The 104,183-nt window shown below is 43.2% G+C and carries 110 protein-coding genes and 1 pseudogene; 42 read left to right on the top strand and 69 right to left on the bottom strand.

The genetic code is table 11. The features are described 5' to 3' along the window. From HY035_11720 to HY035_11685, 8 genes and pseudogenes are all read left to right on the top strand, one after another. Window positions 1–3,451: hypothetical protein (locus HY035_11720; GenBank protein ID MBI3379050.1), on the top strand; the 3,451-nt coding region annotated here is incomplete at its 5' end. Further along, window positions 3,451–3,561 (top strand): annotated as a pseudogene (locus HY035_11715) (hypothetical protein). The gene HY035_11720 and the pseudogene HY035_11715, both read left to right, overlap by 1 nt. 15 nt (window positions 3,562–3,576) lie before the next feature. Beyond that, window positions 3,577–5,814, top strand: a complete 2,238-nt coding sequence (locus HY035_11710; protein MBI3379049.1) for a hypothetical protein — start codon at window positions 3,577–3,579, stop codon at window positions 5,812–5,814. Between the two features lie 20 nt (window positions 5,815–5,834). Next, a complete protein-coding gene (locus HY035_11705; GenBank protein MBI3379048.1) occupies window positions 5,835–6,116 on the top strand; it encodes a hypothetical protein in 282 nt (93 codons plus the stop codon). Then, window positions 6,113–6,514: a putative toxin-antitoxin system toxin component, PIN family gene (locus HY035_11700; GenBank protein MBI3379047.1), complete on the top strand. Its 402-nt coding sequence runs from the start codon at window positions 6,113–6,115 to the stop codon at window positions 6,512–6,514. The genes HY035_11705 and HY035_11700 overlap by 4 nt, the downstream gene beginning before the upstream one ends. Window positions 6,515–6,734: 220 nt before the next feature. Then, window positions 6,735–9,026 carry a type I secretion system permease/ATPase gene (locus HY035_11695; protein MBI3379046.1) on the top strand — a complete coding sequence of 764 codons (2,292 nt, stop codon included), beginning with the start codon at window positions 6,735–6,737 and terminating at the stop codon, window positions 9,024–9,026. Window positions 9,027–9,060: 34 nt separating this feature from the next. Further along, window positions 9,061–9,222, top strand: a complete 162-nt coding sequence (locus HY035_11690; protein MBI3379045.1) for a hypothetical protein — start codon at window positions 9,061–9,063, stop codon at window positions 9,220–9,222. 413 nt (window positions 9,223–9,635) lie between these two features. Continuing rightward, window positions 9,636–11,021, top strand: a complete 1,386-nt coding sequence (locus tag HY035_11685) for an HlyD family type I secretion periplasmic adaptor subunit (protein MBI3379044.1) — start codon at window positions 9,636–9,638, stop codon at window positions 11,019–11,021. Here HY035_11685 and HY035_11680 read toward each other — a convergent pair. The 5 genes from HY035_11680 to HY035_11660 form a co-directional block, all read right to left on the bottom strand. Next, a complete protein-coding gene (locus HY035_11680; GenBank protein MBI3379043.1) occupies window positions 11,008–11,643 on the bottom strand; it encodes a HEAT repeat domain-containing protein in 636 nt (211 codons plus the stop codon). The two genes, HY035_11685 and HY035_11680, sit on opposite strands and share 14 nt — an antisense overlap. A 24-nt stretch (window positions 11,644–11,667) precedes the next feature. Then, window positions 11,668–11,805: a rubredoxin gene (locus HY035_11675; GenBank protein MBI3379042.1), complete on the bottom strand. Its 138-nt coding sequence runs from the start codon at window positions 11,803–11,805 to the stop codon at window positions 11,668–11,670. A 156-nt stretch (window positions 11,806–11,961) separates the two neighbouring features. Next, a complete protein-coding gene (locus tag HY035_11670) occupies window positions 11,962–13,179 on the bottom strand; it encodes an FprA family A-type flavoprotein (protein ID MBI3379041.1) in 1,218 nt (405 codons plus the stop codon). 29 nt (window positions 13,180–13,208) lie between these two features. Next, window positions 13,209–14,342, bottom strand: coding sequence for a hypothetical protein (locus HY035_11665; GenBank protein ID MBI3379040.1), 1,134 nt, complete (start codon window positions 14,340–14,342; stop codon window positions 13,209–13,211). Further along, the gene (locus tag HY035_11660) at window positions 14,339–16,159 is read right to left on the bottom strand and encodes a PAS domain S-box protein (protein MBI3379039.1); all 1,821 of its coding nucleotides are present in this window, start codon (window positions 16,157–16,159) and stop codon (window positions 14,339–14,341) included. The genes HY035_11665 and HY035_11660 overlap by 4 nt, the downstream gene beginning before the upstream one ends. Before the next feature lie 156 nt (window positions 16,160–16,315). Here HY035_11660 and HY035_11655 point away from each other — a divergent pair, with 156 nt between their 5' ends. Then, a complete protein-coding gene (locus HY035_11655; GenBank protein ID MBI3379038.1) occupies window positions 16,316–19,198 on the top strand; it encodes a UvrD-helicase domain-containing protein in 2,883 nt (960 codons plus the stop codon). A 69-nt stretch (window positions 19,199–19,267) separates the two neighbouring features. Here HY035_11655 and HY035_11650 read toward each other — a convergent pair whose 3' ends face one another. The 11 genes from HY035_11650 to rnc all read right to left on the bottom strand — a co-directional run bounded on the left by HY035_11650 (window position 19,268) and on the right by rnc (window position 28,080). After that, window positions 19,268–19,618, bottom strand: a complete 351-nt coding sequence (locus tag HY035_11650; GenBank protein ID MBI3379037.1) for a DUF86 domain-containing protein — start codon at window positions 19,616–19,618, stop codon at window positions 19,268–19,270. Beyond that, window positions 19,611–19,952, bottom strand: coding sequence for a nucleotidyltransferase domain-containing protein (locus HY035_11645; GenBank protein MBI3379036.1), 342 nt, complete (start codon window positions 19,950–19,952; stop codon window positions 19,611–19,613). Before HY035_11645 ends, HY035_11650 begins: the two co-directional genes overlap by 8 nt. Window positions 19,953–20,057: 105 nt before the next feature. Then, window positions 20,058–20,852, bottom strand: a complete 795-nt coding sequence (locus HY035_11640) for an adenylate/guanylate cyclase domain-containing protein (GenBank protein ID MBI3379035.1) — start codon at window positions 20,850–20,852, stop codon at window positions 20,058–20,060. A 3-nt stretch (window positions 20,853–20,855) separates the two neighbouring features. Further along, on the bottom strand, window positions 20,856–21,404 hold the full coding sequence (locus HY035_11635) for a hypothetical protein (GenBank protein MBI3379034.1): 549 nt from the start codon (window positions 21,402–21,404) through the stop codon (window positions 20,856–20,858). Window position 21,405: 1 nt separating this feature from the next. Next, the gene (locus HY035_11630; protein MBI3379033.1) at window positions 21,406–21,576 is read right to left on the bottom strand and encodes a hypothetical protein; all 171 of its coding nucleotides are present in this window, start codon (window positions 21,574–21,576) and stop codon (window positions 21,406–21,408) included. A 98-nt stretch (window positions 21,577–21,674) separates the two neighbouring features. Next, window positions 21,675–22,409: a DNA repair protein RecO gene (gene recO / locus HY035_11625; protein MBI3379032.1), complete on the bottom strand. Its 735-nt coding sequence runs from the start codon at window positions 22,407–22,409 to the stop codon at window positions 21,675–21,677. Window positions 22,410–22,484: 75 nt separating this feature from the next. Continuing rightward, complete coding sequence (locus HY035_11620; protein MBI3379031.1) at window positions 22,485–22,937, bottom strand: bifunctional nuclease family protein; 453 nt, start codon at window positions 22,935–22,937, stop codon at window positions 22,485–22,487. Between the two features lie 114 nt (window positions 22,938–23,051). Beyond that, complete coding sequence (locus tag HY035_11615; protein ID MBI3379030.1) at window positions 23,052–24,242, bottom strand: pyridoxal phosphate-dependent aminotransferase; 1,191 nt, start codon at window positions 24,240–24,242, stop codon at window positions 23,052–23,054. A 148-nt stretch (window positions 24,243–24,390) separates the two neighbouring features. Then, the gene (locus HY035_11610; protein ID MBI3379029.1) at window positions 24,391–26,508 is read right to left on the bottom strand and encodes a tetratricopeptide repeat protein; all 2,118 of its coding nucleotides are present in this window, start codon (window positions 26,506–26,508) and stop codon (window positions 24,391–24,393) included. A 73-nt stretch (window positions 26,509–26,581) separates the two neighbouring features. Continuing rightward, window positions 26,582–27,244: a nitroreductase gene (locus tag HY035_11605; GenBank protein MBI3379028.1), complete on the bottom strand. Its 663-nt coding sequence runs from the start codon at window positions 27,242–27,244 to the stop codon at window positions 26,582–26,584. A gap of 131 nt (window positions 27,245–27,375) precedes the next feature. Next, entirely contained in the window at window positions 27,376–28,080 is a 705-nt protein-coding gene (rnc, locus tag HY035_11600; protein MBI3379027.1) for a ribonuclease III, read from the bottom strand. Window positions 28,081–28,117: 37 nt separating this feature from the next. On the opposite strand from rnc, the gene HY035_11595 reads away from it, so the two are divergent. The 7 genes from HY035_11595 to HY035_11565 are packed head-to-tail and all read left to right on the top strand — an operon-like array spanning window position 28,118 to window position 32,743. Then, on the top strand, window positions 28,118–28,840 hold the full coding sequence (locus tag HY035_11595) for a YggS family pyridoxal phosphate-dependent enzyme (protein ID MBI3379026.1): 723 nt from the start codon (window positions 28,118–28,120) through the stop codon (window positions 28,838–28,840). Beyond that, window positions 28,837–29,655: a pyrroline-5-carboxylate reductase gene (proC, locus tag HY035_11590; GenBank protein MBI3379025.1), complete on the top strand. Its 819-nt coding sequence runs from the start codon at window positions 28,837–28,839 to the stop codon at window positions 29,653–29,655. The genes HY035_11595 and proC overlap by 4 nt, the downstream gene beginning before the upstream one ends. Further along, the gene (locus HY035_11585; GenBank protein MBI3379024.1) at window positions 29,655–29,960 is read left to right on the top strand and encodes a YggT family protein; all 306 of its coding nucleotides are present in this window, start codon (window positions 29,655–29,657) and stop codon (window positions 29,958–29,960) included. The genes proC and HY035_11585 overlap by 1 nt, the downstream gene beginning before the upstream one ends. Window position 29,961: 1 nt before the next feature. After that, entirely contained in the window at window positions 29,962–30,429 is a 468-nt protein-coding gene (locus tag HY035_11580; GenBank protein MBI3379023.1) for a DivIVA domain-containing protein, read from the top strand. A 33-nt stretch (window positions 30,430–30,462) separates the two neighbouring features. Further along, a complete protein-coding gene (locus HY035_11575) occupies window positions 30,463–31,719 on the top strand; it encodes a histidine--tRNA ligase (GenBank protein MBI3379022.1) in 1,257 nt (418 codons plus the stop codon). A gap of 38 nt (window positions 31,720–31,757) precedes the next feature. Further along, window positions 31,758–32,348, top strand: coding sequence for a hypothetical protein (locus HY035_11570; protein ID MBI3379021.1), 591 nt, complete (start codon window positions 31,758–31,760; stop codon window positions 32,346–32,348). A 2-nt stretch (window positions 32,349–32,350) separates the two neighbouring features. Beyond that, on the top strand, window positions 32,351–32,743 hold the full coding sequence (locus HY035_11565) for a hypothetical protein (GenBank protein ID MBI3379020.1): 393 nt from the start codon (window positions 32,351–32,353) through the stop codon (window positions 32,741–32,743). A 79-nt stretch (window positions 32,744–32,822) separates the two neighbouring features. Here HY035_11565 and rnr read toward each other — a convergent pair whose 3' ends face one another. The 7 genes from rnr to HY035_11530 all read right to left on the bottom strand — a co-directional run bounded on the left by rnr (window position 32,823) and on the right by HY035_11530 (window position 39,647). After that, the gene (gene rnr, locus HY035_11560) at window positions 32,823–35,009 is read right to left on the bottom strand and encodes a ribonuclease R (protein MBI3379019.1); all 2,187 of its coding nucleotides are present in this window, start codon (window positions 35,007–35,009) and stop codon (window positions 32,823–32,825) included. 127 nt (window positions 35,010–35,136) lie between these two features. After that, on the bottom strand, window positions 35,137–35,367 hold the full coding sequence (locus HY035_11555; protein ID MBI3379018.1) for a KH domain-containing protein: 231 nt from the start codon (window positions 35,365–35,367) through the stop codon (window positions 35,137–35,139). A 46-nt stretch (window positions 35,368–35,413) separates the two neighbouring features. Next, window positions 35,414–35,650, bottom strand: coding sequence for a 30S ribosomal protein S16 (rpsP, locus tag HY035_11550; GenBank protein ID MBI3379017.1), 237 nt, complete (start codon window positions 35,648–35,650; stop codon window positions 35,414–35,416). Between the two features lie 71 nt (window positions 35,651–35,721). Next, window positions 35,722–37,041 carry a signal recognition particle protein gene (ffh, locus tag HY035_11545; GenBank protein ID MBI3379016.1) on the bottom strand — a complete coding sequence of 440 codons (1,320 nt, stop codon included), beginning with the start codon at window positions 37,039–37,041 and terminating at the stop codon, window positions 35,722–35,724. A 4-nt stretch (window positions 37,042–37,045) separates the two neighbouring features. Next, window positions 37,046–37,558, bottom strand: coding sequence for a TlpA family protein disulfide reductase (locus HY035_11540; GenBank protein MBI3379015.1), 513 nt, complete (start codon window positions 37,556–37,558; stop codon window positions 37,046–37,048). A gap of 50 nt (window positions 37,559–37,608) precedes the next feature. Continuing rightward, window positions 37,609–37,941 (bottom strand): thioredoxin, encoded by a 333-nt coding sequence (gene trxA / locus HY035_11535; GenBank protein MBI3379014.1) that lies wholly within the window; start codon window positions 37,939–37,941, stop codon window positions 37,609–37,611. Between the two features lie 77 nt (window positions 37,942–38,018). After that, window positions 38,019–39,647, bottom strand: coding sequence for a D-aminoacylase (locus tag HY035_11530; GenBank protein MBI3379013.1), 1,629 nt, complete (start codon window positions 39,645–39,647; stop codon window positions 38,019–38,021). Window positions 39,648–39,787: 140 nt separating this feature from the next. Between HY035_11530 and HY035_11525 the strand changes: the two genes are divergently transcribed. From HY035_11525 to HY035_11515, 3 genes are all read left to right on the top strand, one after another. After that, complete coding sequence (locus tag HY035_11525) at window positions 39,788–39,985, top strand: hypothetical protein (GenBank protein ID MBI3379012.1); 198 nt, start codon at window positions 39,788–39,790, stop codon at window positions 39,983–39,985. A gap of 181 nt (window positions 39,986–40,166) precedes the next feature. Further along, window positions 40,167–40,367: a hypothetical protein gene (locus tag HY035_11520; GenBank protein MBI3379011.1), complete on the top strand. Its 201-nt coding sequence runs from the start codon at window positions 40,167–40,169 to the stop codon at window positions 40,365–40,367. Window positions 40,368–40,397: 30 nt separating this feature from the next. Then, window positions 40,398–41,756, top strand: coding sequence for a radical SAM protein (locus tag HY035_11515; GenBank protein MBI3379010.1), 1,359 nt, complete (start codon window positions 40,398–40,400; stop codon window positions 41,754–41,756). Between the two features lie 379 nt (window positions 41,757–42,135). On the opposite strand, the gene HY035_11510 is transcribed toward HY035_11515, so the two are convergent. The 5 genes from HY035_11510 to HY035_11490 all read right to left on the bottom strand — a co-directional run bounded on the left by HY035_11510 (window position 42,136) and on the right by HY035_11490 (window position 44,698). Then, entirely contained in the window at window positions 42,136–42,324 is a 189-nt protein-coding gene (locus HY035_11510) for a type II toxin-antitoxin system RelE/ParE family toxin (protein MBI3379009.1), read from the bottom strand. After that, window positions 42,257–42,562, bottom strand: coding sequence for a type II toxin-antitoxin system Phd/YefM family antitoxin (locus HY035_11505; protein MBI3379008.1), 306 nt, complete (start codon window positions 42,560–42,562; stop codon window positions 42,257–42,259). The genes HY035_11510 and HY035_11505 overlap by 68 nt, the downstream gene beginning before the upstream one ends. 81 nt (window positions 42,563–42,643) lie before the next feature. Next, entirely contained in the window at window positions 42,644–43,264 is a 621-nt protein-coding gene (locus HY035_11500) for a hypothetical protein (protein ID MBI3379007.1), read from the bottom strand. Between the two features lie 2 nt (window positions 43,265–43,266). After that, window positions 43,267–44,451 carry an N-acetylmuramoyl-L-alanine amidase gene (locus HY035_11495; GenBank protein MBI3379006.1) on the bottom strand — a complete coding sequence of 395 codons (1,185 nt, stop codon included), beginning with the start codon at window positions 44,449–44,451 and terminating at the stop codon, window positions 43,267–43,269. Between the two features lie 22 nt (window positions 44,452–44,473). Further along, window positions 44,474–44,698 carry a NifU family protein gene (locus tag HY035_11490; protein MBI3379005.1) on the bottom strand — a complete coding sequence of 75 codons (225 nt, stop codon included), beginning with the start codon at window positions 44,696–44,698 and terminating at the stop codon, window positions 44,474–44,476. A gap of 124 nt (window positions 44,699–44,822) precedes the next feature. On the opposite strand from HY035_11490, the gene HY035_11485 reads away from it, so the two are divergent. The 5 genes from HY035_11485 to HY035_11465 all read left to right on the top strand — a co-directional run bounded on the left by HY035_11485 (window position 44,823) and on the right by HY035_11465 (window position 52,648). Continuing rightward, window positions 44,823–46,337 carry a PAS domain S-box protein gene (locus tag HY035_11485; protein MBI3379004.1) on the top strand — a complete coding sequence of 505 codons (1,515 nt, stop codon included), beginning with the start codon at window positions 44,823–44,825 and terminating at the stop codon, window positions 46,335–46,337. After that, window positions 46,321–47,406, top strand: coding sequence for an HD domain-containing protein (locus tag HY035_11480; protein MBI3379003.1), 1,086 nt, complete (start codon window positions 46,321–46,323; stop codon window positions 47,404–47,406). The genes HY035_11485 and HY035_11480 overlap by 17 nt, the downstream gene beginning before the upstream one ends. 89 nt (window positions 47,407–47,495) lie before the next feature. After that, the gene (gene secA, locus HY035_11475) at window positions 47,496–50,117 is read left to right on the top strand and encodes a preprotein translocase subunit SecA (GenBank protein ID MBI3379002.1); all 2,622 of its coding nucleotides are present in this window, start codon (window positions 47,496–47,498) and stop codon (window positions 50,115–50,117) included. Next, window positions 50,110–51,495, top strand: coding sequence for a sensor domain-containing diguanylate cyclase (locus tag HY035_11470; GenBank protein MBI3379001.1), 1,386 nt, complete (start codon window positions 50,110–50,112; stop codon window positions 51,493–51,495). Before secA ends, HY035_11470 begins: the two co-directional genes overlap by 8 nt. 106 nt (window positions 51,496–51,601) lie before the next feature. Further along, on the top strand, window positions 51,602–52,648 hold the full coding sequence (locus HY035_11465) for a GTPase domain-containing protein (GenBank protein ID MBI3379000.1): 1,047 nt from the start codon (window positions 51,602–51,604) through the stop codon (window positions 52,646–52,648). A 2-nt stretch (window positions 52,649–52,650) separates the two neighbouring features. On the opposite strand, the gene HY035_11460 is transcribed toward HY035_11465, so the two are convergent. The 3 genes from HY035_11460 to HY035_11450 form a co-directional block, all read right to left on the bottom strand. After that, on the bottom strand, window positions 52,651–54,189 hold the full coding sequence (locus tag HY035_11460; protein MBI3378999.1) for an anthranilate synthase component I family protein: 1,539 nt from the start codon (window positions 54,187–54,189) through the stop codon (window positions 52,651–52,653). Window positions 54,190–54,292: 103 nt separating this feature from the next. Then, complete coding sequence (gene pyrF / locus HY035_11455) at window positions 54,293–55,012, bottom strand: orotidine-5'-phosphate decarboxylase (GenBank protein MBI3378998.1); 720 nt, start codon at window positions 55,010–55,012, stop codon at window positions 54,293–54,295. A 10-nt stretch (window positions 55,013–55,022) separates the two neighbouring features. Then, on the bottom strand, window positions 55,023–55,571 hold the full coding sequence (locus tag HY035_11450; GenBank protein ID MBI3378997.1) for a dCTP deaminase: 549 nt from the start codon (window positions 55,569–55,571) through the stop codon (window positions 55,023–55,025). A 271-nt stretch (window positions 55,572–55,842) separates the two neighbouring features. Here HY035_11450 and HY035_11445 point away from each other — a divergent pair, with 271 nt between their 5' ends. From HY035_11445 to HY035_11435, 3 genes are all read left to right on the top strand, one after another. Continuing rightward, entirely contained in the window at window positions 55,843–56,439 is a 597-nt protein-coding gene (locus HY035_11445) for a DUF3786 domain-containing protein (protein MBI3378996.1), read from the top strand. Next, window positions 56,400–58,070, top strand: a complete 1,671-nt coding sequence (locus tag HY035_11440) for a radical SAM protein (protein MBI3378995.1) — start codon at window positions 56,400–56,402, stop codon at window positions 58,068–58,070. The genes HY035_11445 and HY035_11440 overlap by 40 nt, the downstream gene beginning before the upstream one ends. A 119-nt stretch (window positions 58,071–58,189) precedes the next feature. Next, window positions 58,190–58,507: a hypothetical protein gene (locus HY035_11435; GenBank protein ID MBI3378994.1), complete on the top strand. Its 318-nt coding sequence runs from the start codon at window positions 58,190–58,192 to the stop codon at window positions 58,505–58,507. Window positions 58,508–58,527: 20 nt separating this feature from the next. On the opposite strand, the gene HY035_11430 is transcribed toward HY035_11435, so the two are convergent. Continuing rightward, a complete protein-coding gene (locus HY035_11430; protein MBI3378993.1) occupies window positions 58,528–59,139 on the bottom strand; it encodes a DedA family protein in 612 nt (203 codons plus the stop codon). A gap of 300 nt (window positions 59,140–59,439) precedes the next feature. Here HY035_11430 and HY035_11425 point away from each other — a divergent pair, with 300 nt between their 5' ends. The 7 genes from HY035_11425 (at window position 59,440) to HY035_11395 (ending at window position 65,250) form a co-directional block, all read left to right on the top strand. Next, window positions 59,440–62,109, top strand: coding sequence for a pyruvate, phosphate dikinase (locus HY035_11425; GenBank protein ID MBI3378992.1), 2,670 nt, complete (start codon window positions 59,440–59,442; stop codon window positions 62,107–62,109). 355 nt (window positions 62,110–62,464) lie between these two features. After that, complete coding sequence (locus tag HY035_11420; protein MBI3378991.1) at window positions 62,465–63,046, top strand: hypothetical protein; 582 nt, start codon at window positions 62,465–62,467, stop codon at window positions 63,044–63,046. Window positions 63,047–63,332: 286 nt separating this feature from the next. Then, window positions 63,333–63,824 (top strand): hypothetical protein, encoded by a 492-nt coding sequence (locus HY035_11415; protein ID MBI3378990.1) that lies wholly within the window; start codon window positions 63,333–63,335, stop codon window positions 63,822–63,824. Window positions 63,825–63,945: 121 nt separating this feature from the next. After that, on the top strand, window positions 63,946–64,242 hold the full coding sequence (locus HY035_11410; GenBank protein ID MBI3378989.1) for a hypothetical protein: 297 nt from the start codon (window positions 63,946–63,948) through the stop codon (window positions 64,240–64,242). Further along, on the top strand, window positions 64,232–64,627 hold the full coding sequence (locus HY035_11405) for an SIMPL domain-containing protein (protein MBI3378988.1): 396 nt from the start codon (window positions 64,232–64,234) through the stop codon (window positions 64,625–64,627). The genes HY035_11410 and HY035_11405 overlap by 11 nt, the downstream gene beginning before the upstream one ends. Before the next feature lie 135 nt (window positions 64,628–64,762). Then, entirely contained in the window at window positions 64,763–64,951 is a 189-nt protein-coding gene (locus HY035_11400; protein ID MBI3378987.1) for a hypothetical protein, read from the top strand. Continuing rightward, complete coding sequence (locus tag HY035_11395) at window positions 64,936–65,250, top strand: type II toxin-antitoxin system RelE/ParE family toxin (protein MBI3378986.1); 315 nt, start codon at window positions 64,936–64,938, stop codon at window positions 65,248–65,250. Before HY035_11400 ends, HY035_11395 begins: the two co-directional genes overlap by 16 nt. A gap of 219 nt (window positions 65,251–65,469) precedes the next feature. On the opposite strand, the gene nadA is transcribed toward HY035_11395, so the two are convergent. The 17 genes from nadA to HY035_11310 form a co-directional block, all read right to left on the bottom strand. Continuing rightward, window positions 65,470–66,456, bottom strand: a complete 987-nt coding sequence (gene nadA, locus HY035_11390) for a quinolinate synthase (protein ID MBI3378985.1) — start codon at window positions 66,454–66,456, stop codon at window positions 65,470–65,472. Then, window positions 66,457–67,185: a lytic transglycosylase domain-containing protein gene (locus HY035_11385; protein MBI3378984.1), complete on the bottom strand. Its 729-nt coding sequence runs from the start codon at window positions 67,183–67,185 to the stop codon at window positions 66,457–66,459. A gap of 189 nt (window positions 67,186–67,374) precedes the next feature. After that, window positions 67,375–68,877 carry a radical SAM protein gene (locus tag HY035_11380; protein MBI3378983.1) on the bottom strand — a complete coding sequence of 501 codons (1,503 nt, stop codon included), beginning with the start codon at window positions 68,875–68,877 and terminating at the stop codon, window positions 67,375–67,377. A gap of 2 nt (window positions 68,878–68,879) precedes the next feature. Then, on the bottom strand, window positions 68,880–70,271 hold the full coding sequence (locus tag HY035_11375) for an FAD-dependent oxidoreductase (protein ID MBI3378982.1): 1,392 nt from the start codon (window positions 70,269–70,271) through the stop codon (window positions 68,880–68,882). 130 nt (window positions 70,272–70,401) lie between these two features. Beyond that, window positions 70,402–70,863: a universal stress protein gene (locus HY035_11370; protein ID MBI3378981.1), complete on the bottom strand. Its 462-nt coding sequence runs from the start codon at window positions 70,861–70,863 to the stop codon at window positions 70,402–70,404. Window positions 70,864–70,899: 36 nt separating this feature from the next. Beyond that, entirely contained in the window at window positions 70,900–71,112 is a 213-nt protein-coding gene (locus HY035_11365) for a hypothetical protein (protein ID MBI3378980.1), read from the bottom strand. 33 nt (window positions 71,113–71,145) lie between these two features. Then, window positions 71,146–71,397, bottom strand: a complete 252-nt coding sequence (locus HY035_11360; GenBank protein MBI3378979.1) for a sulfurtransferase TusA family protein — start codon at window positions 71,395–71,397, stop codon at window positions 71,146–71,148. A 49-nt stretch (window positions 71,398–71,446) separates the two neighbouring features. Next, window positions 71,447–72,886: a YeeE/YedE family protein gene (locus HY035_11355; protein MBI3378978.1), complete on the bottom strand. Its 1,440-nt coding sequence runs from the start codon at window positions 72,884–72,886 to the stop codon at window positions 71,447–71,449. A 49-nt stretch (window positions 72,887–72,935) separates the two neighbouring features. Further along, complete coding sequence (locus HY035_11350) at window positions 72,936–73,172, bottom strand: hypothetical protein (protein ID MBI3378977.1); 237 nt, start codon at window positions 73,170–73,172, stop codon at window positions 72,936–72,938. An 89-nt stretch (window positions 73,173–73,261) separates the two neighbouring features. After that, a complete protein-coding gene (locus tag HY035_11345) occupies window positions 73,262–74,914 on the bottom strand; it encodes a glycosyltransferase family 39 protein (GenBank protein MBI3378976.1) in 1,653 nt (550 codons plus the stop codon). Between the two features lie 169 nt (window positions 74,915–75,083). Next, a complete protein-coding gene (locus HY035_11340; protein MBI3378975.1) occupies window positions 75,084–76,037 on the bottom strand; it encodes a sulfurtransferase in 954 nt (317 codons plus the stop codon). Window positions 76,038–76,223: 186 nt separating this feature from the next. Next, window positions 76,224–76,385, bottom strand: a complete 162-nt coding sequence (locus tag HY035_11335; GenBank protein ID MBI3378974.1) for a hypothetical protein — start codon at window positions 76,383–76,385, stop codon at window positions 76,224–76,226. A 52-nt stretch (window positions 76,386–76,437) separates the two neighbouring features. Further along, entirely contained in the window at window positions 76,438–76,740 is a 303-nt protein-coding gene (locus HY035_11330; GenBank protein MBI3378973.1) for a DsrE family protein, read from the bottom strand. A 62-nt stretch (window positions 76,741–76,802) separates the two neighbouring features. Then, window positions 76,803–77,072 carry a hypothetical protein gene (locus tag HY035_11325; protein ID MBI3378972.1) on the bottom strand — a complete coding sequence of 90 codons (270 nt, stop codon included), beginning with the start codon at window positions 77,070–77,072 and terminating at the stop codon, window positions 76,803–76,805. A gap of 89 nt (window positions 77,073–77,161) precedes the next feature. Then, window positions 77,162–78,190, bottom strand: a complete 1,029-nt coding sequence (gene waaF, locus HY035_11320) for a lipopolysaccharide heptosyltransferase II (GenBank protein MBI3378971.1) — start codon at window positions 78,188–78,190, stop codon at window positions 77,162–77,164. Between the two features lie 96 nt (window positions 78,191–78,286). Further along, complete coding sequence (locus tag HY035_11315; protein MBI3378970.1) at window positions 78,287–78,772, bottom strand: ferritin family protein; 486 nt, start codon at window positions 78,770–78,772, stop codon at window positions 78,287–78,289. A 155-nt stretch (window positions 78,773–78,927) separates the two neighbouring features. Continuing rightward, window positions 78,928–79,422, bottom strand: a complete 495-nt coding sequence (locus HY035_11310; GenBank protein MBI3378969.1) for a ferritin family protein — start codon at window positions 79,420–79,422, stop codon at window positions 78,928–78,930. Window positions 79,423–79,727: 305 nt separating this feature from the next. Here HY035_11310 and HY035_11305 point away from each other — a divergent pair, with 305 nt between their 5' ends. After that, a complete protein-coding gene (locus HY035_11305; protein ID MBI3378968.1) occupies window positions 79,728–80,243 on the top strand; it encodes an NUDIX domain-containing protein in 516 nt (171 codons plus the stop codon). On the opposite strand, the gene HY035_11300 is transcribed toward HY035_11305, so the two are convergent. Further along, complete coding sequence (locus tag HY035_11300) at window positions 80,240–80,875, bottom strand: radical SAM protein (protein ID MBI3378967.1); 636 nt, start codon at window positions 80,873–80,875, stop codon at window positions 80,240–80,242. The genes HY035_11305 and HY035_11300 overlap by 4 nt on opposite strands. A 102-nt stretch (window positions 80,876–80,977) precedes the next feature. Between HY035_11300 and waaF (HY035_11295) the strand changes: the two genes are divergently transcribed. Genes waaF (HY035_11295) through HY035_11280 form a run of 4 tightly spaced genes read left to right on the top strand, consistent with a single transcriptional unit; the run spans window position 80,978 to window position 85,445 of the window. Continuing rightward, the gene (waaF, locus tag HY035_11295) at window positions 80,978–82,519 is read left to right on the top strand and encodes a lipopolysaccharide heptosyltransferase II (protein ID MBI3378966.1); all 1,542 of its coding nucleotides are present in this window, start codon (window positions 80,978–80,980) and stop codon (window positions 82,517–82,519) included. Between the two features lie 17 nt (window positions 82,520–82,536). Further along, window positions 82,537–83,340: a 4-hydroxy-tetrahydrodipicolinate reductase gene (gene dapB, locus HY035_11290; GenBank protein ID MBI3378965.1), complete on the top strand. Its 804-nt coding sequence runs from the start codon at window positions 82,537–82,539 to the stop codon at window positions 83,338–83,340. 20 nt (window positions 83,341–83,360) lie between these two features. Further along, window positions 83,361–84,347 carry a glycosyltransferase gene (locus HY035_11285; GenBank protein MBI3378964.1) on the top strand — a complete coding sequence of 329 codons (987 nt, stop codon included), beginning with the start codon at window positions 83,361–83,363 and terminating at the stop codon, window positions 84,345–84,347. Between the two features lie 15 nt (window positions 84,348–84,362). After that, window positions 84,363–85,445 carry a radical SAM protein gene (locus tag HY035_11280; GenBank protein ID MBI3378963.1) on the top strand — a complete coding sequence of 361 codons (1,083 nt, stop codon included), beginning with the start codon at window positions 84,363–84,365 and terminating at the stop codon, window positions 85,443–85,445. Window positions 85,446–85,670: 225 nt separating this feature from the next. On the opposite strand, the gene obgE is transcribed toward HY035_11280, so the two are convergent. From obgE to HY035_11240, 8 genes are all read right to left on the bottom strand, one after another. Beyond that, on the bottom strand, window positions 85,671–86,675 hold the full coding sequence (gene obgE, locus HY035_11275) for a GTPase ObgE (GenBank protein MBI3378962.1): 1,005 nt from the start codon (window positions 86,673–86,675) through the stop codon (window positions 85,671–85,673). A gap of 119 nt (window positions 86,676–86,794) precedes the next feature. Beyond that, entirely contained in the window at window positions 86,795–88,012 is a 1,218-nt protein-coding gene (locus tag HY035_11270) for an aspartate kinase (protein MBI3378961.1), read from the bottom strand. Further along, window positions 88,012–89,226 carry a cofactor-independent phosphoglycerate mutase gene (locus HY035_11265; protein MBI3378960.1) on the bottom strand — a complete coding sequence of 405 codons (1,215 nt, stop codon included), beginning with the start codon at window positions 89,224–89,226 and terminating at the stop codon, window positions 88,012–88,014. Before HY035_11265 ends, HY035_11270 begins: the two co-directional genes overlap by 1 nt. A 107-nt stretch (window positions 89,227–89,333) precedes the next feature. Continuing rightward, the gene (locus tag HY035_11260; protein MBI3378959.1) at window positions 89,334–90,422 is read right to left on the bottom strand and encodes a threonine synthase; all 1,089 of its coding nucleotides are present in this window, start codon (window positions 90,420–90,422) and stop codon (window positions 89,334–89,336) included. Window positions 90,423–90,498: 76 nt separating this feature from the next. After that, on the bottom strand, window positions 90,499–90,735 hold the full coding sequence (locus HY035_11255) for an NIL domain-containing protein (protein MBI3378958.1): 237 nt from the start codon (window positions 90,733–90,735) through the stop codon (window positions 90,499–90,501). A 68-nt stretch (window positions 90,736–90,803) separates the two neighbouring features. Beyond that, complete coding sequence (locus tag HY035_11250) at window positions 90,804–91,097, bottom strand: MoaD/ThiS family protein (GenBank protein MBI3378957.1); 294 nt, start codon at window positions 91,095–91,097, stop codon at window positions 90,804–90,806. 186 nt (window positions 91,098–91,283) lie between these two features. Further along, on the bottom strand, window positions 91,284–92,519 hold the full coding sequence (locus HY035_11245) for a threonine synthase (protein ID MBI3378956.1): 1,236 nt from the start codon (window positions 92,517–92,519) through the stop codon (window positions 91,284–91,286). Between the two features lie 84 nt (window positions 92,520–92,603). After that, the gene (locus tag HY035_11240) at window positions 92,604–93,008 is read right to left on the bottom strand and encodes a M67 family metallopeptidase (protein MBI3378955.1); all 405 of its coding nucleotides are present in this window, start codon (window positions 93,006–93,008) and stop codon (window positions 92,604–92,606) included. Window positions 93,009–93,201: 193 nt separating this feature from the next. On the opposite strand from HY035_11240, the gene HY035_11235 reads away from it, so the two are divergent. The 3 genes from HY035_11235 to HY035_11225 all read left to right on the top strand — a co-directional run bounded on the left by HY035_11235 (window position 93,202) and on the right by HY035_11225 (window position 94,917). Beyond that, complete coding sequence (locus HY035_11235; GenBank protein MBI3378954.1) at window positions 93,202–94,083, top strand: hypothetical protein; 882 nt, start codon at window positions 93,202–93,204, stop codon at window positions 94,081–94,083. A 259-nt stretch (window positions 94,084–94,342) separates the two neighbouring features. Continuing rightward, window positions 94,343–94,624, top strand: a complete 282-nt coding sequence (locus HY035_11230) for a type II toxin-antitoxin system Phd/YefM family antitoxin (protein MBI3378953.1) — start codon at window positions 94,343–94,345, stop codon at window positions 94,622–94,624. Beyond that, a complete protein-coding gene (locus tag HY035_11225) occupies window positions 94,621–94,917 on the top strand; it encodes a type II toxin-antitoxin system RelE/ParE family toxin (protein MBI3378952.1) in 297 nt (98 codons plus the stop codon). Before HY035_11230 ends, HY035_11225 begins: the two co-directional genes overlap by 4 nt. Before the next feature lie 77 nt (window positions 94,918–94,994). Here HY035_11225 and HY035_11220 read toward each other — a convergent pair whose 3' ends face one another. The 11 genes from HY035_11220 to HY035_11170 form a co-directional block, all read right to left on the bottom strand. Next, window positions 94,995–95,510: a tetratricopeptide repeat protein gene (locus HY035_11220; GenBank protein MBI3378951.1), complete on the bottom strand. Its 516-nt coding sequence runs from the start codon at window positions 95,508–95,510 to the stop codon at window positions 94,995–94,997. Then, complete coding sequence (locus HY035_11215) at window positions 95,465–96,028, bottom strand: peptidase C39 family protein (GenBank protein ID MBI3378950.1); 564 nt, start codon at window positions 96,026–96,028, stop codon at window positions 95,465–95,467. The genes HY035_11220 and HY035_11215 overlap by 46 nt, the downstream gene beginning before the upstream one ends. A 50-nt stretch (window positions 96,029–96,078) precedes the next feature. Further along, on the bottom strand, window positions 96,079–96,471 hold the full coding sequence (locus tag HY035_11210) for a PA2779 family protein (protein ID MBI3378949.1): 393 nt from the start codon (window positions 96,469–96,471) through the stop codon (window positions 96,079–96,081). A 21-nt stretch (window positions 96,472–96,492) separates the two neighbouring features. Then, window positions 96,493–96,888 (bottom strand): PA2779 family protein, encoded by a 396-nt coding sequence (locus HY035_11205; protein ID MBI3378948.1) that lies wholly within the window; start codon window positions 96,886–96,888, stop codon window positions 96,493–96,495. Between the two features lie 22 nt (window positions 96,889–96,910). After that, window positions 96,911–97,396, bottom strand: coding sequence for an acetolactate synthase small subunit (gene ilvN / locus HY035_11200; GenBank protein ID MBI3378947.1), 486 nt, complete (start codon window positions 97,394–97,396; stop codon window positions 96,911–96,913). Between the two features lie 15 nt (window positions 97,397–97,411). Beyond that, window positions 97,412–99,145, bottom strand: coding sequence for a biosynthetic-type acetolactate synthase large subunit (ilvB, locus tag HY035_11195; protein MBI3378946.1), 1,734 nt, complete (start codon window positions 99,143–99,145; stop codon window positions 97,412–97,414). Window positions 99,146–99,288: 143 nt separating this feature from the next. Beyond that, complete coding sequence (gene ilvD / locus HY035_11190; protein ID MBI3378945.1) at window positions 99,289–100,941, bottom strand: dihydroxy-acid dehydratase; 1,653 nt, start codon at window positions 100,939–100,941, stop codon at window positions 99,289–99,291. Between the two features lie 115 nt (window positions 100,942–101,056). After that, the gene (locus HY035_11185) at window positions 101,057–101,287 is read right to left on the bottom strand and encodes a DUF465 domain-containing protein (GenBank protein ID MBI3378944.1); all 231 of its coding nucleotides are present in this window, start codon (window positions 101,285–101,287) and stop codon (window positions 101,057–101,059) included. Window position 101,288: 1 nt separating this feature from the next. After that, window positions 101,289–102,692, bottom strand: coding sequence for a protoporphyrinogen oxidase (gene hemG / locus HY035_11180; protein ID MBI3378943.1), 1,404 nt, complete (start codon window positions 102,690–102,692; stop codon window positions 101,289–101,291). Window positions 102,693–102,852: 160 nt separating this feature from the next. Continuing rightward, on the bottom strand, window positions 102,853–103,920 hold the full coding sequence (gene hemH / locus HY035_11175) for a ferrochelatase (protein MBI3378942.1): 1,068 nt from the start codon (window positions 103,918–103,920) through the stop codon (window positions 102,853–102,855). Window positions 103,921–103,930: 10 nt separating this feature from the next. After that, window positions 103,931–104,183, bottom strand: a 253-nt coding sequence (locus HY035_11170; protein ID MBI3378941.1) for a response regulator, incomplete at its 5' end; no start/stop codon positions are given.

Here is a 104,183-nt window from a genome sequence, read left to right as displayed (position 1 = left end):
TGACATCATAGAAGGCGGAAGCGGAGTAGACGTGCTTGCAGGAGGCACAGGAGACGACCAGATATTCGGAGAAAACAAAGGAGAGATGGAAGACATCATAGCAGCAGGAGAAACAGCACAGAGCATAAATGAAAAAGGAGACCTGGTATCAGGCGGTGCGGGCAACGACCTTATTTACGGCTCAAATAAAAAAGACGCCCTATTAGGCGGGGACGGACATGATTTGCTTGTAGCCGGAGGCGGTGACGATGTAATCTTTGGAGACAGAAGCCTGGCCGGAACTTATATAGCAGCATCACTCTTAGAAGGCAATTGGGATGAATTAGACGACTATGGCTATTACCTCCTTGTTTCTTCCTTGGAGAGAGACGGCATAAGCACATACTATCCTGTTAAAGCTATTAATAACATGCCCGGATACTACGGAGTAGCCCCTGACAAATGGGCTATTGAATATAATGGACAAAGCCTTACATACAGCAATGTATATCTTGATGTGAATGAGGGCAGCGGCGACGACACAATCTACGCAGGCACAGGAAATGACGTTGTAATTGCCGGAGGCGGAGATGATGAGGTTTATGCAGGAGCCGGGAATGACATCGTCGAAGGAGGCGAAGGCAGCGATGCAATATTCGGCGGAGAAGGAAATGACAAACTCTACGGTGATGCAAGCAATACAGCCGTAAGCAATCAGGGCGACGACTACATAGACGGCGGCGCGGGCGACGACACGCTCTATGGTTACGCCGGTGATGACGACTTATTCGGAGGCACAGGCAATGACAAAATTTACGGCGATGAAGGCAATGACTATATAAATGGGGAAGACGGAGATGACACAATCCTCGGTTATGCAGGGGATGACGACATATTCGGAGGAGACGGCAATGACCTTCTTGCAGGTGATGATGAGGGGATAGCTCTCAGCGAACACGGAAATGATTACATAGACGGCGGAGGGGGAGACGACAAAATCTGGGGACAGGGAGGCTCGGACAACCTCTTTGGAGGAGAAGGTAATGACTATCTTCAGGGAGATGAAGGCGATGACTATATTGACGGCGAGGCAGGCAATGACACAATCTTTGGCAGCGCTGGCGATGACGAGATATTCGGCGGAGACGGCAGCGATCAGATTAGCGGCGATGAAGGCGACGACACCATAGACAGCGGACAAGGAGACAACACATCAGACACCATCTATGGCGGCGCGGGTAACGATACCTACATCTTCGGCAGAGGGAACGGTCAGGACATCATCATAGACAGCAGCGGCACAGACGCCATCCAATTCGCCGACGATGTAAACCCTGAGGACATCACCACCGTGCGTCTGGGCAATGACATGTATTTCCTTATCAACGACAGTGGCGACATACTTCAGATAAACGACTGGTGGATAGGCGACACAAACAAAATAGAAAATATCCAGTTCGGCGACGGAACCGTGTGGGACGGGAACACTCTGACGCCAATGATTGTGCAGGGCACAGATGGCGATGACGCTGTGACAGGTAGTTCAAACAACGACAGTCTGAAAGGACTTGGAGGCAACGATACCATTACAGGTGGAAAGGGCAACGACACCCTGAACGGCGGCGACGGGGATGACACCTATTATTTCAACATAGGCGACGGGGTTGACACTATCACTGATACGGCAGCGGCAGGGGAAGGCAACAGTGTCGTGTTTGGCGCGGGCATTACCGCCGATGACCTGAAATTGAGCTATGAAGGGAATACCCTCATTGTTACCATCGGCTCAAACGGCGATGCGCTGCGGTTTGAAAACTTCAATCATGATGACGCCTACGGCTCTCACGCTGTGGAGAGCTTTACATTCGCGGACGGAACAACCCTTTCCTACAGCCAATTGATAGACAAAGGCTTTGATATAACCGGCACCGCAGGCAATGACTCCCTCAGCGGCACCAATGGCGCCGACAGAATCAGCGGACTTGAGGGAAACGATACCCTGAACGGCAGAGCAGGAGATGACACCTACATTTACAACAGTGGCGACGGCCTTGACGCCGTAAACGACAGCGGCGGTTCCGATACCATAGACATGGGCTCCGGCATCAACTTTGACAACACCGTCATCCGAACTGATGCAGGGACAGCCCACCTGCGTCTTTTGGATGATGAAGGAAATGAAACCAATGCGGGCATGGACATAACCCTTAATCCTGATGGTACTATCCCGGTTGAAACCGTCTCCTTTGCAGACGGCACAACATTCACCCCCGAAGAGCTTCTCATAACGGCGCAGACGATCTACGGCACCAACGACAACGACACCATTATCACCGGCCGGAACGACGACACTGTTTTCGGCGGAGAGGGAAACGACACCCTTTACGGAGAGGGCGGCAATGATTGGCTTTTTGGAGGCACCGGAGACGACATCCTCTCAGGCGGAGCTGGTGATGATTATCTTTATGGCCGTGACGGCAATACATGGGGAGACTCTGGTGACGACAGGCTTGAAGGAGGTTCAGGTAATGATTACCTTTTTGGCGATGACGGCAATGACTATATAGACGGCGGCGCGGGGAATGACACAATTCTGGGTGGAAGTGGAAATAACGAGTTGTACGGCGGAGAAGGAGATGACATTATTGAGGGCGATGAAGCAGGTAATAACTATATTGACGGCGGCGCTGGAAATGACAGCATAAGTGGTGGTTCCGGCGATGACATTATCTTTGGCGGTTCCGGTTATGATACCATCTACGGCGGAGCAGGCGTCAATATCATAGACGGTGGTTCAGACGATGATACCATCCATGATTTTGGCGCTGAGGGCAAGAATACCTATATTGTAAACAGAGGCAGCGGCTTTGATTATGTAAATAACGCATTAGGACGGTCGTCTGTAAATGGAGATACCGTAGTTTTCGGAGAAGGCATCACCCCTGATGACCTAAGTATCCAGATAGGGATAGAGGAGGGCGAGACCGGGTGTTTCCTTGACATAGGCATAGGTAATGGTGAGGGGATTCATATTACGACGAGTAGCGGCGACCATCCCGCAAGCACGGACTTAGCCGATCTTTCCGTAAAACATTTTGTATTTGCCGATGGGCAGCAATTAACGCTTGGGCAAATAATAGCCCGCGCAGGCGGTGTCATTGATGAACAATGGGGCACAGAAGGCGATGACACTTTAACCGGCAATTCAACAGATGATTATATGGATGGATTCAGGGGCGATGACACTTTATATGGACAGGCAGGCAATGATACGCTTGATGGCGGCGAAGGCAATGATACGCTTTCCGGAGGGACAGGCGATGACACCTATATCTTTGGCAAGGGCAGCGGACAGGACACAGTCATAGACTCAGACACAACTTCAGACAACACTGACACTATACTTCTTGACAGCGGCATTCAGCCCTCAGATGTTAGTCTCCAGCGAAGCGGAGATAATCTTACCCTTTAATTACAGGGACAGATGATAAGCTGACAGTTTCAAACTGGTTTCTTAATGACTCAAGCGAATATCAGGTAGAGCGCATTCAATTTGCCGACGGCACGATCTGGGATGTTGATGCAATCAAACAGTTTATGCTGCAAGCCACAGAAGGCGATGACACCATCATCGGGTATAGTTCAGATGATGTTCTTTATGGAGGATATGGGGATGATAATATAAGTGGAGGCTCCGGAAATGATGAGATATACGGCGATGAGGGCAATGATGTTATTGCAGGGGACGAGGGCGATGACATTATTGCAGGTTATTCAGGCGATGACGTCATTACAGGCGGTAAAGGGAACGATGAGCTTGCCGGGGAAGAAGGCAATGACACCCTTTCCGGCGGCGCGGGCGATGACACCTATTATTTCAACATCGGCGACGGGGTTGACACCATTGAGGACACGGCCACTGATACGGAAGGCAACCTCATCATGTTCGGCGATGGCATCACGAGAGATGACCTTACCATGACGCAGGACGGCGATGCGCTGACAATTGACATAGGCAATGGGCAAGGGGCTATAGGCGATAGGATTCAACTGCTCAATTTTGACCGGAACAATCCGAATGTCCGCACAGTGCAATTCGCCGACGGCGCACAGATTGCGCTTGCAGACCTGCTTGACCCCGGCACAGAAGGGGATGATGTGATCAATACCGGCGCAAAGGACGATGTGATTAATGCAAAAAGCGGCAACGACATCGTCAATACGAACGGCGGCAATGACACCATCACCGGCGGAAAAGGCGATGACACCTTAAACGGAGGCGCAGGCGACGACACCTACATCTTCAATGCAGGAGACGGCGTTGACACGATAACCGATACTGCATCGGCAGATGAAGGCAACACCCTGCTATTCGGCGAAGGCATTACCCCGGATTCATTGAGCCTGAGTCTCGGCTCTCTGGCTATCAAGGTTGGAAATGACGGTGATGAAATTCATATCGAGAACTTTGACCCTAACGATGCTTATGGAACGCACGCGGTGGAGACATTTACATTCGCTGACGGAACAACCCTTACCTACAGCCAGTTGATAGACAGAGGTTTTGACCTCGCCGGAACCGCAGGCAATGACACCATTACCGGCACCAACGTTGTTGACAGAATAACTGCTTTTGAAGGTAACGATATTATTTTATCCGGTGATGGGGATGATGTGATTGATGCAGGAAGCGGAGACGACACAATTAACGCAGGAGAAGGCAATGATATAATCACAGGCGGTCTTGGCAATGACATCCTCAACGGAGACAGTGGAGATGATGCCTATACATATAATATCGGTGACGGGTTAGACGCTCTCAGCGACACATCAGGCACAGATACAATTACAATGGGAACAGGCATTGACTTTGACCACACAATCATCCGCATAGAGCAAGGAGTAGCGCATCTTAGATTGCTTGATACAGAAGGCAGCGAAACATCAGAAGGCATAGACATCACCCTCAATCCTGATGGAACCATTCCAGTTGAAACAATAAACTTCGCCAATGGAAGCGCCTTTAATGCGGATGATCTTGTCATAGAACAGAAAACCACCTACGGCACAAAGAAAAGCGATGTCATCCGCACAGGACGGCATGACGACACAATCTACGCAGGCAAAAGCGGCGACATCGTCTATGCAGGACTAAGCAACGACACCATATACGGAGAAAAAGGCGATGACAAATTGTATGGCGAACAGGGCAACGACATTATTTATGGAGATAAGGGGAATGATCTGCTTGACGGCGGAAATGGAAACGACATCCTATACGGCGGAAAAGGCAAAGACACACTGATAGGAGGCAGGGGTAACGACACCATCTACGCAGGCAAAGGCAAGGACACCATCCTCTTCAATAGTGGAGACGGGCACGACACAATACACGACACAATAAAGGCAGGCGATGGGCAAGGGGCAATAGGCGATAGGGACAGGGATGAATGCGATTGGGGCAATGACAACGACATAGTAAAATTCGACGTAAATCCTCTCGACCTGATATTCTCCCGCTCCGGCAGCGGCCTTGAAGTCATGATCAATGGAGGCACAGACAAAATTACAATAGAAGACTGGGGTTGGAAAGACGAATGGCAAAAGGCGAATGGCAAAGGGCAAAAGACTAAAGGGAAAGACGAGAAAGAATATCTGATAGATGAATTCAGGACCGCGGACGGAAGACACCTCGATGACAGGAGGGTCGAACTGCTTATACAGGCAATGGCATCGTTCTCTGCAGACAACGGCATGAGCTGGACAGAGGCAATCCAGCAGAAACCGCAGGAGACGCAGGCGGTGCTGGCGCAGTATTGGGAGAAGGCAGCTTAAAGGTGAAGGGGTGAAAGGAAATGAAGATAGGCAAAGGGCTAATGGCGAAAGGCAAACGGGAAATGGGAAAAACCTTGCTGAGGAAAACAATATCGCTTCCTCCCGAACTTGCAAGAGACGCCGAGAACATGGCATCTGAGGAGGGCAAGACACTGAGCGCGGTCGTTCAGGATGCGCTGAGACTTGTTAAGAAGACCAGGCTGAAAACCGAATTCGTTCAGATGCAGAACTACTGGAGCAAAAAGGCAAAGGAAAAGGGGATTCTTAACGAAAAGGATCTCCAGAGATATATTAAAAGGTGAGGGTTGTATTTGACACAAATATATTTATCTCGGCCCTTATAATACAGGGCAGTCAGGCAGAGGCCGCAGTTCTTAAGATACTTGAAGGCTCAGACACATTAATAATCTCGCGTGAAATCATAAACGAAATTCTGTCGGTTCTATCCGCAAAGTTCAGCCGTGAAAAAGAGGAATTGGCTCGTGTTGCCGTAAATCTTGCCGACCTTTCCGAGATGGTCTATCCGACTGAAAAAATAAATATTCTGAGGGATGTCCCTGATAACCGCATCCTTGAATGTGCCTTGAGCGGGGATGCCGATATTATTGTGACAGGCGATAAAGAGATGCTGAAACTGCAGGAGTATAAGGGTATAAGGATAATAACACTCAAAGAGTATTTAACGGTGAATGGTGAATAGGTTAATGTGTGAATCTGTAAATAAGGATTTGTCATTGCGAGGAGTGAGACCCCTTCTTCTGTCATTGCGAGGAGTGCAGCGACGAAGCAATCTCGTAGTTGGAATGAGAGATTGCTTCGCTCCGCTCGCAATGACAAGAGGGAAAGGGCTCGCAATGACAAGAGGGAAAGGGCTCGCAATGACAGAAAGCTGATAGCTGGAAGCTGAAGGCTTAATTGCTATGACAGAAAACATAAACACAAATTCTCAAACAAAGGACAGCCAGCCCAAGCTTGATACGGGTTTGGCTTGCCTTGTGATGATTGCGAAGTTTCACGGAGTTGCGGCAGATGCCGAACAGATTAAGCATGTTTTTGCCATTGGAAATGACGGCATGAATGAAACCGATATTCTAAGGGCTGCAAAGGAACTGGGTTTTAAAGCAAAGGCGGCAGATGTGGAATTTGAAAGGCTTCAGAAGCTGCCATTGCCGATGATAGTGGAAATGCATTCAGCTGTCAGCAATCAGCCATCAGCTACCAGCGAAAAACAATATGTTATCCTTGCCAAGATAGAGAATGAGCAATTACTGATACTTCATCCGGCTGAGAATAAGCCAAGGATTTTGAAGAAAGATGAGTTTGTAGCCCTTTGGGCAGGCGAAGGGCAAATGGCGAATGGCAAAAGGGAAACAGAAAAAGGCGAAAGGGAAAAACCTTTAGCCTTTAGCCCTTCGCCTTTAGCCAATGCAAAGGGCAAAATTATTCTTCTATCTCATCGTGGATTTGCTTTTCTGAAATCCGAGGAGTTCTTCGGGCTCAAATGGTTTATCCCTTCAATATGGAAATACAGGAAACCGCTCTCAGAGGTGTTGATAGCATCCCTCGTACTTCAGATATTCGGGCTTGTCACGCCCATATTCACACAGGTAATCATTGATAAAGTCCTTGTGCACAGGGGCTTGACTACTCTTGATGTGCTTGCAATCGGACTTATAGCCATAGCCCTGTTTGAGGCTTTGTTAAACATACTGAGGACCTATGTTTTTACACATACCACAAGCAAGATAGATGTTACTCTCAGCACAAGGCTGTTCAAACATCTCCTGGCCCTGCCCTTAAGATATTTTGAGGTGAGAAGGGTTGGCGATACTGTTGCGAGAGTAAGAGAGCTTGAGAATATAAGGCATTTCCTTACAGGAGCGCCGTTGACGTCTGTGCTTGATGTGATGTTCATGGTTGTGTTCATAGCAGTCATGTTCTTTTACAGCACAACATTAACTTTGGTTGCTCTGGCAGCGCTGCCGTTATTTGCAGGACTCTCTGCGATTGTAACGCCGATGCTCAGGCACAGGCTTGATGAAAGGTTCAACAGAGGGGCGGACGCCCAGTCCTATCTCGTTGAGGCCGTTTCAGGAGTTCAGACAGTGAAGTCCTTTGCGCTGGAGCCTGCCGCCCAGAAAAAGTGGGAAGGGCTTCTTTCAAGCTATATCAGAGCCAGTTTTAAGACATATCAGTTATCAGGAATTGCCGGCGCAATAGGACAGTTGATCAACAGGTCGTCTTATCTGGTGATTTTATGGGTCGGAGCGCATCTTGTGATAGAGGGGAATTTGACAGTGGGGCAGTTGATTGCGTTCCAGATGCTTTCAGCAAGGGTGAGCGACCCGGTGCTCAGGCTTGTTCAGATGTGGCAGGAATTTCAGCAGACAGGAATTTCCATAAAGAGGCTCGGCGATATATTCAATACAAAACCTGAGCCTGCAATGGATACTTCAAAGGCCAGGCTTCCGGCCATCAAAGGAGATGTGAGGCTTGAGGGCGTGAGATTCAGATACAGGGTTGACGGCTCCGAGATATTGAGGAATATTACATTTAATATAGAGCCGGGCATGACCATAGGCATTGTCGGCAGAAGCGGCTCAGGGAAAAGCACACTCGCAAAACTTATGCAGAGGCTTTATATCCCTGAATCAGGCAAGATTCTCATAGACGGAATTGACATATCGCTTGCAGACCCTGCGTGGCTCAGGCGTCAGATAGGAGTTGTGCTTCAGGAGAATTTCCTTTTCAACGGCAGCGTGAGAGACAATATAGCGATACATTATCCCTCTGCGAATATGTCAGATGTGGTTAAGGTTGCTAATCTGGCAGGCGCGCATGATTTTATTCTTGAACTCCCTGAAGGATATGACACTATGGTTGGAGAAAGAGGCACATCATTGTCGGGAGGACAGAGGCAGAGGATAGCGATAGCCAGGGCGCTCCTTACGAATCCGAGGCTTTTGATATTTGATGAAGCAACCTCCGCGCTTGATTACGAATCCGAGAGTATAATACAGAACAATATGAAGAAGATGTGTCAGGGAAGGACTGTGATAATAATAGCTCACAGGCTTTCAACATTAAGACATGCCAATAAGATAATGGTTATTGACAAAGGCGAGCTGATTGAATCAGGAAGCCATGAGGAATTGCTTGGCAGGCAGGGATTATATCATTATTTATACAGTAAGCAGGCGATGGGGGAATAAAGGCGGGCAATAGGCTAAAGGCGAGAGGCTATAGATGATAGGGAAAAGAGGAAGGGTTAAAGGGAAAAAAGACAAGGGTGAATCGGTGAATGGGCTTGCCCGCCTCTGGCGGGTGAAGAGGGGGAATTGGTGGTCCTCTGCCTGTCATTGCGAGGGCGAAGCCCGCGGCAATCTGACTGCAAAGCAGTCACCCTGAGCAGTAGCGAAGGGTCTCATCCCATTGAGATTCTTCGGCTTCGCCTCAGAATGACACTTCGTGTCAGATTGCTTCACCGGAGCCTGCCCTGGGCGACAAATGAAGATTGCTTCGCTTTGCTCGCAATGACAAAAGAAGGGTGACGCAATGATGGGAAAAAAAGGGATGCAGTGATGACAAAAAATTGCAATGACAGAAACTAACGGGACTCTTTAATTTGTCATTGCGAGGAGTGAGACCCCTTCTTCTGTCATTGCGAGGAGTGCAGCGACGAAGCAATCTCGTAGTTGGAATGAGAGATTGCTTCGCCCCGACAAATCGGGACTCGCAATGACAAAAAATCGTTCGCAATGACAGAAGAAGATGAACGCAATGACAACTAACAATGTGAGACAATTGAAGGTGGTTATCAGATGCTTAAACGGCTAAAAAATCATTTTAAAAATGACAATCTTGAATGTGAATTTCTGCCTCCTGCGCTTGAGATAGAGACAACACCTCCATCTCCTGTCAGAAGGGCCTTGATATGGTTAATTTTTACGCTTACCATCGCGGCTTTTGTCTGGTCCTATTTCGGAAAAGTTGATGAGGTTGCAGTTGCACGCGGGAAGGTCATCCCTGACGGAAGAGTTAAAGTCATACAGCCTATGGAAATAGGAGTGATAAAGGCTATCCATGTGCAGGAGGGGCAGATGGTGAAAGAGGGGCAATTGCTGATAGAGCTGGACCCCACAATCAAGCAAGCGGATATGGAAAGCAGTGCAAAGGCATTGTCAATATATCAAACTGACAGAGAGAGACTTATTCAGGAGCTAAATGGAGAAGGGCAAGAACCGGCAAAGGGCGAAAGGCAAAAGGTAAAAGGGGAAAAGCAAAAGACCGGAAACCGTGCGCCTTTAGCCATTAGCCTTTCGCCATTACAGAAACAGCTCAAAGATGCAAGGGAATCGGAATATAAGACAAGAGAAGAGGCATTGCGTCTTGTCATTGCGCAAAAAGAGAGCGCTTTACAGGCGTCAGAGGCAATCCTGAACAAACTGGAGAAGACATCCGCAATATTAATAGAGCAGGAGGCCGCATACAGGAAACTTTATGAGAAGGATTTTATCGCAAGGATGGAATTGCTGGAAAAACAGAAGGAATTCCATACGACCGTGAATGAATTTGAAGCGCAGAAAAAGATCGTAAAGCAGGCGATAGACAGCCTTGAAGAGGCAAAAAAGAATCTTGAGACATTGAAGAAAGAGCGCGAAAAGGCGCTGCTGACCGATATTGTAGAAAAGGAAAAGAATATCATTGCGATTGAAGGAGAGACAGTCAAGGCGAAAAAGAGATACGAGCTTGAAAAGCTCTGCTCTCCGGTAAGCGGGACGGTTCACGGACTGGCGTCATACACCATCGGCGGAGTGGTAACGCCTGCCCAGCCGATTGTCACTGTTGTTCCCGATGGAACGCCCCTTGTAATAGAAGCAATGGCCTTAAACAAAGACATCGGGTTTTTAAAAACAAATCAGGAAGCAGAAATCAAACTTGATACTTTCCCGTTCCAGAAATACGGGACTATCAAGGGAAGGGTTGTATCCATAAGCCCCGATGCCTTTGAGGATGAAAAGCTGGGCCCGGTATATAAAATAAAAGTTGAGATGGAAAAATTATACATTGCCGTTGACGGCAAAAAGATACATGTCTCGCCGGGAATGGCTGTATCGGTTGAGGTGAAAACTAACAAAAGAAGGATAATAGAATTTTTCCTTTCGCCTATTGTTAAATATGCAGACGAGGGGCTTACTCTGAGATAGAAAGTATCGCTTCCTGTGCAATCTGCCCGATGGTTTTTTCTTTCAGCTCTCCATCTTCATAAATTGCAATGAGCCTGTCATCGTTTTTAAGTTTTTCCAGTTCCGGTTCAGTCTGAGAGGCCCTCATCCTGCCGAGCGCCCATGCTGCAAGGCCTCTGAGCAGCGGTTCGGGATTTTGAAGATAAGAAAGGATAAGCGGAATTGCGTGAGCAATAAGTTCAGCATTAACCTCCCCTATCCTTCCGGCTGCAATCAGCACTCCTGATGCCAGCATCTCTTCATCCAGGAAAGACATTATCACAGGCGCAACATCTGAAAACAACTCGGGGTTGTTCCTTACAATCTCACCGAGCATCTCAGGAGAACTCCAGCCGATTCCTCCTGACTCGTCCCGTATCATCCAGAGCAGGCGTCCGGCAGCGTTCCTCACAATTTCCGGTTTTGTCTTTGCTATCTCTTTTGATACAATGCCGAAAGCCTCTATGGCGCGGCAACTGATAATGCTTTTTCTGTCATAGGTGAGCGAGATAAGTGTGCTCAGAAGCCTGCCATTGCTAAGCGGCAGTTTCATCAGAGCGCCATATTTTTTATCTGATAAAAGTTTTATTATTTCGCTTTTCAAAAATTGCCTGCACATACTCCTTATTTATCTTATTTTTTCAAAGGCGTCCTTGGGCGCATTGCACACAGGACATTTCCAGTCATCCGGGAGCTGTTCAAAAGGAGTCCCCTCTACTGCCTCATCATATTCGTAACCGCATACCGTACATTTCCAGACTGACATATTTCCTCCTCCATTATTAATACAAACGCCTTAAGTAAAGTGTCATTGCGAGGAGTGAAGCAACGAAGCAATCTTGCAAATTATACTTAAGATTGCCACGCTCCCGCTGGTCGCTCGCAATGACAATGTAACGGCATTTAATGCGTTTGTATTAGATTACTCAAATTTTTTATGATATTCTTTTATCTTCCTTGCAAAATCTCTTCCGAATTCATAACACCTGCTCTCATCTTCGCTTGACGGCTTATAAACAACCTGCAGGCCCGGTTCAACTGCCTCAAGTCCCATTTTTTTAAATTCCTCATAAACCTCTTTTACTGCCCCTCCGCCCCAGCCATAACTTCCGAATGCTCCGATGATCCTGTTTTTTGGTCTCAGCCCTCTCAGATGCGTTAAGAACTCAGCAACAGACGGGAACATGAGATTATTTAATGTAGGCGTTCCGATAAGGCACCCTCTCGATTTCCAGAACTCCTTGATTGCAACGCTCATTGGTGTTGACCTTAGCTTTATAACCTTGCACTCAACCTCTTCATCCTTTAGGCCCTGCATTAGGGGCAGCGCCATATGCTCTGTGCTGTGCCACATGGTGTCATATATGATTGCAACGCTCTCGTTTGCCTTGCCGCCTGCCATATCGAGATACATCTGCAAAACTTTCTGAGGATTTGCCCTCCAGATTATTCCGTGATCAGGAGCGACCATATCAATCTCCAATCCAAGTTTCTGTACCTCTGCAATCTTATTTTTTATAAGTTGTCCGAACGGCATAAGGATATTTGCATAATAATCAATGACCGCATCTTCAAGCTCTGATATGGACTCGCAGGTCACATATTCGTCATCAAACCTCGCTGTTGATGCGATATGCTGACCGAATGCGTCCTGGCTGACAAGCACCCTGTCTTCCTTAATATAAGTCATCATAGAATCAGGCCAGTGGAGCATCGGGGTTTCCAAAAATAGCAAGGTCCTTTTTCCTATATTTAATGTGTCCCCGGTTTTTACAACCTTTACATTCCATTTTGACAAATCAAAAAACCTTTCAAGTCCCTTTCTGCCTTTTTCCGTAATACAGATTGTTGCATCAGGCGTAAAATCCATAATCCTGTCAATGCTTGTGGCATGGTCATTTTCAATATGGTTGATAATTATGTTCTTTATCCTGGAAGGCTCGACAACTGATTTTATGTTTTTAATTGTGATATCTGCAAAATCATATTTAACTGTATCCAGAAGCGTTATTTCATCATCCATTATCAGGTAATTATTATAGGTTGTGCCGCGAGGCGTTACATACCCGTGAAAATCCCTTACAGCCCAGTCTATTGCCCCAACCCAGTATATGCCATTTTTTATCTCTACAGCCTTCATCTATTCCGTCCCCCTTTTGTAACAATTTTCTATGCTTCTTCTGTTTTCTCTTTATCTTTTTTCATTTGCGAAAATTCCGCCATTGCCTTTTCTGCGCATTCAGGGCATATGCTGTGGGTGAATTCCGCCTCTGAACGGTCGCTTATATATGCTTCAAGATGTTCCCAGTAGTTTTTATCATTTCTGATTTTCTTGCAATAAGAACAAATGGGGACAAAACCTCTTAATGTTTTTATTCTGGCAAGGGCATCCTGAAGTTCAGAGATGAGTTTATCACGCTCGGCCAGGGATTCTTTCAACGCTATCGCGTATCTTTCCGTCGTTAGCAGATATAATGTCAACAGCGCTGTAAACAGCAGACCCGCAGATAAAACAAACAGGGCGCTTTCAAAGGACCTGTTTTTGTGGATAATGCCATATGTGGTAATGGATGTTAGAACCCCTGTTAGGCCCACAACTGCCGAAGGTAAATAGCGGCCGTGGAATATTGGCATGGTGCGAATCAAGACATCAGCCCCTGAGACAGACAAGGACAAATATGGCATTGCAGCGGCAAACAGCCCCGAACCCAACAGCACAAATGCAATAGCCGTCGGCATGGCTACCGGTATTACGGCTCCTCCATAAAGCAAAGGCGCTTCAAACAAATAACTGGTCAAGATTGCAAGCCCTATTATCAAAACCCCGGTTGCCATTACAACGACAAGATACCGTCCGGATTTCGGCGCTTGAGGAATACAAAGCAGAAACAACTGGGACCATCCTGATAAAAGAAAGGCCGAAGCTGTGACAGGTGACATACGGCCTGTGGGAAAACCGCGCAAGGTCCCTGATTCACCGGCAAGCAGTTTTTCAATTCCGAAATCTGTGCCGAGGGAAAACTGGATAAGCATCAGCAGCGCAAAAACAGCAATAACAACAGCGGCTACTTTTGAGAACAGGATTGCAAGATGATGCGCGCCCCAGCGTGCGGATGCAAATAATGAACTGCCCATAATGATAAATGCCAATGCAGTGCTGGGCGCCATGGGAATATAATCAGGCCTGATACTGTGAAGCAGCCATAGATTTGTAAGCCAGCCGATTATCGCAATGAATCCGATGCCTGCTGTTGACACTGCACATGCCTGAGCAATAACCCTGTAACTATCTTTATTCCTCATTTATCCAGCGCCTCTCTTACCTTCTTCAGAAGATTTGCCGGAGACATGGGCTTTGCTAAAAAGTTCAACCCCTCTTCAATTATTCCCTTTTTGCTGATGAAATCTGCTGAATAACCGCTTGTCATAAGCAGTTTTATATCAGGCTTTACCTTTTTGATTATCTCGTATGCTTCTCTGCCGCTCATCTTAGGCATTACAACATCAAGCAGGAGAAGATCAATCGCATCTTTGTTTTCCATAAATTTACTCACCGCTTCCTCTCCGTCAACCGCCTCTATGACTTTATATCCTGACTCTTTAAGCACATCCCTGATGAGTCTTCTGACTGATGCTTCATCCTCTGCAAGCAAAATTGTCTCTGTTCCGCGTGATAAAGGAATACCAACAGTTTCTGCCGGCTTTACTTCCTTAACTGCTGCTGTTTTAAACACAGGAAGATATATCTTTAATGCCGTGCCCTTGCCTATTTCACTATAGCAATTAATATAACCGTCGTGCTGTTTGATTATACCATACACTATTGAAAGCCCCAGCCCTGTGCCTTTCCCGACCTCCTTTGTCGTAAAGAACGGCTCAAATATTCTTTCTCTTGTCGCCTCATCCATGCCTGTGCCTGTATCCGTTACTGTTATAAGTGCGTATGCGCCGGGGTTGCCGTACCCGTGAATCTTTATGAATTCATTGTCAAGTTCTATTACTTCTGTTGCAATGGTAAAGGTCCTCCGAGCTGCTCGGAGCATGGCATCCCTGGCATTTGTGGCAAGGTTCATTAATACCTGCTCTATCTGCCCGGAATCGGCAAAGACATCTATGGCCCCTTCATGCAATATCGTTTCAACCTTTATATCCTCTCCTATAATCCTCAATAAAAGCTTTTCAACCATCCTTATTATCCCGTTCAGGTCCACAGGCTTCCTATCCATTATCTGCTTTCTGCTTAAAACGAGAAGGTTCTGCGTAAGGTGAGCCGCCCTGTCCGCCGCTTTAAGCATATGCTCTATGTTCAAACGCTGCGGGTCGTCTGCTGCCATCTTCATCAGTGCGATATGTCCGTAGCCAACTATCGCTGTAAGGATATTGTTGAAGTCATGCGCAATGCCTCCGGCAAACTGTCCTATTGCATCCATCTTCTGCATATGGCGGAGTTGTTCTTCGAGTTTCCTGCGTTCGGTGATGTCCTGACATGCAACAAGTACAACTATATCGCCTTTCTGATCCTTTGCGGTGCAGGCGATTTCTCTTACCCAGACAATACGACCCTCTTTATGAACCTTGCGAAATTCCCATCCATAAGCTCTGCCGGGATTTTGCAGAACCTCTCCGAACTGTTTCAGAAGCGCGGGCTTGTCCTCGTCATAGAAGATGTCAAGCACCGGCCGGCCTATCAACTCCTCAGGCTGATACCCCAACTCTCCTACTGCAAACTGGTTGAGTGAGACCACATTCCCGGAGGTATCCAGAGTAAAGTTCATGGTAGGGACATTATCGTAGAGGATTCTATAGCGTTCTTCACTTTCTCTCAGCGCTTTCTCCGCCGTCCGTATAGAATGAAAATAAGTTCTGATGCGAAGGACTCCTGCAAGCATGAGCGCAGAAATTATCAGGGCAATGACTTCAGGCAGGTCGAAAGTTATTGTCCGGCCCTCAATTAGAAAAGAAACAAAGGATAGAATACGGCGTGATGTCATAAGCGCCATAGCCAGAGAAAGGAAAATCCACGCAAGCTTTCTGCCTGTTATCCGTATTAGCAGAAGGGCCGACACAGCCGCTGCCAACTGCAGCCCAATTGACAGGAGAAAGAGAATAATGGGAATCAAAAAAGCCTCCGACAGTTATATCTTTCAGAATTTCTCCAGCCCTGTTTCATTCATCCTCCTTACCTGAGAATACCACCAAAACCCGAAGTGTGCAAATCCTTTTTACATGAATGGCATTGCAAGCAAAAATCTCCCTGTGTTATTCTGAGGACAAACATGAACAGCTATCTTGACACCCAAAAAAGCGTAATCATCTCCTCGCCTGCAGGCTCCGGCAAAACAGAAAAGCTGGCAAGGCGGTATATAAGCCTTCTCCTTGACGGCTCTGAGATAGAAAAAATCCTCTGCATCACCTTCACGGAAAAGGCAGCGGCGGAGATGAAGGAAAGAATCTTTAACATCCTTGAAAGGGAAAATCCCGGCCTGTTCCTCATGATTAAAGAAAAGATGCCGCTGATGAGAATATCAACAATCCACGCATTCTGCCTTAAACTGCTAAAGCGTTTTTCGATAGAACTCGGAGTAGACCCTTCGCTTGATGTCATGGATGAGTTTGAGGCGTCGCTCCTCTGGTCAGAGGCCGTTTATGAATGCGTGATGGAAGAAAAAGACAAGCCTGCGCTGTTCTTTGACATGATGAAAGACAGGGGGATTAAGGGCTGGGATAAGGTATTTTCAATCCTCAATACGCTGTATGCAAAAAGACCCGTGTCGGAACTGCTGCTGAGGTCCACAGAAAATGAGAAAAATCCCCCCATCCCCCCTTTGTCAAAGGGGGGCGAGGGGGGATTTTCAGAAGAAAAAAGAATTCTTAAACTCTACTCACAATGCCTTGAACAATATAAAAACAAAAAACTTGAACGCCATCTCCTTGATTTTGACGACCTTGAGATCATGACATACGAGGCGCTTGCCAGCCACCCTGAATGGCAAAACATCCTCTATTCGTTTGACGAGCATACAGACCATATACTCGTTGATGAGTTTCAGGATACAAATTCAATCCAGTGGCAGATTATAGACAAACTCACAGAAGAATGGCGCTCGGGCCTTGGATCAAAGAGAAGCAGAGGGAAAACTCCTACGATATTCCTTGTCGGAGACGATAAGCAGTCAATCTATCTCTTCAGGGGAGCAAACGCAGGCGTGTTTGAAGAAGCAAAAAGCAGGCTTTCCGAATGGCTCGGCAATGAATATCACTTTGAAGAAGCAAAAGAAAATTTCAGGAGCCTGCCTGCAATCATAAACTTTGCAAACGCCCTCTTTGAGAAACTCATGCCTCCTGCCCTTCATGAGACATGGCAGACCAGATACGCGCATTTTGAGGCAACAAGGAAAGGAGAAGGAAGGGTCGAGCTTGCGCTTGCAGAAGCAGGAGACAACACCAAGAAAAGCCGCACAAAAGAAGCGTCTGCCTTGGCAAAAAGAATCAAATCCCTTGCAGGCATATATGAAATATCCGACGGAGACAAGAAAAGGCCCTGCGCCTTCGGAGACATGGCAGTGCTTTTAAGAAAGAGGACTCACCTCACATTATTTGAGAGCGCACTGAGAAAAGAGCATATACCTTTTATTGTGGTGAAAGGCATCGGGTTCTATGACGAACCGGAGGTTGCTTTGCTGCGGGAACTCCTTTCTTTAATTATTGACCCTCATGATGACTACAGCCTTTTCTGCGTGCTGAGAAGCCCGCTGTTCGAAATTGATTATGAAACCCTCTTAAATCTGATTGCTGGCCTACCGACTCGTAGAGAAAACAACCAGCCTCTCATAAATAAACTTCAGGCTGAACTGGAATTCTCAGGGATATTCAGGATGCTTCATAGCTGGATAGAGAAATCAAGAAGCACGCCGCTTGCAATAATACTTGAAGAGGCGCTCACAGAGACAGAAGGCTGGAAACACTACAGGGAAAAACAGAGGCAGGCTAACATAAAGAAATTTATAAAGCTCATTGAGTCCTACGAATCAGCAGGGTTTTCAGTGCTTGAGATACGGGAGAAACTCATCAAGGCAAGGGATGGGGATGAGCCAAAGGCAAATATAAACACCGAGGGCATGAACGCAGTAAAAATAATGACAATACATGCCGCAAAAGGGCTTCAGTTCCCTATGGTATTCCTCCCGTCTCTTGACGAGCCGGATACCCCGAGGAGCAGTTCAATTGTCATTGACGAGGAAGGCAGCAGTATCTCAATTGCTTATGAAGAAGATTCTGCAAAGAGGAAAAATATCGCAGGGTTCGCACGAAGAAAGGAAAAAGAACTTGAGGAAGGGAAACGCCTTTTTTACGTGGCTGTTACAAGGGCCAGGGATTTTCTGTGCATGCTCGGAGTTCTGAACAAAGAGAAATCTCCTGCAGGAAGGCTTGCGTATCTCACAGAAAATTTTGACGTACTAAAGAATAGAAAAATAAACAGCAAAACTGATTTCTTTGAAATACTTACCGAGGCGGAGATAGAGAAACTTTATTCTGCTTCCCTTCCCTCTCGTGCTGATCTTCATGCTCCAAGATTTACTGCACAGGAGCATGTATTCACAGAACCGCTGACTTTTACGACAGATGTAAAATGGAGAGACGTTACAGAGGACTTGGACATACGGATAACTCACGGCGAAGAATGGGTTATTCTCGGCAGGATTTTTCACAGGCTGTTTGAAGAGCTTTCAAAGGGAATTCTGACGCCGGAAGGCTTAAATGAAAGAACTCTCTCACTGCTGAAAAATGAATTCCTTTCTGACGAGGATATTCAGAAACTCAGCGGTATTGTGCTTACTGATTTTCAGTCGCTGAAAGTAAACGGACACCTAAATAATATAATTCTGCCCCGTGGAAATTCATTTGCGGAACTGCCGTTTATCCTTCAGAAAGGCAGTGCTGTTTTCAGGGGAAGAATTGACAGGATAATCATTGAAAACAATACTGCCGTAATTTATGACTACAAGACATTTCCAGTAAAAGATGAAGATATGCCTTTACTCTCAGAAAAATACAGGTTTCAGATGGATATCTACAAGGAAGCGGCAGGCAAAATCCTTTCGCTGAAATCAAAAGCCTATCTGCTTTTCACACACAGGGGGCTGCTGGTGGAGATGTAAATATTTTTAGCAGCTTCAGATACAAACAAATAATCGTTTATGAGCGTTCATCAACTGCAAGCGGTATGGCTAATCGGCTTCCTGCTTTAAAATCTCTTTTACCTGCTTACGCAACTTTGGGAGTTCTTTTTTTACGATGCTCCAGATAATCTTATAATCGATGCCAAAATAGAAATGAATGAGTTTATCCCTTAATCCGGCGACCTTCTTCCATGGGACATCAGGATATTTAGCCTTGAACGCTGCTGCTATGTTTTTCGATGCCTCTCCAATTACCTCAAGATTGCGAACTACAGCATCCTGCGCCTTCCTGTCCTCAAGAAACTTCCGATAGGTCAGCCCTTTCGTGTAGAGACTGATCAGATTTATCGCCTCATTAATATCTCCGAGAAAATCCTTGTCTCTTCGTTTCTTAGACATAAATCATGCTCTTTTTAATATCTTCTGCAATATGTCTATACCTTGGATTATGAAAACTCCTCTTGAAATGCTCAAACGTTGCAACGTCAACTTTTCTCCCCAATTTTTCTTCAAGCGTGTCGGCGAGTGCAACGAACTCCAATCCCAGAGTTTTATGGAGGTCTACAAGGATATCTATATCGCTCTTTTTCTTCTGACTGTCTTTTGCGAACGAGCCGTACAGGACAATTCTTTCAACGCCGTATTTGTCTTTCAGATAGGGCAGTTCTTTTTTCAGGATTGAAATTACTTGCTCACGCGTCAGCACAGTTGTTCTTTTGGATTGTTTTTTCATTTTCCGCCTTCGCCTCCTTCAAATTCTCTGTCTATATCTTACCAATATCCGAGCCGAGATTTCAGGATAGGTTCATCAACAGCAAGGGACATATTCTGTTTTTTCCTATAAGTATTTCAATCGGGCTATTATTTTGACCCACTCAGAAGGCTCCGCAAAATCCAGATTGAACGAGAAAAACCTATAAGGCTTTTCTGGCTGAGTGTATGACCATTTCCAGTCTTCGTGTTTTTCTTCATTGCAATATCCTTGAAGCAAGGAATGAAGATTGCTGTACATATTTTCTCCAAGCACAATACCATTTGATGACGCAAATCCCTGTAGTTTAGAAGCTCGATTAGCTGCATCACCGATAACAACAAGGTGATTAGTACCGTCAATGCCTATCCTTGAAATTAACACTTCACCCATATCTATGCCGATCCGAAAATTAAGAAAAGGAATACCTTTCTCAATGAAGTTGGCTTGAATAGCATTCAACATTATATATCGCATTGCCATAGCTGTTTCTATCGCATCTCTTGCAATTAAAAAGCTGTCTCTCGTTTCGGTGCCAATAATTGCCATAATTCCATCGCCAGTGTTTTTTTCAATCTCACCTCTCCAGCGTTTTACGACGTGCATCATCTGTGGAATTATGGTATTGAGCATATAAAGAACCTGTTCATTTTTGAGCTTAGATGTAATTGATGTAAAGTCTTTAAGGTCAAAAAATAAAATCGCAGCCTCCATTCGTTTCCCACTTCCAATAGGTACATTTGTAATCTCAGGCATAGTAAGACCATCTGTAATATTTCTTATCCGAACGCGTAATAAGACTTTTTGCATTTTTAATCTATTGGTAATGGTCTTGTAAAAACCTGGCACCCATTTTAGTGAGAATGGTTTTCTATTGTTCATTTGTTAGTAGAAAATTACTCCTTTTAGGATTATTAGAAGACAAATTAAGAAAAGCTGAAACTTAATAGCATTGATGCTTAATCTTAAGTTATTCATTTTGTCAAATAGTCCTTTTGCCAATATATGAGATTGCTCTAAAACATCTTCCAATACATCTTTTTCCTCTGTCTTTTTTTCTTTTTCAATGTATTTTTTGCAGGATAGTTTTGCTATAGAACCGAAGAAAAAAAGCGATTCAGAGCCATTACCATTATCTTCATCTTTCTTGATGTTATCTTTTTCTTTTAAGAAGGGATAAATAACATCAAAGACATAAGCTATGGAAAATATACTCGCTATTCCTATTAACACAAGCAAGACGTTTGAAAGATAGCAAGACCACAAATGAATAACATATAAACTGGTAACCTGATGATATTTTAGAAATATTGTCCCAATGACAGTACCATTCCAAGCTATGATAATAGAACTCTTAGTGTTTGTGGAATTTATATAGAAATCAAATCTTGATATTTTCTTTAAAACATTTTCTATTCTGGTTTTGTCATCCATTTCAAAATATCTCCCTCACCACCATCACCTCATTCCCCCCGTGGTCGATGACTTTGACGGCGATGCGTTTTTCTTTGCATGATTTGAAAAATACAGAGGGAAGTGCTGCCGCTACATCTCGCAGAGTCAAGTCTACGACATTATTATTCTTCTTTGGAGCCTTCTTCGCCAAAACCACCTCCTCAGAAACTTGTGAAATATTAATAACTTTCATGTAAAAAAGCAAATATTTCATCTGCCTTCATAGGATTAAAAATACTCTTTTTGATATTATTTTGTGAGATTATAGAAGGCCTCTGATTTCAGCGGCTTTGAGAGGGTGTGTCTTATGTGGTCGTTTATCATTCCCGAAAGTTCTGCAAAGAGATTCCCTGACGGTTTTATCCTTCCTGCCAGTGAATTGTCCCACTTTCTCAGGCTCTCATAAAGCCTTATAGACCCCTGTGAGAGCTTCACATGCGAATCCACACCTGTAGCGCAATTCTCACAGAGGATGGAACCGTGCGAGACATAAAAACTGAATCCTGATTTTCCGCATCTTGCGCAGCCGTCAAGCCTCGGGGCATAACCCGCAAGGTCAAGGAACTTCACCTTATACATGATTACTGTGTGCAGCGCAGCGCAGTCTTTTTCCATTGTCTTCAGTATATCCAGAAGAAGCGTGAATATTTTTTTATTTGCTTCATGCTCCGGAAGCATATTGACGGTAAGCTCGATTATCTCTGAGGCTTTCAAAAAACAATCCAGCCTCTCTCTCATGGATTTAAACGGCAGGATTATATCTGACTGCGTCAGGCGGGGGAGATTAGCATCTTCCTTTCCCCAGAATGATATCTTTGAGTATGTAAGAGGTTCAAGGCTGCTTCCGAACCTGCTCTTTATCTTTCGCGGGCTTTTGGCGAATGCCTTTATAAGGCCGAAATCATAAGTTAAAAATGTTACTATGAGGTCTGCTTCTCCGAAAGGGATGGTTTTTAAGACAATGCCTTCAGTTCTGCGTAACATAGAAGTTGAAAGTTAAAAGTTGAAAATTAAAATCCGAAACTCTTAACTTATAACTTATAACTCTTAACTTTTCTCTCACATCACATTCCCAAAATCCTCTGGCTTCAGATTTTTAAGCCATTCATCCAGCTCATCCTTGGTTCTCTTTTCAATGATGCTTTCTTCAACAAAGATGGGCGCGTTAACTCTCAGGGCAACTGCGATTGCATCGCTGGGCCTTGAATCTATTGATATCTCGTCCTTGCCGTCATTGAGATAGATGAGGGCATAAAATGTATTGTCAAGTATCTCGGTAACTGCAACCCTTGTTATTTTCATCTTAAGATTATGCGCCATATTCTTAATCAGGTCGTGGGTCAAAGGCCTTGGCGTTACAATCTTTCCGAGCGCAAGCGCAATGGAATCTGCCTCCGGTTTTCCAATCCATATAGGCAGGGTGGCTGTACCTTCAGCGTCCTTCAGAAGCAGGATATACATACTGCTTCGCGGGTCAAACAACAAACCTTCAACTGTCATACGGACAAGCATAATTATTAAACCTTACGTCCTTACGTCAAAAAGTTGTTTTAAGATAACATTATCACGCGGGATTGTTCAACAGGAATTGAAACTTTTATATTATGCAGAGGCAGGATAAAGTATTTATTTTAATCCGCTTACAGCCTCTCTTATTCTCTTTACGCCTTTCTCAAGATTCTCCATAGAAGTCGCATAAGAAAGCCTTATGTGATTGTCATCGCCGAATGCATCGCCCGGCACAAGCGCAACATTCGCCTTTTCAAGCAGATGGAGCGCAAGGCCGGATGACGAAGAGATTTTTTTCCCGTCAGCCTGTCTGCCGTACAATTTTGATGTGTTAGGAAATGCGTAAAAAGCGCCTGTAGGAGTAAGACAGCTTATGCCCGGGATTGCATTAAGTTCAGACACAAGATATTTTCTTCTCTTATCAAATTCCACAAGCATTGTCTTTATAAAATCCTGCGGACCCGTTAATGCCTCAACAGCCGCCTTCTGCGCAATTGATGTGGGGTTTGACGTTGACTGGCTCTGTATATTTGTCATCGCCTTAATTATATCTTTAGGCCCTGCTGTATAACCAATCCTCCATCCTGTCATCGCATATGCCTTTGAAAGCCCGTTCACAACAAGGGTTCTGTTCTTTATCTCGTTTCCGAGCGATGCGATGCTTGTATGCACAAATCCGTCATAGATAAGCTTCTCATATATCTCATCGGAAATCACATAGAGGTTATGCTCCAGTGCAATGGATGCTATGTCCTCAAGTGTCTTTCTGTCATAGGTAAGCCCTGTAGGATTTGAAGGAGAATTAAGTATTATTGCCTTTGTCTTTTTTGTTATATGAGATTTAAGGGCGTCTGCTTTAAGTACAAATTTATCTTTCTCGTATGTCTTAACAAAAACAGGCGCGGCGTCATTTAAAATCACCTGATCGGGATAGGAAACCCAGTAAGGAGCGGGGATTATAACCTCATCGCCATTCCCGTAAAGCGCCTGCGCAATATTGTAGAGGCTGTGCTTTGCGCCGCATGAGACAATCACATCTTCGCGTGAGTATTCAAGGCCGTTGTCTTTCCTGAACTTTTCTATGATTGCGTCTTTAAGAGGGTCAATCCCTCCGACAGGCGTGTATTTTGTAAAGCCATCCCTTATCGCCTTTATGGCCGCCTCTTTAATATTTTCAGGAGTGTCAAAATCAGGCTCGCCTACCCCGAAATTAATGACGTCAGCCCCCGCTGCCTTCATTGCCTTTGCCTTTGCATCAATCGCAAGTGTCGGTGATGGTTTTATATTTTTTGCCCTTTCAGAAAGCATGCGCAAATTCTCCGTTCAGTTTTGCCTGATAATTCCCTGTTGTCTTGCTACAGGGTGTCCTTCTTGTCATTGCGAGCGAAGCGCGGCAATCTTTCCTTTGAGATTACTTCGGGACTTCGTCCCTCGCAATGACGGCATGAAGCAGTCTTCAATCAGTAATATTGAAATATTTTTTAAGCGCGTCTTTTGCCCCGGTTCTTCCAAGGGAAGAAGCCTTTTTCCATGCATCTTTGGCTTCGTTGTCTTTCTGCTGGAAATACAATGCATAGCCAAGGCTTTCCCACGCAAGGCCGTATGAGGGGTCAACTGCTATCGATTTCCGGTAATAACTTTCAGCCTTCACGTAATCTTTTTGGTTTTCGTATGACAGTCCGATGTTATTAAGGGCGTCTTTTGCCCGGGGATCTATCGCCAGAACCCTGTTGTAATATTCAATGGCTTTGCTGTATTCTCCTTTTTCATTATAAACATAGCCAAGCTCAAACAGGGCATTTGTGTGGTTCGGGTCAATGCTTACAGCCTTCAGATAATATTCTATTGCCTTATCCGTGTCTTTCTTGTTCCACTTGTAATCGTAGCCCTTTGAGTAGTATTCGGAAGCGCTCAGGTTCGTTGGAAGAGGGGCAGCGCTCTCAGGGACATCCGTGATATTGTAATATTTTTTAAGGGCGTCTTTTGCCCCTATCCTTCCAAGAGAAACCGCCTTTTTCCATGCTTCTTTGGCTTCATTGTCTTTGACCTGGTAATACAAGGCATAGCCAAGGCTTTCCCACGCTATTCCGTATGAAGGGTCAACTTTGATTGATTCCCTGTAATACCCCTCAGCCTTCGCATATTCCTTCTGGGCTTCATATACCAGCCCAAGATTATTATGATAAGCAGGATCCTTCCCGTAAAGCTGAATTGCCTTTTCATAGGCAGTTATCGCCTTGGGATACTCTTTCTTATCATAGTAAAGGTTTCCTATATAGAAATACGAAAGGTCGTGGTCAGGTTTTACTGTGGTAACTTTCTGATAATAACCTATAGCCTGATCTATATCGTACTTGCCGAACTCTTTATTGCTGTAAAGAAATCCCATATTGTAATAAACCAGATAGTTGTCGGGACTCGCTTCGCTCGCTTTTTTATACCAGTACTCCGCATCTGAAAAATTCTTGTCTTTAGTCTCAAGAATAATGCCGAGATTAATCATTGCATTTACATAGCCGGGATTGATCTCTATGGTCTTTCTGTAATAATCCTTGCTTTCTGCATACTGCTTCATATCTTCGTAGAGTATTCCCATATTGTAGTAAGCCATGTGATATTTCGGGTCGCTCTGAATGGCTTTTTTATACCACACCTCTGCCTCTTTATATTTTTTAGCCTTCCACATGACAAGTCCCATGCCGTTGAGGGCCAGGGTATAGTTTGGATCAATATCAAGCGACTTTTCATACCACTTCTCTGCATTCTGATGGTCATTCAGCCGTGAATATGCCAGCCCGATGTTGTTAAGAGCGTCCTTTGCGCTGGGATTTAAAGCCACAACTTTGCTGTAGTAATCAATGGCCTTGCGATACTCTCCCTTCTCGTTATAAACATAACCCAATTCAAACAAAGCATTTTCGTGGTTCGGGTCAATGCTTATAGCCTTAAGATAATATTCTATTGCCTTATCCGTGTCTTTCTTGTTCCACTTGTAATCATAGCCTTTTGAATAATAATCAGAGGCTTTGCCGGGCGGCAAACTTGCGACCGCAGGTTTCTCCTTTTTAACATCTTCCGACTCTGCGCCGGTAGCAACAATCTTAAGCGCTTTTTGCAGAGACTCTGCGAGTGAAAAGGCTACTGCATCCTGCAGTGCATACATTTCGCGAAATGACTTCCTTTCATCAGCAGTGCTTAGTACTTTTCCTGTCTGCACCTCTACAAAACGGGCAGTGATGCGAACCTCGTCTCCCACAACCTGAAATGCTCCTATGACAACTATATCAACGCCAGCTATTTTACCTGCCTTAACAGCAGTTTTCTCATCCACTACCCCTGCTTTCTGCAATCCCATTTCCTTGAAAGCCGCATCCAATTGAGACCGCTCAATAAGCGATACTCCCCTGATGCTGCCTAATTTTGCTGTAATTGTTTCGGGAATCGCTTCAGACAGCCAGTTAAGATCCTGTTTCTGCATCAGGTTTTTAAAAGGCAAAACAGCAATCCTTTTTTCCTGAGCATCCGCCTCTACAAAAGAAAACAAAAGAACCAAGAGAATTACAATTTTTTTCATGTCTTCCTCCGACCGTCCCGAATAGTTTTAATATATATGATTTTTATCGGTTTGTAAATTAATATTAACCTAATCACTCAACCCACCTGAGTATCTTGCCTGTATCCACTCTCGTAGTTCTGTAAGTGTTAATCGGATTCTCCATATCAGGATAGCCGATTGAGACGCCGAGGACAAGCCTCTTTGTGTTAGGGATTCCGAGAAATTGCTTTATTTCGGACGAATAGTCAGTAAGAAACGCCTGAGGCACTGTGCCAATGCCGTGTGAGCGGGCTGCAAGCATGAGGCTCTGGGCAAAAAGCCATGCATCAAATATAGACCATGCATTGAGAGATGAATCTTGGAAAAGGAAGATTCCATGCGGCGCGCCGTAAAAACGAAAATTAGCAGCCTTGGATTTTTTCTTTATATCAGGGCTGTTTAAATCTATGCCAAGCAAAGCGCCCCTTTCTTTCATGGTCTCGTTGATTCTCTCCGCTATGTCTGAAGGCCACGATACTGCCTCTGGAATGTCAGGCTGAGGTGCCTTACCTTCTTCAAGAAGCCTGACGAGAAGAGCGGATAATTTTTCCTTCTTTTTCCCTGATACAATCACAACCTCCCACGGCTGGCTGTTTTTATATGAAGGGCTCCATTGCGCAGTATTAATTATCTCGGTCAGTATATTCCTCGGCACAGGCTCTGGCTTGAACTTCCTGATACTCATTCTTGTTTTGATGCATTCAATGGCTTCCATAATTTCTCCTTTTTCCTATTGTGTCATTGCGAGCGCAGCGCGGCAATCTGTCTATGAGAGCCTGTTCCGAATCTGTCTTAAGATTGCTTCGGGACTTTGTCCCTCGCAATGACAAGCTACTTGTTCAGATTTTATTGCCCTGATGACTTTATCTTTAATAATGCCTCTTTTGCAGCAAGGGTCTCAGCCTCTTTTTTACTCCTGCCGCTGCCTCTGCCAAACCTGTCTCCCTTGATATAAACTTCAACTGTAAAAATTTTCTTGTGCTCTTCGCCTTCCTGTTTCACTGTCATATAGCGCGGCAGAATCCCGAACCTTACCTGACTTTCTTCCTGAAGGTCTGTTTTATAATCAAAAAACTGCTCTGATGATACTGCTGTATCAATCTTATGCTGCAAAAGCCTTAATACCGCATTCCTCGCGCGCTCATAGCCTCCGTCAATATACACAGCGCCAAATACTGCCTCCATGGCGTCTGCAAGTATGGATTTCTTCTCTCTGCCTCCGGTTTCCTTCTCACCCCTCCCCAGTCTGAGGTATGCCCCAAGCGATATGCTCTCTGCAGCGTCGGACAGAACTGCCTCTTTCACAATATATGATTTTATTTTTGACATTATTGCCTCGGAATAATACTTTTCAAGCTTAAACAAATATTCCACAACCACAAGCCCCAGAACCGAGTCTCCCAGGAATTCAAGCCTCTCATTATAAGAGGACGCCGAGTCAGGATTTTCGTGATGAAATGACTTATGGGTGACAGCCTCTAAAAGAAGCCCCTTGTCAGTAAAACAATACCCGATACTGCTTCCCAGCTCTTCAATCTCTTGCTTTGACATTATCAAATATAATACACTTGTAAACATCAATGTCAATATGACTGGCGCTCAAATTTTTGAAAATATAAGAATTATATGCGGGCGAATTTCTCATGCGGCGATTAGAGCCGGAAGAAGGCCTGAAGATATAAGGCTTATTGCCGTAACAAAAACGATAAGCATACAACAGATAAAAGAAGCGATAGATGCAGGGTTAAGGATATTTGGAGAAAGCAAAGTGCAGGAAGCAAGAGAGAAGATTCAAAATTCAAGATTCAAGATTCAAGATGCAGACATTCGATGGCATTTAATAGGCCATCTTCAAAAGAATAAGGCAAAGACAGCGGTTGAACTCTTTGAAATGATTCATTCTGTTGACTCGCTTGAACTCGCTGAGGCCACAGACAAACATGCTGAAAAAGCAGGAAAAATACAGAAAATATTGCTTCAAGTAAAGCTTTCAGATGAGATAAGTAAATATGGGATACTAAATGATAATTTATTTGAATTAGTCAGGGAAATCAGCGAAATGAAAAATCTGAGGATTGAGGGGCTCATGACAATCCCGCCTTTCTTTGAAAACCCTGAAAATGCAAGGCCGTATTTTAGCGAGCTGAGAGCGCTGAGGGATAAGGCAGAGATTATGGGATTTAATCTTCCGGAGCTGTCCATGGGCATGACAAATGATTTTGAGGTCGCAATAGAGGAAGGGGCTACAATGGTAAGGATAGGGACAGCGATTTTTGGGGAAAGAAAGTACTGTCACAAGGAGGCACAATGACGGGGTTTATCGGCGGCGGCAACATGGCAGAAGCACTAATTAAAGGAATGATTCAAGATTCAAGATTCAAGATTCAAGATATATTTGTATCAGAACCGGGGGAAGAAAGAAGAAAATACCTTGAGCAGACTTATGGCGTGAAAACAACTAATTCCAATAAAGAAGTTGCCTCCTCATGCAATATGATAATCCTTGCGGTAAAGCCTCAAATTATGGGGCAGATTCTTGAGGATATAAATAGCGCTGTAACGAATGATAAAACAGTTGTCTCCATTGCAGCCGGCATAACACTTTCATATCTTCAATCAAAGCTGAATACAAAAAAATTAATCAGAGTGATGCCAAACACCCCTGCCCTTGTGCAGGAGGCTATGTCTGTCATGTCTCTATGCGAATGTTTCTCGGAAAAAGACATCAATCCTGTAAGGGAAATATTCATGTCAATAGGGAAGGTGCTCACACTGCCTGAAAAGTATATGAACGCGGTAACAGCGCTCTCAGGAAGCGGGCCTGCATTCATAGCTTTTTTCATTGAGGCAATGGTTGAAGGCGGAATAAAATCCGGGTTGAGCAAAGAGAATGCATCTGAACTTGCAATACAGACGCTGCTCGGCACGGTAAGGCTTCTTGAAACAGGCCTGCCGCCTGAAAAACTCAGGGAAATGGTGACATCTCCCGGAGGCACAACAGCAGCAGGATTGAAAGTGTTTGAGGAAAAGGGATTTAAGAATATTGTTTTAAGCGCTATAGATGCCGCGGCAAAAAGAGCAGAGGAGCTCGGTCTGAGACTCGACTCTGCGAGGAGAAAGGAATAATGTTTATCATCGGTGATTTAATTATTGCAGTTGCAAAAATACTTGATATTGTCCTTGAGGTTTATAAATGGGTTGTAATAATTGCAGCGTTGATAAGCTGGGTGAATCCTGACCCCTACAATCCGATTGTAAGGCTTCTCCATGCGGTTACAGAACCTGCGTTCAGGCTCATAAGGAGCATTATCGGTTACCGGCTTGGCCCCATAGATATTTCACCTTTGATAGTAATTCTTGTTATTATATTTACGCAGTTATTTCTGATAAAGTCTTTAATAAAACTTGGCTATAAATTAGGAGGTGGCTGATATGAGAATTACACCGCTTGACATCCAGCAAAAACAGTTCCCGATGAAGTTCAGGGGATTTGACGTTGAAGAGGTCTATGCATTTCTTGAAGTCGTCAGAGAGGAGATGGAGGATATTCTCAGGGAAAACGCCTCTCTTAAGGAGGCCGTACAAAGGGCTGAGAGCCAGATAAAAGATTTTAAGGACATGGAGTCCACACTTAGAGAAACGCTCATGACAGCACAGAACATGGTTGAAGACTACAAGACAAACGCAAGGAAAGAGGCGGAACTGCTGGTAAGAGAGGCAGAAATACGCACAGAGACTATGTTTAAGGAGGCTCAGGAAAAAGTTATTAAAATACACGAAGATATAGTTGACCTTAAAGGGATAAGACGCCACTTTAAAGAGGAATTAAAGAGACTGATAGATGGCCACCTGAAGATGCTTGAATTTGACAAGGAAAGAGAAGGAGAAACATCCCAGTAGGAAGCATAAAAGCAGCGCAATGAGGAAAAGAAAATGAAATACAGCGCCCTGAAGGGCGTCCATGACATACTCCCGCCTGACATATATATCTGGCAGAAGGCTGAATCAACAGCAAAGGAAATATTTTCAGCGTACGGATTTCAGGAGATCCGCGTCCCGATAATAGAGTCAACGGATATATTTGTAAGAAGCATCGGAGAGACCACAGACATTGTTGAAAAAGAGATGTATACGTTTCCTGACAGGGCTGACAGGAGCATCACGCTGAGGCCTGAGGGCACAGCGCCTGTTGTGAGGAGTTACATAGAAAACCATCTCTATAACCTGCCCTCTCCACAGAAGTTCTTTTATTCAGGCCCTATGTTCAGATATGAAAGGCCGCAGAAAGGGAGATTCAGGCAGTTCTATCAGATTGGCGTTGAGGCCTTCGGAGCAGCCGAGCCAAAACTTGATGCGGAGATTATATCCATGCTAAAGCTCTTTCTTGAAAGGCTTCAGCTGAGAGAGCTTAAGTTTGAGGTTAATTCCATAGGCTGTGAAAAATGCAGGCCTGATTATAAAAAAGCTCTCGTAAGCTTTTTCTCCGGCAAGGTTGCAGGCCTCTGCCCGGACTGCAACAGAAGGTACAGCAATAACCCTCTGCGTATCCTTGACTGCAAAAACAGCGCCTGCGCTGAACTGAGAAAAGGCTCGCCGAAAATAACGGATTATCTGTGCGGAGAATGCAAATCACATTTTGAGGAATTCCTATCTCTCCTGAACAGCCTTAATATTTCTTACATTATCAATTCCGACATGGTCAGGGGGCTTGATTATTACACAAGGACAACATTTGAAATAACAAGCGGACATCTCGGCGCCCAGAAAACAGTTGCGGCAGGAGGAAGATATGACAGGCTTGTTGAGGAGTTCGGAGGGCCTGCTACGCCTGCGATAGGCTTTGCAATCGGCATGGAAAGGCTTGTTGAAATACTTAAGGCGCTGAATTCTGATTTTTGCATCTCTGCGCCAAAGGTGTTTATCGCCACTATCGGCAAGGATGCGAGTGACCAAGGATTATTGATTGCAGAAAAGCTGCGCTCTAAAGGCATTCAGGCTGAACTTGGTTATGACAACGCATCTTTGAAAAGCCAGTTAAGAAGGGCAGACAAACTCGGTGCAAGCTATGTCTTTATAATCGGCGATGATGAATTAAAATCAGGCATGATTAAGTGGAAAAATTTAAAAGACAGCTCACAGGGAGAGATAGGTATTGCGGCAATTTCCGAATTTGAAGGGTTGTATAGATAACTAGTTTGTATATTATATGTTATGTGTGAGCGATGACCATGACTACTAAGAGATTTGCCACTGAGATGAGAGATACTATCCGTTCTATCAGAGATGAGCAAGGCATTTCTGAGATAAAGTGCAATAATCTCATCGCCTACCTCGATCAAGTCATAAACTCGACTGAGGAAGAAATCGCCCCGGCACAAATGGAAAAGTACAAGGCAGAGCTTCAAATTTGGGTAAAACAGAATGAAGCCGTTCAAGCTCAGAATATAGAGATGTTCCGGTCAGTGATCCTCACTGGGCAGAATGCACTTAAGACAGCGTTTTTGATGAACGGCGGAGCCACTGTCGCTCTACTCGCCTTCCTCGGCAAACTCTCGGATCAGCATCAGGACAAAATTGCTATCTTTGCATCGACCATGGTAATCTTCGTCGCGGGCGTGCTGGCCAGCACTATTGCATCAGGGGCTACTTATCTATGTCAGTGGTTCTATGCCCATTCACAGCCGTGGAAGAGAATAGCTGGACACGCGTTTAACATTCTGACAATTCTATTGAACATAGCCTCCTATGGGTGTTTCATTTGGGGAGCATTTAGGGCATACGAGGCGTTTCTTGGATTTTCTATAAAAATTATAAAATAACTATGTCAATCGGAAAAGAGCAAATTTATAGCAGTCTGATAGCATTTTACTTACATCAAGATCGCTTGATGTGGAGTCGGGTTCAGACAATTGTAGCTGTGCAGGGCGCAGTTCTGGGTGCCACCTATAGCCTAAGGAAGTATGATTACTTTGTCTGGTGTGGAATTCTGGCGCTCGGCGTCATGCTCACAGTGCTGATTTTCTTTGTTATGAAGCGTGATCAACAAGTGCGTGACGAAATCGCGGAACAAATCGGGAACTCTTTTCCATTGATTCCTCCTCCGAAATGGCCAGCTCTCCGTGGAAGATTTGCTATCTTTCTTATAGTAGTCATCTTAGTGGGAACAGATATCGCTCTTGCTATTGGTATGCTCATTCATCGGAAGATACTGTGACCCTCTCAACGGTAAATCTTCACTTCCGGTATCTGCTCAAAATGTTTATCAAGTGTGAAAATAAACTCTTTCATATAATCTATACCCCGAAGATTATCGCCCTCTCTTCCATATCTACCCTGTCAACCTTCACTTTTAATTCCTTTCCTATCGTGAAGGAGCGTTTCTTATTTTTGCCAAACAGGGTCATAGTGCGCTCGTTGAATTCGTAAAAATCATCCGTCATATATGAGACATGGAGAAAACCTTCAACATAAAAATCCTTTAGCCTAATCTTCAGTCCGTAAGGCGTGACATTGACAACCCTTCCTTCAAACTCATCTCCTACCTTATCTTTCATAAACCACACTCTCATAGCATTAAGAACCGCATTCTCAGCCTCGCCGGAAAGGCGCTCCGTCCTTGAAGAGTTGAATGCAATATCAGGCAGCATTGTCTCCAGTTCCTGCTTTCTTCTTTCTGATATGCGCTTCTTATGCAAAACTTCTCGTAATATCCTGTGTACCACGAGGTCCGGATAGCGCCTTATCGGAGATGTGAAATGTGTATAATGTCCTGACGCAAGGCCGAAATGCCCGGCGTTCAAGGGAGAATACCTTGCCTGCTTAAGGCTTCTCAACACCATATAATTCACCATTTCTTCCTCCGGCCGGCCTTTTACTTCTCTGAGCAGCGCAGAGAAGTTTTTCGGCTCGTAACGAGCGCCATGTACCTTGCCGCGCAAAGGTTTTACATATCTTAGAATCCCTTCCATCTTTTGCGTGTCCGGCTCTTCGTGTATCCTGTAAAGGGTCGGAGTTTCGAGTTCCGTAAGATATTCCGCAACAGCCTCATTTGCCGCAACCATAAACTCTTCAATAATTATATGCGCAAAATTTCTCTCAGCCTTTACTATTGCCTCCGGCCGGCCCTGCATATCAAGCAGGACTTCAGGCTCCGGAAGGTCGAAATCAAGGCTTCCCCTGTCAAGCCGTTTTTTTCTCAGGACGCCGCAGAGTTCAGCCATAAGTTCAAAATCACTTAAAAGGTAGTCATATCTTTTGCGCTCGTGTTTGTCATTATCAATAAGAATCTTTCTTACAGATGTATAGGTCATCCTCTCGTTGCTCTTTATCAGGCTCGGATAAAATTTTGCATTGAGTTTTTCGCCATGCCTGCCAAAGTCCATCTCTGCCGTGAATGCAAGCCTTTCCACCTCAGGCCTCAGGCTGCACAGATCCTCGGACAGTTCATTCGGTAGCATTGGAATCACCCTGTCCGGGAAATATGTGCTTGTGCCTCTCTTCCTGGCCTCAAGGTCAATATCCGAATCCCATGGAACATAATATCCGACATCAGCTATATGCACCCAGAGCTTATAACCGTGTTCTGTAAGTTTAATGGAAACTGCGTCATCAAAATCCTTTGCGCGTTCACCGTCAATTGTTACCGTAGGAAGCTCTCTTAAATCTTTTCTTTTCTCTTCAGCGATGTCGTAAGGCATCTGCACATTGTCATTGCGAGTCCCGATAAAGTCGGGGCGAAGCAATCTCAAACGAGATTCCTTCGCTTCGCTCGGAATGACAGTAGAGATACGCCAAATTCTCTTTGCCTCTTCGGCAACATCCCTCGGAAATCTCCTCGGTATACTGAATTCATCTATGATAGCCTCAACCTCGGATGCAGGGTCTTCTGGCTTTTCTATTACTTTTACAATTCTTCCCGAAGGAGGCTTTCTGTCTGCAGGATACGTAAGAATCTCAGCAACAACAGTATCGCCATTCCTTGCGCTGCCCCTGTCATTAGGCGAGACATAAAGGTCAAATGCAATGGATTTGTTTTTGGGCCTCACATAAGATACGGCATTTTCGATTTCAAGCCTGCCTGCTACTTTGACGTGAGCCCTTTCAAGTATCCTTATTATTGTTCCGTCCCGCTTTTGCCGGTTCTCAATCCTCGCAACAACCCTGTCATTGTCCATTGCTCCGGAGGTTGCTCGCGCAGGTATGAATATATCACGTTCTCCCGGCTTTTCCGTAATTACAAAACCGTAACCCTCCTTGTGCGCCTCAAAATAACCTGTCGTCAGATCAACATCACTTACAGGGACATAAAGGCCTTTTCTCGTGAGCACGATATCGCCGTCCTGAAGCATTCGTCTGAGCACCTTTTTTAATGCGTGGGCTTCGGAACGGCTTAATCCCATGAGATTAACCATATCCTTAAAACTAAGAGGCTTTTTTGTTTTTTCTCTGAAAAATGAAAGGAGAGTTTGTTTATTTACCATGAGCTGTCGGGCTGTATTCTTTTCGACGTTTTACCATAAAGTTTTTCAGCTGAAAAAAATAAAAAGAGAGGGCATATCCCCTCTCTTTGTGTCATTTTTCACAGCCTGTAGATTTCTTTTTTATAGCTTACTCTAATATTTCAAGAACGCATCGCTTGCCTATTTTAGTGCCTGATGCGCTGAGTATTGTTCTCATTGCACGCGCTGTCTTCCCCTGTTTTCCTATGACCTTACCGAGGTCGGTCTGTGCAACTCTAAGTTCAAAAACAGTGGTTTTCTCGCCCGCAACCTCTGAAACTACAACATCCTCCGGCTTGTCAACCAGAGCCTTAGCCATTCTCTCAACCAATTCTTTCATCCTCGCTACCTCCATAGGAATTTAGGACTGTTCACGACTCGTAGAATTACAGTCCAGCCCTTTGCAGAAGCTTTTTAGTAACATCGGTAGTTTGCGCTCCACGCTGCAACCAATGCCTTGCCTTCTCCACATTAATCTTTATTTCAGAAGGCTCTTTGAGCGGATCATACGTTCCAAGAATTTCTATGAAAGGCCCATCTCTTTTTGTCCGCGAATCAGCTACAACCACCCTGTAGAAGGGTTTTTTATGGGCTCCTAATCTTCTTAACCTGATTTTTACCAAAACTTCACCTCCCCTTTTTAATTAACTCTACTGGATTTTAAGCTTATCAGAAAGAGTGTAAACTGTCAACATCAGAAAGGCAAAAACTTAGGCAGCTTAAATCCCTTTCCCCCTTTAAACATCTTCATCATCTTTTTCAACTCAACATATTGCTTAACTACCTTATTGACATCGGCTGCCGTGGTTCCGCTGCCGAGCGCAATCCTTTTCCTCCTGCTGCCGTTCAAAAGGTTATGGTTTCTTCTTTCAGCTAATGTCATGGAGTTTATCACTGCCTCTACCTTTACAAGTTCCCTGTCATCTACCGCAAGCCCCTTCATCTTATTAGCGCCGGGTATCATATTCAGAATATTTTCAAGAGGGCCCATGCTGCGGATTTTCTTTAACTGTTCCTTCAGGTCATCAAAGGTGAACGATTCGGATGCAATCTTCTCCTGAAGTTTTGCAGCCTCTTTCTGTTCAAATGTCTTCTGCGCCTGCTCTATGAAAGTGAGGACATCGCCCATCCCGAGGATTCTTGAAGCAATCCTGTCAGGATAAAACGGCTCGAGCATATCAATCTTTTCGCCGCTTCCTATAAACTTGATCGGCTTACCTGTTATGGCCCTTATAGAGATTGCGGCGCCGCCCCTCGCATCACCATCCATCTTTGTGAGTATTATCCCATCAACGCCAATCTGCTCATTGAAATTCTTTGCTATATTTACGGCATCTTGTCCTGTCATTGCATCAGCAACAAATATAGTCTCTTTCGGTAAAACAGCATCTCTTATGCGCCTGAGTTCTGCCATGAGGCTGTCATCAATGTGGAGCCTGCCGGCTGTGTCAAGTATTAATACGTCCCTTGCCTCAAGCAGAGCTTTATTTAACGATTCTTTGCAGAGCGCCGCAGGGTCTTTTATATCCCTTGAGTGGAAGACAGGTGTTTCTAATTGGGAACCAAGCGTTATAAGCTGGTCTATTGCTGCCGGACGCTGAAGGTCAGCGGCAACAAGCATCGGCCTTCTGCCCTCTTTTTTAAAAAAACTTGCAAGTTTTGCCGAAGTTGTAGTCTTTCCCGAACCATGAAGTCCCACCATCATAATAACTGTAGGCGGATTTGGAGAAAGCTGTATTCGGGTGTTAGTCCCTCCCAAAAGAGCGCAGAGTTCCTCATTCACAATTTTTATGACCTGCTGCCCGGGAGTAAGACTTTCAAGAACTTCTTTGCCGACTGCCTTCTCTTTAACTTTAAGAATAAAATCTTTTACAACCTTGAAATTTACATCAGCCTCAAGAAGCGCGAGACGGACTTCTTTTAATGCGGCGTCAACATCTTCCTCTTTAAGAAGCCCCCTGCCCTTGAGTTTCCTGAATATTGATTCGAGTTTTTCGGTAAGTGAGTCAAACATGGCTTTAAAGAAGTTTTTCTATCCCGGATGAAAGCTCTTGCGCAATATCCCGGGTTACGCCCAAATGCTTTTCTGCAACCCCGCCTTCTCTGTTTATCAAAAAACTCGCAGGAATACTGATTACGCCATAGCGTCTTGTTGTTTTCATATCAGTAATAAGCACGGGATATGTTATCCCATATCCCTTCGCATAGGATTTTACTGTATCTGTATTTTCTTCAGGTGTTAGCGCAAGCACTACAAATCCCTTATCCTTATACTTTTCATAAATCTTATTAAGCACAGGAGTAAGTTCTCTGCATGGGGCACACCATGTAGCCCAGAATTCAATCAGAATAACCCTGTCCTTATAATCAGAGAGCTTTACCGTATTTCCATTCACATCCTTTGATGTAAAGTCAGGCGCTATATCCCCTATGGACGGAGGCATTGCCTCAACCCCGGCTTCTTTTTTCTTGCATGCTGCCGGAGAAAACACCAGAAATGCAATAACAATAACCGCAAAAATGCTTTTCACTTGATTTGTTCCTCTATGAATCAGATTTTTCCGTCCCGCGCAGCTCGGGACTAAGCGCTGAGCAAAGAATCTATCTTGGATTTAAGCTGTGTTTTAGGCACTGCCCCTACAACATGGTCTACTCTCTCGCCGTTCTTAAAGAACATGATTGTCGGAATTCCCATTATTTTATACCTGCTTGCAATATCAGGGTTTTCATCTGTATTCAGCTTTGCGACTTTTACCTTTCCGGCGTACTCCTTAGCCAGCTCTTCAACTGTGGGCGCAATCATTTTGCAAGGCCCGCACCATACTGCCCAGAAATCAACCATAACCACTTCATGGCTCTGAAGCACCTCTTTATCCCATGTAGAAGTCGTGAGTTCAACTATGCCTTCACCCATTATAAGCCTCCCTTAAACTCTCAATAATTTATTAAGTATATTGTTTAGCTGCAATCTTTGTCAACGATACAACTTTTTCAGCGAAAGCTCTGACTCCTCAAGATTTTCCCCGCTGTGGCGCCGGTAATTTCGCCTTTCGCCACCTCGGTCAAACCATTCACAATCACATAGTAAATTCCTCCGGGCTTCAGAAACGGTTTATCAAAAGTAGCCCTGTCAATTATCCTCTCAGGATCAAAGACAACGATATCCGCAAATGCGCCTTTTTTCAGAACTCCCCTCCCATTTATTCCAAACGTCTTGGCAGGAAGCATTGTTATCTTATGAACAGCGCTTGTCATACTCATTAGCTTATTATCCCTCACGTATCTGCCGAGGAATCTCGGAAAACTTCCAAAACCTCTTGGATGCGGCTTGCCTTTACAGGTTAATCCTGTCCTGCTTCTTGCAGAACTGTCAGAGCCAATCATTGCATAAGGCAAAGAAAGGAATCTCTTAAGATTGTCCTCGTTCATAGATGAAAATATTGCGCCGGCCCTCAGCCTTTCCTCAATTAGAATTTTAAAGAGCGCATCAACCGGACTTTTATTAATTTTTCTTGAAATATAAGACAGGGTTTTGCCTTCCATCCATTTATTTTTTTGTGATGCTACAGAAGACATGCTGACTTTTTTCCAATAATCATTATCCGGATGCCCATGCAGTATCTCTTTTTTTATCTTTTCCAGAACTGACGGACTCTTTAAACGTCTTAATTCCTCTTCTGCGCCGCCTTCATAAGTCCATGACGGCAGTATCGTATCAAGGTCTGTGCTTGATGCTGTGTAAGGATACCTGTCGCACGTAACTTTAAGGCCTCTTTTTCTGGCGCTGTTTATCAGAGATATTGCCTCATCTATCTTATGCCAGTTTTCTTTCCCGCTTGTTTTAATATGCGATATGTGAACTTTGATATTTGCCTCTTTTCCGATGCGGATTATTTCCTTTATTGATTCTATAAGCCCCTTGCCTTCGCTCCTCATGTGAGAGGTGTAAATGAATTTTGAATTTTGATTTTTGAATTTTGAATTCCCGTTTAAGTATTTGCATAATTCAATCAGCTCTTCAGTATCAGAATAGATTCCCGGCGGATAAATCAGGCCTGTTGAAAGTCCTATTGCTCCGGCGTCAATTGCCTTCTGCGATAGAGCCTGCATCTTCTTTAATTCAGAAGCGGTTGGTTTCGTATCTTTATAGCCGATAACGGATGCTCTGATATTTCCGTGTCCTGCAAGCGTGACAAAGTTTAAAGCAATCCCCCTGCCTTCAAGAATCCTGAAATATTCCTCAAAGGTTGACCACCGCTCTTTTATTCCGAGTTCAGCGAGGTCTTTTTCGCGGTGTTCAAATGCCTCTCCGTAAAGCGGGGCCGCAGAAAGCCCGCAGTTTCCGTTTATCTCTGTGGTTATGCCCTGAAGCAGTTTTCCTTCTGCGCGAGGGTCTGCAAGAAGGGTAAACTCAGAATGCGCATGCGTATCAATAAAGCCCGGAGCAACTGCAAGACCTTTAGCGTCTATAAACTTTTTTGAATTTTGAATTTTGAATTTTGAATTCTTATCTATAAACGCTATCTTATCTCTGGCAATCCCGATATCCGCCTCAAAAAGCTCTGCGCCTGTGCCGTCAAAAATAGTGCCGTTCTTTATCAATAAATCAATTTTTTTCACCCGAACCTCCAACAGGTTATTCTATCACATCGGCATTCCTTAGAACCCTTTGCCGCCCCTTTTCCCCTGATAAGAATATGATTGACTGATTTAAGACTGCTTAATATAATACTTCTCAATAGCGAGAGGGGGACAACAATGTGGTAACTCTCAGCAAAGACAGTTCAGACAGAAGAATAACAATTGCATTCTCTTACAACCCTACCCTTGTGCAAAAAATAAAAACCATTCCAAATCACAGTAAAACAACAGAGATTTATAGCCAGGTAAGTAATAAGGCTCTTATGAAGATACGAAACCCATTAGACCAGATTTTAGAGGGGAAAGGAGGCGGGTAGTCCATCTGTCGCCTATCCATCCAAAACTGAACAAAAGGCAACATTGTCGTCTGTGAACGAGTCAGGTGCTCATTTCGGCAAGAGAAAGGAGGCTGTGAAAATGTAATATAAAAGGTGAGTAAGTTTTTCCTTGATTTTATAAGTTCAAACAATCAATATTTAGAGACAGAGGAGGTTTTTTATGGAACAGGGAAAGAAGTCGATAAAAAAAGAATTAGCCAAAGAAGGCATTAAACTGGTCAAATTAAGTGAGTTGTCGAAGGCAGAGCTTGCAAAGATAAACCTTGATGACCTCTGGATAATGAAGCCTGACCCTGAGATGGCCAAAAAACTTAAAGCACGCGCACGCTACTGTGGATGCCGTAATGTCTGCCTAGTATGATGCAAGATTAGGCGCAAGAGATACTGGGCTATGGGAAAATACTACAAACCGTCACGTTATAACTTCTTCATTCCTGAATCTGGGTGTGGCGATCTGCTTTTGTTTAACGGCCTGCGCTCGTCTTTGATTCGGATGCCGAGTGGGATACATCCCATAGCTCAGAATATCCTTTCACTGGGCCGCCTAAATCTTGCCGCCATAACTTCTGAGATCCGACCTTTATTCGCCACGCTTAAAGAGGGAGGCTTTATGGTCAACGCCGATCTCGATGAAGTGAGTATCATAAAAAAGCGTCTCCGGAGGATCAGGGAAAGCGGACCATTACATCTCATTATTGCACCTACTCTAGAATGCAATCTTGCTTGCAAGTACTGCTATCAATTTCGGTCCTTCGGCAGCATGACCGAAAAGGTGTGCAACCAAATTATTGGGTTTGTTGGCCAAGAACTAAAAAAGGGCGCTATCTCATCCCTTAGGGTGGACTGGTATGGCGGGGAGCCCCTATTGTCGCCGAAAATTATTTCCTACCTGTCCGGCCATTTCTTGAAACTGGCAAAACGATTTAACTGCGAATATGAGGCGACAATAGCGACAAACGGGACACTTTTGAATGACAGTGCTGTTAAGCTTCTCATGGAAAATAAAGTGAAGTCATGCCAAGTAACGATTGACGGTCCAAAGGAAATACACGACAAAAGGCGTGGTTACAAAAATAACAAGGGTTCCAGCTTTGATAGGATACTAAAGAACATGAGACGGATTATCGGTAAGAGTGACCTTTCCGTTCGTATTAATATCGATATGGACAATATCCCTTATGCATTTTCGCTTCTTGAAATCTTTAAAGAAGAAGGGTTCTTCGGAAAAAGTGATACTGTTTTTTCCCCTTACATGGCTATGGTCGGTCCGATAAATCCGAACAGGCACCTTAGGTGCATGACCGTCAGTACAAGCACATTCTACAAGCATAGTCTTGAGTTTCAGAAAATGGCCTTCAAATTATTAGGCCGAAAGCAGCTCAAACCATTGCTTGATTTCCCATATCCGGTAAATGCGGCGTGCGGTGCACTGAGAAAAAATACCTATGCCTTTGACCCAAGAGGGTATTATTTTAAATGCGGATTGGAGATAGGCGAACACGGTAAGGAGTGCGGCCATGCGAGCAATGCGATAAAGATGGGGCAATGCAAAAAGTGGGATGAGTATAATCCTCTTGATGACAAGCAATGCCTGGAATGCCGTTACCTTCCATTTTGCATGGGCTACTGCCCAAAGACTAAATTCGACGGTAACAGCTTCTACAGCAGTGACGGTTGCGTTTACTGGAAAGAAAACTTGGAAGACATCATAAGATTGTACGTTGATGCCATGGAAGAAATTAAGCGGTAAAACAAATTCAACGAACTTTCAGTTTTTTTCTGAATAAAATGATGCCTCAACTGCACCTAACAGAGCACAAACGGCTAACTACAAAACCTATCGGTTTCGTTTGCGCTCAGCCGTTATGTGTGGAAAGGCGGTGAGGGACACTGAGCCTGTCTAAAAACTATTAATTTGTCACCCTGAATTTATTTCAGGGTCTCATAACTCATTGATTTCATTAGATGCTGAAACAAGTTCAGCATGACATAATGCGCTGTGTTATGAGTTTTTAGGCAGGCTCCACTTCACGTATTTTTTTGAATGAAGGTGCCCTGATTGCCTCTTTAAAATAAAAAATACCCGCAGCGGTAGATAACATTTTTTATCCATTAGGCATTGAATTAAATTATATGATATCGCTCAAATTCCGTGAACCGTGAATAACCTGATGAATCTCAACAGTCTTATCACGCACAATGTAGAATACAAGGTAAGACTCGATAATAATTACACGATAACCGAAATCTTTAAGTTTTTCGTCTCTTGGTATTCTGCCGAATAAGGGATGATTTTTTTGACCGTTGACAAAGTTTATTCATGACTTGAGCATGAGTAAATCCCTTGCTTCCCGCGGCAGACTGGGCTTGAGCATCAGAAAGTTTTTCAAAAAGTTCTACTCTTGCCTTGAGTCTTTCATAATGCTCAATGCTCATGACAACAAGGTCGCCCTCGCCGTTTGTAGTGAGATAAACTGGTTCGTCCTGTTCATGGCACAGGGAAGCTATATCTCTCGTCCGGTTGCGCAGGCTTGAAATGGACTTTATTACTGGCATGGCCGCTCCTTAACTAAACGATTTTATGGTTTATGATAAAACTTAATTATGATAAAATCAAGTACGAATTTGTGGCATAATTCATGCTGTCAAATCAGGGTTCTCTTCCCGCTCCTGAAAGAACATCTCCGGTGACTGTATGCTCTGTATAAACATAGGCAAAAGAAAAGACGATACGATATTTACCCTTCCCCAAAACCCCTGTGATTCAGTATTGTTCTTATGATTCCTGTAATTCTCTGCCAGATAGTCCTTAAGCCTTGGAAAACACTTAAGGGTTAACCCCATTACAGAAAAAAAATCGCCCACAGGCATGCCTATCTTTTCAAGGGGACTGAGGGTCTTCCTGAGAGCTTCCACCATAACATCAAGTGGCGTTGTCGCCGTAAGTATCTTCGCTCCCACGACCATAAAAAATATACGCAGTGTCCTTACTGCGGAAAGACGAAGCCCTTCCTCTGTGATTAGCATAGAACCGATGCTGTATAAAATCTTTCCATGGCTAAAAAATACATTGCTCAGAAAAGTAAATGCAAGGAAAAAACTTATTGGCAGCCACCCGCTTTTTAGAGACCTAAAGGGGATTCTAAGAAGAAATACTGAAATAACTGCCAGCATAATGATATAGGCTGACAGGCTCTGAACTATATAAATAGCAATAACAAAAGAAAGATATATGATAATCTTGAATTCAGGCGGCAAAGTTATTTCCCTGCCAAAACTAATCTCTGACTTTTTGCCGTTTTCTGATCCGGGGGCATTGCAGCCGCATAGGTATTAACGCCGTCAGCCATTGCATTTGCAATATAATCTCTATAAGTATCTTTTGAAAGCAAATTCTCCTCAACAGGATTGCTTATGAATGAAACCTCCGCAAGAACAGAAGGCATCTGCGCTCCCATTAGGACGTAAAAAAGTGCGTTCTTGATACGGCGATCATGGATATTGTCGTATTTTTTGCTCAAGACAGATATAACTGACTTTTGAATATAACCGGCAAGGTTTAATGATTTGTCTCTTTTATAGTCCCTTTCAAGGCTGCTAAGCATTACATCAACATCATTCTTTTTATATTTATTCATCTGCTCTTTCATCTTCTTTAATGATATCTGATTCTCTCTTGCCGCGACCCTTATGGCTTCATCATCGTTGGTCCAGTTAAGGAGATATGTTTCGATGCCTCTTGCATTCCTGTTCGGGCTTGCATTTGTATGTATTGATATAAAAAGGTCTGCATGTTTGCTGTTTGCAAAAGCCGTCCTTTCCACTAACGGAATAAATACATCCTTTTCCCTTGTAAGAAAAACTTTTAAATTACTATTTTTTGAAAGAATGTCTTTTAGCTTCAACGCAATATCCAAAACTACATCCTTTTCATAAAGACCGGTGGGACCCACTGCTCCGGGATCATGTCCCCCATGCCCGGCGTCAATAACTATTGTCTTTAGGTTCAAAACATCATCATGGGGTTTTATTGGCTTATTGCCATAGACATCAATAATAAGCTTTGCAGGTTCTTCAAGGATAAATGCCTTAAAGTCTTTTATCTCCTCCAAGTCCAGCACTACTCTCACAGTATCTTGATTGAACTGCCCTGCCCTTACTGTCTTTAATATGCCGTCTCCGACAGGAAGCGTGGTATTTATCTCTTTTGAGATTTTAGTGTTTTTCAGGTCAAAATAAAGCCTGTCAGGATTTGAGATTCGTTTGCTTGAGAACTCAACAGGAGCAGAAAGGTCAACAGCCACCCTTGTGTATCCTTTTGACGACCACTGCCTTATATCTTTGACATCAACAGGGTCAGAGGCGTGGGCATTTTTAGAGGAGAAAAATGAGGAAAGAAATACCTTAAGAGACAGAAGGGAAAAAATAAAATTGCGCCTTGTCATCTACCTGTCCCTCCCGGCAAGGTCATACTGCCTGAACAGCGGTAATCTCAGGGATTTCGCGCTTGATATTTGCCTCCACCCAGTTCTTCATCGTAAGTGTGGACATCTGACAGGTTCCGCATGCGCCCGTCAGCTTTACATACATGACATTATCTTTTATATCCACAAACTCCATATCTCCGCCCTCAGACCTGAGCCCTGCCCTTACCTTTTCAAGAACAACTTCAATCTGTTCCTTTGATACCATAAATCCCCTCCGTTATTGTCTCTAATCATAAAGGATATTCGTTTTTTATTCAAGAGATTGCCGTGCAAATCCCTGCAAGCCATCCAACATCTCGGCCAGCCGTGTTTTATGGTAGAATTAAATTATGAAGAAGTTGAAATATATCCTGTTCAGCATGGGAATTGGAGCAGCTAACTGGATCGCTAACTCCGTTATAAACGCCCTTATATTCCGTGAAGGCACTGTTACATCCCAACTCTTTGCCCCTGACCCTCATGAAATCTGGATGCGGTTCTTATTCTGGAGCATTATCTTATTGCTGGTTCATGCCAGGGGTACCATTGCCGAACGCCGTAAAACAGAGCAGGCTATGGTAGAAAGCGAGGAACGTTATCACACCCTGTTCGAAAATGCCCACGACATGATTCAGAGTGTTGGCACTGACGGCAGATTTATATTTGTAAATCCTGCATGGTTAAAGACTATGGGGTATACTCAGGATGACCTCAAAACAATAACCATGTTTGACATCATCCACCCTGACTGTAGGGAGCACTGCGCAGCTGCTTTTCAGAGAGTAATGTCTGGTGAGGCCGCAGACAATGTAGAAGCAACATTCATTTCAAAGGATAGGCACAAAATAGAGGTTGAGGGTAATGTAAACATGCGTTTTATAGGTGGAAAAGTACTTGCCACACAGGGGATATTTCACAACATCACAGAGCGTAAAAAGATGGAAAGCCAGATTCTTCAGGCAAAGCAGGATTGGGAAGACACCTTTAATACCATCACTGATATGATTACTATTCACGACAAGGATTTCAATATCATCAATGCAAATAAATCTGCAGAAAAAATACTCGGACTGCCTTTACTGAACGTTCCTAAGTCAAAGTGTGACGAATACTATCATGGAGACAACCGTCCTCCGGAAGAATACCCAAGCTGCCAGTGTCTCATAACAAAACAGCCTGCTGCATTCGAACTGTTTGAGCCTCATTTAAACATATTCATTGAGATAAGAGCCATTCCGAGGCTTGATGAGGATAAAAATCTTGTGGGATTAATCCATGTTGTAAGAGATATCACCGAACGCAAAAAAGCGGAAGAAAAACTTACCGCTCTTCTTAATGCCGTAACTAAAGCAAAGGTTGAATGGGAAATGACTTTTAATAATGCTATGGAGATTATAATACTCATTGACAAAAACTTTGATATTACAAGATGCAATAAAAGATTTGCAGAGTTCGTGGGATTGCCTGTTGAAGAGCTGTTAGGTCGTAAGTGTTACGAGTTCTTTACCTGCAATCCTGAACAGACAGGACATTGCGTTGGTAAAATACACAGTGGAGAGTTAAAAGAGTGGACCGAGGTAAAAACAAACACAGGAGATTGGTTTTACGTAAGCCACTGTCCGATTGTTGATGAAAAAGGCGAATTCCTGCACTCAATCGTTATAGCAGCAGATATTACAGCCTTAAAGAATGCCCAGCGGATGCTCACGGAATCAGAGAAAGAACTTAAAAAAAGAGTAGAAGATCTTGAGAAATTTTATGCTATGGCTGTCGGCAGAGAACTCAAAATGAAAGAATTAAAAAAAGAAACAGCACAATTGAATGCTGAACTTTCAAAGTACAAGCAACATGGCGATGCAGGATAAAGAGACATTACGCAAAATGCTTGATGAGCATATTAAGAACTGGGGCGTGCTTATTGACGCATTGCCATGCCCGATATCTATCCATGACACTGAGTTCAATATAGTACTGGCAAACAGCGCATTCACCGATAACTACGGCAAAACAGATGAAAAAGATATTAAAGGTTGCTGTATAATCCACGGTGCAGATGAGCCTGTTAAAGATTGTCCCATAGTAAAAACGCTGAAAAGCGGCAAAAAGGAAACATCCGAAATTTACGAGCCTGCATTTAAAAAACATATGACTGTCTATGCATCACCCATTACCCATGAAAACAATCTGATAGGGGTAATTCATTATATTGCGGACACAGCTGCAATAAAAGAAACCGAAAGATCATGCAGGGAGCTTAAAAAGGCATTAGACATCTCCTTGAATGAAGCTAAAGATAAGGAACAGTCTCTCCAGAAAAGCAGGGATGCCTTTCTTAATATGCTTGAGGATATCAATGAGTCCTATAAAGATCTCGAAGACCTTTTCATGAAATTCATACGCGCAATGGTCAGCGCCCTTGACGCAAAAAGCCCGTGGACAAAGGGTCACTCAGAAAGGGTTGCAAGCTACGCTGAACAAATAGCAAAAGAGATGGGGATCGAAGAGGACGAGATAAAAGATATCCGTCTCTCAGGCCTGTTGCACGACATCGGTAAGATAGGAACTTATGACTATCTCCTGGATAAACCTTCAAAACTCACAGAAGAAGAATTTGACATTGTAAAAAAACATCCTGCTCAAGGGGCAGCAATACTTAAAGAGATAAAACAGTTAAAAAATATAATCCCTCTAATCATGTATCATCATGAAAGGGTTGACGGCAAGGGATATCCTGAAGGGATTAAAGGTGGAAAAATCCCGCTCTGCGCACGAATTCTCCATGCAGCGGATTCCTTTGACTCAATGACAGCGGACAGGCCGTACCGCCCCTCCCCCGGCAGAGAATATGCCATATCAGAACTGAAAGGATGCAGCAGCACACGCTTTGATCCACGGGTAGTTGAGGCGTTTCTAAGGGTGCTTTCCAGATCGTAGAAACAATTCTTCAGTTCATGGATAAAAGCTCATCGTAGCCTGCTTCCTTGAAATTCGACAGCATTTAATTTTATTATAAACTATAAATTATGGTTGGCGGATTACTTAAAAAACTATTTGGCACAAAAAACGAGAGAGAGATTAAACGTCTCCTGCCGCTTGTTGAGCATATAAACTCTCTCGAACCGAAAATAAGCAGCCTCAGCGACAGCCGGCTAAAGGATAAAACCCCTGAATTCAAAAAACGGCTTGAACTTGGCGAAACGCTTGATGATATACTGCCGGAGGCATTTGCTGTTGTAAGGGAAGTCTCAAAAAGAACTCTTAAGATGAGGCATTTCGACGTCCAGCTTCTCGGCGGCATAACGCTTCATGAAGGCAAGATTGCAGAGATGAAAACAGGTGAAGGGAAGACGCTTGTTGCCACCCTCCCTGTTTATCTGAATGCCATTGAAGGCAGGGGTGTGTATATCGTTACGGTCAACGACTACCTCGCAAGAAGGGACGCCAGGTGGATGGGGCCTATTTACAATTTTCTCGGCATGAGCGTGGGCGTCATTGTACACGGCCTTACCGACGAACAGAGACAAGCCGCCTACAACTCTGACATAACCTTTGGTACGAACAATGAGTTCGGCTTTGACTATCTCAGGGACAACATGAAATACGATATTTCACAGTATGTCCAGCGGGAACTTAACTATGCAATAGTTGACGAGGTGGACAGCATTCTTATTGACGAGGCCAGGACCCCTCTCATAATTTCCGGGCCGTCTGAAGAATCAACTGACAAATATTACAAGATAGACAGGATTATCCCGAAACTCCAGAGAGATACTGACTATACGATTGACGAAAAGGCAAAAACCGTAATACTTACGGAAGAAGGAAGCATAAAAATTGAAAAGCTCCTCGGCACAGGCAATCTTTATGACCCTTCAAATATAGAATTTGTCCACCATGTGCTTCAGGGACTCAAGGCCCATGCCCTTTTCAAAAAAGATGTTGATTATATTCTCAAAGACGGAGAGGTACTTATAGTTGACGAGTTCACAGGCAGATTAATGCCTGGAAGGCGCTGGAGCGACGGACTGCATCAGGCAATAGAAGCAAAAGAAGGAGTAAAGATAGAGAGCGAAAACCAGACGCTCGCCACAATTACATTTCAGAATTATTTCAGAATGTACAACAAACTCGCCGGCATGACAGGAACCGCTGACACGGAAGCCGAAGAATTTGGGAAAATATACAACCTTGACGTTGTTGTAATCCCTACGAACAAGACTATGATAAGGGAAGATTCCCCGGATTCAATATACAAAACTGAGAAAGGCAAATTTAACGCTGCGCTAAAAGAGATAGAGGAACTGCATAAGAAAGGACAGCCTGTCCTGGTCGGAACGATATCAATAGAGAAATCAGAAGTCCTTAGCCATATGCTCAAAAAGAAAGGCATACCTCATTCTGTCCTGAATGCGAAATACCATGAAAAAGAGGCAGAGATAATAGAACAGGCGGGAAGAAGCGGAGCTGTCACGATTGCAACAAATATGGCAGGAAGAGGCACCGACATAGTCCTGGGAGGCAACCCCGAAGGGCTTGCAAAGGAATTTTTAAGGGATAAAAAAGGTCATACTGATGCTGATGAAGACTACAAACAGGCCTTGTCAAAAGCAGCCGAGATTTGCATAAAAGACAGGGAAAAGGTGGTCAGCCTTGGAGGACTGCACATCCTCGGCACAGAAAGACATGAAGCAAGAAGGATAGATAACCAGCTAAGAGGGCGTTCCGGCAGGCAGGGAGACCCTGGCTCTTCACGATTCTACTTATCATTGGAAGACGACCTGATGCGGATATTCGGCTCTGACAGGATTTCAGGATTGATGAACAGGCTCGGCATGGAGGAAGATATGCCGATAGAAAATAAACTTGTGTCCAGGGCCATAGAAAACGCACAGAAGAGAGTTGAAGCGCATAACTTTGACATAAGGAAACATCTCCTTGAATATGATGATATCATGAACAAGCAAAGGACAGAGATATATTCATTCAGGCGTGAGATCCTGCAGGAAGAAGGGTTAAAGGAAAGAATATATTCTATGGCTGAAGATACTCTTGATGAACTTCTGTCTATATACTGTCCGGGAGAAAAGCACCCGGAAGAATGGGAACTGAAAGGGCTGCATGACGCTGTATTCGGCGCCTTCTCTTTAACATATTCTCCAGCCTCAAAATCCTTTGAAGAGATAAGGGCATCTCTCATGTCTGCCATAAAAGAGGCTTATGAAAAGAAAGAAGCAGAAATTGGAAGCGAGATGATGAGATACATAGAAAAAACTATCATGCTTCAGGTGGTTGATACTCAATGGAAGGACCACCTCCTGGCGATGGACCATCTGAAAGAAGGCATCGGGCTCAGAGGCTATGGGCAGAGAGACCCGCTTACCGAATATAAGAAAGAGGCTTTTGACGTCTTTGCTGAAATGACAGACAGGATATCTATCGAGGTGCTTAACAGGGTTTTCAAAATTCAGGTTAAAAAAGAGGAAGACATAAAAGAGATTCACAGAAGACAGCAATTGATTTACAATAAGAGTGAGACAGGTGAAATGCAGCAGCCGGTTCAAAAAGGAAAAAAAACCGGAAGGAATGACCCGTGCACATGCGGCAGCGGGAAAAAATATAAGAAATGCTGTGGTGTAAATGCCTAATATATTTTTAATAGGTCCAGACCTTAACAAAAGTACTTTTGAGGATATCCTGTCCCGCAACAGATTTGAGGTCTCAAAATTCAGCTCTATTGAAACGGCCCTCTCACGGCTTAGCGAAAAAGCAGACGTCCTGATAATTGAAAAAGAACAATACAAAAATAAATCATTTAAAAAATTCCTAAAGGCATCCGCCGAAATACCAAAGCTTATAGTATCGCCTGATTATTCTTTCCGCGGCTTTGCCGTATGGTTGAAGGAGTCATTAACCCGCCCTGTCTACAATCCCTCTGAAAAGGAGCTGTTGTATTTTATCAGACTAATCCTGAAAGAAAAAAACACAAGAGATGAAAATAAGACGCTCGGGCAGAAACTTGATACTGCCAGGAAGGAGATTGAATTTTTTGAAGATGTCGGAAAAACCCTTACATCCTCTCTTGAGCTTAACGAAATACTGGTTGCTGTGATGAGAAAGACAAAGGAAATTATAGGAGCAGAGGCCTGGTCTGTACTTGTCGTTGACGAAACAACCGGGGACCTTGTCTTTGAAAGAGCAGACACTAAAAAGGTGGAAAAATACAGACTGAAACCGGGCGAGGGCATCGCAGGCTGGGTTGCTCAGGAGGGAATTCCGGTAATCGTGCCCGACGTTTCGCTTGACAAAAGATTCTGTTCAAGAATGGACCAACAGACGCGCTTCAAAACAAGATCGTTGATGTGCGTGCCTATAAAAAGCCAGGGGCGTGTCATTGGAGTGCTCGAGGTTGTAAACAAAGTAACAGGAGAACCCTTCACAAAAGAAGACCTAAACCTGCTTATGAGACTTGTTGATCAGGCAGCGCTTGCTATAGAGCGCACAACGCTATACCAGAAAATGGCAGAGCTTGCAGTAACAGACGACCTCACAAAACTATTCAATACGAGATACCTGAACAGGACCATTGAAACAGAGATACAGCGTTCAAACAGATATAAGACATCCATATCATTGATATTCATAGATATTGACTATTTTAAAAACATAAACGACCAGTACGGACACCTTATAGGAAGTAAAATCCTTGTTGAACTGGGGCAGTTAATCATAAGAGGACTGCGCAGCATTGATATAGTTGCACGATATGGCGGAGATGAATTTGTAGTAGTGCTTCCCCAGACGTCTCCTAAAGCAGCAGTACAGATTGCCGAAAGAATAAGAAAATCAGTCGAGCACAACACATTCCTTAAAAAAGAAGGTTATGCTCTTAAGATGACTGCAAGCTTTGGCGTTGCCTCGTATCCTGAAAGCGCAAAGACCAAAGAAGACCTTATTCGCCTCGCAGATGAAGCAATGTACAGGGTGAAAAATACTACCAGAAACGGGGTTTATGCTATAGTATAGCCCTGCTATTGCAATCTTAATGTTTAATGTAATTATGGAATAGATTTGAAAGAGATGGAAAATTTACAGGCAATTTTTTTGCTAATGCAATTACGGGGTAAACCTGATGGCTCTCTTTAATTACGCTGCAAAAGAAGTTACGCTTAAAATAGTTTATTACGGTCCCGGCTTAAGCGGAAAGACAACCAATCTTCAGCATCTTCATTCAGCGCTCGACCCGGAAAAAACAGGCAGGCTGATTTCATTAGCAACAGAAACCGACAGGACTCTGTTTTTTGATTTTCTTCCGGTTGAACTCGGCAAAATAAAAGATTTCTCTGTCAGATTTCAGTTGTACACAGTGCCCGGCCAGATCAAATACAATCTGACAAGAAAGGCAGTGCTTAAAGGCGCTGACGCCGTTGTGTTTGTTGCCGACTCACAGAGAGAAGTAAGGGAGGCAAATATGGAAAGTTTCGCCAATATGAAGGAAAATCTCCTTTCAAATAATATAGATCCTGATAGCATTGTTCTTGTCCTTCAGTATAACAAAAGAGACCTGCCGAATATACTTCCAGTTGACGAGTTGAATAAAAGCCTGAACGGCATCGGCTATATATATCTTGAGGCAGAGGCAATTAACGGTAAAGGCGTAAAGGAAACTTTTCAGACTGTTACAAAACTGCTTATTAAAGACCTTTCCATAAGGCACAAATTTGAAATCTTGCCTCCATCGCCTCCTGAAGAGCCATCCCCTACAGTTTCAGATGAAATAATGGAACAGCCGCTGTCTTCTGTCCCATTAGAGGAAATGCCGTTATCTTTACCCTCTCAGAAACCGTCAGAAGCTGCTGCCGCAGAGGAACCTGCACAATTTTACCAACTTCAACAGGAACAGGTATTCCCGGAAAAATATAGAGAAGAATACGAAAAACCAAAAACCGAGGAGCCGCTGACATATTCATCAGAACAGCTTGACGGGATAACAGAAAGCCTCAGAGAAAACACCCATATACTTGCCGGCATAAAATCAGCAATTAATGAACTCCTTGATGAACTTAAAAAATCAAGTGAAGAGCAGAAAGAGATTCTGGCTATACTCAGAGGAATAAAAATAAATGAGACAATAGAAAAAATGAAAGAAAAAGAGAAAAAAGGCTGGTTCACAAAATAAATTCACAGCCTCTCCAGTGTCCGTATCAATGCCTCTGCTTTTTTCAGGCTTTCATAATATTCCTTCTCAGGGTCAGAGTCTGCAACAATGCCTGCGCCTGCCTGAACATACGCAAATCCATCCTTTATGACAAACGTCCTGATGACTATATTCAGGTCCATACTGCCTGAGAACCCTATATAACCAAAAGAGCCTGTGTACGGGCCTCTTGAGACAGGTTCAAGCTCATCAATTATCTCCATGCATCGAACTTTAGGAACGCCTGTTATCGTCCCTCCGGGGAATGCCGCTTTTATCGCATCAAAGCAATTTTTCCCTGAAGCGAGATTGCCCTTTACATTGGAGACAATATGTATTACGTGGGAATAGTCCTCTGTTATCATAAGCTCATCCACATGAACACTTCCGTAATCAGAAACCCTTCCGATATCATTCCTTTCAAGGTCAATGAGCATTATGTGTTCCGCCCTCTCCTTCTCATTCAGAAGAAGCTCCGTCCGCATGAGTTCATCTTCTTTCATATCCCTGCCTCTCGGCCTCGTGCCTGCTATCGGCCTTGTCTCAATAACACCGCCTTTGACCTTCAACAACCTCTCAGGAGAAGAACTGACAAGCTGATAATCTCCGAAATCAATATAACCCGCAAACGGAGACGGATTGATTGAACGGAGTATCTTGTAAAGACTCCATGTTTTAATATCCCCGATATCGGCTGATACCCTGAGCGAAATGTTTGCCTGAAAAATATCTCCGGCAGCGATATACTCTTTTGCCCTTTTTACAATATCCATATATTGTTCTTTGGACATTTCATGACGGATTGACGATGCATGATGTGCGCTGCATGATGCATGATTCTTCTCTTCTTCTGCCCTGCATCCTGTATCCTGTATCCTGTATCTAATATTCTTTATCGTTTCTTCCGCTTCATCATATTTTTCAGCCCAGTCAACCCCGTTAGAAAGCTCTGGTTGGGATTTCTTTCTAACGGGGTCAATATCCACATCTCCATAACCCAATTCCGTATCCCGAGCGCCGGGGCATACAACAATCCACGCTTTCTTAGCCGGATGATCAAATGCAATCAGCTTATCAATCATAAGAAAATGCACATCAGGAATTTTAAGATCGTCTTTTGTTGTTTTTGGAAGCTTCTCAATATACCGTACAAAGTCATAACTCAGCAATCCGACAGCACCGCCCTGAAAAGGAGGAAGAGATTCCAGGGGAGTCTGCCTGTACGCATCAACAAGTGATTTAAGTCTGGCAAGCGGATTAGCGGAAGATACAGCCCTTTTGTCTTTAGTGTTTATCTCGACAGCGCCATCCTTTACCTTGAATGTTAAGTATGGGTCAAAGCCTATGAAAGAATAGCGGGCAATATTCTCCGGTCCCTTTACGCTCTCAAGAAGAAAACTGTTTGGAGACATCAGCGATTCATAAACCAAATGCGGAGGAGAATAAGGAATCTCCTTATAAGCTGGAGGTATTTCTCCGTATTTTATAAATTTAAGGAAGTTTTTTTTAGAAGAAGTGGTCATTGCAAAACCCTTTTGTTTCTGTCACTCCCGCCTGTTGGGAGTCCTTCAGAAAAAAGATTCCGGACAAGCAGGAATGACAGTAGAAGGTCATTGGACAACTCTGTTAAGCTGTGAGCATCTCCAGCGATATTAACTCTACTGCCCTGAGAGGATCGCTGTAATTTAAAATTGACCTTCCCATGACTATATAGTCAGCGCCTTCTCTCAACGCCTGCTTCGGCGTCATGGTCCTGTGCTGGTCATCAGGAGGATGCCATGACGGCCTTATGCCCGGCGTAACAATAAGAAATTTGTTTCCGCAGTGACTTTTAATTTTAGCAACCTCATGCCCTGACGCGACAACGCCATCCAGACCTGCCTTGAGCGCAAGCGCAGAAAGATGTCTGACATGCGTGTTAAGGCTGTGCTGAATACCAAGCTCTGCCTTCAGGACATCCTGTGACATGCTTGTAAGAACGGTAACACCGAGTATTCTCGGTTTCTCGATATTCTCTTTAAGGCACAATTCAACAACAGAGTCCCTGCACTGCTTCATCATATCAAGCCCGCCTGATGCATGGACATTGAACATATAAACGCCAAGCCTTGTTGCAGCGACCGCCGCCCTTATAACTGTGGCAGGAATATCATGCAGCTTAAGGTCAAGGAAAACCTTTTTCTTCCTTTTATGTAATTTCTCTATTATCTTTGGCCCCGCTGACGTAAAAAGCTCCAGCCCGACCTTGTATATCTCTACCTGCTCTCCAAATTTATCAACAAGTTCAAGAGCATATTCGGAATCAGGGACATCAAGCGCTATTATTAATTTTTCTCTCCAGGGCATTATCTCATCCTCACGTTTTTGAAAGAGTTATCTCCTTCTGCGCCTGATACTTCCCTGCTTTATCAGCATAAGAAGTCTCGCACATCTCCGATGCTCCAAGGAATATAAGCTGGGCCAGCCCCTCATTTGAATACAGCTTTGCGGGGACAGGCGCTGTGTTTGAAATGGAAATGGTTATGTATCCTTCCCACTCAGGCTCCAGAGGTGTTACATTCACAATAATTCCTGAGCGCGCATATGTTGATTTTCCAAGGCATATAACGAGCATGTCTCTCGGAATCTTGAAATATTCCAGAGAGCGCCCGAGGACATACGAATTCGGCGGTATTGTGCAGACATCGCCCTTGAAATCAGCAAAATGCGTCTCGGCAAAATTCTTGGGGTCTATTACAGCATTTTCCTTAGCATCAAAAACCTTAAACTCATCGAATAATCTCATGTCATAGCCGTAAGAACTCACGCCGTAAGAAATAACCCCTTTTCTCACCTGATTCCTGTCAAAGGGAGTTATCATCCCCTTCTCAGCCATTTCTATTATCCATCTGTCGTTTTTAACCATTGTTTTAGTTAGTAGCTATTAGTTGACAGCTAATTAAAGCTGAAATCTTACCTTGAACTTGCATTCAAAATTGTGATGCCGGCAATTTTGTTGCCATATACCGTTTACAGAATACACCAAATTCATGACTGGCTAATTTTAACATATTTCACAAAATGAGAAATGAAGAACCCTGAGGCAGAGACCGCTGGGTATCAAATATAAAACAGCCTCCTGAAATGGTATTCTATGCATTTTAAATATATACCGGTTGTTGTTGTAGAATATAGCAATGAGCACAGGCGAAGAAAAGGCATGGGAAGACTTAAATAACCTCAATCCTTCTGATGTATGCAGAAAAGCGCGGGTTTTCTACGACGGAGAAAACAGCTACGTACTGAAGTCGCTGGGGATGGATTTCTCAGTTCATCCCGGCAAGAGAGAGATTAAAAACATTCAGCCTGAAGGAAAAATAATTCTCAAGAAATACAGCTATTTCTTCAATCTGTCTGCTTTATGCTACCTCATCAATGCAAAAGACATTCCACTCTCAGGAAAACTTGTCAAGCCTGCAGGACTTAAAGGCGGAGAGATTTTTTTCAGGGGCAGCCACGTGCTTCCGCTGGATAAGATAGCTGAAAGGTACGGCAATGATAAGGCAGGTTTTATTGAAAAAAGCAAAAACCTCAATGGGAATATCATGAATTACGGCGATGCATCTGTTGAACTCCTGCCCCTGCCCCGAATCCCTGTAACTTTAATCCTCTGGCTCTCTGATGATGAGTTCCCTCCTAGGGCAGACCTGCTCTTTGATTCAACATGCGAGCAGCGCCTGCCGCTTGATGTTATATGGTCAATCGCAATGATGTCTGTGCTGGTGATGCTGTGAACCGCAAACTTACAGAAAAAACAGATATGCTTCTATCAAAGGAAAGAGGCGCTGTATTTAAAGAGCCCGGCGGCAGGATTAATGTCTGCCTTATTTATCCGAATACTTATCATGTCGGAATGTCAAATCTCGGATTTCAGGGGATATACACGCTTCTTAACGACAGGAACGACACATTATGCGAAAGGGCATTTCTGCCTGATGAGGATGATATTGATGAGTATGTCAGGACAGATACAAAGCCCTTTGCTCTTGAATCAAAAAGGCCTCTGAATAATTTTGATATTCTGGCTTTTTCGGTTTCATTTGAAAACGATTATCCTAATATCTTAAAAATACTTGAGCTTGCCAATATACCTCTCAGGGCCTCTGACAGGAATAATACACATCCGCTTCTTATAATCGGAGGAGTATGCGCTTTTTTTAACCCGGAACCATTGGCTGATTTCTTTGATGTGTGCTTTGTCGGAGAAGCAGAAGAGATGCTTAGTGAATTCATTGATACATACAAAAAATCAGAGACAAGACAGGAGCTTTACGGAAAAGCAGCCGCAATAGAAGGCGTCTATGTGCCGGGATTTTACAACATCAGATATAACAACGGAATACACAGTAGAGAGAAAATAGATGGAGCCCCTGAAAAAATAAAGAAACGTTTCATCGAAGATATATCTGCTCACAGATTCAGGCAGTCAATAGTTACACCTGAAACAGAATTTTCTGATATGTATCTCATTGAGGCGATGCGCGGGTGTCCATGGAAATGCAGATTCTGTGTTGCAGGACATATCTACAGCCCTGCAAGAAAAAAGGAACTGCCCGCAAGAAAAAAAGAGATTGATAATGCGCTGAACATAACAGAAAGGGTCGGGCTTATCGGCCCTTCCCTCATAGATTATCCCTATATCAGCGAGGTTCTTAAAACAGAAGGTGTGGATTTTTCCATCACATCATTGAGGGCAAGCAAAAAAAGCGCAGAACTTGTTGGTCTGTTGAAAAAACACAAAAGTGTCTCAATCGCTCCTGAAGCAGGGACAGAGAGGCTGAGAAGGGTCATTAACAAGAAGATAACAGAGGATGACATCATTGAGACATCAAGGCTTATCTTTTCAGAGGGCATGGAAAAGCTCAGGCTTTATTTTATGGTCGGCCTTCCCACAGAGAATGACGATGACATTAAAGGCATTGTAAGCCTTGTAAAAAAGATACGAGACATATCAAAAAAAGGAAACATAGTCTTGACTTTAAGCACATTCGTGCCAAAACCGTTTACGCCGTTTCAATGGCACGGCATGGAAAAGATTGAGATTGTAAAAAAGAGGCTTAAGGCAATAAAAAGTTCTCTGCTGCCGATAAGGGGAATAAAAGTATTCCATGATGTTCCAAGATATGCCTACATGCAGTGCTTTTTCTCGATGGGCGATAGGCGTATTTCAAAACCTCTGGAGGCGATGCTCAGAATGCATGACTGGAAAAAGGCATGTATTGGGTCAGGAATAGATCCTGATTTTTATGTCATGAGGAATAAAGACTTCCCAGAAAAACTGCCGTGGGATTTTATTGATTCAGGCATATCAAAAGAGCGGTTGTGGGATGAATACCGGAAAGCTCTTTCCGAATCAATCAGTTGAATGCCTGATGTAATATCCCCCATCGTAACCCAGAGACAAAATCCATGCTTTAAGTTATACTTAACAAGTTGGGCACGCTGGGATTTTCAGAATAAGCTTGTTCAACAAGGAGGCAAAAAATGAAGTTAGAGAAAGCTCCAAACTGCCCTCATTGCGGGAAGGAGTTGGATAAATATGACACCCCGTCGTTTCATTTTGCGGATGGTCTCGGATGGTGCACAGACTTTCTGTATGTCTGTTTTAATGATGACTGCTCCCTTTATGTAAAAGGCAAAAAATATCTGTGGGAAAAATACGGACAGGCCGCTTCTTACCGTTATATGGTCTATCCTGACACAGGACTGGAAGACACAATCGTGGCTGTTAATCCAAGGCACATGGAAGCAAGGCTTGCAGCTTTAAAAAACAAATCAGCAGACGAGAACATAGAAGAATAAACAGTTCTTAGAAGAACGCTTCACCTTTTGTTTGGGGTCTTCTTCTTATGCCAAAAAATATAGGCTAATACAAGAAGTGAACAGCCTGCTATGACGTACACACTCCACTGCTTGCTCACGGCAAAGACCTTCTCTTTGTTATTCCCTACAAAAAAGCCTATGTACGCAAGTATCCATACCCATACCGCAGCGCCGGCGGATGTATAGAAACAGAATTTTTTGAGGTTCATCCTCGCAAGGCCTGCGGGAAATGAAATGTAATGCCTTATGCCAAGTATGAGCCTGCCTATAAAAGTGCTGATGCTTCCATGCGACTGAAAAAACTGCTCACCCTTTTTTAAATGACTCTCAGAGACTCCGAAGTATTTACCGTATTTGAGTATAAAAGGCCTCCCCAGATAAACAGCAATTGCATAATTAAAGAGCGCGCCGAGAAGACTGCCTGCCGTGCCTGATGCTAGGACGCCTCCCCAATGCATCTGCTTCTGAGATATAAGATAACCTGCCGGAGGAATTACAAGCTCTGAAGGCAAAGGAATAAAAGTGCTCTCGATAAACATGAGAAACATTATACCTGCATATCCCATGTCGCCGATAACAACAACAAGCCAGTTGAAAAATTCGTACAGCATTTGCGTATTATAACATATCAATCTTCATCGCCTTTTTATTAATGAAGATACAAAACCTTCCGGCATCCTTGGCAATTAAATATTATCTTTATTAATAAAATAGTTACCAACATAAATATTAAGTTTTACTTTAAATATTTACCGCACATTTTCTATCGTTTATGCGTATTAAAAAGCCCGGGCTTTACCGGCTTTGCCTGCTTTTTTATCAAAAAACTCAGAAATCTATTGAAATTTTATGTCTTTGTAAGGTATTTTATTAGTCCAAAACTAAATCCTTAATGCTTGGAGGATATTTGAATGTCAAAGACAGCTAAAAAATACGTTTACTTTTTCGGTAATGGAAAAGCGGATGGAAGAGGCGATATGAAGGATCTTCTCGGAGGCAAAGGCGCAGGGCTTGCCGAGATGACTAACCTCAGAGTGCCTGTTCCTGCCGGGTTTACGATTACCACAGAAGCATGCAACGAATACTTTAAAAGCAAGAAAAAACACCCATTAGGAATGTGGGAGCAGGTTCTTGCAAATCTGAAAAAAATAGAAAAGGTGATGGGCATGAAATTTGGCGACCATACCAACCCCCTGCTCGTTTCAGTTCGTTCAGGAGCTAAATTCTCAATGCCCGGCATGATGGACACTGTATTGAACCTTGGGCTTAATGAGACAACCATCAAGGCGATTATAAAAAAGACAAAGAATGACAGATTCGCCTATGATGCGTACAGAAGGTTTATAACAATGTTCGGAAGCATTGTTATGGGCGTTGACAGGCAGAAATTTGAAAGAGCCCTTGAAGAGATAAAAGAAAGAAAGGGCGTACATCTTGATACTGACCTTACTGCCGCGGACCTTAAAGGCGTTGTGGATGAATTCAAGGTTATATATAAGCGCAGCACCGGAGAAAACTTCCCTTCCGACCCTCACGAGCAACTTAAAAAGGCTATAAATGCGGTGTTCAGCTCATGGTTCGGAGACAGGGCTGTGAAATACAGAAAACTTAACAACATACCTGAAAACTTAGGCACCGCGTGCAATGTGCAGGCAATGGTCTTCGGGAATATGGGAGAAAACTCAGGCACAGGCGTTGGTTTTACAAGAGACCCCTCCACAGGACAGAAAAGGTTCTTTGCTGAATGCCTTATCAATGCGCAGGGCGAAGATGTTGTTGCAGGAATCAGAACCCCGCTCCACATTAACGAGCTGAAGAAAAAGCTTCCAAAGGCATACAATGAACTCGACAGGATTTATAAGAAACTGGAAAAGCACTATAAAGACATGCTTGATATAGAGTTTACTGTTCAGGAAGGAAAACTCTATATGCTTCAGACAAGGGTCGGAAAAAGGACAGCCGCATCAGCCTTAAAAATAGCCATTGATATGGTAAAAGAGGGGCTGATAGACAAAAAGACAGCGATATTAAGAATAGACCCACAGCAGATTGACCAGCTTCTCCATCCGATGATAGATCCGAAAGCAAAAATCAGCGTAATAGCAAAAGGGCTTCCAGCTTCACCCGGCGCTGCGGTCGGCAAGGTAGTCTTTACAGCAGACGAAGCAGAGAAAGCCGCTGAACGAGGCGAAAAAGTAATCCTTGTAAGGCAGGAGACGTCTCCTGAGGATATCGGCGGAATGCATGCTGCGCAGGGCATTCTAACGGCAAGGGGCGGAATGACATCACATGCCGCTGTTGTGGCAAGGGGAATGGGCAAATGCTGCGTTGCAGGCTGCGGCGCGATAAACATAAACGAGAGCCAGAGATATTTCACTGTTAACACAGTCAACATTAAAGAGGGAGACTATCTCACACTTAACGGCACAACAGGCGAGGTTATTCTTGGCGAGGCTCCGCTTATAACGCCGGAGCTCACAGGCGATTTCGGCATATTCATGAAATGGGCGGATGGATTCAGAAAGATCGGGGTTCGGACAAATGCAGACACCCCTCACGATGCAGCAGTCGCAAGAGATTTCGGAGCGCAGGGAATCGGGCTTTGCAGGACAGAGCACATGTTCTTTGAGCCTGAAAGGATAATCGCAGTCAGGGAGATGATACTTGCGGATGACACAGAGGGAAGACAGGCAGCGCTTGCCAAACTCCTTCCGATGCAGAAAGGAGACTTCAAAGGCATATTCAAGGCAATGAAAGGGCTCCCTGTCACAATAAGGCTTCTTGACCCTCCCCTGCATGAATTCCTTCCGCATACTGATGAAGAACTCAAAACACTTGCGCACCAGATGGAAGTCCCTGTTGACAAGCTTAAATCCAGAAACAAGGTATTGCATGAGTTCAATCCGATGCTCGGGCACAGAGGATGCAGGCTCGGCATAACCTACCCTGAGATATACGCAATGCAGGCACAGGCGATAATGGAGGCTGCATGTGAGCTTGCAAAGCAGAAGATTAAGGTAATTCCTGAGATAATGATACCATTGGTGGGCCACGTGAATGAGCTTAAGATGATGAGAGAACTCGTCATCAAAACAGCAGATGAGGTTCAGAAAAAATATAAGATAAAGGTTAATTACACCGTAGGGACAATGATAGAGCTTCCAAGGGCTGCAATAACAGCGGATGAGATTGCAACGCAGGCAGACTTCTTCTCATTCGGCACAAATGACCTCACGCAGACGACATTCGGCCTTTCAAGGGATGATGCAGGAAGATTCCTGCCCTTTTACGTTGAAAAGGGAATACTTGAAGATGACCCGTTCATCACCCTTGACGAGGGCGGAACAGGGCTCATGATGAAGATAGCCATAGAAAAAGGCAGGAAGGTAAAAAAAGACCTTAAGATGGGAATCTGCGGTGAACACGGCGGCGACCCAAGGTCTGTTGAGTTCTGTCACAAGATCGGCTTAAATTACGTAAGCTGCTCGCCATACAGGGTTCCTATTGCAAGGCTCGCAGGAGCACAGGCAGCATTGAAGGAGAAAATGGGCGGCAAAGACCTGAGCAAATCAACGGTTTAAAGTTAAATATTTCCTGTCCTTTAAAGGAGGATAAGGATTCAAATGAATTCAAAGGGGTATGGACGAAAAAGTCTGTGCCCTTTTTTGTTTAATGATGACAGTCAGCCAGAATCGGAATATCCGCATTGCGTCTACAATTTTTCTGCCTAATTTTGCCTTGATTCTATTTTTTCTCCCTCTGCCATTTTCTTCCTACAGGTAATCGACATGTCTTCAATATCTTTTAAAATCAATAGCTTTTATTCGTAAAGATGATTATATTTAATAAGAAGATAATTTATCATCAGGTTATAAAAATTGCTTGACATACTATTAATTATATGGTACTGTATAATCATCAAAAATTGGAGGATTTATGAAAACAGACGAAGAATTAATAGGCAAGACAGTAGAAAAATTTAAAGAGTTTAAGTTTCCGGAAAAACAACAATTATCGCGTACAACACTTAGGCTTAGCAGAAGGGGACACGAGGCAATTAAAAAGTTATCTAAATTGCAGGGCGAGAAAATAGCTGATATTTTTGATATGACTATTAAAGCTTATGAAATGATAGAAGAAAAGATAGAAAGCTTTCCAAAGGAAGGCGAGACAATGCGCAAGACATATATTATTAGAAAGAATACACTGTCAAAAATAACCGAACTTGCAAAGAAGAATAGAATTCCACGAGACCAGTTCATAGACACAATTGTCCGACTTCTTTTACTTATTGCGGATAGCGAAACTACAAGAAAAAAAGAAAAGTATCTCGAAGCTCTGAATGAACTTATCAATCCATTAGCTGAGCATGCAGACGAAGTAGAGAAAAAGCTTATCGAGAAATTAGGACGCAATGATCCAGTCGTGTCCAGATTTTATGTAATTACACATCACATTATGGAAATTTCAGAGGATATAAATGAATTTTTATCTGAAGGAACGCCGATTAACCCATAAGAAAAAAGGAGGGCAAGTGAATCTAACCCATCATTGCTTGGTACGCTGTAGGCAGAGAGGAATAAAAGAGGTAAGCATTGAGATAATAAAGTCGTTAGGCACTAAAGTTATTCGGCCAGGAGGTGTTTGCGAATATTTCATATCGAGAAAGGATAAACAAAAAGCGGTTGAAACTTTGAAAAAATGCATTCAAAGTCTTGATAGGCTTGCGGGGAAAGCAATAATTATAGACGAAGAAGATAACGAAATAATAACAACTTATCATAAAACACGATAGGAGAATGAAATGCCAACCGAGATAGATCGGATACACTATTTGTTAGGCAAGTTTGAGGAGCGTAGCATCACTCTAAATGGGTTAAGTTATCTTACTGAGTTTCTTTCGCATATAGATGATATTAAAAATGGCAATTATGATGAACAAAATAAGAGAATAGTAACGAACTGCCTTTTGACTCTAAAGAAACGCATCGCTTTAGAAATAAATAAAATAATGGCAAGTCCAATTGATTGCCCATATGACATTATAGATTATTGGAGTAATATCTTAAATGAGTATGTAGATTCCGACCTGGATGATAATATCGAAATGAAGTCTTGGCAGGTGACTGTTTTAAAGCTTAAGGAAAATGCAAGATGGGAATCGCTGTCTAAGAAACAACAAGAAGAAGAAATTCTTCTATTGTTAAAGGGAAAAACAAAAGAGGAAATTAAGGAATTAATCAAAAAACTAGAAAAGTTTCCAGAATCAGGCTCAGATAGTGAAAGGAGAGTTTAAAATGAATATGCACATAGGTTCAAAAACTAAAAATGTTTGGGAATCGAGCAGAATTATAATGAGATTGGTGTATGTATTCCGCATTTGCGGATTGATTTAAAAACACATGGAGGGAATGAACGTGCCTAAGAATTACGTTGAAGTTGTCGGGGAGTCGTATTATTTTGAGTATCCTGAAACATGGTTTATTGACATTATACTCAATATTCAGGCTGCCAAAAAAGACGATGCCGTATTAGCTAAATCAGGCGATTACAAGAATAAGCTAATTAAATTCCTTATTGCTGAAGGCATACCTGAAAAACAACTGTTTTACGCTGGCACAGGCGCTTATACTCCATGGTGGGAAAGGAGCAGAAAGAATAAAAAGGGGATTAATGTTTCTCATAAGGTAACCATCAGGACAGATAGCATATAAGGCTTTAGAAAGAGCAGAGTGGTTAAACAAGAAGGACAAGAGAATATCAATCCAGATTGACGAGAGAAAACCAATTTTTAAAGTAAAAGATAAGGATGTTCTGAAAGCAAGAGAGTCAGCTTGCAAAAATGCGCTTGAAAAAGCAAAGAATTTAGCCGCCAGTCTGGGTATGAAAGTCGGGGAGCCATTGGAGATTCAGGAATTTGCAAAAGAATCCAGGGGCTCTGGTAACTATGGAGATAGAGATTGGGAAACTATTTCTGGGTTTACATGTTATGCTCCTTCGAGAGTTGCCTCGGATGATGACATTAATATTGAGTTGAAAGGTAATGAAAGGATAGTTTATCTGAAATATAGAGTCGCTTTTGAGTTAATGCCCAGTTAAAACGGAATCCGCGACGGCAGATGACAAGGTCAGAGAGGCAAGGTTTTTAAGAGCCTTGCCTCTCTGTTTTTCTGTTAGGCTGGATTACGGCAAATTGTGTATAATTGAATTAAATAAAACAACAGGGAGGTAAGGATGCCGTCAGTAAAACAAGAAGTTAACAGCCTTCTCAATCGTCTGCCGGATGATTGTTCCTTTGAAGATATTCAGTATCATCTATATGTGCTTCAGAAAATTGAGCGCGGGTTAAAGGACTCTGCTGAAGGACGGGTTTATTCGCAGGAAGAAGTTGAAAAGATGATGTCAAAATGGCTTACAAAGTAATCTGGTCTTTTGAAGCTGCTGCTGACCTTAATGCCGTTGCTGAATATATTGCAAGGGATTCAACCTTTTATGCTGCCTCATTCGTCGAAGAAATCTTAACTGCAAGCCGTTCTCTTTATATGTTTGCTGAACGGGGACGGATTGTCCCAGAATTATCCAATCCCAATATCCGCGAGCTTCTTATTAAAGAATATCGCCTCATATACACTATTGAGAAATCAAGAATTGTTGTATTGGGACTTATCCATGGCAGGAGAAATTTGAAAAGTTTATGGGAAAAGGAACAGAGAAAAAATTGATTGAACTAAAAAAAGCAAAAATAATTTTGGCCAAGTCTGAAAAATACACTTTCTAAAATCATGAAAAGACTGTCAGAAAGATTATTGTTCTTCTCTGTATTTTTGCTTGCATTTGCAAATTTCCCCTCCCCCTCTCTTGCCCATGAATATTCCATTGTCGTAAAAATTTCAGAGCAGAAACTGTATCTTCGGAATGATTGTTGAGATAAAGGAATAGCCCTATTTGATTGCCAGCATCCTGTCAAGAGCCCTTTTCGCAGGTATCCTGATATGGTCCGGAACTTTGATTATGTAGTTGTTCTCCTTTAATGCCCTGAGAACGCTCTTAAGCGTTGTCTTTTTCATGTTCGGACATATCATGTCTTTTCTTAAAGGGTAAAACACCTTATCGGGATTTTCCTTTCTCAGCCGATACAGAAGGCCGATCTCTGTCCCTGCAATAAATTCCTTTGCAGAAGATGACGCTGCAAATCTGAGCATTCCTGATGTGCTTGTAACATGGTCAGCCCTATCAAGCACCTCAATCCTGCATTCAGGATGCGCCATTAAAACAGCATTGGGATGCTCTGTCCTCGCCTTCTTAACATCTTCCGGCGTTACCCTCTCATGAACATGACAGAAACCATCCCATGCAATCACCTGCTTTTTTGTATTCCTCGCTGCCCACATGGAGAGATTTTTGTCAGGTATGCATATCACCTTATCTGATGGAAGGGATTCTATCACCTTCACGACATTTGCAGATGTGCAGCATATATCGCTTTCTGCCTTCACGTCCGCGGTTGTATTCACATACGCAACAACAGGAACACCGGGATTCTGCGCTTTGATATCACGGAGGGTGAATTCAGGAGGATAAACATAAGGCGACGGATTATCAAATCCGGGGAAGCTTCTTCTCACAGGCCTCGCAGAATCAACTCTTATCATATCTGCCATCGGGCAGCATGCATCAAGCTCTGTAAGCAGAACCGTCTTTTCAGGCGAAAGGATTGAGGCGCTCTCAGCCATGAAATTAACTCCGGCAAAGACTATTACATCGCATTTAATTGTGGAGGCAGTCCTCGACAATTCGAGCGAATCTCCCACGAAATCAGCTATGTCCTGCACTTCATCCCTCTGATAGTTGTGAGAGAGGATTAATGCGCGCCTCTGTTCTTTCAGCTTCAGAATTTCTTCTTGAAGAGCGAGATTTTCTACAGACATCTAAAACCTGACTGAATTGGCTTTGTTATTGTAAAGAGGGAAATTTGTGAAGAGGACTGTTCCATCGTCCATTATTATCTTATAGATAGGCTCCGACTTTTTCATCTTATTCGAACCTGAAAAAGAGATGTCAGTTTTTCCCTTATACAGGGCAAGCACTTTTCTTACATACTGTTTTGTCTCTGCAATGGGAGGAACAGAGCCGTGCTTTTCAACAGTCTTTGGCCCTGCATTATACGCTGCAAGCGCAAGGGTTAAGTTGCCGTTAAATCTTTCGATGAGGTATCTGAGGTATCTTGTTCCTCCGTCTATGTTTTCTTCCGGGTCAAACGGATTTTTCACCTGAAGGTCATTTGCGGTTCCCGGCATCAACTGCATAAGCCCCATTGCTCCCTTTCTTGAAACAGCATTAGGATTGCCGTTTGATTCCGCTTTTATAACAGCGCTGACAAGAAAAGGGTCTACCTCATTCTCTTTTGCTTTTTGGTTAATTATGGGGTGGTAACTCTCGTTATGTGTAGTTGAGGCATATGCAACATTGACAGGTTTACTATTAGATGAAACCGCCTTATTGTTCTTCTCTTTTGTTTTTATAACCTTCGCTGGCTTTTTACCCTGCGGGACATCTGTGTAAAGAACAACTCCGTCTTCTCCGACATACTTGTATATGCCGGCTTCTGCAACACCGCAGATTAAGAATAAAATCGCCAATGTCTTCAGAATTATCATCCTGACCAAATATTACCATTTCACTCTGTGTCTGTCAACTTGAAACAGCAATTCGAAATTGAAAACCCTTGAGATTGCTTCGCTCCGCTCGCAATGACAAAATAAGCTTTCGTAATTTGTCATTGCGAAGAGCCTTATTCTGAAGCAATCTACTCACTTTTGCGCCGTGAATTACTAAACCTAAAACCACTACTCAGACCAGCCTCTCTTATCTTTTGCCCTGCTGAACAAGCCGATTTTTGTCCATAGATAGAACAAGCTTTTTAGGCTTCTCAGCGCAGCGAGAAGATCGTTCAGATTCCTTAATTCAAAAAGTTTCTTTAGAATAAAGAAGGGCCTGGAATAAAATCTCCTGAATGCTGTCTGCCTGAGTTTTAGAATCTCCTCCCTTGTCATTGTATGGGGGATAAATGCTGCTCCCTGATATGTGAAATCTGAAAGCTCATCAGACATTGTCCCGTATTTTTCAAGGTTGTCATAAAGGTATGTGCCCGGAAACGGAGTTATTGCATGGAAATTAGCTATGTCAGGATTAAGCTCTATCGCAAATTCAATAGTCTGGAGCCCCTCCTCAAAAGTCTCTCCGGGAATGCCGAACATAAAAGGAGCGCTGACCTTAATCCCTGCTTCTTTTGCCCATTTTACGGCATTCCGTGTCTGCTCCAGCGTTATTCCTTTTCTGATTGTATTAAGATTCTTCTGGACGCCGCTTTCTGCGCCAAAGAGTATGGCCCAGCAGCCAGCTTCCTTGAATGCCTTAAGCAGAGGCTTATCCACCTGATTAACGCATGCGGATGCAAACCATGTGAAATCAAGTCCGCTGCGTTTTATCTCTTCAGCCAGCTTCATAGCCCTTTCGTAGTCAGCAGCCAGAGTGTCATCTATAAACTTTATCTCCCTGAACCCCTGCTTAATGCAGTGTTCAATCTCTTTCATAACATTTCCAACGCTTCTGTATCTGACGCCTGTCTTGCGCTCCTTGTCTATCTGGAAACAATAAATGCACCTTCTGTTACACCCTCTTGAGGTTATCAGAACAGCAACAGGCTTTCTTCTGTATGTGGCAGGCGGAGGAATATACAGGTTTATATCCCCTAAGAGCTCCCTTGCAGGAAACGGCAGCGAATCAAGGTCTTCAATTAACGGCCGCGGAGGGTTTTTTATAATCTTTTCACCACCTCTGTAAACAACTCCGAGAACGCCTTCAAGACTCCTGTCTGCCTGAAGCCTTTCAATTATTTCAAGACTCGTAAACTCGCCCTCTCCTGTGACTATTGCATCAATAGATTCTCCTGCATCCTCAAGGCAGCGCTCCTGCAAAGCAATGGGATACGGCCCTCCGGCGACAATGTAGGGGCGGGGTAACCCCTCCTTACTCCTCTCCTTATTTAAGGGGAGAATGGGTGGGGTTATCCGCCTAATATCCGAAGCCGTTTTTTTTGCCTTTTCCCAGCCAAAAGTGGTTGAATAAATCCCTATGAATTCAGGCATAAACTTCCTTACCCCGCCGAGTATTTCTTCATGTGTCATGAATGCTCCGTTAAAAAACTTTACTTCATGACTTTTTTTCTGAAGAACAGCGGCAACGTAAAGCGTTCCCAACGGCTGCCAGTAGTTAATCTGCGAGCTTGCTGTTTTTGAAGAAAAGATATCTTCAGGAACCCATGCCGGAATAATCAATGCGCATTTCATTTTTAGCTGATAGCTGACAGCTGACAGCTGACAGCTTTTATAATCTTTTCCGCTGTTTTTATTCCTGATTCTATGGCATGGTCCATGTTGTAATATCTGAACATCCCGCTCCTGCCTGTGATATGGAGATTTTTGAACCTGCCAAGATAATCATATATTTCATCACATCTTTCCTTGTATCCTACCTCAAACAACGGATAAGCATTCAGTACTTTTACCACAACGCTGCCTATTATCTCATGCTTTTTGACAAACCCCATGTTCTCCAGATTTTCAACGGTGATTGCGGTAAGCTCCTCATCGCTTTTGTTCCATATCCCCTCGCCTTTGAAGCTGAAAAACTCTGCCACAAGAATAGTCTTGCCCTCCGGCGCCATTTTTTCGCTCCAGTTCGTAGGCTCGTGCAGTCTGCCAAAAGGTATCTTCTGCTCAGGAATATATATCCATGTCTGGTCTGTAACCCTTTTCCTGTTTATCATCACAGCAACTATCACAAGGTCCCGGAATCTGAGTTTTGAGGCGGCGGTCAAGATATTTTCAGGAGGAGCAGGGCGCAGCATGTTTACCAGTTTTGTTATCGGTATGCTTGATATAAATTCAATTCCGTTTTCTTCAACAAACTGCTTACGGTTATTTATTACGATACTCTCCACTTTAAAATCTGAATGGTTTATTCGCTCTATGCGTGAATCTGTGAGGACACTGTTGTTCCCTGCCTCTATATCCTCTTTGAGCCTGTCAGAAATACGGCCAATGCCCAACTGAGGGTACAGAAAAACATCAACAAGAGAAGGCACATCTCTTCCGTTAAGTTTGAAAAATGCGTTTTTAACTGCGCTTGCCAGCGACAATCCCCTGATGCGCTGCGCAACCCATTCTGCGCTTATCCTGCTGCAGTCAATACCCCATACCTTTTCACTGTATTCCTTGAAGTAGATATTAAACATCTTCCGCCCGAAGTTGCCGACCACCCAGTCCTCAAGGGAAATGTTCTGAGATTTCCTTACAAGGTTTTTTATTTTCTCAGCAGCATAATCAAGCAATATCTCTATTGTAGTGGATATGCCAAGGCCGAATATTGCATTCAAAGGCTTTAGCGGATAATCAAAGTATTTATTCCGCATGTAGATTTTGCTTTTGCGCTGAACAGAGATCAGCTCTTCCCTCATTAGTTCTTTTACAAAATTATTTAGTTCTCTGTCCTTTGTGAAAAACCTGTGCCCGCCGAGGTCAAACCTGAACCCGTTGTGAATTATTGTTTTTGAAAGCCCGCCAACAGTAGAATCACTTTCAAATACCTTAACGCTGAGACCTGCCTTGGTTAAGACATATCCCGCAGAAAGCCCGGTAAGACCTCCCCCTAATATTATGATTTTGTCTTTTGTATTATCCAAGTTTTCCTGAAACAGCATTTAACAGCATAATGTTTTTATTTTTGAATCTCATTATGGCTTAATTCGATAAAAAAATACCCTGCAGTTTGAATCGCAAGGTATTTTTTAATTGCAACCTACACAATAAAAATTACTTCACAATCAATACTGGAACCTCCGCATTATTAGCCACTTCCCGGCTGACGCTTCCCATAAATCTGTGCGAAATCCTTTTGCCTCTCGACCCGACAATTATCATGTCCACGTTTTCTTTTTTAGCGGTCTTGAGAATTTCTTCAGCAGGATGACCTTTCCTGATTACAGTCTTTATTCCGGTTACTCCTTTATTCTCAAGAGCCTTCTTGTAATAATTCAAAATCTTTTGTGCCTTTTCGTCCAGAGCTTCCTGATATTCCGTTCCTTTCAGCACTTCTTCAAGGGTGAACATTTCAGCGTCGCCAAGCATTTCATTAATTAAGGACCTGCCCTCGAATTTCTCGACGAAAACCAGCACTGTTTTTTCCGGCTGAATGCAAGAACATACATTACTGCACACAGAAAAAGCATTCTTGGTACCCTTCGTATCGTCAACTGCAATCAATACTTTTTTCATTTTCTCACCTGCTATTTTTAGTTAATACGCTGAGTTTTATTTGCCATACCCGCCTGCTGCCGGTGCTGAGCCATACCCGCCTGCTGCCGGTGCTGAGCCATACCCGCCTGCTGCCGGTGCTGAGCCATACCCGCCTGCTGCTCCTTGTCCCTGAGTCTGTGCTGTCATATCATGTTGCTGGCTATAAACGGTTAAAAAACCAAGTATAGCAACAACAATCACAACAATAATCACCAGAGGTGTTTTCATTTAGCCCTCCTCAATTTATTAAAGGGAAAAATCTTATCCCTTTTTGATCTTCAAATATATTTTGCCGCCTTCTGTTTTTTTATCCAGCACATCATGCCCTACCTGGTCGCACATCTGGGATATAGTTTCAACAGACGAAGGATTATCAAGTATAATCTCTACTACATCACCCTCATTCATTTTTTCGAGAGACTTTTTGGCATATATCTGGGGATGCGGGCAGACGTAACCGCAAACATCCAGCATATATGTTCCGTCACCTTTTTTCTCAAATTTCATAGCCATAACAAACTTCCTCCTTAATTTTGAGTTTTAAATTTTGAATTTTGAATTTTCAAAATGCTTCCATTTCTTTGGCCATTTTTCTTTCTGACCACCAGTTAAAGAACTTAACTCCGACAAAGGCGCCTGCCACCATGCCAGCGCCATACAGCCAGCCACTGGGATCTCCACCGGCAACTCTGATAAAAAAGGCCCCTATATTGCATCCCAATGCAGGCCTTGAGCCAACACCCATGAGTATTCCGCCGAGAAGACCCCATACAATCAGTTCGCCCTTCGGCAATTTAAACTTGAATTCATTGTTCAGCCGTGCCATTACCATAGCTCCAAAGACGATACCCAAAGACATCCAGAGAGCAGGGTTACGCCATGGGTCTGGAAGACCGTTATTGATACCAAAGAATATATTATCGCGCATATTCCAGCCTAATTTATCGAGAATCCATCCGCCAAGCTGGCCTTCCTGACTGGTTATATACCAGTATCCAGGATCAAAAACAGTACCCTTTATGCTGGTATCGGCAGCATGTCCCATCCTTGTTAACAGCTCCCCGAAATTTGCAATACCAAATTTAATCTGCATTCCCTTCATCACAAAAATATGGAGTCCTGCCACGATGCCGATTATCACACCCATAATGGTTGTCCTCTTGGATGCAGTTATCATATTCCAGATGCCTGCAATCTCATCACTGAAACCGGTTACTCCGCCTTTTGCTTTGGCCCTTTTCTTCATAAAGCCTTTTCTGCTCCAGACAGTATAGATAACGAGAAGAAGAATTACTGCAGGAATTAACGCGTTCAAAAGGGAGTCGCCGACAAAATACTTTAGCGCACCAGGTAAGGCTTCTGATATAGCCTTTGTATGAGACAACTGAAGGGTCGGCTGGTTCCAGACATAGCCTGCAAGATATGTGTCAAATGATGAGGTCATTTTATCGGGAGGCAGCCCTTTTGCTGCCGCTGAAACTACCCAGCTCTGAGGGATTAGGAAATTGAACCATTTGACATCAACGAATATCGCCTGTCCTATACAAAGTCCGAAAAATGCTGCCAGGAAAGACGTGCCATTCCCTTCACCGATCTTATACAGAGAACCAGAGGCACAACCTCCGGCAAGAACCATTCCCACACCGAATATGAGACCTGATATCAATGTATGTATCCCAAATGGAGCTGGATGAAAGGTACTCATGTTGGTTGATGCAAGAGTTGCTTGTATAAGGCTAAAAAATACAAGCGCTACCAGAATACCGACAGCCATTCTCGGGACACCTGCAGCGAAAAGGTCTCTTGAAGCCGAGGCAAAACAGAATCTTCCGTACTGAAGCATCATCCCGTAGGCAAATCCAAACCAGATGTAAGCTATAAGGTACATGTAATATACATTTACCTTATAGTAGATAAGGCTTATAAGGATCATGATACCTGTGATTACAAAAGCCCATATCTGATTTTTTCTTTGACTCGTATCTACCGTTGTTGTTTCCACAGACTTTTTCCCTCCTTATTAACTATTTCTTAATCGCGAGTTACCTATTTTAGAATTTTTTCCAGTTACCTCCCCCCTTATCTTTTTTTATCCTTTTATTCACCTCTTCAAGAAACTTGTTCAGGTCTATACCTCTCTCCTCAGCCATCCTCGCAATAGTCCAGTTAAGGCCTTCGTCGCCGCAACCGCAGATGCCCATCTCAAGAAAATAATCTGTGAGTTCAGGGAAATCTCTCAGAATCTCTTTCAGTCTGTGAGAGGCATTTATTCCCTTTGTTTCATCCATCAACCATGTATCTCTTTTGAGGTTGAGGATTTAACATAAACCTATTTTTTAGCAGAGCGAATTATATTAGCATAACCACAGATTTTTTCTCAATTATAGTAAACTGCAACCACTGTCCTAAAACGAAACACTCCCTCCGATATCTCAAATACCTTAGATCTGGTGTACTCTTTTATCCTCTGTTCAATATAATCAGGAAATGCCTCCATGTTACTTGATATTACCAACACAGTCCTTTTTGAATCTTCACTGTTAGCGGTATAGTATTCTGGATTTTTATATTCCCATGTGAACCTCAATGACGACTTCTCAAAATCCTTTGGTGGAGGAAAAAAATCCTTGTCATAATGATAGATAATTTTTTTCTTTGTAAACAAATCAAGAATAGGCACAGAGATCGCAGGGTTGACATCGGGATTCTTTGACTGAAGAGTAAACACCTCAATCTCAGAGGCATCAAGCGAATTCAAAAAACTGCCTGCGTTTTTTATGTTTACCACACTCATTTTCTGGAGAAAAGGAAGGTATGCAAGAACTGCAATAAGAAGCGAAAAGATAACCGTATATGAAGCAATAAACCTTATAATGCGCCTGTCTTTTATCTCCCGCAGGCCATAGGATGCCATTAATGTCAGCAGCGGGAATATCATTATGATGTATCGTATCCTTTTTATCTGAAATAAAAGTATAAATATTATCAGCCAGCTTATAATCGCATACTTAACATCTCTTCTCTTTAAGGCAATATAAATAGAATATATCGCAGAAACAGTAATAAAGGGATGAATCTGAAAAAAGAAGGTGGAAATAAAACTCTCTTCCCAGCGTTTCAGTCCGGGCTGCTGATAATTCAATAAGAGTTTAATCTGATTCAGGAAGACATCAGATTTATACCAGAAAACTACTCCTATTAATATGCCGGAAATCACTACAACCACAAATCCTCTTCTCCATGATGCATGATTATCCTGCATCTTTAGTTTTGAGCGTTGAACGCTGTAAACCACAAATATAACTGCCAAAATAGAAAGCATCGGCCATGTTGAATACTTTGAAAAAAATGCCGTGAACACGGCAACAGACGAAAATAGAAGCCATATTCCCCCTCGATTTAAAGCCATTATAAAAGTAAAAATTGAAAGCGTTAAAAAAAACATTGCAGGCACATCAACAAGCATGAGTGATATCTGAGAAAATAGGTATGGGATGCCGAGCAGAAGCACCCCTCCATAAAAACCAACTGTCTCATCCCATAATGTTTTTCCTATGTTATACGTGAGCACAACGGTAAGAGAAAATAGAAGCGTGGTAAATGCCTGGATATAAATCCTGGACTCTCCGAAAAGCTTAAATATCAGTCCATAAAGAAAAGGAATGAGGGGCAGGTCAGTCCATATATTAATATCCCTGCCCCATTCTCTAAAGAAATATCCAATTCCATAGACATCAAGGTGTTTTGCCTGAGTGAAATACCGCGATGCATCCACAATAACCTCCGGCGCTTTCCAAAAAGGCATTACAGAAATAAATGACAGTAAAAAAAGAAATACAGATGGACTGAACTTTGGGAAAGAAAGTCTTGTAAGCATATATGCAAAGATAATCCCGGAAATTATGATTAAAGAAAATTCTATGATATTAAAACTGCTGAATGTCCACAACCATGAGGTCAGCCTGTTATCGTCAATTCCTCTGAGAACAAAAAGAATAAGAAAACTGAAAAATGTCAGAAGGGAAATCAAAAAAAACTCAATCCTTTTAGAAGCATGGGGGTCCACTCGAGCTGTTTTATCTAACATGAGTTATTTTATCTGACAACCTCTCTTTTTGCAAAAAAATAGGAGGCGATTTCGCCTCCTATTTTGACTCTAAGTAATTTTCAGCTAAAGGACCAATTTAGCAGGTCAGCAATTACTTTTCAATAGGTGTGTCTTCTCTGTTGCCCCAGATTATCCATGAATCATCATAATTGGCTAAATTCTTGAATCCCATCATTTTGAACTCTAAATATGTAAGTGTGGAACGGGTGCCTGTCTGGCAGAGAGGTATGGTCCTCTTGTTCTTGTCCAGTTTGCCGAAAAGCTTCTCAAGTTCTTCAGCAGACTTAATCATCCCTGTCTTCTTATCATAGGTCTCAGTATGAGAGACATTCATCGTTGTCTTGGGGATATGTCCGCCCCTCTTTGCCCTCATATCTGTTCCTGCATATTCTCCAGGTGTCCTTGAGTCCACAATCTGAACGTTTTTAATCTCGCCTTTGGCAACCTTCAAAACTTCATCTGTAGTAGCTATTCTGTTTTTCATAAGATGTGCCATATATTTAGCAGGTGGAAGTTTTTTCTCTGCTGTATCCAGCTTCTTTCCAGCAGTTTCCCAAGCCTCAATGCCGCCGTTAAGGAAACGGACATCCTTCTGCCCTAAGTATTCAAGTATCCAGAAACCGACAGTAGCATGGGTAATTCTTTTTGCATCAGCATAAACCACTACAGTCTTGTCGCTGCTTATCCCGGCATCACCGAGGATTTTCTCATATTTTGCCACATCAGTATTCTCCTTCGCATCCTTAAAAACAACCGATTGTTCCTTTGTCCTCAAGACCTTTGAACAATCGCCGCCGAGGTTTATTGCGCCAGGGATATGTCCATCAGCATAACCCTTTAACTTTTCGCCAGTTTTTTTATCTTCTGTCTCTTTTGCATCACGGCAGTCGAGTACAATCCAATCCTTGTGTTTCTCGATGTCTGCCGGGGTTACTAATAACTCCGGGTGTTTAAATTGAGCAGCGTAAGTCTGTGCAGTGAAAAATAGAAAAACACCGACCATTAAAAAAATGAACTTCAACACTTTACCATCTCTAAGCATCATTGCCTCCTGTTTTTGTTAAATTTTTTACTAAATGAGAAGCCGAAACCCCGAACTTAAAACCTCTACAATTCAATCTCACCCCCCCGTCCTGAAAATTTAAGGCTTTAGCTTTAAATTAAAGCTTCTCAACCCTCGGTAAAGGACAGTATATCTTTTGATTATTAACAAGTCAAGTGTAATTTGCCGTTACCATGATATCACTTTATCATACGAAAAAATATCAGCAACAATACTTTCATAAGACGCTTCCTTCTTTGGAAGGTCAATAACCTTAACCTCATTACTTTTTGACTGTATGCAGATTATCTCATCTGATAATTTAGTCTGTCCATCATTAAGAATATGCAATATTTTCATTGTTTCGTCCCCTTTTTTAATTTTTACCTTCTTAAATATAATCTTAAAGCACTATAACTCTGTCAGAGATGTTCACCATAATTGCATTATTATACTGGCTGCCGCATATTACATCTTGCGGGATCCCATCTTTTGAGATCCCCATCCCTGTGGCGTTATGGTCGCAAAAGCTCATTTTGACATTAGGTGTCTTGCACAGGCTGGTAAACGCAGGATTCTCAAGGAGTTTAACACCGTCAGCCATTGTGAATACGGTTACCTCGTGTCCTTTCGATGCAGCAGCCTTCGCTATACCGACTACATCATCAAGATGCCTGTCGCTTATTACATGTATACCAAGCTTCATATCTCCTCCTTACATGAATTTTTGTCTATAATGTTTGTGTCTTAAATTAAAAACAACACCGGTTAATACGGAATCACAACATCATATTCTGTCAGAGCGCGTGCAATCTCTTCAGTGGTCATCTGCTCAAATTTATTCTCCGGGTTATTGGAAAATATCTTTGCATCCATATCACCGAGGGTTTCCACATTAAGGTTAGTATTCTCATCTGACGGAAGTTTTTTATCCATAACAAACACGCTCACTGCATTGTCCTCAAGTGTCAGCCCTACAGACATTCTCAGCGCCTCGTGCTGCCTGTTCCTTACAAGTACTGCGACTTTTTTTGTCATCTTTCCCTCCAATCACCAGTTTATAAACCCGGATTTTCCGTAATATTAAATTAAGGAATAGTGCAAAGTCAATAGAACTTCGCTATGCGTTAATATCCGCTCCGCCTGATAGCATCTGCTACTTCTCTGACGCTTATCATTTCCATACACTGAACGGCTCTGCAATTCTTTCTGTAACACGGAGAGCATTCAAGCCCTTTCCTGATTATGACATGCGATTTACCGTAAGGGCCTGTTCTTAGCGGATTAGTAGGCCCGAATATTGCAAATACAGGAACATTGAGCGCAGCAGCGATATGCATTGGTCCTGAGTCATTTGTGACTACAAATCTTGCATTTCTTATTACCTCTATAAGCACTTTCAGCGTTGTCTTGCCTACAGCGGATATGGCATTGCCATCGGAATTCCTGATGACAATACTTGCTATATCAGCATCTGATTCTCCGCCCACAATGATTGATTTCACCTGCATCATTGATGAGAGTTGTCCGAATCGCTCAGGAAACCACCTCTTTGTCTGCCATCTTGCGCCCGGGACTATAACAGCATATCTTTCAGGGAGTTGAAAGTTAAGGGTTGAAAGTTGGGACTTAAAAGACAGAGGGAAAGGAAATTTTATATCGGAGATGTCGCACCCGATAAATTTTGCTATCTCAAGATACCTGTCCACTGCATGAACATCCTTGCCTGCCTTAACAGTGTGTGTATAAAATATCCTGCTGCCTTCCCTCGCCTCTTTAAAACCTATTCTCACAGGTGCGCCTGTTGCCTTTGCAAGAATCCCGCTTCTGAGAAGGCCCTGCAGGTCCATAACAATATCGTATTTCTCTGCCTTTAAAGATTTAAACAAAGACCTCAGTTCTTTTATCGTAGTCCCTGCGCCCTTAACCCTCTTCCAATCATCCTTGTTAATAATCCAGAGCTTGTTTATCATCGGATGCCCCTCAAGGAGACCCTCAAGTCCTTTTGCGATAATCCAGTGAATCTCTGCTCTGGGGAAACTGTCTCTGAGGGCATTCAGAAACGGAAGACTGTGAACAACATCTCCCAACGAACTCGGTTTTATGACAAGAATTTTCCGGGGCGGTTTTTTGAGTTTTAAAACATCCATAGCCATCGTACTATATTTTACAACATCAGATTCAAAATATTTTTAGGCCTGAACCTTAGGCTCTATAAAGTCTTAACTTGTCGTTATTTATGCCCAGTGCGTTCATCCTTCAACAATGCTGTGCTCTTCCCACATAAACCAGTTTCCGGTGTCGGAAAGGAAAGAATAGGAATTTGCGAAGATACGGTAATGCCGCTCTTCCTCTTTTATCAGCCTGTCAAAGAGAGCCTTTTCTTTTTCAGTCTTTGCCTCTGACAGCGCTTTCTTATAAAACTCAATTCCTTCCTTTTCCATCTGTGATGCAATCCTGAAGGCCTCAAGTTCATTATCCATTGCTTCAACTTTTTTCATCATCTCATTCTTCATTGATTCAAATACAATCTTTACATTGCCGGTTGGACTAACATCGCCGACTTTTATATCAAGTCCCTTGAATATCTGCGTAAGCATATTAAGATGCCTTTTTTCATCCTCTCTTATTGTAAGGAACATTTTTTTGCCGACAGGATTTTTTGTCTTCTCCGATGCCTCCTTATAGAATTTTATTGCGTCTGTCTCCATCTTGATAGCTATCTCAATTGCATTCATAAGAACCTCCCTCATAAATTTTAAAACAAAAGATTGCTTCGCTACGCTCGCAATGACAGGATTGATACTGCTATTTTGTCATTGCGAGGAGCCCCGATAAAATCGGGGCGACGTGGCAATCTCATCTCATCATAGATAAAGAGATAACTCTTCATCTATGATGTCTCACCAAGTCTCTGCCTTATCTTTTTCAGATATTCAATATGCTTGGTTTCCTGTTCTGACATTTCCTGAAATACAACCTTTGCATTTGTATCAACAGCGTTCTTTGCAAGCTTGCTGTAAAGGCTGTATGCCTTGCCTTCTATCTCCAGCGCTAAGATCAAAGCTCCCATATCATCTACAAACTCATGCTTCTCAAGTTTTGCCTCAAGGTCTTTCACCGGGATTCCCGCCTCGGTAACAGAAGAATCCGTCTTTTTTGTGAATTTTTCAAAACCTATTACATCTTTGTCTTCATGGATTGATTGGTAAAGGTATCCGATAAAGTCCATATGCTTATGTTCCCATTGAGAAAGTTCTCCAAACATTTTTCTGGCATCATGGTTTAGCGCCTTTGCAGCAGCCTGGGAGTAGAAATCCATTGTGCCCTTTTCCATGAGGTACGCCTCAATAAGCGACTGTATCAGGTCTTCTTTCCCTGTTAACATTATCAATCTCCCAACGTTGCACCCCCCCTATCCCCTCCCATCAAGAAAGGGGAAGTGCCCTCGCCCCTTGTCGGAGAGGGTTAGTGTGAGGGGTTAATATTATTTAAATTTTACAAATTCACTAAGGTCTCTTCTGAATGCCCGCGGAAAAAGCGCTACCCCTGATTAAAAGCTTAGCATATCCGATATTAATGTCAATACCCCGCCTCGCAGCCGGCAGCGCTTTACACCTTTATTTATGAAAGTTATAATATTTAAACCAAAAAAGCGGGAGGGAAATAGTGCCTGATACAACCGAAGAATTCATGGAGATAACTGACAGTCACGGCAAAGCAATCAGTATTGCGCCGAGATCTGAGATACACGGAAATCCCTCTCTAATCCACAGAGTTGTACATGTGCTTGTATTCAACAAAAAAGGAGCACTTTTCCTCCAAAAGCGTTCAGAAACCAAGGATGTAGCTCCCGGCAAATGGGATACGTCAGTTGGAGGGCATGTTAATCCGGGAGAGAATCTGCTTGAGGCGGCAAAAAGGGAAATGGAAGAAGAACTCGGCATATCAGAATGCAACCCTCAGTTCCTCTATTCGTACATTCACACAAACTCTTATGAAACAGAGCTTGCATATACATATTCCTGCGCCTATGACGGCAAAATATCATTTAATAAAGAAGAGATTGATGTGGTTAGGCTTTGGGACATCAGTGAGATAAAAAATCATCTCGGCAGGAATATATTCAGCGACAATTTTGAACATGAAATTTCCACATATCTGCAATTTTCAGGCGGAACGACTGCAGGGCAAACACAGCAGGGCTAAACACCGCGCCTGTCGCTTCCGTAGATATATTTGTGCATCTGAAGATTCAGCCTTACATCAAGCCTGTCTTCAAGCATCCACTTGACAAGTGATTCAGGCAGAAGAATGCCAAAAGCCGGAGAAAAGAACACCTGACATTTAGATCTCAGATTATACTTTTGCATCATATCTTTTGACCACTCATAGTCTGCTCTGCCGGTGATCACGAATTTTATCTCGTCAGTAGGTTTTATGTAATCAAGATTAGAGAGATCCATCTCCTCCCACATGCCGCTGCCGGGCGTTTTTATATCAAGAACAATAACCGCCCTGCTGTCAATATCTTTTATGCTCATAGTGCCGTTTGTCTCTATCAGGACTTTATATCCTTCGCTTATGAGGCGTTCTGTCAGGCGAAAGGTCTCTTCCTGAAGCAGAGGCTCTCCACCTGTGATTGTAACAAGGTGGACGCCTATCAGTTCAACTTCGTTTATGATTTCAGCTTCGGTAAGCTCCACCCCCTCCTCATATGCGTATGCCGTATCACAGTACAAACACCTGAGATTACACCCCGTCAGTCTTATGAAAGTACACGGCATGCCTGCATATGATGATTCGCCCTGTATGCTTGTAAATACCTCGCAGATTTTCATTGTATATTGTCTATTATTTCACAAAAACCACTCAAAACTCAATTCCTCACTCCTACTTAAGCTTAAGTTTTTTTCAGGATTACTAAAATGTTAAACTAAACTATGTTTGACAAAACCTGCAAAAATCTGCTGGTAAGAGGCGTTAACTGGATTGGAGACGCTGTGATGACAATGCCGGCGCTCAGGGCGCTGAGAAAGGAATTGCCGGATACTAAGATATCCCTTCTTGTCAAGCCATGGGTTGCGCCTCTATTTGAAAACAACCCGTTTATAGACGACATTATTCTCTATGAAGATAAATACGGCAGCATAAGCGGTAAATTCAGGCTGTCTGCAGTTCTTAGAACAAAAAGTTTTTGCAGTTCAATACTTTTTCAGAATGCATTTGATGCCGCTTTAATCGTTTTTCTTTCAGGCATACCGCAGAGAATAGGTTATAAGAGGGATTTGAGGGGCTTTCTCCTTACGGATTCAATTCCTTTTAATAATGACGACAGAAAAATCCATCACATAGAATATTACCTGAACATTCTCCGTCAGGCAGGCATAGATGCTGAATTTTCTCTGCCTTATATCTATTTATCTCTCAACGAGAGAATCAGAGCAAGGAATATCCTGAAGGGGCTGAAAAGACCTGTTATCGGCATCAACCCGGGAGCTTCCTATGGGTCAACAAAGAGATGGCAGCCTGAGAAATTTGCAGAGGTCTCAAGAAAAATAATCTCGGAGCTCGGCGGGAGTGTCGTCATATTTGGAGGACAATCTGAAACCGGAATAGCAGAAGAAATCATCAATGAGATCGCTTCTCGTCACTCGTCACTCGTCACTCGTCATTTGTTGAATAAGGCAGGAAAAACAGACCTCAGAGAACTGTCAGCCCTCATATCTGAGTGCGATGTCTTTCTTACAAACGACTCAGGACCGATGCATATTGGTTATGCTGTCAGAACTCCTTTGGTAGCTATATTCGGTTCAACAGACCCTGAATTAACAGGCCCGGTGGGTATAGGAAACACAGTAATCAGAAAAAGTACGGACTGCAGCCCCTGCTTTGAAAGAACATGCGAAAGGGATAAGATGGACTGCATGGACGCTATTACATCTGACAAGGTTTTTGATGCTATAGAGCGTTCTATCCCAAAAAACAAGGCCGTCTTTTTTGACAGGGACGGCACATTGTGCAAAGATGCAGAATATCTGAACAGTTTTGACAATCTGGAAATATTCAAAGAGGTCTCAGGGTTAATACTGCTCAAAGATAAAGGGTATAAACTAATCGGGGTCAGTAACCAGTCCGGTATTGCAAGGGGAATCGTTGACGAAAAATTCACAAAAGAGGTCCACAATATCTTTATAGAGCAATATGGTTTTGATGATTTTTATTACTGCGCTCACCACCCGGATGAACATTGCCCGTGCAGAAAACCAGAGCCTGAAATGCTTCTAAGGGCCAGGACCGAGCACAGCATTGACCTTAAGCAATCCTATGTGATCGGAGACAAAGAGCTTGATATGCTGCTTGCAAAATCAGCAGGCGCAAAAGGCATTCTTGTCCTGACAGGACAGGGCGCTGAATCAGCCAATGCGGATTATGTTGCAAAGGACCTGAATGAAGCAGTAAAATGGATTCTCGGCAATCCCTGAAAATCAAGGAGGTTTTTATGATAAAGATAGCAGTCGCAGGAGCAACAGGAAGAATGGGAAGCAGGATTACGGCTATTTCAAAAGAGTATCCAGAGCTAAAACTTGCAGGGGCCTTTGAAAAGATGGGTCACCCTGCAACAGGAAAGGATATAGGAACAATAACGGGTATAGGTGAAACAGGCGTGATGCTATCAGACAGCCTTGGAAGTATCATTGACAATGCAGACGTAATAATTGATTTTACATCTCCTGCCTCTACAATGGAGAATATCAGGCTTGCATCAAAAAAAAGAAAGGCAATGGTCATAGGCACAACAGGACTGTCAAAGGATGAGATACAGGAAATTGAAATCCTGTCAAAAAACATCCCATGCGTAGTGGCTTCCAATATGAGCACAGGAGTTAATCTGCTTTTGAAAATATTGCAGGACGTGGCAAGGGTCTTGGGCGATGAGTATGATATAGAGATTGTTGAGTCGCATCACAGGCTAAAAAAGGACGCTCCGAGCGGAACCGCTTTAAAGATGGCGCAGGTTATTGCTGATGCGGTAAACAGAAATCTTGATGAAGTGGCGGTTTACGCAAGAAAAGGCATCATAGGCGAAAGAACGAAGAAGGAGATTGGCATACAGACAATACGCGCAGGTGACATTGTAGGAGAGCACACTGTCATGTTCGGAGGGCTCGGAGAGAGAATAGAGATAACGCACAAGGCATCAAGCAGGGACACATTTGCGCGGGGCGCACTAAAGGCTGCAAGCTGGGTCTCAGGAAAACAGGCAGGGCTCTACGACATGCAGGATGTTCTGGGGCTTAAATAGACTGCTGCAACTGCCAGAATATGAATAAACGCATCTCGGTTATTATCCCTAACTACAATGGAAGTTCCACCATCGGCAGATGCCTTGAGGCTGCATTCTCATCTGAATATGACAACTTTGACGTTATAGTCACGGATGACTGCTCAACCGATAATTCGGCAGAGATAATAAAAAAATTTCCGTGCAAATTCATATTCTTGAATAAACACTCAGGGGCATCAAGGGCAAGAAATACTGGCGCAAAGAACAGCGGCGGCGAGATTCTCTTTTTTATTGATGCAGACTGTCTTCTGCAGAAAAATACTCTTGCCTCGGTCAATAAAGCCTTTCTTACAGATGAAGATGCAATCATCGGCGGAACCTATACAGTTATTCCCTATGACAAAGATTTCTTCAGCACGTTTCAGTCAATATTCATAAACTATTCCGAGATGAAAAAAGAGCCTCCTGATTATATACCGACACATGCAATGGTTATCAGCAGAGATATCTTTATGAAAAGCGGAGGATTTCAGGAAAACTTCCTGCCCATACTTGAGGATGTGGAGTTCAGCCACAGGCTCAGAAAGACGGGCTACAAACTCACAATGAACTCTGAGATACTCGTTCGGCATATATTCAATTTTACATTGATAAAATCTCTCAGGAATGCCTACAAAAAAACAAGATACTGGACTGTATATTCACTGAGGAATAAGGATATCTTCAAAGATTCGGGAACGGCTTCATTGGAGCTGAAATTTAACACCGTATCATTTTTTATAAGTGTGCTTTTGCTCTGCCTGTTCGTTTTAACAAATAACTATTTCGCTTTTATCTTTCACGTTATTATCGAGGTTGTTAACATACGCATAATAAACAGAAAACTATTTAGAGCATTCCTTGATGCAAAAGGATTACTTTTCACTTTTTTTTCAGGCATCTACTATATTGCGGTTTACCCTATTGCCGTTGGAATCGGGTCTATTGCCGGCATAACCGATTATCTATTAAAATATAAAAAATAAGAGGATTTATCTGAAATGTATTCGCCCTTTCGCCATCTTAGTTCTGCCTTGAAAAAATCAAGTCCAATCCATCTTACCCTTTTCATCACGCGAAAATGCAATTCAAGATGCCCGTTCTGTTTTTATCTGAAGAGCGCCGAAAGCAGAGTTTCCGCAGAAGAATTGTCTCTGGACGAAATTCAGAAGGTTTCTAAATCTCTTGGCAGCCTGCTTTGGCTCGCATTTTCAGGAGGCGAGATATATCTCAGGGATGACCTTGTTGAGATAAGCAAAGTCTTCTATAAGAATAACAGGCCTGCAATTATGCTTTATCCAACAAACGGACTTCTTCCTGAATTAATTAGAGACCGGACAGAAGAAATACTCAGGCACTGCAAAAAGAGTATGATAGTTGTAAAACTCTCAATTGACGGGTTGAATGAAGAGCATGACAATCTTCGCAATACACCTCACAGCTTTGATAAGACTATGAAGACATATAACCTGCTTGAAAAACTCCTTGAGAAATACCCTAACTTTGAACTTGGAGTCAATACAGTTTTCTGCTCTGAAAATCAGGATTCGATGGACAGGATAATAGATTTCGTGAGCGGGCTGAAAAACATAAAAACGCATACCATTTCTCTGATACGCGGCAGCCTTGAAGATGAAAGCTACAAAAAAATAGATTACAAAAAATATCTTCATGCAATAAAGAGGCTGGAGGAAAACCTGAAGAATAAGACTTCAGCTACATACCGCTTTAAAGGCGCGCGCATCAAAGCTGCGCAGGACATCCTTCAGCGCAGCCTGATACACCGGACTTTGCTTGAGCAAAAAAGACTGAACCCGTGCTATGCGGGCAGGCTGAACCTTGTACTTACAGAAAACGGAGATGTGTATCCATGCGAAATCCTTATGGAAAGACTTGGGAATGTGAAGGATTACGAATATAACATTAAAAAAATCCTGCGCACGGAAAATGCGGAAAAAATACTCGCCTCAATTCAGGACAAAAAATGTTTCTGCACGCACGAATGCTACTTCATGACAAATATCTTGTTTAATCCAAAGCTGTATCCTGCGCTTGCAAAGGAATATTTACAACTGAAATCTTAGTTAGACTAAAAACGTAAGGAGGCTGGGGCTGGATTAAGGCAAGATTCACGGGTCTGCCAGAATAGGGGCTGAAGACTCCATGAAATGGAGCGGATAGCCCCGCATAAGAACTTGTAAAAATCTGATATATTGTACTACCGCCTGTATTCTGCAAGGGTAGTTTAATATTGCCGAAAGACAGTCGCAGCCTCCTGTAAAGCGGTGTTATCGTCGGATTACTGTTCTTTATTTTTCTTTTCCAACAATAACTGACAAATAAAGCAGGAGTTCTTTTATGCCTTTTCCTGTCACTGCTGATACAGGGAAGAAATCAATGTTTTTTGATTTGCAGTATTTGGCAAGTTTTCTGAGCCTCTTCTTCTCTATGGCAATGTCTGTTTTTGTTCCGACAACTGCCTGCGGCTTCTTTAAGAGTTTTGAACTGTAAAGCTCAAGTTCTTTGTTTATCTTTTTTAAGTCTTCCACAGGGTCGGTTTCAGGCATATCAGAGGCGTCAACAAGATGAAGTAGCATTGAGGTGCGCTCTACATGCCTTAAAAACTGAAACCCTAATCCTGCGCCCTTGTGCGCTCCTTCTATGAGTCCGGGAATGTCTGCAACAACAAAACTCCTGAAATCTTTGAGCTTCACAACTCCGAGATTAGGCGTAAGGGTCGTGAACGGATAATCCGCAATCTTGGGCCTTGCAGATGATATTACGGATATAAGAGTTGATTTGCCTGCGTTGGGAAGCCCTATCAAGCCGACATCAGCAAGGAGTTTTAATTCAATAACAAGATTTTTTTCTTCGCCTTCTTCTCCGGGCTGTGCAAATTTTGGCGCCTGTCTTGTTGGAGTTGCAAAGTGAGCATTTCCCTGACCGCCCCTGCCCGCCTTTGCTATTATGGTTTCTACACCCTCACTGTCAAGGTCTGCAAGCACTTCTTCTGTATCAGCGTCTTTTATTATTGTCCCGACAGGCACGGGAATAATTCTGTCTTCGCCATCTTTGCCGTGCATTTTCTTGCCCATGCCGTGCTGGCCTCTTTTTGCTCTATATTCTCTCTGATATCTGAGGTCAAGGAGAGTATTCAATTCCCTGCTTGCTCTGAATATGATATGCCCTCCCCTGCCGCCGTCTCCGCCGCTCGGACCTCCGCGGGGAACGTACTTCTCCCTTCTGAATGCTACACAGCCTCTTCCGCCGTCTCCGGCCTTAACATAGATTTTCGTATAATCAACAAATTGCATAACTAAACCTACCGTATATTAGTAAATCTTAATCATGGACAGGACTATTGTATATGAGTTGGTCTCTTGTTGATATTCTTACAGCTCTATCTACTGCCTGCAGTTTAATGTATTCAGATTTAACTCCGAGCCAGTCCAAACGCCTCATGCAAAACCCTGACTGCGAGTTCCGCATATTTGGCGCCTATAATACAGGATACCTTTATCTCTGATGTGCTTATCATCATTATGTTCACATTATGCTTTGCAAGCGTTTCAAATATCTGCGAGGCAACACCGGAATGAGTCCTCATGCCTACGCCGACAATGGATATCTTAGCAATATCCTCTTTCATGTCAACGCCCTTTGCGCTGAGTTCTTTGGCTATTCCTTCCGTCAGTTTCAATGCCTTTTTTGCGTCTGTCTTTGGAACTGTGAATGATATGTCTGCCGCTTTTCCGTCACTGCTTACATTCTGGACAATTATATCAACGACTATGCCGGCGTCTGCAATCCCCTTAAAGAGTTTCGCGGCTATGCCCGGCTTATCAGGCACCCCCATCACAGTAATCTTTGCCTGGTTCTTGTCATAAGCAACTCCTGATACGACGACTTTCTCCATATCCTCATCCTCCTTGGTAACAAGCGTCCCCTGATTATCATTAAAACTTGACCTCACAACCACAGGCACTTCGTATTTCATGGCAAACTCCACAGACCTTGTCTGAAGCACCTTTGCGCCGAGGCTTGCAAGCTCAAGCATCTCTTCATAGGAAATCTTGTCCAGCTTTCTCGCCTCAGAAACAATATTGGGGTCTGTCGTATAAACACCGTCCACATCCGTATATATCTCGCATAAGTCGGCATTAAGCGCGGAGGCTATCGCAACTGCGGAAAGGTCGGAGCCGCCTCTTCCAAGCGTAGTAACATCTTCTTTCTCTGTTATACCCTGAAAGCCTGCCACAACAATTATATATCCTTCATCCAATGCCTTCTTTGCTCTTTCTCCCGCTATTTTTTCTATCTTTGCCTTTGTATGCACATCATCTGTTATTATCCCCATCTGCCTTCCCGTAAGTGCCATTGCTTTATGGCCCAGCTCTTCTATTGCTATGGCTGTAAGGGCGCAGGTAACTCGTTCCCCTGATGAAAGCATAAGATCCATCTCTCTTTCGCTGGGATTGGATGAAACCTGATGGGCGAGATTTATCAGCTTGTCTGTTTCTCCAGCCATTGCAGAGACAACAACCGCAACCTTATGCCCCTCTTTGGCAGTTTTTACAACGCGCTCTGCAACAGCCTTAATCCTCTCAACATTAGCGACAGACGTCCCGCCGTATTTCTGGACAATAAGCATTAGCTTTTCCCCTTAATGAAATAATCCATCAGCTTATAACCTTCTTCAACAACCATTATGCCTTCCCGCTTTAGGATTGATTCATCAAAAGCAGCGCCTTCATTCTTTTGCTTTTGTTTATTGTCATAGATAACAAATGGCACCGGTTCAGCCGTATGCGTCCTCAGCTCTACCGGCGTAGGATGGTCAGGCATAAGCAGAATCCTGAATTCCTCAAAGGATTTTATGCCCCGCATAACAGTGCCTACAACAAGCGCATCAAAATCCTCTATTGCCTTTATCTTGTTCTTATAGTTTCCTGAATGCCCTGCTTCATCAGGCGCCTCAACGTGTATGTATACAAAATCAACTTCCTTAAGAGCAACCAGCGCTGCCTCTGCCTTGCCGGCATAATTTGTATCAAGCCACCCGGTAACGCCGGGCACCTGAAGTATCTTAAACCCGGCATATATGCCCAGCCCTTTTGTAAGGTCCACGGCAGAAACCATTGCGCCTTCAACAGAATATTTCTCTCTGAATTTTGACAGCCATGGTTTTTTCCCTTGTCCCCAGAGCCAAATGCTGTTTGCAGGGTTTTTGCCCTTACTTATACGCTCTTTGTTTATGTCATGGCTTTCGAGGACATCCACAGAATCAAGCATTAATTCTCTGAGAGTTTCCTCGCCTGAACCAACCGGCAGATAGTCTGAAATATCCCTTCCCATTATGTCATGCGGCGGAGTGCATTCCGCATCTGCCTTGCCGTCTGACCATACCATCAGATGCCTGTAACTTACGCCTCTGCAAAATTTTATCTGTGAGGTGCCGAGTTCTTTGTTTATGTCATTGATGAGTATCCCTGCCTCTTCAGTTGAAATATGGCCTCCGCTGTAATCCTCCATTATTGCCTGTGTCTTATCCCTGTTAAACCTGAGAGTTACGAGATTGCACCTGTAAGCAACATCCGTGTCTTTGAGGCCTACTCCAATGCTCGCTGCCTCAAGTGATGCCCTGCCCGTATAAAATTTCCTTGGGTCATAACCGAGCACGCTCAGATTAGCAACATCTGAACCGGGATGAAAACCCTCAGGGATAGTCCTGACCCTGCCGATTATTCCTTCGCAGGCAAGCTTGTCCATATTCGGGGTAAATGCCGCTTGTAAGGGGGTTTTACCTCCAAGCTCATTTAACGGCCTGTCTGCCATGCCGTCGCCTATGATTACAACGTATTTCAATTAAAAACTCCTTCAACTGTCATGCTGAATTTATTTCAGCATCTCTTAGACCCTGAAACAAGTTCAGGGTGACAAACCAATGGTTTCATTCCTTTGTTATGGTGATACTAAATTATCCTTTCTATTATCTTCTCTACCTCAGCGATATCAGCCTTAACCTTCAGGGGGTCTTTTGATACCCTGAATACCGTATCAGGGTCTTTAAGCCCATGACCCGTAAGGGTGCAAACAACAGTATCTCCGGGCTTGAAATAGCCTTCTTTATGCAGCTTCATCACGCCTGCCAGTGATGCGGCAGATGCTGGCTCGCAGAATATGCCTTCTGTTGATGCAATAAGATTGTATGCCTTTAATATTTCTTCGTCTGTAACAGCCTCAATCCTTCCGCCTGATTCATCCCTTGCTGCAACTGCGCCTTTCCAGCTTGCAGGATTGCCGATTCTTATGGCTGTTGCTATTGTTTCAGGTCTTTCAACAGGATGTCCTTTTACAATCGGTGCAGCGCCTGCTGCCTGAAAGCCAAGCATAACCGGCAATGAAGAAATCTTTCCTCGCCTGTGATATTCATGGTAACCTTTCCAGTATGCGGTTATATTTCCAGCATTGCCGACAGGCAGCGCGTGATATTTCGGTGAAAAGCCAAGCTGGTCGCATACCTCAAAGGCGGCTGTCTTCTGCCCCTCTATCCTGAAAGGATTTATTGAGTTAACAAGCGTTATAGGGTATCTTTGTGCAAGTTCTTTTACTATGTTTAATGCCTCATCAAAATTTCCTTCTATCTGGATTACATTTGCGCCGTGAACGAGCGCCTGAGAAAGCTTGCCGAGAGCTATCTTCCCCTGCGGAATAAGCACTACCGACTTTATTCCTGCCCGCGCTGCGTAGGCAGCGGCAGAAGCCGATGTATTTCCTGTTGATGCGCACATTACCGCTTTTGAACCGGCCTCAACAGTCTTTGATAATGCAAGAGTCATTCCCCTGTCTTTGAAAGAACCTGTAGGGTTAGCTCCCTCAAATTTAAAATAAAGCTCAAGGTCAATGCCTCTTTTATTTATATTTACAGCCTTTATGAGAGGCGTATCTCCTTCATTAAGCGTAACAACAGGCGTTTCATCGCTTACCGGAAGAAACTCCCTGTATTCTTCTACTATGCCCCTCCAAAGACTCTTTGGACTTTTACATTCTCCTATTTCCATAAATCTCCAATATTCGTTATAGCGTTAATATATTTGTTTTTTCGCTATAACACTTCACGCTTGACGCCATAACGCATTACTCAATTACGTCTCCCTCAACAAGCTCAACGTCTACTCCCTGCTCTTTGAGATATTTTATGCCTTTCTCAAGATTTTCCTCTTTCCCCTCAAGTTCAAGAACCATCTCGCCGACTGTTTCCGTAACTCTTGCCCTTCTGATATTAGGCATGACATCATACTCCTTAGCCATCGTAAATATGACAGGTTCTTTTATAAGGCGCTGTGGAAATGTCAGCTTAACCCTCTTTTTCATATAACCTCCTCCTTAATTCAAATCCTAAATTCGAAATCCGAAATCCTAAATAGTTTAGAAATTAGGATTTAGATATTAGAATTTGCCTTTTCGCCTCCTGCTATTGCAGGCACTATGGAAACCTCATCGCCGTCTTTGACCACTGTTGCTTCTGCCTGTAGAAACCTGATATCTTCCTCATTTACATAGACATTAACAAATCTCCGTATCTTGCCGCCTTCGGATATCCTTTCGCCTATGCCGGGAAATTTTTCCTCCAATTCTTTGACAAGATTTATTATTGTGCCTGGCGCTCCTTCGACCTCTTCCTGGCCCTGCGTTAATCTTTGCAGCGGAGTCGGAATTCTAACTTTTACAGCCATCTTTTCACCTCCAGTTTATAATTTTATACCGAGCGTCATAAATCAACAACGACGTCATTCCCCGACTTGATCGGGGAATCCAGAAAACACTGGATTGTCCGGTCAAGCCGGACAATGACAAACAGATTACAACTTATGTCGCCATGTATAGATTTATGATTTACGATTGAAAAAAATCTTCAATTTTCAATCTTCAATTTTTCTAAGTATCTCCTCAAATGCCGCAAGATTGGGCTTTATGTAATGCATCTCTGCAGTTTGTCCTGTAAGCGCCTCCTGCGTCTTAAGTCCGTTGCCTGTAATGCAGATAACAGTGATTTCATCCCTGCCTATCTTTCCTGACTCAATCAGTTTCTTTGTGCACGCAACTGTAACGCCTCCTGCTGTCTCTGCAAAAATGCCCTCGGTTTTTGCAAGAAGTTTTATTCCGTCTATTATTTCCTTATCAGAGACGTCTTCGCCGTATCCGCCTGTCTCTTTTACAACCTGACGCGCATAAAATCCATCAGCCGGGTTGCCTATTGCAAGAGACTTTGCAACTGTATTGGGTCTCACAGGCCTTATTACGTCTGTACCCTGCTTTATTGCAGCGACTATAGGAGAACACCCTGTTGCCTGTGCGGCAAAAACCTTTGTATCAAGCTTTTTTAATATCCCGATCTTTTTAAATTCTTTGAATGACTTCCACACCTTTGTTAACAATGAACCGCTCGCACACGGCACAACCACATTATCAGGCGCCTTCCAGTCTAACTGCTCAATAATCTCGAACCCCTGTGTCTTTGAGCCTTCAGCATAGAACGGCCTGATATTTATATTTACAAACGCCCATTTGTATTTATTGGCAATCTCGCTGCAGAGCCTGTTAACCTCATCATAATTTCCGTCAACTGCCACCAGATTCGGCTCATACACCAGCGATGCAACAATCTTGCTCGCCTCAAGAGTTGCGGGTATAAAAACAAACCTCTTGAACCCTGCCTTGGCGCCATGCGCTGACACAGAATGCGCGAGATTTCCCGTAGATGCGCAGGCAACCGTATCAAACCCGAACTCTTTTGCCTTTGTAAGGGCAACTGCCACAACCCTATCCTTGAACGACAGTGTTGGATGGACAACGGTATCATCCTTTACGTATAATTCACTGACGCCGAGTTCCTTTGCAAGATTATCGGCTTTTATCAAAGGCGTAAACCCTGACTCCAATCCCACCTGCGGCTCTCCGTCTATGGGAAGAAGCTCCTTATACCGCCAGAGATTTTTCTCTCTGCTCTTTATGTTCTTTTTCGTCAGCACTTTCTTTATCTTTTTATAGTCATAGACAACTTCCAGCGGGCCGAAACAGAATTCGCAGACATATATAGGATCAACAGGATATTCCCTGCCGCATTCTCTGCACTTAAGACCGCTCACATATCCCATAAACACCTCCCGAAATCGTATTGAAAAAGAAGTAGTATTTTACTCTAAAATGAAACAAAAATTAAAGAGAGCTTCCATGGTTAGCTATTTCACGGAAATCCGGACTTCCTTTACTGCGCCTTCCCTTATCAAAAAACCTTTTACTACAGGTTCTTTTTCGGAAAGGCTGACAATGACATATATGCTGTCTTCATAAAATGCAAGGCTCACATCCTTTGCTGATGGGTAAGCAGGTGATGACGGATGCGAATGAAATATCGCAAGCATTTTGTGGTTGTTCTCTCGCATGTTTTTTATGGCATTGATATGCTCTCTTGAATCAAATTCGTAACTCACGGGAGACTTTTCAATATTAGACATTTTGTAAATCTTAAAGACATCTACCCCATTTCCCGCAAGAATCCCGCATGCCTCATTCGGATGCGCAGCTTTGCAATGAGCAATCATCTCGTCAAAAATTCCCTTTGGTATGCACAGTTTGTCAGTCACATCAGCCCTCACATAATTAATGCCATTATTATATCGCAAGCGGCATAATATTTAACTGAAAATTAATTGCCTTACCTTTCAATTGGTTAAGAGCACATCCATAGAGATTCTTCTTGACTCAACTATTTAATTTACCCTAAAGTATCACATAAGATGCAGGCGGCATAAAAAAGAATGCTGACCACAAAGAATAATGGAAGAAATCATCAACAATCTGGATAGTGTAAAGTCGTGGTTGAGCAATCCACTTCCTCCACAGCGATCTTCAGACGATGACTACATGCGCTACGTAATGGAAATGATGAGTTATGCCCATTATTTGATTACGGTCAGTGCTTCCATGGCTCCCAATCAAGTCGTAGCTGAGAGAGGTTATACAAAGAATAGAGCCATTGTGGTAGGTCACATTGTTCGCTTGATTAAACTATATCACAGCTTTACTACGCATATAGGAAAACGAGAACTGCAGATAGCATATATAATGAGTCGCCTTATCTATGAATGCATAATAAAGATGGAATACTTACTTTCAGCCAAGAGGAGCACATTTAAAAGCTTCATTCTCTCTTCTTACCGCTCGGAGAAAGAAACTCTTGAGAACCTTGATCGGATAAAGTCACAAAGACCATTAATGAATATTGAAAAGGTAATAATCAAGAAAATTAAGAGTAGGCTACGCAAGGACAGAATTTCACTTCGACAATTAAAGGCCAACAAAAATTGGAAATTGGATGGTAAAGATTTTAAACAAATTCTTGTTTCATTAAAAAAAGAGGTTGATTATCCTTTTTTATTCGGTCAAGGAAGTAGTTTTATACACGGCAACTGGTATGAAATGAGCATTTTTAATTTGACAAAAAAAGGCCGCTACTATTTGCCCGATATCGACTTCAGTGATCCAGATCCCAGAATAGCCTTGCCAGTCACAATTGCAAGTTTGCAATCAGCTAATGATTTCCTGACATGGAACAAATCAGACCCCGAGAAATACGTCAGATCAATAATACAGAATCTTGTCGGCAAAACTAAGGTTCTTTACCACCAGTATTGTGAGGGAAAATATACTGATGTCTAACGAATCACTTTACTGGACTCCACTTTGCTCCGGCAGTGATTTCAAACAGCAGAAAAACAGCAGAAACAGCAGAAACAGGGTCAAACCTAAAATATACACTTTCCTAACTTTTTCACTTCCCCTTTACTCCCCTAATCTTATCCAGTGAGATAGCTCCGGCGACTGAAAGACTCTGTTATACATGTCAGAAAATAAACACTTGCATGCACCAGAACATGTGCGATATAATGTACGAAATACATACTTAATGAGGTGCTATGTGCAAAAACTAAAAATTGCTGAAGATATCAGGTCCCTGTCAGAAGTCAGGAACAGCATGGCAACTTTTATAAAGCAAGTTCATGATACTAAAAGACCGGTGATAATTACACAGCACGGGAAAGGCATTGCGGTCCTTTTAGGTGCAAATGAATTTGAAGCCATGCAAGAGAAAATCGAGCTTCTATCAGATATTCAAACCTCTCTCAATCAACTGGAAAAAGGAGCAGGAATCAGCCATAAAGATGCAAAAGAGAAACTATTAAAGCGAATTCCAAAATGAGAATAATCTGGTCTCCTCTTGCTGTCGATAGAGCATCGGAAATAGCCGATTATATTGCCCAAGACAAACCATCAGCGGCAGAAAAATGGATTGATACAGTATTTTCTAAAGTTGAGCAACTAAAATCGTCTCCCGAAATCGGCCGGATTCTACCCGAAATTAATGATAGCCAATTTAGAGAACTAATTTACGGCAATTACCGCATCATTTATCGTATCGAAACCAAACAAATATCCATTCTCACAATTCGACATGGCAGACAAATATTGCCAATAAATGAAATTAAGGCATAACAAGCGCATTTCTTGCCGTCGTTCTTGATGAGTCTTGGGGCATGTTGCGGTCAGATCTATTTCCTTGACTGCAATCGTTACAACTTGCTCTTTACTCCCCTAATCTTATCAAGCGTGTCCTGATAAATTTCCTTCTTTGAAGGATTAAGTTCTATTGCCTTAAGCGCAAGTTCCTCTGCCTCGTTGAGATTTTCCTTTTTTGTGTAATAAAGCCAGGCAAGATTATTGTATGCGTCTGAATTAGAGGGTTCTTTTTCAATCGCCTTTTTATATGCTGACTCTGCCTCGTCAAAATCATTTTTCTGAAAATATATATTCCCCATATAAAGATACGCCAGAGGAAGTTTTTTTGATGCAAGCCTGTATTCCCTCAATGCATTATCAATATCTCCTTTTTTCTCGTATGCAAACCCGAGGTTTATGTGCTCCTCAGGGCTCAGCGGGTCGTCGAGGATGATTATTCGCGGAAGGGAACAAGAAGTTAAAAGTGAAAATGCAATTAGGAAAAAAACTATCTTAAAACTCTTAACTCTTAACTCTAAACTTTTCACTTTCTTTTGATAAGCAGCGTCCAGAATTTTGTCTTTTCCCATGCCTTTATAAAATCCTCTTCAGATATGAACTTGCCCTTATCTTTTCCTGAATTCACAATCACTCTATCCTCATTATACCCTACAACAACCATGAAATGATTTGACTGAAATACCCATAAACCATAATCAACAAACACAACAAGCGGATACCCTGAATCTATATTTTTTTTCAGGTCTTTCATATTCCCTGAATATTGTTCTGCAAATAATCCCTTTTTCTGAGGATAAATTACCATATCAATATTCAGGGTGCCTTTTGCGGATTTGCTGTATATCTCCTTTGCAATATCATCAGGCGTAACATCTATCTTCCAGTAATTCATAACGCCTGCAAGAGATGCGGGTCCGCACTGATAAGCCTCCTGAGCATGGAACGGGACATTAGCAATAATGCGGTTATGCTTGGACTCAAGGACAGGATTCACCACAGCACACGAATGCAAGAAATATACAATAAAAATAATAGACAGAATACAATTGTCATTGCGAGCGAAGCGAAGCAATCTTGCTATTCCCATTTGTTTCTTAGATTGCTTCGTCGTCTTCGCTCCTCGCAATGACATAAAAATTATTTCGTTACTATTACTCTGTGGCCTGTAAGCTGAATTAACAGCACAACAAGTATGGTGATCACAAGAAGAGCTATCACTATATCGAGGCCGTCTCCTCCAACCTTCATATCGTCTATCTGGAGCGCCAGATTGTGCATCTGCTGGTCGCTGAGACTGCTTAATTTGTTCTGTATCTCATCCTGAGCAAATCCTAATTTCTCAAGCCTCTCTCTGACCATTTTCATTTCAAGAACATTCTGGATTTTTCCAAGGTCAGCCGTCCTGTCAACCTGTGACATAACAATGATTTCCGACGGCGCAATGCCCGCATCAGCCTTAGGCGCAATCCCGATTATGAACATTGCAATTATCAGATACCAGGATAAATGCTTCATTAAAGGTATTCTCATGCTAATTCACCTCCTTTAATTTTATTTTGTCACTACTACTTTGTGATCCATAAGCCAAAGCAACAGCACAAAAAGTATGGCTATCACAAGAAGAGCTATCACTATACCGAGACCACTATCGCCTCCAACCTTAATCTCATCTATCTGGAGCGCCAGATTGTGCATCTGCTGGTCGCTGAGACTGCCTAATTTAGTCTGTATCTCATCCTGAGCAAATCCTAACTTCTCCAGCCTCTCTCTGACCATTTTCATTTCAAGAACATTCTGGATTTTTCCAAGGTCAGCCGTCCTGTCAACCTGTGACATGACAATGATTTCCGATGGCGCAATGCCCGCATCAGCCTTAGGCGCAATCCCAATGATGAACATTGCAATTATCAGATACCATGACAAATGCTTCATTAACGGTATTCTCATGTTAATTCACCTCCCCTAATTTTTATTTTTTTACGCCTTCTCTTGTTATAGCTACCTTGCCTGTCCTGACAAATTCCTTTATGCCCATAGGCCGCATAAGCTCCACAAACGCCTCTATCTTCTTTTCATCGCCGGTGATTTCTATTGTATAGGTCTTCTGGCTTGAATCCACAATCCTTCCTCTGAATATCTCTGTCAGATTTAACACCTCTGCCTTGTCCTGCTGCCTCAGAGATACTTTTACGAGCACCATTTCACGCTCAACATGGTCCAGCTCTGTCATGTCAGTGACTTTTATGATATCAATAAGTTTATTAAGCTGTTTCGTAATCTGCTCAATAACCGAGTCATCCCCTGTTGTTACTATTGTCATAACAGAAATCTGCGGGTCTATCGTCTCTCCTACAGAGAGGCTTTCAATGTTATAGCCTCTTCCGCTGAAAAGCCCGGATACCCTTGAAAGCACACCGAATTTATTTTCAACCAGAACAGAAATTGTATGTCTCATTCCTTCACCTCAGGTTTATTTCACTGCCTTTAATTTCTTTTCTGCTTTCTTTTCTGCCTGTTCAAAAAGCATATGGTCTATTGGCGCGCCTGCAGGCACCATCGGATAAACCTTTTCCTTCCAGTCAACAACAAAATCCATAAACACGGTCTTCTTTATCCTGAAAGCCTCTTTAAGCACGGGTTCAACCTCGCTCGGCTTTGCGGCCCTTAATCCCACAGCGCCGTAGGCCTCGGCAATCTTTACAAAGTCAGGCACGCTCTCATCAAGCTTGGTATGGGAATATCTTTCTTCAAAGAAGAGTTCCTGCCACTGTCTTACCATGCCAAGGTATCTGTTGTTGAGTATGGCTACTTTAACAGGAAGCTTATTTATAACCGCAGTGGCAAGCTCCTGTATATTCATCTGTATGCTTCCGTCGCCTGCAATGTCAATAACAAGCTTTTCAGGATGCGCAAACTGCGCGCCGATTGCAGCGGGGAAACCATAACCCATGGTGCCGAGCCCGCCTGATGTCAGAAGTGTTCTCGGTTTATCAAATTTATAAAACTGCGCGGTCCACATCTGGTTCTGCCCGACTTCTGTTGTTATAATTGCATCTCCCTTTGTAAGCTCATATATCTTCTCAACGACAAACTGCGGTTTTATGATCTCATCGCTGTGAGTATAGGTCATCGGCCTTTCTGCGCGCCAGGCATCTATCTGCTTGAGCCATGCCTTTTTTACCTCACCCCACTGTTCTTTCACTTCTTCTTTAAGCACCTTATTCATCACAGCCAGAACTTTCTTGACGTCACCCACTATAGGAACATCAACCCTCACATTCTTTTTTATTGATGTCGGGTCAATGTCTATGTGAATTATCTTTGCGTTGGGCGCAAAGGCATCAACCTTGCCTGTCACCCTGTCGTCAAAGCGCATTCCTATGGCAATAAGAAGGTCTGAATCCTGAACTGCCTTATTGGCATAATAAGTCCCGTGCATTCCAAGCATGCCGAGTGAAAGTTTATGCGAACCCGGAAATCCGCCAAGCCCCATCAGTGTCATAGTCACAGGGATGTCAGTATGCTCTGCGAACTCTTTGAGTTCTTTGGCAGCTCCTGAGAGTATCACACCTCCTCCGGCAATTATCACAGGTTTCTTTGATTTTGCTATGAGATGGGCGCCCTGCGTAATCATCCACTTATTGCCTTCGTAAGTGGGCTTGTAGCTCCTTATGTCAAGCTCAGGCCAGACAAAATCAGCTTTTCCTACAGTTACATCTTTAGGAAGGTCTATAAGCACAGGGCCCGGCCTGCCTGAAGACGCTATATAAAAGGCCTCTTTCACTATCCTTGCAAGGTCCTTCACATCCTTAACCAGGTAGTTATATTTTGTGCAGGGCCTTGTTATGCCTACTATATCAGCCTCCTGAAATGCATCATTGCCGATAAGCATTGTCGGCACCTGCCCTGAAAACACAACAAGCGGTATGGAATCCATTGAGGCAGTGGCAATACCTGTAACTGTATTTGTCGCGCCGGGGCCTGATGTCACAAGGGCAACGCCCACCTTTCCCGATGACCTTGCATAACCGTCTGCCGCATGAACAGCGCCCTGTTCGTGCCTTGTGAGTATCAGGCGTAAATCCTTATTGTCATAAAGGGCGTCAAAGATGTTCAGCACAACGCCTCCTGGATAACCGAAGATGTGCTTAACCCCTTCCTTTTTCAGACATTCAATTAATATCTCTGAGCCTGAAATTTTCATATCGCACGCAGCTCCTTTTAAAATTTAAATAATTTTACCACAAAAGATTATGAAAATGTCCATAAAACATAGAGCAGTAGCACAACAGCGCAGTAGTGCAGTAGTTTTTTAATTTTTTACTGCTGCTCTGTTGTTCTGCTGCCCTATTTCATTACCGCGCCTGTTCCTGCTGAAGTGACCATCCTTGCGTATCTTGAAAGATAGCCTTTTGTTATCTTAGGCTTTGGCGGTTTCCATTTGCTGAGCCTTTCCTTTATTTCTTTTTCGGAGAGAAGAAGATCAACCCTTCTTCCCGGAATGTCAATTTTTATTCTGTCTCCGTTTTTGATAATTGCTATGATTCCGCCTTCCATTGCTTCAGGCGATATGTGCCCTATGCATGGGCCTCTGGTCCCGCCTGAAAACCTTCCGTCTGTTATCACGGCCACTGATTCGCTCAATCCCATGCCCGCGATTGTTGCTGTCGGAGAAAGCATCTCCCTCATCCCCGGCCCTCCCTTGGGCCCCTCATACCTTATGACAACAACATCGCCTGCCTTTATCTTCCCGTTGAGGATTGCCTTCATGCCCTCTTCTTCTGAGTTAAACACCTTTGCGCTGCCTTCAAACTTCATCATATTTTTGCTCACGGCGGACTGCTTTACAACTGCTCCGTCAGGAGCGAGATTGCCCCTCAGGATTGCGATGCCTCCTTCTTTATGGTAAGCCTTGTTCAGAGGCCTTATAACATTTTCATTTATAATCTCTGCAGAATCAGCAATCTCAAAAATACTCCTGCCGCTTACTGTAATGCAATTATTCAAATTTCCCCTTAATCTCTTCATCAAGGCCGGAATGCCTCCTGCCCATTCAAGGTCTTCAAGAAAATGCTCGCCGCCGGGAAGCATATTTGCAAGATGGGGGGTTTTCTTGCTCAGGATATCAAATGCCTCAAGCGGAAGTTCCACTCCTGCGTCATGCGCAATTGCAGGGATGTGAAGGACAGTATTGGTTGAGCCGCCTAAGGCCAGGTCAACCATTATTGCATTCTCAAACGCCTTCCGGGTCATTATCTTCCCCGGCGTGATATTTTTCTTTACCAGTTCAACAATGCGCTCTCCGCTTGCAAAGGCTATTCTCCTTTTATCGGCAGATACGGCAAGCGCAGTAGCGCATCCTGAAAGGCTCATGCCGAGCGATTCTGTAACACAGGCCATTGTATTTGCAGTGTACATGCCCTGGCATGAGCCTGCGCCCGGACATGCGCACATTTCAAGAGCTTCAAGCTCATCGTTTTTTATCAAACCTTTTTTATACTTTCCAACCGCTTCAAAGGTATCATTGATAAGCGAGAGCCTTTTACCCCTCAGACGTCCTGAAAGCATCGGTCCTGCAGTAACGACTATTGAGGGGATATTAATCCTGGCCGCAGCCATGAGCATTCCGGGCGTAATCTTGTCGCAGTTAGTAAGAAGCACAAGCCCGTCAAGCTGATGCGCCTGAGCTATAGTCTCCACCATGTCGGCAATCAGCTCCCTTGACGGAAGAGAATAATGCATGCCGCTGTGTCCCATTGCAATGCCGTCGCAGATGCCGGGAATTCCAAAAAAGAAAGGATAGCCTCCTCCTGTATGCACTCCTTTTTCTATGAATCTCTCAAGGTCTCTCATGCCGATGTGTCCCGGAATAATATCGGTGAAACTTGTTGCAACGCCGATAAACGGCTTTTTCATTTCGCTCTTTGGAATGCCTGTCGCATAAAGGAGCGCCCTGTGCGGAACACGCTCTAATCCTTCCTTAATTGTCCTGCTGCGCATAATCCTCCCGTCAAGTTAGAAGTTAAAAGTGTAGAGTGAAAAGTTAAAAGAGAAGTAAAGAACAACTCTTAACTCTTAACTCTTAACTCTTAACTCTTAACTTTTAACTTTTAACTTAGTTCGTTGAATGGCTTTTTTTATATTCCCTTATAAGTTCTGCCATCCTGTCTTTTTTTGTAAGTTTCAGTTTCTGAATCCTTTTCCTCTCTACCTCTTCTTCCGGTGTGAAATGGACTTTCTTGTCAATCTCCGCAAGCGCCTCTTTAAGATTTTTATGTTCCTCTCCAAGTTTTTTATACTCCTCATTTTCCTTTAAAAGAATCTCTGCTATCTCCTGTTCTTTCAATTTATATTTCCTCCTTTCTTATTATTGTCTCTGCCAGTTTATATGAATTTTCTATGCAGTCATTAACGCCTATGCCCCGGTATGCATTCCCGGTTAAATACAGGTTTTTGTATTTTAATAACATCTCGTCAACTGCTTTCAGTTTCCTGTCATGGCCTATATTATACTGCGGAATTGCCTTTTCGTGCCTGTAAATTTTTACAAAATCAGGCTGAACTTTTATATCCATTATATCCTTCAGTTCTTCTGCAACAACATCCATCAGCCTGCTGTCATCCTGCATCGCAAGTTCAGATGCCCTTGCGCCTCCCACCATGCTCCTCAAAAGCGCATATCCGTCAGGAGCCCTTCCGGGAAAAATGCTTGAATCCCATAATGAACCGAGGATTTTTCTGCGCTCCTTATATGGGATGAGAAAACCGAATCCATCCAGTTTATCAGCGATGCGTTCCTTCCTGTATCCGAAACACACAACCGATACGGAGGGATACGGTATCTCTGAAAGAACCGATGAGAGAGGCCTGTCAAGATTTTTTAAAATCTCCGCTGCTGAATATGCAGGGGATGCAATTACAAGAATCTCCGTCTCTACAACCATGCCGTCAGAGAGATGGACAGCATAACCCTTATTCTTTCTTTCAACGGAAACTACTTTGCTTCCGGCTCTGAGCCTTTCTTTAAGAGAACTTTTCAAGGAATCTACCATCATTCCCATGCCGTCGTGAAAAGACGTAAGCGTACCTCCGGGCCCGGCGCCTACTTTAGTTTGGAGTTTGGAGTTTGGAGTTTGGAGTTTATCTGTTCTTCTTTCTTTGTCCCTTGCTCTCTGCAGTTTTATCATGCCTTTTATAAGGCTTCCGTATTTCTCTTCAAGATTAAAAATCTTTGGGAAACAGCTTTTAAGGCTAAGCAACTCAGAATTTCCTGCATAAATGCCTGACGCCATCGGATCAATAAGTTTTTCGTATGCCTCTTTACCAAGCCTTCTCCTTGCAAAATCAGCAAGTGTCTCATCTTCTGCCCTGCCTCTTGGAGCGAAAAACTCATACATTACCCTTAAGCGTCCGTAAAGGCTCAGGAGATCGGAAGTAAGAAACGATACAGGCGATTCAGGCAGAAGGTTTAATTTCCCGCCAGAAAAAATATATCTCTTTCTGGCTGCGTCCGTGCTTCTCAGCGGATTAATCAGAAGTTTTGAGGCAAGCTCTAAAGTCTTGGGCCTGTTATCAAGGAAACCGTTAACTCCGCCTTCGCAGAGGAAACCGTTCACTTTTTCTGTCCATATCTTTCCGCCGGCTCTTTTTTCGGATTCAAGGATAATAATATCCAATGAAGGCTCTCTTTCGAGGAGAAAGTAAGCTAAAGAGAGACCAGAAATTCCTCCTCCGATAATAGTCAGCCTCATCTTATATCCATCTTGCCAAAATACAAGATTGCTTCGCGGAGTTTACCCTGAGCGTAAAGGCAAGATTGCTTCGCCTTCGGCTCGCAATGACAGACCAAACAACGGTACCATATTCCTGTCATTGCGAGGAGCATTAGCGACGAAGCAATCTCGCTGTTTTTTATATCCATCCTATCTCCGTCATATTTTTTATTACAATGTCTTTCAGCGCTTCAATAAAAAGCGGATGTGTGTTCAGGGAATCTGTTCGTCTTAGATTAATTCCAAGGCCTTTTGCCATTTGCATATATAATATATCAATCTCATAAAGCGTCTCAATATGGTCCGACACAAAACTTATCGGGACCATGAGAATATTTTTAATGTTCCTGCCTGCAAGCTCTTTGAGTTTTTCGTCTGTTGAAGGCCCAAGCCATTTTACAGGTCCGCTCTTGGATTGATAACTCAGGTTCCATTTTACTGGCATCCGCTTTACAATCTCTTCAATCGTTCTCTCAATATGACGCACATAAGGGTCGCCCTCATCAATAAACTTTTCAGGAAGGCTGTGGGCGCTGAAGAGAACGTGGACATCCCCCCCACCCATCCCTCCCCCTCGAGGGGGGAGGGTTAGGGAGAGGGTGAATGATTCAAGCCCTTTTTTAATAACATCCACCAGCGCTTCAATATAAAGCGGATGGTCATACCACGAAGTTATACAGTGAACAGTGAACTGTGAACCGATAACTTCCTTCAGTTTTGAAAAAGACGAGCCTGATGTTGCCAGAGAATACTGGGGATAAAGGCTGAGTCCAATAAGTTTTCTAATTCCATTATTATAAATCTGAGGTATCACATCTTCTATTAAAGGATGCCAGTAACGCATTCCGACGTAGACTTTAACCTTTACTCCTGCCACCCCCTCCCTAACCCTCCCCCCTCGAGGGGGAGGGATGGGTGGGGGGGATTCCTCCATCTCTAATTCATTGTTAAGCGCTTCTTCCAGCGCCTTTGCCTGAGCATTGGTAATATCAAGTATCGGAGACCTGCCTCCTATGAGGCTATAATAACCCTCTGTCTTCTTAGACCTCAGCGTTGCTATTAACCATGCAAGAGGTTTTTGTAAAAATGGAGGGCCCAGTTGAATTATCTTTCTGTCTGAAAACAGATTGTAAAGAAACGGCTTTACAGCCTGAAGAGAATCAGGCCCTCCGAGATTAAGAAGAACAATTCCCACAGGGTCATTCAAATAACCTTTGTCAAACTTTGGTATCGTCTTTATCCCCTTTCTGCTTAATTACTTCATCAACCAATTTCAAAATATCCTTTACACCGGCAGGTTTTGCAATGTAGCCGTCAAACCACTCTTTGCCAAGCTTCTCCTTTTCCTCTGTCATTGCATATGCCGTAAGAGCTATTATCGGTATCTTTGCAGTGGACTGATTTGACTTGAGTATTTTTGCGGCCTCAAGGCCGTTCATCTTCGGCATCTGTATATCCATAAGTATGATG

Source organism: Nitrospirota bacterium, from assembly GCA_016195565.1.
GTDB lineage: Bacteria > Nitrospirota > Thermodesulfovibrionia > Thermodesulfovibrionales > UBA1546 > UBA1546.
The sequence above is the reverse complement of the archived record's forward strand: the minus strand, read 5'-3'. Positions and strand labels throughout refer to the sequence as shown.

Bases quoted from the DNA above. Each gene is read 5' to 3' on its own strand.
- HY035_11615 (MBI3379030.1), bottom strand. From the start codon at position 24,242: ATGCTTTCTGAAAGGGCAAAAAATATAAAACCATCACCGACACTTGCG.
- HY035_11460 (MBI3378999.1), bottom strand. From the start codon at position 54,189: ATGACCACTTCTTCTAAAAAAAACTTCCTTAAATTTATAAAATACGGA.
- HY035_11650 (MBI3379037.1), bottom strand. From the start codon at position 19,618: ATGTCTAAGAAACGAAGAGACAAGGATTTTCTCGGAGATATTAATGAG.
- HY035_11400 (MBI3378987.1), top strand. From the start codon at position 64,763: ATGCCGTCAGTAAAACAAGAAGTTAACAGCCTTCTCAATCGTCTGCCG.
- ilvD (MBI3378945.1), bottom strand. From the start codon at position 100,941: ATGCGCAGCAGGACAATTAAGGAAGGATTAGAGCGTGTTCCGCACAGG.
- HY035_11445 (MBI3378996.1), top strand. From the start codon at position 55,843: ATGAGCACAGGCGAAGAAAAGGCATGGGAAGACTTAAATAACCTCAAT.
- HY035_11635 (MBI3379034.1), bottom strand. From the start codon at position 21,404: ATGGATGACAAAACCAGAATAGAAAATGTTTTAAAGAAAATATCAAGA.
- nadA (MBI3378985.1), bottom strand. From the start codon at position 66,456: ATGTCTGTAGAAAATCTCGCTCTTCAAGAAGAAATTCTGAAGCTGAAA.
- HY035_11485 (MBI3379004.1), top strand. From the start codon at position 44,823: ATGAAGAAGTTGAAATATATCCTGTTCAGCATGGGAATTGGAGCAGCT.
- HY035_11285 (MBI3378964.1), top strand. From the start codon at position 83,361: ATGAATAAACGCATCTCGGTTATTATCCCTAACTACAATGGAAGTTCC.
- HY035_11350 (MBI3378977.1), bottom strand. From the start codon at position 73,172: ATGGATGAAACAAAGGGAATAAATGCCTCTCACAGACTGAAAGAGATT.
- HY035_11605 (MBI3379028.1), bottom strand. From the start codon at position 27,244: ATGGAAGCCATTGAATGCATCAAAACAAGAATGAGTATCAGGAAGTTC.
- HY035_11645 (MBI3379036.1), bottom strand. From the start codon at position 19,952: ATGAAAAAACAATCCAAAAGAACAACTGTGCTGACGCGTGAGCAAGTA.
- HY035_11415 (MBI3378990.1), top strand. From the start codon at position 63,333: ATGCCAACCGAGATAGATCGGATACACTATTTGTTAGGCAAGTTTGAG.
- HY035_11365 (MBI3378980.1), bottom strand. From the start codon at position 71,112: ATGAAAACACCTCTGGTGATTATTGTTGTGATTGTTGTTGCTATACTT.
- ffh (MBI3379016.1), bottom strand. From the start codon at position 37,041: ATGTTTGACTCACTTACCGAAAAACTCGAATCAATATTCAGGAAACTC.
- HY035_11205 (MBI3378948.1), bottom strand. From the start codon at position 96,888: ATGAGAATACCGTTAATGAAGCATTTGTCATGGTATCTGATAATTGCA.
- HY035_11675 (MBI3379042.1), bottom strand. From the start codon at position 11,805: ATGTCAGTCTGGAAATGTACGGTATGCGGTTACGAATATGATGAGGCA.
- HY035_11575 (MBI3379022.1), top strand. From the start codon at position 30,463: ATGAAATACAGCGCCCTGAAGGGCGTCCATGACATACTCCCGCCTGAC.
- HY035_11670 (MBI3379041.1), bottom strand. From the start codon at position 13,179: ATGAAGGCTGTAGAGATAAAAAATGGCATATACTGGGTTGGGGCAATA.
- HY035_11640 (MBI3379035.1), bottom strand. From the start codon at position 20,852: ATGAACAATAGAAAACCATTCTCACTAAAATGGGTGCCAGGTTTTTAC.
- HY035_11215 (MBI3378950.1), bottom strand. From the start codon at position 96,028: ATGGGAATAGCAAGATTGCTTCGCTTCGCTCGCAATGACAATTGTATT.
- HY035_11490 (MBI3379005.1), bottom strand. From the start codon at position 44,698: ATGGTATCAAAGGAACAGATTGAAGTTGTTCTTGAAAAGGTAAGGGCA.
- HY035_11655 (MBI3379038.1), top strand. From the start codon at position 16,316: ATGAACAGCTATCTTGACACCCAAAAAAGCGTAATCATCTCCTCGCCT.
- HY035_11300 (MBI3378967.1), bottom strand. From the start codon at position 80,875: ATGAAAATCTGCGAGGTATTTACAAGCATACAGGGCGAATCATCATAT.
- HY035_11305 (MBI3378968.1), top strand. From the start codon at position 79,728: ATGGAGATAACTGACAGTCACGGCAAAGCAATCAGTATTGCGCCGAGA.
- HY035_11595 (MBI3379026.1), top strand. From the start codon at position 28,118: ATGACTGGCGCTCAAATTTTTGAAAATATAAGAATTATATGCGGGCGA.
- HY035_11250 (MBI3378957.1), bottom strand. From the start codon at position 91,097: ATGGCTGTAAAAGTTAGAATTCCGACTCCGCTGCAAAGATTAACGCAG.
- HY035_11570 (MBI3379021.1), top strand. From the start codon at position 31,758: ATGACTACTAAGAGATTTGCCACTGAGATGAGAGATACTATCCGTTCT.
- HY035_11235 (MBI3378954.1), top strand. From the start codon at position 93,202: ATGGAAGAAATCATCAACAATCTGGATAGTGTAAAGTCGTGGTTGAGC.
- HY035_11255 (MBI3378958.1), bottom strand. From the start codon at position 90,735: ATGAAAAAGAGGGTTAAGCTGACATTTCCACAGCGCCTTATAAAAGAA.
- HY035_11580 (MBI3379023.1), top strand. From the start codon at position 29,962: ATGAGAATTACACCGCTTGACATCCAGCAAAAACAGTTCCCGATGAAG.
- HY035_11565 (MBI3379020.1), top strand. From the start codon at position 32,351: ATGTCAATCGGAAAAGAGCAAATTTATAGCAGTCTGATAGCATTTTAC.
- HY035_11585 (MBI3379024.1), top strand. From the start codon at position 29,655: ATGTTTATCATCGGTGATTTAATTATTGCAGTTGCAAAAATACTTGAT.
- HY035_11360 (MBI3378979.1), bottom strand. From the start codon at position 71,397: ATGGCTATGAAATTTGAGAAAAAAGGTGACGGAACATATATGCTGGAT.
- HY035_11505 (MBI3379008.1), bottom strand. From the start codon at position 42,562: ATGCCAGTAATAAAGTCCATTTCAAGCCTGCGCAACCGGACGAGAGAT.
- HY035_11495 (MBI3379006.1), bottom strand. From the start codon at position 44,451: ATGACAAGGCGCAATTTTATTTTTTCCCTTCTGTCTCTTAAGGTATTT.
- rnc (MBI3379027.1), bottom strand. From the start codon at position 28,080: ATGTCAAAGCAAGAGATTGAAGAGCTGGGAAGCAGTATCGGGTATTGT.
- HY035_11710 (MBI3379049.1), top strand. From the start codon at position 3,577: ATGCTGCAAGCCACAGAAGGCGATGACACCATCATCGGGTATAGTTCA.
- HY035_11270 (MBI3378961.1), bottom strand. From the start codon at position 88,012: ATGCTTATTGTCCAGAAATACGGCGGGACGTCTGTCGCTAATGTTGAG.
- HY035_11685 (MBI3379044.1), top strand. From the start codon at position 9,636: ATGCTTAAACGGCTAAAAAATCATTTTAAAAATGACAATCTTGAATGT.
- HY035_11465 (MBI3379000.1), top strand. From the start codon at position 51,602: ATGGCTCTCTTTAATTACGCTGCAAAAGAAGTTACGCTTAAAATAGTT.
- waaF (MBI3378966.1), top strand. From the start codon at position 80,978: ATGTTTGACAAAACCTGCAAAAATCTGCTGGTAAGAGGCGTTAACTGG.
- HY035_11690 (MBI3379045.1), top strand. From the start codon at position 9,061: ATGATAGGGAAAAGAGGAAGGGTTAAAGGGAAAAAAGACAAGGGTGAA.
- HY035_11225 (MBI3378952.1), top strand. From the start codon at position 94,621: ATGAGAATAATCTGGTCTCCTCTTGCTGTCGATAGAGCATCGGAAATA.
- proC (MBI3379025.1), top strand. From the start codon at position 28,837: ATGACGGGGTTTATCGGCGGCGGCAACATGGCAGAAGCACTAATTAAA.
- pyrF (MBI3378998.1), bottom strand. From the start codon at position 55,012: ATGCCCTGGAGAGAAAAATTAATAATAGCGCTTGATGTCCCTGATTCC.
- HY035_11440 (MBI3378995.1), top strand. From the start codon at position 56,400: ATGGTCAATCGCAATGATGTCTGTGCTGGTGATGCTGTGAACCGCAAA.
- rnr (MBI3379019.1), bottom strand. From the start codon at position 35,009: ATGGTAAATAAACAAACTCTCCTTTCATTTTTCAGAGAAAAAACAAAA.
- HY035_11220 (MBI3378951.1), bottom strand. From the start codon at position 95,510: ATGGGAAAAGACAAAATTCTGGACGCTGCTTATCAAAAGAAAGTGAAA.
- HY035_11280 (MBI3378963.1), top strand. From the start codon at position 84,363: ATGTATTCGCCCTTTCGCCATCTTAGTTCTGCCTTGAAAAAATCAAGT.
- dapB (MBI3378965.1), top strand. From the start codon at position 82,537: ATGATAAAGATAGCAGTCGCAGGAGCAACAGGAAGAATGGGAAGCAGG.
- HY035_11260 (MBI3378959.1), bottom strand. From the start codon at position 90,422: ATGGAAATAGGAGAATGTAAAAGTCCAAAGAGTCTTTGGAGGGGCATA.
- HY035_11610 (MBI3379029.1), bottom strand. From the start codon at position 26,508: ATGAAAAAAATTGTAATTCTCTTGGTTCTTTTGTTTTCTTTTGTAGAG.
- HY035_11380 (MBI3378983.1), bottom strand. From the start codon at position 68,877: ATGAAATGCGCATTGATTATTCCGGCATGGGTTCCTGAAGATATCTTT.
- HY035_11370 (MBI3378981.1), bottom strand. From the start codon at position 70,863: ATGAAAAAAGTATTGATTGCAGTTGACGATACGAAGGGTACCAAGAAT.
- HY035_11665 (MBI3379040.1), bottom strand. From the start codon at position 14,342: ATGAGGAATAAAGATAGTTACAGGGTTATTGCTCAGGCATGTGCAGTG.
- HY035_11620 (MBI3379031.1), bottom strand. From the start codon at position 22,937: ATGCTTGTCCGTATGACAGTTGAAGGTTTGTTGTTTGACCCGCGAAGC.
- HY035_11705 (MBI3379048.1), top strand. From the start codon at position 5,835: ATGAAGATAGGCAAAGGGCTAATGGCGAAAGGCAAACGGGAAATGGGA.
- HY035_11395 (MBI3378986.1), top strand. From the start codon at position 64,936: ATGGCTTACAAAGTAATCTGGTCTTTTGAAGCTGCTGCTGACCTTAAT.
- obgE (MBI3378962.1), bottom strand. From the start codon at position 86,675: ATGCAATTTGTTGATTATACGAAAATCTATGTTAAGGCCGGAGACGGC.
- HY035_11520 (MBI3379011.1), top strand. From the start codon at position 40,167: ATGGAACAGGGAAAGAAGTCGATAAAAAAAGAATTAGCCAAAGAAGGC.
- trxA (MBI3379014.1), bottom strand. From the start codon at position 37,941: ATGGGTGAAGGCATAGTTGAACTCACGACTTCTACATGGGATAAAGAG.
- HY035_11315 (MBI3378970.1), bottom strand. From the start codon at position 78,772: ATGAATGCAATTGAGATAGCTATCAAGATGGAGACAGACGCAATAAAA.
- HY035_11470 (MBI3379001.1), top strand. From the start codon at position 50,110: ATGCCTAATATATTTTTAATAGGTCCAGACCTTAACAAAAGTACTTTT.
- HY035_11450 (MBI3378997.1), bottom strand. From the start codon at position 55,571: ATGGTTAAAAACGACAGATGGATAATAGAAATGGCTGAGAAGGGGATG.
- HY035_11420 (MBI3378991.1), top strand. From the start codon at position 62,465: ATGAAAACAGACGAAGAATTAATAGGCAAGACAGTAGAAAAATTTAAA.
- HY035_11340 (MBI3378975.1), bottom strand. From the start codon at position 76,037: ATGATGCTTAGAGATGGTAAAGTGTTGAAGTTCATTTTTTTAATGGTC.
- waaF (MBI3378971.1), bottom strand. From the start codon at position 78,190: ATGGCTATGGATGTTTTAAAACTCAAAAAACCGCCCCGGAAAATTCTT.
- HY035_11430 (MBI3378993.1), bottom strand. From the start codon at position 59,139: ATGCTGTACGAATTTTTCAACTGGCTTGTTGTTGTTATCGGCGACATG.
- HY035_11385 (MBI3378984.1), bottom strand. From the start codon at position 67,185: ATGATAATTCTGAAGACATTGGCGATTTTATTCTTAATCTGCGGTGTT.
- HY035_11330 (MBI3378973.1), bottom strand. From the start codon at position 76,740: ATGAAGCTTGGTATACATGTAATAAGCGACAGGCATCTTGATGATGTA.
- HY035_11310 (MBI3378969.1), bottom strand. From the start codon at position 79,422: ATGTTAACAGGGAAAGAAGACCTGATACAGTCGCTTATTGAGGCGTAC.
- HY035_11425 (MBI3378992.1), top strand. From the start codon at position 59,440: ATGTCAAAGACAGCTAAAAAATACGTTTACTTTTTCGGTAATGGAAAA.
- HY035_11245 (MBI3378956.1), bottom strand. From the start codon at position 92,519: ATGGGATATGTGAGCGGTCTTAAGTGCAGAGAATGCGGCAGGGAATAT.
- HY035_11435 (MBI3378994.1), top strand. From the start codon at position 58,190: ATGAAGTTAGAGAAAGCTCCAAACTGCCCTCATTGCGGGAAGGAGTTG.
- HY035_11695 (MBI3379046.1), top strand. From the start codon at position 6,735: ATGACAGAAAACATAAACACAAATTCTCAAACAAAGGACAGCCAGCCC.
- HY035_11480 (MBI3379003.1), top strand. From the start codon at position 46,321: ATGGCGATGCAGGATAAAGAGACATTACGCAAAATGCTTGATGAGCAT.
- HY035_11515 (MBI3379010.1), top strand. From the start codon at position 40,398: ATGGGAAAATACTACAAACCGTCACGTTATAACTTCTTCATTCCTGAA.
- recO (MBI3379032.1), bottom strand. From the start codon at position 22,409: ATGTTACGCAGAACTGAAGGCATTGTCTTAAAAACCATCCCTTTCGGA.
- HY035_11325 (MBI3378972.1), bottom strand. From the start codon at position 77,072: ATGACAAAAAAAGTCGCAGTACTTGTAAGGAACAGGCAGCACGAGGCG.
- hemG (MBI3378943.1), bottom strand. From the start codon at position 102,692: ATGAGGCTGACTATTATCGGAGGAGGAATTTCTGGTCTCTCTTTAGCT.
- ilvB (MBI3378946.1), bottom strand. From the start codon at position 99,145: ATGAAAATTTCAGGCTCAGAGATATTAATTGAATGTCTGAAAAAGGAA.
- HY035_11555 (MBI3379018.1), bottom strand. From the start codon at position 35,367: ATGAAAGAATTGGTTGAGAGAATGGCTAAGGCTCTGGTTGACAAGCCG.
- HY035_11210 (MBI3378949.1), bottom strand. From the start codon at position 96,471: ATGAGAATACCTTTAATGAAGCATTTATCCTGGTATCTGATAATTGCA.
- ilvN (MBI3378947.1), bottom strand. From the start codon at position 97,396: ATGAGACATACAATTTCTGTTCTGGTTGAAAATAAATTCGGTGTGCTT.
- secA (MBI3379002.1), top strand. From the start codon at position 47,496: ATGGTTGGCGGATTACTTAAAAAACTATTTGGCACAAAAAACGAGAGA.